At 61.2% G+C, this 105378-nt stretch carries 100 protein-coding genes and 2 pseudogenes; 31 read left to right on the top strand and 71 right to left on the bottom strand.

Going from position 1 to position 105378, the window contains the following annotated elements:
* The 10 genes and pseudogenes from OZ411_RS18080 to OZ411_RS18125 all read left to right on the top strand — a co-directional run.
* Positions 1-372, top strand: a pseudogene (locus tag OZ411_RS18080) (hypothetical protein); the annotation flags it as partial.
* Positions 373-681: 309 nt separating this feature from the next.
* Positions 682-1167, top strand: coding sequence for an adenosine-specific kinase (locus OZ411_RS18085; protein ID WP_282529034.1), 486 nt, complete (start codon positions 682-684; stop codon positions 1165-1167).
* Positions 1168-2130: 963 nt separating this feature from the next.
* Entirely contained in the window at positions 2131-3513 is a 1383-nt protein-coding gene (locus OZ411_RS18090; RefSeq protein ID WP_282529035.1) for an ABC transporter substrate-binding protein, read from the top strand.
* A gap of 656 nt (positions 3514-4169) precedes the next feature.
* Positions 4170-6017, top strand: a complete 1848-nt coding sequence (locus OZ411_RS18095; RefSeq protein WP_282529036.1) for a hypothetical protein — start codon at positions 4170-4172, stop codon at positions 6015-6017.
* Positions 6014-6904, top strand: a complete 891-nt coding sequence (locus OZ411_RS18100) for a branched-chain amino acid ABC transporter permease (protein WP_282529037.1) — start codon at positions 6014-6016, stop codon at positions 6902-6904. The genes OZ411_RS18095 and OZ411_RS18100 overlap by 4 nt, the downstream gene beginning before the upstream one ends.
* Before the next feature lie 2 nt (positions 6905-6906).
* Positions 6907-7911: a branched-chain amino acid ABC transporter permease gene (locus OZ411_RS18105; protein ID WP_282529038.1), complete on the top strand. Its 1005-nt coding sequence runs from the start codon at positions 6907-6909 to the stop codon at positions 7909-7911.
* On the top strand, positions 7908-8681 hold the full coding sequence (locus tag OZ411_RS18110; protein ID WP_282529039.1) for an ABC transporter ATP-binding protein: 774 nt from the start codon (positions 7908-7910) through the stop codon (positions 8679-8681). The genes OZ411_RS18105 and OZ411_RS18110 overlap by 4 nt, the downstream gene beginning before the upstream one ends.
* A gap of 2 nt (positions 8682-8683) precedes the next feature.
* Entirely contained in the window at positions 8684-9403 is a 720-nt protein-coding gene (locus OZ411_RS18115) for an ABC transporter ATP-binding protein (RefSeq protein ID WP_282529040.1), read from the top strand.
* Positions 9404-9467: 64 nt separating this feature from the next.
* Positions 9468-10580, top strand: coding sequence for a hypothetical protein (locus OZ411_RS18120; protein WP_282529041.1), 1113 nt, complete (start codon positions 9468-9470; stop codon positions 10578-10580).
* Between the two features lie 457 nt (positions 10581-11037).
* The gene (locus tag OZ411_RS18125) at positions 11038-13653 is read left to right on the top strand and encodes a hypothetical protein (protein WP_282529042.1); all 2616 of its coding nucleotides are present in this window, start codon (positions 11038-11040) and stop codon (positions 13651-13653) included.
* A gap of 443 nt (positions 13654-14096) precedes the next feature.
* On the opposite strand, the gene hflK is transcribed toward OZ411_RS18125, so the two are convergent.
* The 4 genes from hflK to OZ411_RS18145 all read right to left on the bottom strand — a co-directional run bounded on the left by hflK (position 14097) and on the right by OZ411_RS18145 (position 19616).
* Complete coding sequence (gene hflK / locus OZ411_RS18130) at positions 14097-15119, bottom strand: FtsH protease activity modulator HflK (RefSeq protein WP_282529043.1); 1023 nt, start codon at positions 15117-15119, stop codon at positions 14097-14099.
* Positions 15116-16123, bottom strand: a complete 1008-nt coding sequence (locus OZ411_RS18135) for a protease modulator HflC (protein ID WP_282529044.1) — start codon at positions 16121-16123, stop codon at positions 15116-15118. Before OZ411_RS18135 ends, hflK begins: the two co-directional genes overlap by 4 nt.
* Positions 16124-16232: 109 nt before the next feature.
* Entirely contained in the window at positions 16233-18431 is a 2199-nt protein-coding gene (locus OZ411_RS18140; protein ID WP_349017020.1) for an SO_0444 family Cu/Zn efflux transporter, read from the bottom strand.
* 138 nt (positions 18432-18569) lie between these two features.
* Complete coding sequence (locus OZ411_RS18145; RefSeq protein ID WP_282529046.1) at positions 18570-19616, bottom strand: acetamidase/formamidase family protein; 1047 nt, start codon at positions 19614-19616, stop codon at positions 18570-18572.
* A 201-nt stretch (positions 19617-19817) separates the two neighbouring features.
* Between OZ411_RS18145 and OZ411_RS18150 the strand changes: the two genes are divergently transcribed.
* The gene (locus tag OZ411_RS18150) at positions 19818-20639 is read left to right on the top strand and encodes a hypothetical protein (protein ID WP_282529047.1); all 822 of its coding nucleotides are present in this window, start codon (positions 19818-19820) and stop codon (positions 20637-20639) included.
* Between the two features lie 407 nt (positions 20640-21046).
* On the opposite strand, the gene OZ411_RS18155 is transcribed toward OZ411_RS18150, so the two are convergent.
* From OZ411_RS18155 to OZ411_RS18190, 8 genes are all read right to left on the bottom strand, one after another.
* Positions 21047-22402 carry a site-specific integrase gene (locus tag OZ411_RS18155; RefSeq protein ID WP_282529048.1) on the bottom strand — a complete coding sequence of 452 codons (1356 nt, stop codon included), beginning with the start codon at positions 22400-22402 and terminating at the stop codon, positions 21047-21049.
* 471 nt (positions 22403-22873) lie between these two features.
* Positions 22874-23812: an NAD(P)H-binding protein gene (locus OZ411_RS18160; protein ID WP_282529049.1), complete on the bottom strand. Its 939-nt coding sequence runs from the start codon at positions 23810-23812 to the stop codon at positions 22874-22876.
* Between the two features lie 85 nt (positions 23813-23897).
* Positions 23898-24773 (bottom strand): alpha/beta hydrolase, encoded by an 876-nt coding sequence (locus OZ411_RS18165; protein WP_282529050.1) that lies wholly within the window; start codon positions 24771-24773, stop codon positions 23898-23900.
* Between the two features lie 80 nt (positions 24774-24853).
* Complete coding sequence (locus tag OZ411_RS18170; protein WP_282529051.1) at positions 24854-25864, bottom strand: nitrilase-related carbon-nitrogen hydrolase; 1011 nt, start codon at positions 25862-25864, stop codon at positions 24854-24856.
* A 117-nt stretch (positions 25865-25981) separates the two neighbouring features.
* The gene (locus OZ411_RS18175) at positions 25982-26377 is read right to left on the bottom strand and encodes a hypothetical protein (protein WP_282529052.1); all 396 of its coding nucleotides are present in this window, start codon (positions 26375-26377) and stop codon (positions 25982-25984) included.
* A 166-nt stretch (positions 26378-26543) separates the two neighbouring features.
* Positions 26544-26918, bottom strand: a complete 375-nt coding sequence (locus OZ411_RS18180) for a hypothetical protein (RefSeq protein ID WP_282529053.1) — start codon at positions 26916-26918, stop codon at positions 26544-26546.
* Positions 26919-26959: 41 nt separating this feature from the next.
* Entirely contained in the window at positions 26960-27415 is a 456-nt protein-coding gene (locus tag OZ411_RS18185; protein ID WP_282529054.1) for a hypothetical protein, read from the bottom strand.
* Complete coding sequence (locus tag OZ411_RS18190) at positions 27412-28284, bottom strand: alpha/beta hydrolase (RefSeq protein WP_282529055.1); 873 nt, start codon at positions 28282-28284, stop codon at positions 27412-27414. Before OZ411_RS18190 ends, OZ411_RS18185 begins: the two co-directional genes overlap by 4 nt.
* A gap of 147 nt (positions 28285-28431) precedes the next feature.
* Between OZ411_RS18190 and OZ411_RS18195 the strand changes: the two genes are divergently transcribed.
* Both OZ411_RS18195 and OZ411_RS18200 read left to right on the top strand, forming a co-directional pair.
* Positions 28432-29388, top strand: a complete 957-nt coding sequence (locus OZ411_RS18195) for a GlxA family transcriptional regulator (protein ID WP_282529056.1) — start codon at positions 28432-28434, stop codon at positions 29386-29388.
* A 1608-nt stretch (positions 29389-30996) separates the two neighbouring features.
* Complete coding sequence (locus OZ411_RS18200) at positions 30997-32322, top strand: TAXI family TRAP transporter solute-binding subunit (protein WP_282529057.1); 1326 nt, start codon at positions 30997-30999, stop codon at positions 32320-32322.
* 585 nt (positions 32323-32907) lie between these two features.
* Here OZ411_RS18200 and OZ411_RS18205 read toward each other — a convergent pair.
* The 14 genes and pseudogenes from OZ411_RS18205 to OZ411_RS18270 form a co-directional block, all read right to left on the bottom strand.
* Complete coding sequence (locus OZ411_RS18205; protein WP_282529058.1) at positions 32908-34557, bottom strand: DUF1254 domain-containing protein; 1650 nt, start codon at positions 34555-34557, stop codon at positions 32908-32910.
* A 122-nt stretch (positions 34558-34679) separates the two neighbouring features.
* The gene (locus OZ411_RS18210) at positions 34680-34949 is read right to left on the bottom strand and encodes a hypothetical protein (protein WP_282529111.1); all 270 of its coding nucleotides are present in this window, start codon (positions 34947-34949) and stop codon (positions 34680-34682) included.
* Positions 34950-35138: 189 nt separating this feature from the next.
* On the bottom strand, positions 35139-37583 hold the full coding sequence (locus OZ411_RS18215; RefSeq protein ID WP_282529059.1) for an arylsulfatase: 2445 nt from the start codon (positions 37581-37583) through the stop codon (positions 35139-35141).
* Complete coding sequence (locus tag OZ411_RS18220; protein ID WP_282529060.1) at positions 37580-38521, bottom strand: formylglycine-generating enzyme family protein; 942 nt, start codon at positions 38519-38521, stop codon at positions 37580-37582. The genes OZ411_RS18215 and OZ411_RS18220 overlap by 4 nt, the downstream gene beginning before the upstream one ends.
* Positions 38522-38546: 25 nt before the next feature.
* Positions 38547-38903 carry an HdeA/HdeB family chaperone gene (locus OZ411_RS18225; RefSeq protein ID WP_282529061.1) on the bottom strand — a complete coding sequence of 119 codons (357 nt, stop codon included), beginning with the start codon at positions 38901-38903 and terminating at the stop codon, positions 38547-38549.
* A gap of 41 nt (positions 38904-38944) precedes the next feature.
* Positions 38945-39256: a hypothetical protein gene (locus OZ411_RS18230; RefSeq protein WP_282529062.1), complete on the bottom strand. Its 312-nt coding sequence runs from the start codon at positions 39254-39256 to the stop codon at positions 38945-38947.
* A complete protein-coding gene (locus tag OZ411_RS18235; protein WP_282529112.1) occupies positions 39253-40083 on the bottom strand; it encodes a DUF2092 domain-containing protein in 831 nt (276 codons plus the stop codon). Before OZ411_RS18235 ends, OZ411_RS18230 begins: the two co-directional genes overlap by 4 nt.
* A gap of 356 nt (positions 40084-40439) precedes the next feature.
* Complete coding sequence (locus tag OZ411_RS18240; RefSeq protein WP_282529063.1) at positions 40440-41453, bottom strand: amino acid ABC transporter substrate-binding protein; 1014 nt, start codon at positions 41451-41453, stop codon at positions 40440-40442.
* A gap of 20 nt (positions 41454-41473) precedes the next feature.
* A complete protein-coding gene (locus OZ411_RS18245) occupies positions 41474-42097 on the bottom strand; it encodes a L,D-transpeptidase (protein WP_282529113.1) in 624 nt (207 codons plus the stop codon).
* Positions 42098-42415: 318 nt separating this feature from the next.
* Positions 42416-42570, bottom strand: a pseudogene (locus tag OZ411_RS18250) (IS630 family transposase); the annotation flags it as partial.
* A gap of 42 nt (positions 42571-42612) precedes the next feature.
* Entirely contained in the window at positions 42613-43845 is a 1233-nt protein-coding gene (locus tag OZ411_RS18255) for a biotin/lipoyl-binding protein (RefSeq protein ID WP_282529064.1), read from the bottom strand.
* The gene (locus OZ411_RS18260) at positions 43838-44290 is read right to left on the bottom strand and encodes a hypothetical protein (RefSeq protein WP_282529065.1); all 453 of its coding nucleotides are present in this window, start codon (positions 44288-44290) and stop codon (positions 43838-43840) included. Before OZ411_RS18260 ends, OZ411_RS18255 begins: the two co-directional genes overlap by 8 nt.
* A gap of 29 nt (positions 44291-44319) precedes the next feature.
* Complete coding sequence (locus OZ411_RS18265) at positions 44320-44772, bottom strand: hypothetical protein (RefSeq protein WP_282529066.1); 453 nt, start codon at positions 44770-44772, stop codon at positions 44320-44322.
* A gap of 221 nt (positions 44773-44993) precedes the next feature.
* Entirely contained in the window at positions 44994-45698 is a 705-nt protein-coding gene (locus OZ411_RS18270) for an outer membrane beta-barrel protein (RefSeq protein WP_282529067.1), read from the bottom strand.
* A 440-nt stretch (positions 45699-46138) separates the two neighbouring features.
* On the opposite strand from OZ411_RS18270, the gene OZ411_RS18275 reads away from it, so the two are divergent.
* Positions 46139-47140, top strand: coding sequence for an AraC family transcriptional regulator (locus tag OZ411_RS18275; protein WP_282529068.1), 1002 nt, complete (start codon positions 46139-46141; stop codon positions 47138-47140).
* 607 nt (positions 47141-47747) lie between these two features.
* Here the strand turns inward: OZ411_RS18275 and OZ411_RS18280 are convergent.
* From OZ411_RS18280 to OZ411_RS18305, 6 genes are all read right to left on the bottom strand, one after another.
* Complete coding sequence (locus OZ411_RS18280) at positions 47748-47975, bottom strand: hypothetical protein (RefSeq protein WP_282529069.1); 228 nt, start codon at positions 47973-47975, stop codon at positions 47748-47750.
* A gap of 563 nt (positions 47976-48538) precedes the next feature.
* Complete coding sequence (locus OZ411_RS18285; protein WP_282529070.1) at positions 48539-49897, bottom strand: tyrosine-type recombinase/integrase; 1359 nt, start codon at positions 49895-49897, stop codon at positions 48539-48541.
* 287 nt (positions 49898-50184) lie between these two features.
* Positions 50185-51615: a hypothetical protein gene (locus OZ411_RS18290; protein ID WP_282529071.1), complete on the bottom strand. Its 1431-nt coding sequence runs from the start codon at positions 51613-51615 to the stop codon at positions 50185-50187.
* Entirely contained in the window at positions 51563-51844 is a 282-nt protein-coding gene (locus OZ411_RS18295) for a hypothetical protein (RefSeq protein WP_282529072.1), read from the bottom strand. The genes OZ411_RS18290 and OZ411_RS18295 overlap by 53 nt, the downstream gene beginning before the upstream one ends.
* A gap of 366 nt (positions 51845-52210) precedes the next feature.
* Complete coding sequence (locus OZ411_RS18300) at positions 52211-52462, bottom strand: helix-turn-helix transcriptional regulator (protein WP_282529073.1); 252 nt, start codon at positions 52460-52462, stop codon at positions 52211-52213.
* On the bottom strand, positions 52462-52989 hold the full coding sequence (locus OZ411_RS18305) for a hypothetical protein (RefSeq protein WP_282529117.1): 528 nt from the start codon (positions 52987-52989) through the stop codon (positions 52462-52464). Before OZ411_RS18305 ends, OZ411_RS18300 begins: the two co-directional genes overlap by 1 nt.
* Before the next feature lie 31 nt (positions 52990-53020).
* Between OZ411_RS18305 and OZ411_RS43370 the strand changes: the two genes are divergently transcribed.
* The gene (locus tag OZ411_RS43370) at positions 53021-53275 is read left to right on the top strand and encodes a hypothetical protein (RefSeq protein ID WP_349017021.1); all 255 of its coding nucleotides are present in this window, start codon (positions 53021-53023) and stop codon (positions 53273-53275) included.
* A gap of 220 nt (positions 53276-53495) precedes the next feature.
* On the opposite strand, the gene OZ411_RS18315 is transcribed toward OZ411_RS43370, so the two are convergent.
* The 7 genes from OZ411_RS18315 to OZ411_RS18345 all read right to left on the bottom strand — a co-directional run bounded on the left by OZ411_RS18315 (position 53496) and on the right by OZ411_RS18345 (position 60952).
* Positions 53496-53930, bottom strand: coding sequence for a hypothetical protein (locus tag OZ411_RS18315; protein ID WP_282529075.1), 435 nt, complete (start codon positions 53928-53930; stop codon positions 53496-53498).
* Positions 53931-53948: 18 nt separating this feature from the next.
* The gene (locus OZ411_RS18320; protein WP_282529076.1) at positions 53949-54884 is read right to left on the bottom strand and encodes a DUF2950 domain-containing protein; all 936 of its coding nucleotides are present in this window, start codon (positions 54882-54884) and stop codon (positions 53949-53951) included.
* Entirely contained in the window at positions 54881-56515 is a 1635-nt protein-coding gene (locus tag OZ411_RS18325; RefSeq protein ID WP_282529077.1) for a DUF3300 domain-containing protein, read from the bottom strand. The genes OZ411_RS18320 and OZ411_RS18325 overlap by 4 nt, the downstream gene beginning before the upstream one ends.
* Before the next feature lie 179 nt (positions 56516-56694).
* Positions 56695-58587, bottom strand: coding sequence for a HAMP domain-containing sensor histidine kinase (locus OZ411_RS18330; RefSeq protein ID WP_282529078.1), 1893 nt, complete (start codon positions 58585-58587; stop codon positions 56695-56697).
* A 209-nt stretch (positions 58588-58796) separates the two neighbouring features.
* A complete protein-coding gene (locus OZ411_RS18335) occupies positions 58797-59216 on the bottom strand; it encodes a hypothetical protein (protein WP_282529079.1) in 420 nt (139 codons plus the stop codon).
* Between the two features lie 49 nt (positions 59217-59265).
* Positions 59266-60498, bottom strand: a complete 1233-nt coding sequence (locus OZ411_RS18340) for a biotin/lipoyl-binding protein (protein WP_282529080.1) — start codon at positions 60496-60498, stop codon at positions 59266-59268.
* Positions 60491-60952 carry a hypothetical protein gene (locus OZ411_RS18345; protein WP_282529114.1) on the bottom strand — a complete coding sequence of 154 codons (462 nt, stop codon included), beginning with the start codon at positions 60950-60952 and terminating at the stop codon, positions 60491-60493. Before OZ411_RS18345 ends, OZ411_RS18340 begins: the two co-directional genes overlap by 8 nt.
* Positions 60953-61105: 153 nt before the next feature.
* On the opposite strand from OZ411_RS18345, the gene OZ411_RS18350 reads away from it, so the two are divergent.
* Complete coding sequence (locus OZ411_RS18350; RefSeq protein ID WP_130580120.1) at positions 61106-61561, top strand: hypothetical protein; 456 nt, start codon at positions 61106-61108, stop codon at positions 61559-61561.
* Positions 61562-61606: 45 nt separating this feature from the next.
* On the top strand, positions 61607-62404 hold the full coding sequence (gene ppk2, locus OZ411_RS18355; RefSeq protein ID WP_282529081.1) for a polyphosphate kinase 2: 798 nt from the start codon (positions 61607-61609) through the stop codon (positions 62402-62404).
* A gap of 411 nt (positions 62405-62815) precedes the next feature.
* Here ppk2 and OZ411_RS18360 read toward each other — a convergent pair whose 3' ends face one another.
* The 3 genes from OZ411_RS18360 to OZ411_RS18370 all read right to left on the bottom strand — a co-directional run bounded on the left by OZ411_RS18360 (position 62816) and on the right by OZ411_RS18370 (position 66062).
* Positions 62816-62980: a hypothetical protein gene (locus OZ411_RS18360; protein WP_282529082.1), complete on the bottom strand. Its 165-nt coding sequence runs from the start codon at positions 62978-62980 to the stop codon at positions 62816-62818.
* A gap of 773 nt (positions 62981-63753) precedes the next feature.
* The gene (locus OZ411_RS18365; RefSeq protein ID WP_130580116.1) at positions 63754-64182 is read right to left on the bottom strand and encodes a hypothetical protein; all 429 of its coding nucleotides are present in this window, start codon (positions 64180-64182) and stop codon (positions 63754-63756) included.
* 185 nt (positions 64183-64367) lie between these two features.
* Positions 64368-66062: a SulP family inorganic anion transporter gene (locus tag OZ411_RS18370; protein ID WP_282529083.1), complete on the bottom strand. Its 1695-nt coding sequence runs from the start codon at positions 66060-66062 to the stop codon at positions 64368-64370.
* 152 nt (positions 66063-66214) lie between these two features.
* On the opposite strand from OZ411_RS18370, the gene OZ411_RS18375 reads away from it, so the two are divergent.
* Together OZ411_RS18375 and OZ411_RS18380 are read left to right on the top strand one after the other, a co-directional pair.
* Positions 66215-67099: a dienelactone hydrolase family protein gene (locus OZ411_RS18375; protein WP_130580114.1), complete on the top strand. Its 885-nt coding sequence runs from the start codon at positions 66215-66217 to the stop codon at positions 67097-67099.
* A 29-nt stretch (positions 67100-67128) separates the two neighbouring features.
* Positions 67129-67725, top strand: a complete 597-nt coding sequence (locus tag OZ411_RS18380) for an invasion associated locus B family protein (protein ID WP_245476359.1) — start codon at positions 67129-67131, stop codon at positions 67723-67725.
* A gap of 16 nt (positions 67726-67741) precedes the next feature.
* Here OZ411_RS18380 and OZ411_RS18385 read toward each other — a convergent pair whose 3' ends face one another.
* Complete coding sequence (locus OZ411_RS18385; RefSeq protein WP_130580113.1) at positions 67742-68116, bottom strand: response regulator; 375 nt, start codon at positions 68114-68116, stop codon at positions 67742-67744.
* A 204-nt stretch (positions 68117-68320) separates the two neighbouring features.
* Positions 68321-68953 (bottom strand): response regulator, encoded by a 633-nt coding sequence (locus tag OZ411_RS18390; RefSeq protein ID WP_165421219.1) that lies wholly within the window; start codon positions 68951-68953, stop codon positions 68321-68323.
* A gap of 227 nt (positions 68954-69180) precedes the next feature.
* Here OZ411_RS18390 and OZ411_RS18395 point away from each other — a divergent pair, with 227 nt between their 5' ends.
* Positions 69181-69867: a helix-turn-helix domain-containing protein gene (locus OZ411_RS18395; RefSeq protein ID WP_165421218.1), complete on the top strand. Its 687-nt coding sequence runs from the start codon at positions 69181-69183 to the stop codon at positions 69865-69867.
* Here OZ411_RS18395 and OZ411_RS18400 read toward each other — a convergent pair.
* Positions 69794-70309, bottom strand: a complete 516-nt coding sequence (locus tag OZ411_RS18400) for a potassium channel family protein (protein ID WP_130580112.1) — start codon at positions 70307-70309, stop codon at positions 69794-69796. The two genes, OZ411_RS18395 and OZ411_RS18400, sit on opposite strands and share 74 nt — an antisense overlap.
* Before the next feature lie 25 nt (positions 70310-70334).
* Positions 70335-70688, bottom strand: coding sequence for a phasin family protein (locus tag OZ411_RS18405; protein WP_130580111.1), 354 nt, complete (start codon positions 70686-70688; stop codon positions 70335-70337).
* Between the two features lie 338 nt (positions 70689-71026).
* On the opposite strand from OZ411_RS18405, the gene OZ411_RS18410 reads away from it, so the two are divergent.
* Both OZ411_RS18410 and OZ411_RS18415 read left to right on the top strand, forming a co-directional pair.
* Complete coding sequence (locus tag OZ411_RS18410; RefSeq protein ID WP_130580110.1) at positions 71027-71674, top strand: 3-oxoacid CoA-transferase subunit A; 648 nt, start codon at positions 71027-71029, stop codon at positions 71672-71674.
* A 3-nt stretch (positions 71675-71677) separates the two neighbouring features.
* The gene (locus OZ411_RS18415) at positions 71678-72328 is read left to right on the top strand and encodes a 3-oxoacid CoA-transferase subunit B (protein WP_130580109.1); all 651 of its coding nucleotides are present in this window, start codon (positions 71678-71680) and stop codon (positions 72326-72328) included.
* A gap of 66 nt (positions 72329-72394) precedes the next feature.
* Here OZ411_RS18415 and fabI read toward each other — a convergent pair whose 3' ends face one another.
* The 5 genes from fabI to OZ411_RS18440 form a co-directional block, all read right to left on the bottom strand.
* Complete coding sequence (gene fabI, locus OZ411_RS18420; RefSeq protein WP_130580108.1) at positions 72395-73186, bottom strand: enoyl-ACP reductase FabI; 792 nt, start codon at positions 73184-73186, stop codon at positions 72395-72397.
* A complete protein-coding gene (locus OZ411_RS18425; protein WP_282529084.1) occupies positions 73183-74397 on the bottom strand; it encodes an acetate/propionate family kinase in 1215 nt (404 codons plus the stop codon). The genes fabI and OZ411_RS18425 overlap by 4 nt, the downstream gene beginning before the upstream one ends.
* Before the next feature lie 5 nt (positions 74398-74402).
* The gene (locus OZ411_RS18430; protein WP_282529115.1) at positions 74403-75365 is read right to left on the bottom strand and encodes a phosphate acetyltransferase; all 963 of its coding nucleotides are present in this window, start codon (positions 75363-75365) and stop codon (positions 74403-74405) included.
* Positions 75366-75403: 38 nt separating this feature from the next.
* Positions 75404-77656, bottom strand: a complete 2253-nt coding sequence (locus OZ411_RS18435) for a DUF3141 domain-containing protein (protein ID WP_282529085.1) — start codon at positions 77654-77656, stop codon at positions 75404-75406.
* 117 nt (positions 77657-77773) lie between these two features.
* Positions 77774-78859, bottom strand: coding sequence for an AI-2E family transporter (locus OZ411_RS18440; protein WP_282529086.1), 1086 nt, complete (start codon positions 78857-78859; stop codon positions 77774-77776).
* 766 nt (positions 78860-79625) lie between these two features.
* Between OZ411_RS18440 and OZ411_RS18445 the strand changes: the two genes are divergently transcribed.
* The gene (locus OZ411_RS18445; protein ID WP_282529087.1) at positions 79626-80147 is read left to right on the top strand and encodes a GNAT family N-acetyltransferase; all 522 of its coding nucleotides are present in this window, start codon (positions 79626-79628) and stop codon (positions 80145-80147) included.
* A gap of 465 nt (positions 80148-80612) precedes the next feature.
* Here the strand turns inward: OZ411_RS18445 and OZ411_RS18450 are convergent, their stop codons facing one another.
* Positions 80613-81050 carry a hypothetical protein gene (locus OZ411_RS18450; RefSeq protein ID WP_282529088.1) on the bottom strand — a complete coding sequence of 146 codons (438 nt, stop codon included), beginning with the start codon at positions 81048-81050 and terminating at the stop codon, positions 80613-80615.
* A 225-nt stretch (positions 81051-81275) separates the two neighbouring features.
* Positions 81276-81503 carry a hypothetical protein gene (locus tag OZ411_RS18455; protein ID WP_282529116.1) on the bottom strand — a complete coding sequence of 76 codons (228 nt, stop codon included), beginning with the start codon at positions 81501-81503 and terminating at the stop codon, positions 81276-81278.
* Between the two features lie 165 nt (positions 81504-81668).
* Between OZ411_RS18455 and OZ411_RS18460 the strand changes: the two genes are divergently transcribed.
* A complete protein-coding gene (locus OZ411_RS18460; protein ID WP_282529089.1) occupies positions 81669-82517 on the top strand; it encodes a metal-dependent phosphohydrolase in 849 nt (282 codons plus the stop codon).
* Positions 82518-82694: 177 nt separating this feature from the next.
* Positions 82695-82919: a hypothetical protein gene (locus OZ411_RS18465; RefSeq protein WP_282529090.1), complete on the top strand. Its 225-nt coding sequence runs from the start codon at positions 82695-82697 to the stop codon at positions 82917-82919.
* A 73-nt stretch (positions 82920-82992) separates the two neighbouring features.
* On the opposite strand, the gene OZ411_RS18470 is transcribed toward OZ411_RS18465, so the two are convergent.
* The 4 genes from OZ411_RS18470 to OZ411_RS18485 are packed head-to-tail and all read right to left on the bottom strand — an operon-like array spanning position 82993 to position 87441.
* Positions 82993-84102, bottom strand: coding sequence for a hypothetical protein (locus OZ411_RS18470; protein WP_130580096.1), 1110 nt, complete (start codon positions 84100-84102; stop codon positions 82993-82995).
* Entirely contained in the window at positions 84102-84758 is a 657-nt protein-coding gene (locus OZ411_RS18475; protein ID WP_282529091.1) for a 5-bromo-4-chloroindolyl phosphate hydrolysis family protein, read from the bottom strand. Before OZ411_RS18475 ends, OZ411_RS18470 begins: the two co-directional genes overlap by 1 nt.
* Positions 84758-86350 (bottom strand): substrate-binding domain-containing protein, encoded by a 1593-nt coding sequence (locus OZ411_RS18480; protein ID WP_282529092.1) that lies wholly within the window; start codon positions 86348-86350, stop codon positions 84758-84760. The genes OZ411_RS18475 and OZ411_RS18480 overlap by 1 nt, the downstream gene beginning before the upstream one ends.
* A complete protein-coding gene (locus OZ411_RS18485) occupies positions 86347-87441 on the bottom strand; it encodes a toxic anion resistance protein (RefSeq protein ID WP_207234532.1) in 1095 nt (364 codons plus the stop codon). The genes OZ411_RS18480 and OZ411_RS18485 overlap by 4 nt, the downstream gene beginning before the upstream one ends.
* 311 nt (positions 87442-87752) lie before the next feature.
* Here OZ411_RS18485 and OZ411_RS18490 point away from each other — a divergent pair, with 311 nt between their 5' ends.
* Positions 87753-88364, top strand: a complete 612-nt coding sequence (locus OZ411_RS18490; RefSeq protein ID WP_282529093.1) for a TIGR00730 family Rossman fold protein — start codon at positions 87753-87755, stop codon at positions 88362-88364.
* A 136-nt stretch (positions 88365-88500) separates the two neighbouring features.
* On the opposite strand, the gene OZ411_RS18495 is transcribed toward OZ411_RS18490, so the two are convergent.
* The 4 genes from OZ411_RS18495 to OZ411_RS18510 form a co-directional block, all read right to left on the bottom strand.
* Positions 88501-88995 (bottom strand): hypothetical protein, encoded by a 495-nt coding sequence (locus OZ411_RS18495; RefSeq protein WP_245476426.1) that lies wholly within the window; start codon positions 88993-88995, stop codon positions 88501-88503.
* 135 nt (positions 88996-89130) lie between these two features.
* The gene (locus tag OZ411_RS18500) at positions 89131-90891 is read right to left on the bottom strand and encodes a HAMP domain-containing methyl-accepting chemotaxis protein (protein ID WP_282529094.1); all 1761 of its coding nucleotides are present in this window, start codon (positions 90889-90891) and stop codon (positions 89131-89133) included.
* Positions 90892-91153: 262 nt separating this feature from the next.
* On the bottom strand, positions 91154-91783 hold the full coding sequence (locus tag OZ411_RS18505) for an aspartate/glutamate racemase family protein (protein ID WP_282529095.1): 630 nt from the start codon (positions 91781-91783) through the stop codon (positions 91154-91156).
* 20 nt (positions 91784-91803) lie between these two features.
* Positions 91804-93153: an aspartate aminotransferase family protein gene (locus tag OZ411_RS18510; RefSeq protein WP_282529096.1), complete on the bottom strand. Its 1350-nt coding sequence runs from the start codon at positions 93151-93153 to the stop codon at positions 91804-91806.
* 121 nt (positions 93154-93274) lie between these two features.
* Between OZ411_RS18510 and OZ411_RS18515 the strand changes: the two genes are divergently transcribed.
* From OZ411_RS18515 to poxB, 4 genes are all read left to right on the top strand, one after another.
* Positions 93275-94249 carry an ABC transporter substrate-binding protein gene (locus OZ411_RS18515; RefSeq protein WP_282529097.1) on the top strand — a complete coding sequence of 325 codons (975 nt, stop codon included), beginning with the start codon at positions 93275-93277 and terminating at the stop codon, positions 94247-94249.
* Positions 94250-94256: 7 nt separating this feature from the next.
* Positions 94257-95078 carry an ABC transporter ATP-binding protein gene (locus OZ411_RS18520; RefSeq protein WP_282529098.1) on the top strand — a complete coding sequence of 274 codons (822 nt, stop codon included), beginning with the start codon at positions 94257-94259 and terminating at the stop codon, positions 95076-95078.
* Entirely contained in the window at positions 95075-95842 is a 768-nt protein-coding gene (locus OZ411_RS18525) for an ABC transporter permease (RefSeq protein ID WP_282529099.1), read from the top strand. Before OZ411_RS18520 ends, OZ411_RS18525 begins: the two co-directional genes overlap by 4 nt.
* 159 nt (positions 95843-96001) lie before the next feature.
* A complete protein-coding gene (gene poxB, locus OZ411_RS18530; RefSeq protein ID WP_282529100.1) occupies positions 96002-97729 on the top strand; it encodes a ubiquinone-dependent pyruvate dehydrogenase in 1728 nt (575 codons plus the stop codon).
* A 116-nt stretch (positions 97730-97845) separates the two neighbouring features.
* Here the strand turns inward: poxB and OZ411_RS18535 are convergent, their stop codons facing one another.
* Positions 97846-99057, bottom strand: coding sequence for a threonine ammonia-lyase (locus OZ411_RS18535; RefSeq protein WP_282529101.1), 1212 nt, complete (start codon positions 99055-99057; stop codon positions 97846-97848).
* Positions 99058-99136: 79 nt separating this feature from the next.
* Between OZ411_RS18535 and OZ411_RS18540 the strand changes: the two genes are divergently transcribed.
* Complete coding sequence (locus OZ411_RS18540) at positions 99137-99649, top strand: DUF1697 domain-containing protein (protein WP_282529102.1); 513 nt, start codon at positions 99137-99139, stop codon at positions 99647-99649.
* 24 nt (positions 99650-99673) lie between these two features.
* Here the strand turns inward: OZ411_RS18540 and OZ411_RS18545 are convergent, their stop codons facing one another.
* From OZ411_RS18545 to OZ411_RS18585, 9 genes are all read right to left on the bottom strand, one after another.
* Positions 99674-99832, bottom strand: coding sequence for a hypothetical protein (locus OZ411_RS18545; RefSeq protein ID WP_282529103.1), 159 nt, complete (start codon positions 99830-99832; stop codon positions 99674-99676).
* A gap of 138 nt (positions 99833-99970) precedes the next feature.
* On the bottom strand, positions 99971-101098 hold the full coding sequence (locus OZ411_RS18550) for a hypothetical protein (RefSeq protein ID WP_282529104.1): 1128 nt from the start codon (positions 101096-101098) through the stop codon (positions 99971-99973).
* Positions 101099-101236: 138 nt separating this feature from the next.
* Positions 101237-101959 carry a di-trans,poly-cis-decaprenylcistransferase gene (locus tag OZ411_RS18555; RefSeq protein ID WP_282529105.1) on the bottom strand — a complete coding sequence of 241 codons (723 nt, stop codon included), beginning with the start codon at positions 101957-101959 and terminating at the stop codon, positions 101237-101239.
* Between the two features lie 32 nt (positions 101960-101991).
* Positions 101992-102372: a transcriptional regulator gene (locus tag OZ411_RS18560; RefSeq protein WP_282529106.1), complete on the bottom strand. Its 381-nt coding sequence runs from the start codon at positions 102370-102372 to the stop codon at positions 101992-101994.
* Positions 102359-102976, bottom strand: coding sequence for a hypothetical protein (locus OZ411_RS18565; RefSeq protein WP_282529107.1), 618 nt, complete (start codon positions 102974-102976; stop codon positions 102359-102361). The genes OZ411_RS18560 and OZ411_RS18565 overlap by 14 nt, the downstream gene beginning before the upstream one ends.
* Positions 102977-103098: 122 nt before the next feature.
* Positions 103099-103458, bottom strand: a complete 360-nt coding sequence (locus OZ411_RS18570; protein WP_130580697.1) for a DUF1428 domain-containing protein — start codon at positions 103456-103458, stop codon at positions 103099-103101.
* 153 nt (positions 103459-103611) lie between these two features.
* On the bottom strand, positions 103612-104349 hold the full coding sequence (locus OZ411_RS18575) for a thioredoxin family protein (RefSeq protein WP_282529108.1): 738 nt from the start codon (positions 104347-104349) through the stop codon (positions 103612-103614).
* A 20-nt stretch (positions 104350-104369) separates the two neighbouring features.
* A complete protein-coding gene (locus OZ411_RS18580) occupies positions 104370-104831 on the bottom strand; it encodes an SRPBCC domain-containing protein (RefSeq protein ID WP_282529109.1) in 462 nt (153 codons plus the stop codon).
* Entirely contained in the window at positions 104714-105160 is a 447-nt protein-coding gene (locus OZ411_RS18585; protein ID WP_282529110.1) for a metalloregulator ArsR/SmtB family transcription factor, read from the bottom strand. Before OZ411_RS18585 ends, OZ411_RS18580 begins: the two co-directional genes overlap by 118 nt.
* Positions 105161-105378 lie beyond the last annotated feature (218 nt).

Raw genomic sequence — 105378 nt, forward strand, 5'->3', positions numbered from 1 at the left:
ATGGCGATGCGATGTGCCCATCACCTCGCCAATGCCGACGACCTCGCCCAGCACGACAGCGCCGCGCGCGCATTGGGCAGGCTCGCCCGCACGTTTCCCGCCCAGATCGAGGCGCTCAACCGCTACCGAAGCCATGGCGAGCCCGCCATCACCGTGCAGAACGTGTCGGTCGGAGACGGCGGCAACGCCATCGTCGGCAACGTCACGCAGCATGCGAGCGTGATCGTTTCCGACAAGAACCGGGCCTCCGCGGCGCGGAAGCTTCTGCCAACGGGCGTGACGGAGAGTTGTCCCGATGTCGAGCCGGCCCGCTTGGGACACGAACGCCCGCGGATGTCAGCTCAGCTTATTCCTGATAGGCAGAGATGGTAAGCCGAACCGTCGACAATCTCGGCCGCTGATGTCCAAGGGCGCTCCCGCCGCTGCAGAACACCTCGGCGAAAACGGACATTCAACGAGGTCCTGGTAGGAGCAACGCCGACGAACTCGCAGTAAGACTGCCGTGATGTTCCGCGCCATCAACGCGGCCGGCGAAGTTGCCCAGGTGTTCGAGACCCCCGAACAAGCCGGAAACGTGGGAGGCAATGCAGTAAGCAGCGAAAACGGCCGCCTATGGCGGCTTGCAATCACCTTCCGGCGGCCTACCATGGAATCTGTAGCTCACCCTGCAGGAGCGAAGCCATGGAACTCACCGTGGTGCCCATCGTCAAGCCGGACGACGTCAATTTCATTTTCGGCCAGTCGCATTTCATCAAGACCGTGGAAGACCTTCACGAGGCGCTGGTGGGCGCGGTTCCGCGCATCCGCTTCGGGCTGGCCTTCTGCGAGGCCTCCGGTAAGCGGCTGGTGCGCTGGTCGGGTAATGACGAAGCCTCACTCGCCCTCGCACGCGACAACGCATTGGCCATCGGCGCCGGCCACACTTTCCTGATCTTCCTGGGCGACGGGTTCTTTCCCGTCAACGTGTTGGCTGCGGTGCGCGCAGTGCCGGAGGTCTGCCGCATTTATTGCGCGACAGCCAACCCGACACAGGTGATCGTCGCGCAAACGGAGCTGGGCCGCGGCGTGCTCGGCGTCGTGGATGGCGCCTCGCCGCTGGGTGTCGAAACTGACGCCGACATCGCGTGGCGGAAAGACCTGCTGCGAAAGATCGGCTACAAGTTGTAATGGCTGGGTGAAGCCGAAACCGACAGGCTTTCCACCTGCAGCCGACACTGCCACTCGTCGAACGCGATGAGGCACGCGCCAGGATCGCGGTGAAGATCGCAGTTCGGCCTGCCCATCCTCTAGGACGGTGACAAGAAAGGCTCGCCTCTCGTGCGACCTCCCGTCAGGATGAGGTCGTGTTTCGTCCAGGTCATTGACGCGCCAGCGATTGATGGCACTGTCCTTCAGCTCGCTTGCTGAACCCAAGCACTCGAATTTCCGAATGGGCCTGCCGCGGAGCTCGGCCGAGGATAGTTCGTCAGGTTCGTGTTGGCTTCCGGGGATGGAATAGCTCTTCGGCGGAATGTTTCGGGTCCTCGATTCGAGAGCGGTCCTTACGATCGTTCTTCTGTGCCTCGAGCTTCTGCAGAAAGCGGAAACGCGGCGATCGGGTCGCATGCCCCGATCGGCCGTGCTTGGTCATGCCGAAACCCTTTTGACCACCATGCGTCAATTTATCACCACCGAACGCTGTTCGGCTCATTTCTTACAGCCAGGAGTCGCTACCAGTACCAAGCTTCATGCGGTTCGCCGAGACCACGAACAGAGAAAGGATAGCCCCGATCGTCAAAAGGCGCGAGGCTGGACGCTCGGTCTGGCGAGAGCAGAATGCTGCAGTGCGGCGCTGGGATGCGCAGCGCTCGAAGGTGGCGGCGAGCGAGAGGTTGCCGTCGGTTCACGGCGTCGCACACAAACGCGGCGGCGCCGACAACGAGCGATGCCGCGGCACCGGTTGGCATATTGCGGCGATAGGTCGGTCGGCGTTGGAGTCATGAAATCGCTGACGCCGAACGCGTCGAACGCCAAGGAGATCAAAGAGCTATGGTTTGACGACATGCAATGGCGTAAAATGTCGCAAGGAGCCCCATCACGGAGCTTGAACGTAGCGAGATCATCTATGTCCTCGATAAAGGAGGATAAACTATGGAGCAAGGAAACGTAGACCGCAGAAGCTTCCTCAATAACCTTGGCGTGAGCGTCGGCGCTGCCGCGGCAGCAACCGCGATGCCGGCGATTACTCCCGCATCGGCGCAAACTCCGGCGGCGCCGAAAGGCAAAATTCCCGATACGCCGCTCAGGCTCGGTCACATGACCTTCTTGACCGGCCCCGCAGCGGTGCTCGGCGAGCCTTCACTCAAGGGCCACCTCCTGGCTGCGGAGGAAATCAACGCCCAGGGCGGCATTCTCGGCAAGCGCAAGATCGAGACGATCACCGCCGACGAGGCAGCTGGCACAGATGCCAACGTGAAGGAGCTTCGCCGGATGAAGCTCTCGGAAAAGATCGACATGTTCACCGGTGTCATATCGAGCGGCAACACCCCGGCGCTCGGTCCGGTCGCCGAGGAGCTTGGCGTGCTAACGATCTTTGTCGACGGCTGCACCGACTTTCTGTGGGACAAGGCGGTGCCGAATCCGAAATACGCGTTCCGCATTACCAACATCCAGTCAGCGGACGGTGTCACCTGCGCAGTGGCGGCGGCGCAGGCCTGGCCGGAGGCAAAGCGGATTGCGCACATCCACCCGGACTACAGCTATGGCCGCAATGCCTTCGACCATTTCAGCCTCGCGTTCGGCAAGCTTGTGCCCGGCACCCAGGTCGTCTCGGAAGGCTGGCCGAAGCTCGGCACCACCGACTTCACCGCTCACATCACCAAGGCGATGTCGTCAAATCCTGACCTGATCGTTTCGTCGGTCTGGGGCGGCGACTATGTGGCGATGTACAAGCAGGCCTTGCGTTACGGCATGTTCAACAGCGCGAAGTTTGCGAGCACGATTGCTTTCGGCGTTGCGCCGCATGCAATCGGCAAGGATCACCCGGAAGGCGTGATCGCCGGCGTGCACGCGAACTATTACTTCACCTTCCCACCGGGAAATCGTTGGCCGGCTAACAGGAGGTTCGTCGAGAAGTACTACAAGCGCTGGAACGAGTATCCGAACTTCCAGTCGGATGGTGCGTATCACACGCTCTATATGTACAAGACCGCAGTCGAGAAGGCGAACAAGCTTACAGGTGGCTGGCCGGAGGAAGAGGCGATCATCAGCCAGCTTGAAGGCATGTATTTCGAGACGGCGGCCGGTGATCTGTATATCCGTCCAGACAATCACCAGGGCTACAAGGACGCGGTGACGGGCTTCAGCAAGCTTGTGCCCGAATATCCGTTCCCAATCCTGGATCCGAATCGGATGGTTACCATTCCGATCCGCAATATCACCGCGCCTCCGCGCTGGCCGAAGCCGGGCGATGGTCACAACGATCCGACCGCCACTTACAATTGGATCAAGGAGACTTGGCCACAGGTCGCTTGAACGTGGCAATCGAGACGATCATGCCTTTTGGTGAAGGCATGGCCGTCTTTGGGATGTGGTCTTGATCGGGCGGCCGCAACTCCACATCGGCGTTATTCGGCCGCAGCGATATCCTGCGGGCGGTGGAGCGGAGCATGTCTCTGCGCGCAGCTTCGCCTTGGGCGCGAACGGCCGGCTTGGTTCTAGGGCTGACGTGCGTGGTTGTCGTTGCGTCAACATCGTTGCTGGCCGACCACGAGATATCTTATTTTCCCTCGTTTTATCCGCATGAAATCCGCATCGAGCCGCTCGATCCGGAACGAGCGGCTCGCGAGTTCGTCAACAAGATCGATCCGCTTCACGTTTATGTGGGCGCCGCACCGCGCTTTTCCGGCCAGATTCCCGAGCACCTCAAGTCGGTCGAGTCACTCAAGTCGCTGATCACCGTCAGCGTCAATCCGCAATCATCGCTGCTTCAGGGCGGCCGCGAGGCGCGCTGCCACGCTCTCGATGAGGCCGCCGCGGCGCTGGCGGCACCACCTGACGTCGTTATGCATCCGTATCCGATCACGCCCTATCACGCCGATTATCTCGGCCATGCAGATCGACTGCCTCCAGGCAAGGCCACGCGCACGCCAACCGGTGCGCCCGCGCCGACATTTCGCGCCGACGCCGATGTGTCCCTGCTCTCGCCGCAGGCTCGCGTCCAGGCAACCAGCTGGGATGTGAGTCTCGATGAGACTTCGGTGAACGCCTTGCTCATCGAAGCAGGGATCAACTTCAATGAATGGTCTGCACCGCCCTGGACCAAAGAAGGATGGTTCCAAGCCTACCAGTTGCTTCGTCCGGCCCTCAGTCAGGCGAACGACCGAGAGCAGGCGGACGGGATTTACGAGCGCCTCACCCATAACGAGTTCAGGGATCGCACTGAACAGATCAACCTCGAGCGCGAGTTGCTGGCAGCATTGCTCGGCAGTTGCGAGCGCGCCGTGGTCGGCTATCGGCTGCGGCGGGAATTCTATACTGACGACTTTTCCAACGGCATTGAAAACATCGCCGTGGATTCGCAGCTCGGTTTGAATTCGGCTATTTTCCTGAGGACCGTGAAGCTTAAGGATTTCCTCTGGAATGGCACGCTGCGCATTGGGATCGATCCGCGCCCGACCGCAGCCTGGAATCCAATCGCCGGCTTTAACGATGCGGCTGGCCGTCTGGCATGGTCGACCGTCGGAGACAACGCCTTCCTGCCCATTCCCTATAATAGCCGGTGGGTCCAGAACCGCGCCGAAATTCGCACTACGGACGAATCCGGTATCAAGCGGTCGGTTCGCGTTCCCGACGATGCGCTGATGCCGGAGACCATGACCGGCAGGTTTGGCCAGGTCGGGCCGAGCCATGGCGCGATGACTAAAGTGCTGTATCGCCTGTCGGCCTCGAATTTCAGCGACGCCTCGGTCATGGAGGCGGCCGATTTACTTTACCCGTACGCGCTGGCGTTCCGCTGGGGCGCCGGCGGGCAGAATGCGGGGGCCCACGATCCGGAGATCGCTGCTGCGACGCGGCTGATACGCGAGCGGCTGCGCGGCTTGAAACTCCTCAGGGTAGAGGAAACCTCGCGGTCGGTCGCTGATCAGACCTTCACCTATCGCAGCCCGATTATCGAGATTTATCTCGATAACCTCGCATTCGACGAACAGGAGAACGCCCTCATCGCTCCGCCCTGGAGTTCGGTGCCCTGGCACGTGCTTGCGCTGATGGAGGCGGCGGTCGAGCGCGGCATCGCAGCCTTCTCGCGCGGCGAAGCGGAGCGGCGCCACCTGCCGTGGCTCGACCTCGTCCGCGATCCAGCGCAATTGAAGACATTCCGCGCCCTGATCAAGGAATTTGCGCAGACCGGCTACCGGCCGGCAGCGCTCGAGTCGCTGGTCGGCCCGGAGACGGCGAAGGCCCGTTGGCAGCTTCTCGACCAGTTCGTTGAAGCCAACGGTCATTTGCTGGTGACCAACGGACCCTACCGGCTGAAGGCCTGGTCGCCCGACGCGTTCGTTTTCGAGGTTGTACGGGAATTCAGCTATCCCGTCGGTCTCGGTACGTTCAACGGCTTTGCCTATCCGGCACGCGCGCTCATCACCGGAATGGAGCGCGCCGGTGATCTCGTGCTGGTGAGCGCCGACGCCGAATTCGCCGTCAAGCAGCAACGTGACCATCGCCTCGTCCGTGCGATGCTGCAGCCCGACACGCTGCGCGGAACACTGCAGCCTATTCGGCCGGAATCACGTTACGTCGTCATTGGCCAGGACCGCCGGGTGGCTGCAGCCGGAAGCCTGGTGCGGCAACCGGACAACCGCTTTGCGGCATTGCTGTCGACCACCCTTCAGTCCGGAGTCCATACGTTGTTCGCGGCGATCTTTCTCGACGGGAATACGATCAATCCAGCAATCGAACGCATTGAGCTCCGCAATGACGGGACAATTGGCAAGGCCGGGCGAGCCGGGGACGCAAAGGACGAGGAGAGAAGGCCGTGACGATCTTCGTCATCCAGATCCTCAACTCGTTTTTCTACGCGGCAGTCCTGTTCCTTATCGCCGCCGGCCTAAGTCTCATTTACGGCGTCATGCGCATCGTGAACCTGGCGCATGGGGCGCTCTATGCGCTCGGTGCCTATGTCTCCGCCTGGATTGTCGGGAGTGCTGTCGGACACGCGCTGGAAGGAAATCTCGGCCTGGCCGGAATGCTCCTTCTCCTTCCGATCGGTGCGATTGCCGTCGGTGCCGTCGGCGCGCTGATCGAACCTACCCTGCTGCGCCCGCTCTATCAGCGATCCGAGGAATACCACCTGCTGGTTACATTCGGCCTGCTCATGATCCTCGAAGATGTCATCAAGCTCCTGTTCGGCCGCACGCCACTGTCGGCCGGCGCGATCATGGACCAGATGGGCAGTATCCCCGTTGGTCGCCTGATGTATCCCGCCTACAATCTGTTCGTCGTCGCGGTCGGGATTGCCGCCGCAATCGGATTGTGGGCGTTCATCTACCGCACCAAGTTTGGGATCATCCTGCGTGCTACCTCGCAGGACCGACGCATGGCCGCGGCGCTCGGTATTAATGTCAGTCGCGTCTATGTCCAGGCCTTCGCCATCGGCTGCTTCATGGCCGGCCTTGGCGGCGCGGTGGTGGTACCAGCGCAGGCGGCGGTCCTTGGCCTGGGTATCGAGGTGCTTATTCTGGCCTTCGTGGTCGTCGTGATCGGTGGGCTCGGGAGCTTGCAAGGGGCCCTCGTCGGCGCGTTGATCGTCAGCTTCGTGCGCACCGCCGGCATTCAGTTCTTCCCCGAGATTGAACTCGCGGTCCTATACCTGATTGCGGCCGCCGTCCTCCTCGTCCGTCCCACCGGTATGTTTGGAAGGGCATGACGATGGAGAGGACAGCAGCCACTGGCACCTCGATTTGGCGAATCGCCATCGGCGCCGCAATCGCTCTCGTGATCCTTGCGGTCCTGCCGCAGCTCGTCGATCCCTATCAAACGGTACTGCTGACCTACGGTCTGATCATGGCCATTGCCGCACTCGGCTTCAATCTGCTGCTCGGCTACACCGGCCTTTTGTCATTCGGCCATTCCGCCTATTTCGGCGCCGGCGCCTATTTGGTGGCCTCCATCATGCGAGATCTCGGCGCGCACTCCATGGAGCTGTGCATCGTCGGCGGGATGCTCGGCACGGCGATCATTGCTGCAGTTTTCGGATTCGTCTGCGTGCGGCACACACGCATTTTCTTCGGTATCCTGACGCTTGCGTTGTCGCAGGTTCTCTGGAGCCTTGCGTTCAAGTTCTTCTGGGTGACGGGCGGCACCGACGGCATTCGGGTCCCCTATGCCAATCTGACGTTGCTCGGCGGCCTAGTCAATTTCAAGGGAGCGGGCTCATTCCAGCGTTTCATCTATGCTTACTATTACTATGTGCTTGCGCTGTTTGCCGTCTCCACGATCGTCATGTGGGTGATTGCGCATTCACCGTTCGGCAAGGCGCTCCAGGCGATTCGTGACAACGAAACACGAGCGCGGTTCGTCGGCATCTCTGTACGGCGCTATCGCTGGATCGCTTTCATGATTTCCGGGACCTTTACGGGACTTGCCGGGATTCTGTGGGTTCCGCTCAACGGTCTCACCACGCCCGACATTCTCTATTGGCCATTCTCCGGCGAGATCGTGTTCATGACCGTGCTGGGCGGATTCCGCTCCTTCACCGGCCCGATCGTCGGCGCGATAGCGTTCAACTACCTCAAGACCTATGCGATCGCCAGCACGGAATATTGGCAGCTTCTGCTTGGCGTGGTGCTTGTCATTCTGGTCATGGCGCTACCCGCCGGCATCGTCGGAACGGCCATGCGGCTCGCCGCAAAGCTCGGGAGATCGACGAAATGATCCTCCTGGAGACGGTCAATCTGAAGAAATATTTCGGCGACACGCACGCTGTCGACAATGTCAACCTGACCATCGCCGACGGCGAGTTCATTTCTGTGGTCGGCCCCAATGGGGCCGGAAAGACCTCGCTTTGCAACGTCATCAGCGCCCTTCTCGTTCCCGACTCCGGGAAAATCATCTTCAAGGGTCGCGACGTGACCCATTCATCGGTGATCGAGCGAGTGAAGGCCGGCATCGCGCGCAGCTTCCAGCTGGTCAACCTGTTCGACGATCTCACATCCTTCGACAACGTCGCACTCGCGATCTTTTCGCGCGACGGCAAGATCCGGAACATGGCGGCGCTCGCCGACCGCGACCACGAGGTAGCCATCGAGGCCGACACGATCCTCGATCAATTCGGACTCGCGAGCAAGCGCAACGAACCCGCGCGGGGTCTCGCGCAAGGTGAACGTAAATTGCTGGACGTCGCGCTCGCTTACGCGCTCCGGCCGAAGCTCTTGTTTCTCGATGAGCCGACGAGCGGGGTGAGCACGCGCGAGAAGGATAAAATAATGGACATCATTGCTTCGGTCGTGCGTGGCGAAGGCATCACCGCCGCAATCATCGAACACGATATGGATGTTGTCTTCAAGTATTCCAATCGAATCGTCGTGATGCACCAGGGCGCGATCCTCGCCCAGGGCACGCCAGACGCGATCAGAAACAATCACGAGGTTGCGATGATCCTGCTCGGCGCCTCGGGGCCGGACGCATTTTCACGAAAGGAATGATCGTGCTGGAGGTCAAGGCGATCCACACCTACCGCGGCCCCGCTCACATCCTCAACGGCGTTTCGCTGCGCGTGGACAGACAGGAAGTCGTGTGCCTGATCGGTCGTAACGGTGCTGGCAAGACAACGACGATCGAGAGCATCATGGGCTTCCTGCCGCTGCAGGCAGGCCAAATCGTATTTGGCGACGAGGACCTGACCAGACTCGCACCGCATGAACGCGCCAAACGCGGAATCGGCTACTCGCCGGAGGATTGCGGCGTTTTCCCGGAACTTTCCGTCGACGACAATTTGATGATCAGCCGCTGGCTCGGGGATGAAGTGTCGCGCCGGCGAGACGGAGTTGTGCGTCCAGACCCGCAGACGGAGGCCTTCGGTGTCTTTCCCGAGGTTCAGGATCTGCTGCAGCGCCAGGGCATGCATCTGAGCGGCGGTCAACGCAAAATGGTCGCGATCGCACGCGCGATGATGTTGTCGCCGTCCCTTCTGCTGCTTGACGAGGCATTCGAAGGGCTGGCGCCGGTCGTGGTCAATCGGTTCACGGAAGCCGTCATGAAGATCAAGACGATGGGCGTCTCCATCCTGTTGGCGGAATCGCATCTCGCTGCCGCGTCCCGTATCGGTGACCGGCTCTATGTGATCGATCGAGGCGAAATCATTTTTCACGGTTTGCCAAAGGAAGCGCGCACCGATGAGAGGGTGATGAAAGCTTTACGTGGATGAAGCGCGTCGTCGCGCGCAATTGTGGGATTGCATCATGAGGCGCTACCTGACGCTCGGATTGCTATTGTCGGCCCTGGTCATGACCGGAGCAGTGCGCGGCGGTCACGAATTGCCGGTCTATCCATCCTATTATCCGCACGAGATCGAGATCAGGACCGTCGCTCGCGATACCGCGGAGCGCCTGCTGCAGCAATCCAAGATCCACGCCTATCTGGGAAACGACCTCCAACTTTCGGGCTCTGCACCGGATCTGATCGCTGCAGTGGAATCACTGGGCTCCCTAGTGACTGCCCGCATCAACCCACAATCGTCATATGCGAGAGCGGATGCGACCGCCTGCGCAGTCATGCGTGCCGTCGCCCGAAAAATCATCTCGAACGATCCGGATGTGATCCTGCACCCCTATCCGATCACACCGCTGCATGGCGATTATTTGTACCATGTCGATCTCGCCGAAACGGCGAAGAGCCGCCTGCTCTCCGACCCCCAGGTTGAGCCAGCAATCCGGGATCTGAAGATGAAGGCGGCTGATGCTTCCGCGAAACGCCTGCTCGGCGCCGAGCAAGTGGAGCTGGGATTGGATTGGGACATTGAAATCAAGCAAACGAGCTTCCCGGAACTCTTGGCCTCGGCAATGACCGTGATCAACGGCTGGCTGGTCCCGCCAGCGGCTAGGAGCGGATGGTATCAGGCCTATCTCGTTCTGCACGACGCAACTGATATCGGCACAAGAGAGCGCGTGGAAGCTGACCTACAACGGATTCAATCCGGCGATTTCGACGACCCAATCGATCGCATCAATCTGGAGCGAGCGGTCGTAAGCGCGCTCGTCAGCGACTGCCGCCAACTCGTCATCGGCTACACGCTCAAGCGCGAATACTTCAATACCGAATTCTCGGCCGGGATTGAGAACATCGCTTTCGATTCCCTTACGGGCCTCAACTCAGCGATCTTCCTCCGCACGGTAAAGCTGAAGGACTTTCCCTGGAATGGTTGGCTCAGTCTCGGAATCGATGCACAGCCGACATCCGCATGGAACCCCATCACAGGCTTTTCCGACAAATTCGGACGACTGATGTGGTCCTCTGTCGGAGACCCCGCTCTGTTGCCGTCGCCTTACAACGAGACCTGGATGGCGAATCGGGTCTCGGAGATCCAGGCCACCCCACCGCGATGAGGAATTACTGCGATGCCTTGCAGCGCACCGTTTCGCGCATGTCTCGTCGGCACGGTGCTCGCCTGGGCGACCAGAGCGACAATCGTCGGAGCCAGCGCCGCAGAGCTCACATTCGACTTCCGCATCGAGCGTGGGCGGGTAACGGAGAGCGCACAGGTGGTCCGGGTCAAGCAAGGCGATGTAGTCAGACTGCGATGGAGCACGGATCGGCCAATCGTCCTGCATCTACACGGCTATGACATTGAACGAAAGGTCGAGCCCGGCACCGTTGGTCTGATGGAATTCGCCGCGAAAACAACCGGACGGTTTCCGGTGGAAGTCCATGGGTCTGCTGGGCCCGGCGGCCACTCACATGGGGAAACTCCACTTGTGCGTATCGAGATCTATCCGTAACCAGATGCGCCGACAGCGCTTGATAGCGACGCGATGCTGGCTGTTCGCGACCGCGACTTTACTGATGAACGTCGCACCGGCCGGCGCGCATGGCTTCGGCCAGCGTTATGATCTCCCCCTTCCGTTATCACTTTATCTCTTCGGTGGTGCGACTGCGGTTGCGCTCTCCTTCGTGGTGGTCGGCCTGTTTGTACGCCGCACGCCGCGGGCACACGCCTATTCGCGCGTCGATTTGTTCGACTACCGGCTCGGAAAAGCCATCGCGGCGTTGGGTATTCCACTCAAACTAATCGCTCTCGTCCTGTTTGCCGCGATGCTGGCGGCGGGCTTTTTCGGCGATCAGAATCCTTACCGAAACCTCGCGCCCACGCTCGTCTGGATCATAGTCTGGATCGGCCTCGCCTATATTTCGGCTTTCGTCGGAAATATCTGGCCGGTCATCAATCCATGGCGGACCGTCTTCGACGGCACGGAGATGGCATACAGGCGCGCTTGCGGCTGCAAGCTCGCGCTCAACAAACCGTATCCCCCCGCACTCGGTGTGTGGCCCGCTGTGCTCTTGCTGCTGGCGTTCTCATGGACCGAGCTCGTCTATCCGACGCCCGCTGTGCCCTCACATATAGTCTCCTTCGCACTTGGTTATTCCGTACTGACCTGGGCCGGCATGCTCGTCTTCGGCAGCCAGATCTGGCTGCGGCACGGCGAGCTCTTCACCGTCGTGTTCAGCACATTCGCCCGTTTCGCGCCAACGGACATATGCACCGCCCAGGCGAAACCTCAATTATTGCTGCGACCATTTGGAGCAGGGTTGATCGGTCGTGAACAGGCTTCGCCATCGATGATGGCACTGGTGCTGCTGCTTCTGTCGAGCGTTCTTTACGACGGCCTGATTGCGACTCCAGAATGGTCGGTCGCGGAAGCCGCTCTCATGGCGCGTTTGTCCGATGTAGCCGAGCTCGGCCCGGTAGCGCTACGTAGCATCGGCCTGGTTGGGTTCTGGCTCCTGTTCGTGTCGGCCTATTTGATAGTGAGCGCCATCATGAGCGCGATGACGGAGTGGCAACTTTCACCACGGCAGATCGCCCAGAACTTCGCGCTCACGCTGATCCCGATCGCGCTCGGCTACCACCTGGCGCATTACCTCGTATACTTCCTAATTCAGGGGCAATACATCATTCCGTTGCTTTCCGATCCCTTCGGCAACGGCTGGAACCTGTTCGGAACCGCGAGTTATCGGCCCAACATTGCGATCGTGGGCGCCCGCTTCGCCTGGTACTCGGCGGTCGTGGCCGTTCTTCTCGGACATATCGCGGCAGTTTATCTCGCGCATGCCCGGGCGATGCACACATTTGCCCCGCACAAGCTCGCGTTGGCCTCGCAGATCCCGCTCACCGCGCTCATGGTGGTCTATACCTTCGTCAGTCTGTCGATCCTAGCCGAGCCGATCGTCGAGCGCAGTAGGCCATCCGCGCAGCCATCAGCGGTGGCGGGAAATGTGATTGTGATACCCGCGGACGCGGTACTGCCTGATCTCGACAGCGGCCGCCTCCAACCCATCGGGCCCGACAAATTCGCCAGGACAAAATTGGTCTATCGTCTGCTCGGCTCCGCGTTCCACGACGGGACGAAGATGACGACTGCCGATCTGCTCTACACCTATATCTTTGCATATAGCTGGGGCATTCGTAGCGACGGCCGCGAGACGCATTACGATCCATCACTCGATACTGCGACCGCGCCGATACGCCGCCAGCTGGCGGGATTGCGCATCGCGGGCAGCGAAACTGCATCCAAATCCTTCAGGGTCGGCGACGTCGATTTCCTCCGTGAGGTGTTCACGATCGAGGTCTATACGACCAGCGCACCGGCGAGCCCGGAGCGAGAGGCAGTCCCGGCGCCGCCCTGGAGCACGCTGCCCTGGCATCTCCTCGTTCTGATGGAAGAAGCGGTCGACCGAAACTGGGCGGCCTTTTCGGAGACAGAAGCCGTTCGCCGCGGCGTCGAATGGCTGGACCTCGTCCGCTCGCAAGCACTTAACGCGCGGTTGTTGGCCTTGATCGAGAGCTTCGAGCGTGAAGGCTACCGACCCGAAGCGTTGCGCCCGCTCGTCGGCGTTGATGAGGCACGCAGGCGGTGGGCAGCGCTCTCTGCATTCTACAGGGCCAACGGCCATTTTCTGGTGACCAACGGGCCCTATCAGCTCAAGAGCTGGTCGCATGACAGCGTCGTGCTGTCTGCGTTCCGGGACTTGAGCTACCCGCTGGGCGTGGGCTCCTATGATTCTTACGCGATCCCGCGTCGCGGATTCATCACTGCGGTGGACTCGACGGTTGATGGCGTCCGCTTGTCGGGCGACATCGAAATGATCGACAAGTTTCAGCGCAGGTATCGCATTAAGCGTGTACCGCTTTCGTCCATACCGCCGGATGTTCTGAAACGAATGCCCGCGGAATGCCGGATCGTGGTCGTCGACGATCAGAAGCGTGTGGTACTCGCCGGCGCTACCCCTCTTAGCGAGAGCTCCTCGTTCCAATTCGATTTCAAGAATCGGTTGCCGGCTGGCCGCTACACGATGTTTGCGGTTGTGACGCTCAACGGCAATGTCATGAATGCCGATATTCGCCAAATACCGATCGTCGTTTCCTCCGATCGAAAACGCGAAGAATCCCGGTCCAAGTAAGCGCCTCTTGGAACTGGTCGTTGCTCGACGAACACCGCTGCCCGACCTGCCCGATCAGAGACGAGATTAAGCTGTTGCGGGCTTTCATCTTACTTCCGAGCACACCGTCGCGCCTAAACTGATTGCCGCGCTACCATTGAGCGAGCGAGATCATGGAAAATCGTTGGACATCCTACCAAATCGTACGTTTGGTAGCGGCTCCCCGCCCACGCTGCAAGGATTCTTGTTCTCAAGCTCAGCCGGTGGCGCGCGGCAAAACGCAAGTTTGGATCCACCTCTGGTAACTGAGGTCTGCTCTTCGGCGGCAAGTATGTCTCTCCTGCCCTCTCGAGTGAATTCAACTTGCCCGCCGCGCTCGCCGACTGGCGCGAGCTGGCATCCTCAGGACTGTCGAACTGGTAGGTGAAGGCCTCCACTGGAACGGGGGTTGATTGAAGCTGTGATTACGGGCCGGTCACCCTTAGATGGAGTGGCACGCGTCCCTTATCCGAGTCGATAATATAGAGCTGCAGCTTGGGCAAAATCTTCTCGATGGCTTCCAGGTACAATCGTGTCCTGGTGACATCAGGTGCCTTTTCATACTCCTTCTGCAACGCCAAAAAACGGCTTGTCTCGCCGACGGCGTCGACGACGCGCTGTTGCTTGTAGGCCTCCGCCTCGCTCAGCCGCGTGCGAGCCTCGCCCCGTGCTTTGGGAATGAGGTTGCCTGCGTAAGCGCGGGCTTCGTTGATCACCTTCTCACGGTCGGCCATGGCGTTCGCGACGTCCTGGAACGCCTCGACAACCGATCGGTCGAGAGTCACTGCCATAATGCTCGCAGACACGATGCGAATGCCGCTGCGGCGACGGTCCAGGAGTTCCTGCGTCTCGGCTTTGACGCGTTCCTGCACGGCGACCCGCCCTCTTGTCAGTACCTCGTCTATGGGCATGCCAATGACCGTCTCGGTCAGCACCCCCTCGGCGACGGCCTCAACGTAGGCCGGTGCTTCCTCGATCTCAAAAAGGAATTTCGCCGGATCGCGGATGACGTATTGCAGAACAAGAGCAGCATTGACGATATTGGTGTCCCCAGTCAGCAACTCCATGCCGGAGGGCGCTGCCGATTCCCCGGCGGGTATCGCAAATCCCACGCCGACTTTCTGCACGCTAGTCGTCTTGACAACATCCAGGCGATCAACGGGCCAAGGCAAGCGGTAGTGTATGCCGGGGCCGACCTCGGCCTCGAAGGCACCGAAACGACGCAGCACCGCGCGCTCGTCTGCTCCGATGACATAGATGCCCGAGGCCAGATGGGCTCCCAACAAGAGACCGAGGATGGCGAGGATCCAATAGCGATGGCGACGCCAAGCGAGGCGCGATAGTCCGGGATGCGACCGCGGTTCTATTCGGTGCGTGAGATCTTCTGCGGCATGATTTGCTTCTCGCCGCGTGTCGCCAAAGCGGGCCTGATCGGACGCGAGCGTCATCGGATCTCCTCCTCGCGTTTCTTGTTCTGCAGAAGACCGGCGCCGCTTGAAAGTTCTCCGGGCGCCGGAGGGGACGGTCCAACTTGGCTCGGTTGTTTGTCGAAGTGCAGCATCCGCAGAGCGTCGGTGTCTGCGGGAAGGAAGATAGTCGTCTTGTCATCCAGCAACTTGTCGTAGGCGCGCAAGGTCCGAAGGAATTGGTAGAATCCCGGATCCTGGCTGAAGGCGGCAGCGTAGGTCCGCGAAGCCTCGGCATCAGCATCGGCCTTGATGCGCTCGGCCTGTCCGGCAGCATCGGAGTCGATGCGGCTCTTCTCGTGGTCGGCCTCGGCGACGATCCGCTTCGCCTCCAGCTCACCCGCCGAGCGGTTCTCCTTGGCGATCTTGGCCCGCTCAGCCTTCATGCGTTCGAAGATGTGCTCCCGGTTCAGCTCCGGAGGGTAGAGACGGCGAACATCGACGCTGACGACGTCGATCCCGTAAGTCGTTCGCGCGAAATCGGTGACGCGGCGAACGACTTCCGACGCCACGGCCAGATAGTTTCGTTTTGCCGGGTCGGTGGAGATGAGAACGGATGCCGGATACTGGCCCATGACGGCGCCGATCTCCGCCAGGATGACATCGGAGAGACGCTGCTCGGCCGCAGCCGGGGTCGCGAGCGCGGCGAGAAAGCGTTCCGGGTCGGCGATCCGCCAGGTCACGAGGCTGTCGACGCCGAGGTTCTTCTTGTCAATCGTCAGAAATTCGGAAGGCGCCGGGCGAAAGAACAGGATCCGTTTGTCCAGCCGCACGACACGGTCAAATGGCGCAACGACGTGGAGGCCGGGCTCGGCAAGGACACGGAGCACACGGCCAAAGCGGGTGACAAGTCCATATTCGGTGACGTCCAGGGCGACGAACGAAGCAACAAGAGCCCAGACCGTGAGCACCGCCGCCAGCGCCGGCAAGGTGCGCCGGAGCACGACGTTCGATCGTTTATTCGCCGTGGTGGATTGTTCCGCCATTCTCACCTGCCGACGCGTTCAGATCCAATCCGTTTAATGGGCTTCGTCATCTCGCCCCCACTTGATCCGCCTACTTGCTACTTCCTTGATCCTCGCCAAGCTGGCCTCGCTACTTGCTTTGGCCCGGACCGATGGGCTGCAGGAGCCAGATGTCCATGTCTTTCACGTCGCCGGCACCGGGCCGCACAAACTTCCGCATACCCGGCAGAACGTCTTCGAGCGTTTCAAGCTGCAACCGGAATTTAGTAAGCGCAGGGGCGCGGTTGTAAGCTTCGAGCCGGAGCGCGAAGGCGTCCGCGCCGGCCTGCGCGCCAGCGATCCGCTGCTCCTTGAAGGCCAGTGCCCCCTCGGTCATCGCCGCGGCTTCGCCCTTTGCCTGGTTGATCTTCTCCACTGCGAAGACGTTCGCCAGGTTGATCGTGCGCAGCTTGTCTTCCAGGGCGCTGGCGACGTCCCTAAAGGCGTTGTGGACCTCCTCCGGCGGGTGGTCATAGAGCAGGCTGACGGCAATCACCTCGATTCCGGCCTGGTAGCGGTCCAGCATCGACTGGGCGGCCTCGCGTGTCTCGCGTTCGATCTCCGCGCGCGCTGTGGTGTAGACCGCATCGATGGGGCGGGTCGCGATCGCGCTTCGCAGCGCTGCCAGGACCGTGCTGCGCACGAGTGCCTCCGGCTCGGCGAGATTGTAGGCGAACGCCAGCGCATCCTTGATCCTGTACTGGGCCGTAGACCTCAGGTCTATGAGGTTGGCATCACCCGTGGGCAGGAAGGAGTCGCCGGGCGCCGTCTCCTTCTGGAACCAGACCCCGCTCGCCGCCTGCTGCGGCAATGTAAACGATCCAAAGGCCGGCCGACCGCGAAGCTGCGCACGCGTCGCCTCCTCCCGGGACAGCTCCCGTGGAAGTCCGAACTCGAGTCGCCGCGCCAGATTCTGCGCAATGAGCTGGTGCTTCTCGAACGGCCAGGGCAATCTGAAGTGCAGCCCAGGTTCAAGATCAGATGCCAGGATTCGGCCGAACCGCAGTCTGATGCCGATCTCGCCGGGCCCGACTGTGAAGAAGCCGCTCCCGAGCCAGAGGACCGCCGCACCGGCTGCGGCTGCGAACCCCAGACCGCGCGGGGTAACAGCGATTCCGGTGAGCTGCGCGGCTCGGTCGCGGAGCCAGATCCATTCGTTTGGGACGTGCGTCCGGAACATGCTGAGGATCAGCAGGCCGGTGAGCAGCACGGCGCCAGCTTCCTTGACGGGGTCCGGCACGAATCCGGCGGCCGTTCCGAATGTCAGGCGTGGATCGAGCCCCCAGGCGTGGTAAATCGCATTGAGGGCGAAACCCGCAGCGAGCGTCATGATCGCGACCGCGACCAGATAGGGAGCCACTGCATAGCGGCCCAGGATCTTCAGCAGCACGACGAGGCTGCCGATATTCGTGGCCGGGCCGGCTAGAAGGAAAACGAGAACGGCGCCAGGGCTCAAGCCTTTGAGAGCCAGCGCGGCCGCCATGGGCGTCGAGCAGGAAGCGCAAGTGTAAAGAGGAATGCTCAGGAGGAGCATCAGCACCATCGAGGCGATTCCGCTGCCCCACACCCCCTCAAACAGCTGCGCTGGAATTGCAAAGGCGACAACACCGGACAGGACGATACCCAGAGCGAGCCACCAGCTCACGTCGTCGAGCAGCTCGACGAAACCGTAACGGATGATGCGCCTTGTCGTGTCAAAGATGGTCCTGCCGGCGCCGCGGTCCGGCGGCGAATTCGTCTCCTGGACATGGTCGTCGTAGTGGTCGTGACTGTGCGCGTGATCGTGTCCTGTGGGGTCGCATGCGTGCTGACATTGCTCGTCGGCTGCGGCCGGAGTTTTGGCTACCTCCAGCGGCGGCTCGGTCACGCGCGGGACGCCGAACAGATTCGTGGCGAGCCCGGCGGCAATCGCGGTTGCCACGCCGGCGATAGGGCGGAACACGGTCATGACCGGGTCAGTCAGCGCGTAGGTCAGGCTGATGCTGTCGACGCCCGTTTCCGGCGTCGCTACGAGGAACGCGACGGTGGCGCCGGGAGTCGCTCCCTGCTTGCGCAACCCGAGCGCTGTTGGCAGGACGCCGCAGGAGCATAAGGGAATCGGCGCGCCGACCACCGATCCCCAGAGCACGGACTTGATCTTCCCAGTCCCGACCAGCCGGGTCAGCAGCCGGCCGGGCACGAGGATTCCGAGCGTCCCGGCCAGCAGGAAGCCGAAGAGGAGAAAGACCGAAGCCTCTTCGAGGATTTCCCAGGTTTGCCGAAGGACGCCGAATAGAAAGTCGATCATCATGGTCCCCCGTTCGGGGCTGCCTGGAGCCAATGCTTCGGTCCCGACCGCCTGAAGACGCGAACCGGTACACACTCCGCTCGAAAACCCTCTAGCGCCGCGGCGACGCCTTGCCAGACGCCGCCGGCGACGCGCGTCGCGTTAGCGCGGCAGATACTTCTTGTTCAATGCGCAGGCCACGGAGAACTGCGGGTCGACGACGTTCGCGATGTAAAGATGAGCCGCCTGACCAAGCATTTGAACGGCATCGTACCGCTCAAAGCCGTAGTCGCTCATAAGCCAGTCGACCATATCGACGCAGGCGAGCCGCAGGGCATCGATCAGAGGCCGCGTGCTGCCGATCGACATGATCTCATTGTCATTGATCAGGCGCGGCCAGTTGATTTTCTTGCCCTTGATCAGGTTGACCGTGAACCTGACGTTGAACGGTGTCTCGATCGCAGCACCGTGGATCTCCCCATCGCCCTGGGCGGAGTGCCCATCGCCCAGCATGAACAACGCGCCCGGCTCGAAAACCGGGAATTGCATGGTGACCCCTGCAACGACCTCGTTGAAGTCCATATTCGCGCCATGCGGCCCGGGGATCAGCGAGCTGATGCACTCCTTCCCTGCCGGGGCCGTGCCGATGGTGCCGAAGAACGGCCTGAGCGGTACCTCGGCTTTGCCGATCTTGCTGTTCGGCATGTCCAGAATGGCGACCTTGCGGTTCTTGTCGAGACGCCAGATGAACAGACGGTCGGGGGCAGCCGGCGTCACCATCGCAGTCTTGTATTCCGGCGCGAGCAGCCCGAAGTTCGGAATTGAAGCACCCCATCCCCAATCGCGGTTGGGTTCGATGCTGTCGATATGGACCTCCAGCGTGTCACCGGGCTCGGCGCCTTCGATGTAAAACGGACCGGTCTGCGGATTGACCTTGGTGAGGTCCAACTTTGCCATCACCGTCTTGTCGGAGACGGAGAACGCATCGTTGGAAGCGTCACGCGTGTTCGTGATAACCGAGTCCCCGGACCTGATGCGCATGCCCGGCGGGTGGGAATGGCAGTAGGTAAAATAAACCTTGTCGCCTGGATCGTACCTCACTTCGGCCGCTACGGCCGGCCGGGCGAGCGAAAGCCCGGCGATCGACAACAGCAACGCGGCCGGCAGCAGCCGCAACGTCTCTCTCGGTGCTCCATAATTGGCAGGCATGTTCGTTACCTCCCTCGGATCATTTGGCTGCATTTCGTGTGCACTCTCGCTCGATCCTTTGCATCCTGGTTATCTCATGTTTGTTCCCTCCTCTGGAATCCCATCTACTTTCTGGGCAAATCCCCGCGGATGCCATCGCTCCCCGGAGCACCGCCGTTGAAATAGTTGCTGTCCAAGAGCACGCCGAACAGCGGGGAATTGTTGCTCGATCAACTCTCATCCGTTGGCCACGACAAGCTTCCCTCTGTACTGATAGGCGAGCCGGTCCGCGAGGCAACCGCGGCCGGGGCTGGCGCTTTGTTGGCTACTCGCGAGGGTAAGCGCGAAGCCTATCTGGTCCTCGATATCGGCGCCGGCACCACCGATGTCGCTGGCTTCTATTGCGTGAACAACCCGAACAATGACCGCATGCGCGTGTTCGAAGTCTCCTCGGCCGCGGACGCGAAAAATGTGGCGGGAAATACACTCGATAATGCGCTCCAGCGCTTTGTGCTTGATCGAAGCGGGCTGTCACTCGATTCAGCTGAAGCCCGATTGGCGGGACATGCCTTGCGGCGGCAGGTCCGGAATTACAAGGAACAGCTGTTTAGAACTGGAAAAGTTGTTGTCGAACTCACGACGGATCAACTCGTCGAAGTGAACCTCGATCAATTTCTCTCTTACGGACCAGTCGTGCAGTTCGACAAGCTCATCACTGAAATGGTCGGCCGCTCCGCGGTGGCCCTCGCTGGCGACTCGGGGCGAGTGAAGCTGGTTGCAACAGGCGGCGGTGCGGCATTGCCGATTGTTCGGAAACTAGGCGAAGATGGGGTTCAGCACGGAAGTAAGCAGGTTGTCTTTTCGGTGGTAGACGCGATGTCGGATGATCTCAGAGAAACTCACCCGGACCTCATCGATCCTTATCCGCAGATCGCGGTCGCGCTGGGCGGTTCGCTGCCCAACCTTCCTGAACAGAGATCGAGCATTCCGACAGGTATTAGCACTCCGCCGAAGCTGACATTATCCCCGATTTATAAGTCGTAAGCGGGACTTGGGACCTGCCCCGGAAGCGTTTACGACGTCAGTGCGACGATTGATTGCTGATCGTCCCAGATGTATCGATGAGACATCCCTCTGTCGAAACTTCGATCGGCCGAATCTGGGAAATCAATAGTTACGTCGGATCTGGTAGCGGGAGCGACTCGAACCCGGTACGTTCCCGGCAAGATTGCATTATTTCGGTGCAAATTCTCGAACACCAATGTTGGTATCACCGTTTTTTGGATTTGAAAAAACTACGAACAATCAACAGCACGGCGAGCGAGTTTAACGCCGGCCAGGCTAACGTGCGCGAACCGCGACAGAAAAATAGGCTCGTTGACTAGCTTCCTCCATTCAGCACCCCTGGTGCCTGTCAGTCGTCCGTTCCGGCTGAACTTGCACCGGTGGCTTCAGGCCGCGAGACACTGTTCTTGCTCGGTTTCGAAGGAGTCACCGACGGCCTTGCGGAGGAAGCGAGCAAGCGCCGCCTTCCGAGAATCGCGATCAAGGGCGTAAGCGGTCTGTTTGAATTCAACGCCATTGAGAAGGCCTTGGATGTAACCCGAAATCGTGTCGGCAGCCATGATCAGCGCTGTGTCGAGTGTGTGGATATATTTGCTCGTGACCGACCCTTTGGCGTGACCGACCAGGGCAGCGATCGTGACCTCGGTGAACCCAAGATCGTTTGCAATGCTTGCGAAGCTATGCCGCAATACGTGAGGTGTAATGTCAGAGAGTTGCGTATTGCGGAAGATCTTTTCCCAATGATTGGGGAAGCTGCCAAATGCATTGTCGTCCCCCTGCCCCGGGAAAACGTAAGTGCCAGCGTCGGCGCTCCACCGATTTTCTAGATATTCCACTACAGGCAGCCCGATGGCTCGAGTTGAGGCGCCCTCCTTACTATCTGCCAGACGCAGACAGCTTGCTTCCATATCTGCTTCGATCCACCGAAGCTTAATCATTTCGGAGCGGCGACATCCTGTGAGAGCAATTTGGCGGATGATATCGCTCGTGATTTGGTATCTCTCGTCCTCGGCCGCCCTGCGCAAAATTCCACCAAGAATGCGATACTCTGCTTCGGTCAGACGACGGTTACGGACCCTGTCCTTCGGCTTGCGAATGCCGTGCGCTGGGTTTGTCTCGATGATGCCGGCGTCGACAGCATAGGTGAGGATTCCTCCGAGGAGGCCGACGGTCCGCGTGGCAGTACCGACTCCTCCCCGCACGATCGCCTTGCCGCGCAGTTTCTTGGTCTTAACACTAGCGCGGGTTTTCCCCGCCATGATGTCCTTCAAGACCTTGTTGATGTCAGCCTTAACAAGGTCTTTTACGCGCCTAGTGCCGATCAGCGGGACAATATGACGGTTAATGCGGCCAGTGTCAGTTACGATGGTTGACGCTTTTTTCGGGCGCCCACCTTTTCCGAGTATAAGACCCGCCTTTAGGTCAGTGAAATAGAGATCGCACAACTCCTTGACGGTGATTGCCTTGTGATCGAGCTGCCGCTCCTCGGCCGGATTGTCACCTTGGGCAACCCGCCCCAACTGAATCTTCGCCTCTTTCCTTGCGAGCTCCGGCGTCCAGACGCCGTGCTGCCCGATAGTGTAGCGACGCGAACGCCCGACCGAACGATACTGGATCAGGTAGCTACGTTTGCCGGAATTGAATACCCGGAGACCAAAGCCGGGCAGTTCATCATCCCAAATGACGTAGTCTTTTTCCCGAGCTTCCGCGGCGTCCACGATCCGCTTACTGAGCTTTGTCATCGAATTTCTCCGACTTGAAGCCCGTCTTCCGCGTAAGCACCACGTAAGCAGGTGGAGGGAAATCGGGGCGCAGAGCAGGGTAGGAGCTGCGGGCCACCGACTCCAGTTTTCATAATGATATTAGTATGATAGCGAAGCATTGAATGCCCTATCGCGGATTTGCGTAGGACAGGTTAAATTGCTCCGAAGGCAAAGGTCACACGTTCGAATCGTGTCGGGTGCGCCACTTTTCCTTTATCTTACAGAGCGATACGCGCGTCTGAGCCGAAATTCCGCTTCGGTCTCATTCGAACGAGTAAGCAATCTCTGAAAAAGTCGTTGTCGACTGCAGATGCACTGCGTTCAGGATGAAGGAGCTTCCCCCGAGGGCCATCTTGTCAGGTCGTGACTTGAAGTGAATGCCGGTATCGGTGGTTGCGTGCCCCCGCAACCACGCTCCTTTGCGAAGCCGTACCCTTTCTACGATGCCGTTTATTCAGCCGCGCTCGAAGGCGCGACCGGTGCGAACGCATGCGCGCTCTTCTGCACGAACTCCCGAACGCTCATCGGGGGTATGCCGGTCAGTCGTTCGACGTCATTGCTGAACCGATCGTACCGATTGCCCCGATGGAGTTGGGCCATCGTTACGACGTGCGAGACAACATGAGGCGGCATCCCGAATGCGGCAAGTTGCTCCTTCATCATCTCGGGCGGGAGGTCAACGTACGTGATCGTGCGGCCAAGCGCGGCCGAGAACTCGCGTGCAACCGCATGCATGTCCTGCGAAACCGGGCCGGTCAGATGGTAAGTCTGGCCGATATGCTCTGTGGGATCACTCAAAATCTGGGCGATCACCCGAGCGACATCGAACGCAGCGATGGCCGAGTTCTTGCCGTTCCCAAATGGCGCCATGATTTCGTCCTGCATGGAGACGGTTTTCGCGGTTTGAAGGAATAGCCCCTCCATGAAGGCCGTTGGTCGTACTTCCACCACTGGCAGCCCGGACCAGGACAATATCTGCTCCGCCAACCAATGCTGCTTTTGCTGTGGGCTGGGGGTCGTGTTGACGATGTCCATCTCGTTGACGGTCATCTGGGAGAGATTGACGAACGCCTTGACGCCGTGGTGCTTCGCGACGACGGCGACGTTGACAGCCGCCTCGAGATAGGTCGGTGCGACCGACATTGCGAAGCAGAGACGTTCGCACCCTTCGATCGCCCGATGTACCGCCGTAAGATCAAGCAGATCGCCAACCACGACTTCTGCACCGAGCGCACGCAACCTTGTGGCCCGCTCGTCGTCCACACGAGCCTGCGCCCGTACCTGGAACCCACGGGCGAGAAGCAGCTCCGTCACGGAGCGCCCCACCGAGCCGATCCGTCCAGCCGCGCCGGTCACGAGAATCGGGAGTTCATGTTGTGCCTTGCTCATCTTTCGCCTCACTCAGAGTGAATATGCTTTGCCGCGCGATGTATCCGCTTTGCGACCGGTCGATCGGCAAGAGGACTTCGCCCCCTCATCCTTTGAGGAAGGCCAGCAGATCTGCATTCACCTGGTCGGCGTGGGTGACGCACATGCCATGAGGAGCGCCTGCATATTCCTTCAGGCTCGCGTTTGGCAGGATCTTCACCGAACGCCGGGAGGCGATGTCGATAGGAACGATCTGATCGTCGTTGCCCTGCAGCAGCAGGGTTGGGATCGTCATCTTCTTGAGATCATCAGTGAAATCGGTCTCGGAGATGGCCTTGATGCAATCGTACTCGCCTTGCAGGCTCCCCATCATGCCCTGAAGCCAGAAGGAGTCGATCTGGCCCTGCGAAACCCTCGCGTTAGGACGGTTGTAGCCAAAGAACGGCATCGCCAGTTCTTTGAAGAACCCTGCCCGATCGGCAACCAGGCTCGAGCGCAGGCCGTCGAAGACGCTCATCGGCGCACTGTTGGGGTTGGTGGGCGTCTGCGCCATATGCGGAGGCACCGCGGAAATCAGGACTGCTTTCGAGACACGCGATGTACCATGGCGGCCGACATAGCGCGCGACCTCGCCTCCACCGGTCGAATGGCCGATCATCGTCGCGCCCTTGACGTCGAGCACCTCAAGCAGAGAGGCGAGATCGTCGGCATAGGTATCCATGTCGTTGCCGGTCCACGTCTGATCAGACCGGCCATGGCTGCGTCGATCATGGGCAATAACGCGGTAGCCGTGGTTCGCCAGGAACAGCATCTGGGCGTCCCAAGCGTCGGCGGTGAGCGGCCAGCCATGAGAGAAGGTCACGACCGGACCGGTGCCCCAGTCCTTGTAGTAGATCTTCGCGCCGTCTTTCATTGTTGCGGTCGTCATGAGCTTTGATCCTTTTTGAGCGGGTTGGTGGGCTGGCGGCCCGGCGACCTTCATCGCGTCTGCAAGCCCTGCTTTTGGGAGGCCGAGCGCGACGACGAGACCGCCGCCAGTGAGAAGCAGATGCCGGCGTGAGGTCATGAAATTGCTGCCATCACCGGACGCGAGCCGACTTCTTCCAGCCGATCGGCCGGGTCGAGGGATTTCAGCGCTGGATGCGCGTTGCGCTCAAGCACATGGGACTTTGGCGTGCGGTCGATCAGGAGGCTGAGCAGTTCCGGGCGACTGTAGTGACCGCGCGAGTCCATCAAACGCTTGCGCTTGTCGATGGCCCAGAAATCGAGATCGGCGATGACCTCGCCTTCGCCGGATCTCAGCGGCGCGCCCATTAGCTCGCCTTCTGGAGATACGATTGCGGTAAAGCAGCCGCTGGAGATTGGCTCGATCCTGCTGCCGGTGTCCTTCATGATCCGAGCTTGTTGCTCGGCATCCAGCCAGGCTGTCGCACAGACCACGAAACATCCGGCCTCCAGCGCGTGCTGGCGGATATTGACCGAGATCTGCTCGGAGAAGCCGTCTCCGGCGAACGAGCCGGGATACATAGCCGAGTGAATCTGTTCGCCGTCGGCCATCAAGGCGTAACGGGCGAGCGGGTTGTAGTGCTCCCAGCACGCCAGTTGACCGATGCGCCCCACGGCGCTGTCGACACAGCGCAGCCCGGAGCCATCGCCCTGACCCCAGACCATGCGTTCATGATAGGTTGGGGAAATCTTGCGACGGTGCTGGATGAGCGTGCCGTCAGCATCAAACAGAAGTTGCGCGTTATAGATCGTGCCGCCATCGCGCTCGTTGACGCCGATAGAGACGACCATGCCAGCTTGCTTGGCGGCCTCGCCGATGGCCCTGGTCGCGTCAGACGGCACGGTCACCGCCTGATCGAGTAACTTGTAGTGCTCCGCGCCCATCAGGTACGGCGCTTCGACGAAAGAAATATACGGGTAGTAAGGAATGACGGTTTCCGGAAAGGTCGCGAACTGGACGCCCCGGCGCCCAAGCTCGATGACTTTCTTGACCACTTTGCCAACAGTGCCTTCCCGGCTGTAGAGAACGGGACTGATCTGCACGGCGGCGGCTTTGACAACAGGCATCGTGGCGGGTCCTTTTTGGCGAGTTGTTGGTGTAATCCTTGGTCCGCTCCGACATGGCTTCACCATGCCCCGCTCGATGTCGATCCGTTGGCGATGGAGCCTGAAGCGCCACCAAGCTCACAACGAGGCGCGCGGATCGCACTGCGAACGCGGAGGTTCGGCGATGAGCATCGCCAGCGGCGCAAGCGGCCCGAGAGCGATCAGCTCGAATTCCATCATTCCGGCCACACCCAGTGGAAGCTTCTCCAGGAGTTCGTGCGCCTCTGCCGTGCTGGTGGCGTTCACGATGAACACGACGCCGCGGTCCTCCGTCCGGGAGAACCACCGCTCGATCTTGCCGGCGAGATAATAACGAACCGTCGCGCGCACCTCATGGGGGCGAACCGAGGCAATCGCCTCCGTGCCCTTCGCCGTGATCGAACCGATCGCCAGTATCTTGGTTGTCGAACCGATGACGGCGGCGAGCGCGGGCAATATCTCGGCATGAACGCGCGGATTCTTGACGTCAGGCATTTTCTGTTTCCTCGCACGGTACTGGTGTGGGGAGCTGGAGCGACGGCGCAGCATCGATCGACAGCACGCAATGCGTGAGGCTGTCAGGCACGCACGAAGGTGATCGAAGCGGTCTCGATGGAGCCTCGAGCGCCACCAAGCTCCCAAACCCCCGCGGATCAGATCATCACGAGCGGGGCGGCCCACCGATGAGCATGGCGAGCGGCGCAAGCGGCCCGAGGGCGATCAACTCGAATTCCATCATGCCGGCCACGCCGAGAGGAAGTTTCTCCAGAAGTTCGTGCGCCTCTACGGTGCTGGTGGCGTTCACGATGAACACCACGCCGTAGCCCTCGGTCTGGAAGAACCATTGCTCGATCTTGCCGGCGAGATGATTGCGAACCGTCGCGCGAACCTCATGGGGCAGGACCGGCGCGATCGCCTCGGGCGTGCCTTTCGCCGTGACGGAGCCGATTGCCAGGATCTTGGTCGTTGGACCAACGACGGCGGCAAGCGCGGGCAATATTTCAGCGTGGACGCGCGGATTTTTAGGGTCATACATTCGATGTTCCTTTCGATCTATTGGTAAGGACCGCCTGCGAATTACTTAGCGGGATCGGTCAGAAGCACGCGGAGCGGGGCGATCGGGCCGAGTGAGATGATCTGGAACTCCATCAGCCCGGCCTGGCCGAAAGGAAACTTGCCCAGCAGGTCCAGAGCCTCCTTCGGATCGGTGACGTTCATCATGAAGACGACGCCGCTCTGGTCCTGCTTGAGGTACCACTGGTCGATTTTCCCAGCGAGATAGAGCCGTACCGTGTCGCGCACTTCGGCAGGCAGGAGCGGCTTCCACCGCTCCGGCGACCCTATGGCTGTGAAGGTGCCGATCGCAAGCAGTTTGGTCGTCGGGACGTCGAGGCTCGATGTTGGTGGCGCTGACTGAGCGAACGAAGCGGTCGGGCTGATCACCGCCAGTACCGTGACGAGGCCAACGGCGCGAGCGAGCTTGGTCAAGCGGCGTACGCGAACGGTGAGCTTGTCGAGCGCGCGCGGGCTCATGACAGCATCGCCTTCGCTACTTGCGCGGGCTCATCGGCCTGCAGCCAATGGCCCGCCGGTATGACGGTGAGGGACGCATTTTTGAGCTGAGATTGACGCCGCTCGGCCATGGCGACAGGGAAGTAGGGGTCGTATTGTCCCCAGATCAGCTTGACCGGAATATCGAGCGTCTCGAGCGCGGTCAGATGCTTGGCGTTTCGGGCGTGTTCATCGAAGAATTCCGCCGCCAACTGCACGAAGGCAGGACCGGCGCCGGGTTGGGCGATGAAGTTGTCGCTGATCAGCGGAGCGATGAACGCGCTGAAATGGGGTCTTTGCGCCTCAGGCAAGGGGTCCAGGAATTTCTTCTGCTGCCATTTCAGCAGCCAGCCAAACTGTTCGGGGCTCTGGGCGATCGCTATTGCAAGGGCCTGCATGCTCCGAGTCGCAAAGAGCGTGATCATCTCGGGCCAAAGAACCGTGGAGTCCTCGCTATAGGCCGAGTTGAGCATGATCGCGGAGTCGACGCCTCCCGGATGGGCGAGCGCGTAGTTGAGCGTCGCCATCCCGGAGGAATCGTGAGCCACCGGAACGATCTTTCCCAGGCCCAGCCCCCCGACGACCGCTTCAAGGTCGCCCAGTTGCTGCTTAAAGCTATAGACAGCGCCGGCGGGCTTGTCCGAGGCGCCGAAGCCCAGGAAATCGAACGTCACCACGCGCCGGCCGCTGGCAACTAGGAACGGGATCAGGTCATCCCAGATATGCAGGTTGTCAGGGAAGCCGTGCATGAGCACAAAGGCCGGACCAGAACCCGCATAGTCTCGAGCGTAGACTTTTCCTTGGCCCCTAGAAATGCGATGCTCGACGAAGGCGGCGTGATCGGAAGACATGCATCATCCTTTCTTCCTCACGGAAGCGCTGACATGGGGGTCGCTTAGCGGCGAAGAGCCCGCGCGAGATTTGTTGCCTTCACTCTAGCGATTGCGGCGGGGCTGACGTAGGTCGTTCTTGCCACCATTCGTGCCACAGGAGCGAAAATGCATCGGGTCGGTTTCATCGTGCCGCAACGGTTTCAACTGATGAGCCTTGCGGCCCTGACGGCATCCGAAATCGTCAATCTGCCTCCCGCCGACCAGCGCTATGACATCCATTTGCTTTCGGAGCATGGCGGTCCGGTTCGATCTTCCGCAGGCATGACGCTGCAAACCGAACCGTTCGGAGATCCCGCCTTTGACACAGTCATCGTGGGTTCGATCACCGAGATGGACATGCCTTCCTCCGATGCGACTATGATCGCGTTCGTGCGGGAAGCCGCCAAGGCGTCGAGGCGGGTCGCCTCGATCTGCAGTGGAGCGTTTGTGCTGGCTGAAGCCGGCCTCCTGAGTGGTCGACGCGCGACGATGCACTGGGCCCATGCAGCTAGCTTCAGGGCTCGGTTTCCGGATGTGAGGGCTGAGGAAGACCGGATCTTCATCAATGACGGTTCGGTCTGGACGTCGGCGGGAATGACCGCGGGGATCGACCTCGTACTGGCGTTGATCGATAACGATCTCGGTCCCGAAGTCGCGAAAATGGTCGCCAGGCTTCTGGTCATGAATCAGCGGCGGATGGGCGGACAAAAACAGCATTCCGCACTCCTCGATATGACGCCGAAGTCCGATCGCATCGAATTGGTCCTGGCGCACATCCGTCAAAATTTGCGGAACCCATTGACGATCGAAGAGCTTGCCGCGGTCGCCAACCTGAGCCCCCGCCAGTTCAGTCGCGCCTTTCTGGCCGAAACCGGCCAGTCTCCAGCAAAAGCCGTGGAGCGGCTTCGGCTGGAGGCCGCTAGGTTCATGATCGAAGAGGGGCGGCACACGGTCAATGTTGTGGCGCAGGAAACAGGATTCGTGGACCGCGAACGCATGCGTCGCGCGTTCCTCCGGACCTTCGGCGTGCCACCGGAGATATTGCGGAGAAACGCTCGACGGGAGGCGGAGGCGGCTGCCTGACCTCGGGCTTTCGAGAAATTTAGGCTTTTGAGTCAGGCACTCAACGTGGCGCCGAACGCCGCTCTCGGTCATCCGGCTCGCACGTGAGCATCCGGGTTCGACATCAAATCATGCCTCCTAGATGACACCTAAAATGAACGACCAACCCACATGAAGCCACGACCGATTCGTTCCTATCTGATGTGCCTGGCGCTCCAGTCGGCGGCTGCTTTCGCCATCCTCGCTGAAATTGGCCGGGCCTTTCGGACAGTGATTGACAATTTAGGCGTGTTGCACCGGATTTCCTGCTCGCTGTCACGCTTTGCGCGTTCCAAGCCGTCTATTGGTATCGCATCGGGAACATTGAGATCCCGGAGTGGCGCAGTATCGCGCTTGGCCATCTTCTCGGATTTGCCAGCCGCCTCAGTTTCATTTTTGGCGGGGCGCTCTTCAGCGTATTCTTCCTTCGACACGCGCCCAAATTAAGTTCAAGTGAAGGCGCGATCATTCTGCTTCCACGGGTCGCGATGCTTCTGGCATCGCTATTTTGTCTGTACTGCTACACCCTGGAGCTCGAGCGTCTTGCCAATGCGCTGCAATCAACTGTTGGCCTGCCCCCGCGACGAACGCATTGATGAGAACGGCGACCGACGAGAGCACGGCGGCTGCCGTTCACATCCCTCATGGAAACGAGCCGTGCGGCACATTCCCATGAGGCTCTCAGTTACGATGTCGTGGCTCAGACCTTCTCAACCGCCTGAGGCCCGGTCTTTGCAAAATATGCCAAAGCGCGAGCGCACTGCATTTGGCGGCAAGCTCCTACGGAAAAATCTGGCTCCTTGGTGTCCTCGAATGATGCCGGCTCGACCAATGGCTGATCGGACGTTTGCGCAAACCAATGGTGAACGACCGTCGAGGAGCAAATCTCCGAGCATCGCACTCGGTCGGGAAGCTCTCACTCAGTCTCTAACGTCGCTGCGCGCAGATGCTCTGCGCACCTTTTTCGGCAGCTCGAACGATACATGCCAGGTCTTTGGGAGGTCAGTTGACACCGGCGTCTCCCCGATTTGCTTTCTCAGCGGGCTGCTATGCGTTTCCGGCATCACGAGCCGCGTCCAAGCCATCAGCAACCGGTCGAGGCCCGAAAGCAAACTCACGTCGTCTTCAACGACCCCTCGCGAAATTCTTCCGTGCTTTCGGCTGCGATATCGCAAGCACCTGCACCGATATCCAATTTCAAACGGCGATCCGACGGCGGCGATTCAATAGATCGGACGCAGTCGGAGCCCGGAAAGGCCGACGGTCACATTGATAGCTACTGAGCCCTCTACCGAAGCTGGCTGCAACGCAAATGACCGTCCCGAGCCACAGGCAAGGACGTTGACGCCGACGCCCTAGCCGAGGGAGCCGTCACCTGACGCCCCGACATATTCGCCGGCGAGAGCTCCGGAGGGCCTGCCGTCGGGGCAAACACCGCCCAGCAGTTCGCCATCGCGGCTTACTTCGACGGATGGTCGATTTGGATCGGCGGCACTTCGTGGCCCCCTTGACCTGCATCGATCAGGCGTATTCCCTGCCGCATGGATTTTTTGATAAAAGCAAAGTTGTTCAGGCATTGAGGCAGTCTTTATGATTTCGATCAGAATGCCTTTCTGGCTCCGCCTTATCTCGCTGCTTGGCGTGATCCTGCTCTGCACCGCAGCAGTGCTGTACGGATATCGTTGGTACAATCGTCCGGTAACGCTGACGCTGGCGGTCGGCTCGATCGACGGAGAAGCGGCCAGCGCGATGTCGACGATCGCCAATCAGCTTGCCTCCGACGGAGCCTCGGTCCGGCTGAAGGTCGTCGACACCGGGACCGCCATTGAAGCAGGCAAACAATTCGCTGCCGGAAATGTCGATCTCGCTGCCGTCCGCGGCGATGTCGGCGACTTGTCTCAGGCCCAGGCCATCGTCGTGCTTTCGCATGTGACGGTACTTCTCATCGCTCCCCCGGGTTCATCGATCGACGGAGTCGACAAGCTCAAGGGCCGGACCGTTGGTGTGCTGGGAGGCGAGGTAAACGCCAAAGTCGTCGATGCGTTGAATAACGCCTACGATCTTGCCCGCAACAAGGCGGTCTTCAAGAACCTCAGCCTGCAGGACGCTCGGCAAGCCGTTCAATCAAAACAGATCAGCGCCCTGCTTGTGGTGATCCCTCTGACGGAGAAGTATCTGACGCTGGTGAAGGGCTTTTTCCCGCAAGGCACAAAGGCGACTCCGGTCCTGATCCCGATCGACTCAGCCGCCGCAATCGCAGAGGCCAATCGCGCCTATGAAAGCTTCGACGTGCCAAAGGGTACCTTGCGCGGATCACCTCCGGTCCCCGATGACGACCAGACGACCTTGAGGACTTCGCTCTATCTCGTCGCACGAAAGAGCCTCAGCGCCGACGTTGCAACAAGTCTTACTCAGAGCATCTTGAAAGTACGCAGGGAGCTACTGCGGGAGAATTCCCTGTTCGCCCAAATCACAGCTCCCAGCACTGACGCGGACGCCTACCTTCCCGTCCATCCTGGAGCTTTGGCTGTCTACAACGCCACAACACAGAGCTTCATGGATGAATACGGCAACTACATTTACCTGGGCCCGATGATCCTTGGAGGAATTGCTTCGGTCCTCGCCGCCGCCTGGAAGTTTTTGGGGATTGGGCAGCCCGAATTCCGGGAGGGGCCCCTCGACACTCTTTACGGCCTCGCGCGCCGGATTCGTACGGTCAACTCCGACAGCGAGCTTTCAGGCATCGAGGAAGAGATAGACAATATTTTGAAGGCCGAACGCCTCAAGGCCGAGGCGGGCGATGAAAACGCCGTCGACGCCGCGACACTGAACGTCGTAGCTCACCGCCTAGAAAACCTGATTCATGACCGCAGAGCAATGCTTTTGGCAAAACCCCCGATCGCTTCGGTAGCATAGAGAGTAGAACAGGCGATTGGACAATGGGGACAGAGCCAACAACCCCATCGAGTTCGCCGGAATCAAGCAGCTGGGCTTAATTGCCCACAGGTGACGCGAAAAAGCTCACCGTCGTAAATCCGCAAGAAAACTAGGGGATTTCTTTTGGTTCGGGCGGGCTTGGGGCAGAGTTCTCCACGTGCGAACCCTATGGACCCTTACAACTATCGAAGCTCTCATTTTCTTCAGATCGGTGCTTTTTTGGCCGGCCCCGAAACGTGGGCAAGTGCGATAGGGGTATTCGCGCGAAACGCGCAGACTCTCTTAGGTTGAGCCACTGGATGGCTGGGGCAGGAGGGATCGAACCTCCGAATGGCGGAATCAAAATCAGTTTGATTATTCAACGATTTCAAGACATTGAAAATGCCTCCAGTGGTTTCAATAGCTTGGCGGTGGTTTCGTAAGGAATTGCGGCTGGCTGGAATCAGTTTCCTATCCACAACGAGCGCTCGGTTCGTTGCCGGCTCTTCGAAGATCTGATGCCACGCACGGCGACAATCAGCGGCTTCTTGCCGGCGCCCTCACTGAGCGCCGGCAAGGCGCTCGTCAATTTACCAGCTCAAAATCACCGGGCTTCCAAGTCTTGTTGAACCACGGTTCGAGCGGTCCGTAGAGCCGCAAGAGCGAATTCCATCCCTTGCCGGGGACCGTTTCAACCCAGTTGCTCTCCTGGCCAGCCGGCGCCTTCGGGCCGAACCAGATCGTCACCGAGCCGTCCGCATTCTTTTTGATGCTTGGCTGGTTGCTGTCGATACCGGCGAGCTTCTGGTTGGTTTCCAGCATCGAGCGGGTCTGATTGTCGTAAACGGTGAAAGACCAGAATTGATTGACCGGGACTGGCGCCGGCAAGGTGATCTTGTAGGTCTTGCCGCCTTCGAGATAGCTACCCTGGGAATCGCGGGCGGAGTACGCGTAGGCAGAGCCGCTTCCGGGTCTTGCTGCCGCCATCGCCGGCGTAATCCCGGTCGCGTAATAATGAAACAAGGACCGCGCATCCAGATTGTAGGCGCCGTTGTCCATGAACTGATAGCTGCCGCCCGGAAAAGCCGTCCCCCATTCGCGGTCGGGATAAATCTTCACGCGCGGATCCCGCGGCGCAAATACGATGGCGCGCGCCGCGGCATTGGCGACGGCAACGGCATCCGTGAGAATCGCCTTCATGCGCGTATCCGGAGCGAACGGCTCGCCTTTCTTGATGCCGATTGCGGCAAAGAGGCCCATCGTTTCCGGTCCGGCAAATCCCGCCGGCTCATTCTGGACCACGGCGTTGAGTTCTTCGTAAAAGTGGAAGGTGTTGGCATGAACCGTATTGAACTTCATGCCGGATGTGTTGACGAATGTCTGCGCGGGTGGCTTGGCCGCGGCCGACAGCGGGTAAACAGCCGCGCTCGCCTTGACGCCTTTTACCGCGCCGGCAACGTCGCCCTTCTCGACAAAGGCGCGATAGAAGATGACAACACCGTTGGTCTTCGGCCGCGCAACGAAATAGCCGCTATCCGGCACAGCGTCCTTGTAGCCGGGTGGAACGAACAGATATTTGCCGCCCTTGCCCCTGTCGGGCCCGGTGAGGCCGACGTCGGTGATCCAGTGGAAGTAGGCGTCATCCGCCGGTCCAAGCACTTTGGGCGGAACCTGCACGACCATCGGACCTTTGTTCAGGTCGAGACAGAGAAACACATAGACGGTCGTCGAATTGGGCGTGAGGAATATGGAACGCGCGTCCATCAAATCTTCGGTGATCCCGATGGCGCCGTTGCGCTCGACTCCGATGCCGCTCAAGCCCTCGCATAGCCCGTAAACTGATGCGGCCGGCATACCCGACATGAAAGCTTCAACCCCCCGACCAAAATCAAGCTGGTCGTAAACTTTCTCGACCGTCTCCTTGTCCGGCAAGCCGTCGAAGAATTTCAGCGTCCCGATGCGAGTCTGCACCGTGTCGGGCGTGAGAATGGATGAAGGCACGTTCGCGGAATATTTTTGTTTCGGCAACTCTTGAGCGAAGGCCGGGGCGACGGTCATAGCAAAGATGGAAACGAGCGTCACGTAAGCTAACTTCATTCGAATTCCCCTGTATTCACGCCACGAAAGATTTCGCAGTTGCACCGGCGATAGGTCCATGCGCCAGCAAGTCATATCGGTAGAGCATGTTGCCTGCGCCTTTTTTCGAAGTCGACATAGAGCGCAATAGTCGAGCATCGCGCTCCAGATCGCGCCGAATGGGCGCGATCGAGATGCTGAACTGCGATGATAACGATATAACGGGTCACGAATTTGGGGCACTGGCTGCCGCCAAGGCTCGTAACCCGTAAAACAAACCTTTAGCGCCGGACCCCGACGCGATTGACACCCCCATTTAGATTGGTCGGGCTAGCCGTTCCAGCGCGGACCGCGGCACGTGCCACCGGCCGAGGCCTGAGCACGACGCCTGCCCTTGCTACGCAACTGGGCGGATAATCAATGTACTGGCAGTATACTACTGCCTTAGCCGGTGCTGGACTGAGAGTGGCACCTGCGAACCCTAACAGGACGCTGGCCGTGAGCCCTGTGACGGTGAGAGACTTAATCGAAAGACACTTCCTCGGATGCATGATCCTCGCGGCTGCCAATATCGTTCCCTTCAGATACTTCTTCATAACGCTTCCTTTTCAGGTTTTGGCCCGGGCCACCATGGCTCGGGCAGCAATGGCAAGCCAGCAAGCTATGTTTCTGGTGTCCCTTTGAACCCGAGGTTCGCAAAAGGTCCGCTGAGCAATGATTGCGAACTTCGGGGGCGGGACTTATGTATATTTCACCTTCACCTCGTTGATCGTTCCATTGAATGCGAAAGGTGCCTTGTCATAGTAGTCGAGCGACACCGGCGAACCGAGGTCGGTGCCGATGTCGAGGCAATCGTTGGCGGTGAAGAGAAGCGGAGCTGAGATCGGCACCTGGCCCTTGGCCACGACCGTGCCGTTGACTTTCAGCGCTACGTTCAACGGACCACCAGGCTTTGGCACCGCGTAACTAGTCTCGATTTCAATCCTCACTTTGCCGGTGCGCAATTTCTGTTTTGAAACGATCCGGGTCCGCTGGATCTCGAACAGATTGTACTCGTAGCAAAGCATTCCATCCTTGACATAGGTCGTAAGGCCCGCGGAGAACGCGCCGAGCGCGTAAAGCACGCCGTTGGCGTCGGCGGGAATGTCCGCGTCGATCGTGACGAGGTTGTTCTTGTTGCCGAGAGCGGGCGCGCAGAACTCGGGCATCCGCTTCATCGTGCCGGCGAACGTCCATTCCTTGTAGGGCGTGGAAATGCGAAGCTCCGGATGCAAGGCAGGAATCCAGAGACCGCCGCCAATTGGAAGGACATTGTTCCTGGTCGCCTCAACGAGGAACATCTGCTTCAGGTCGTCGAGCTTTGCCGGCATCTTGTCGGCAAGATCGTTCGCCTGCGACCAGTCCTCCTCGAGGTTGTAGAGCTCCCACTTGTCCTTGTCGGGCGTCCACTCCTGGATGCCGGGCGGGGTGCCGGGCACCCACGGCGCGCGCGGGCCGAATGCAGACGCCATCCAGCCGTCGTGATAGATGGCGCGGCTGCCCATGATCTCGAAGTACTGCGTCTGCTTCCGCCCCTTTGCCTTGGCATTGTCAAACGCATAAGCAAGGCTGATGCCGTCGAACGGGTCCTGCTGGATTCCGTTCACAACGGTCGGCGGCGTGATCTTCAGGATATCGTAGATGGTTGGCACGATATCGTTGACGTGGTGGAATTGCGCACGCGGCGTGGCATCCGGCTTGATCTTCGCCGGCCAGCGCACTGCCATGGGGTTGCGCGTGCCGCCGAAATGCGAGGCGACCAGCTTGGTCGCCTTGTAGGGTGAACTGCCCGCCCACGCCCAGCCGGCGTGATACATATTATCCGCCTTTGGCGAGCCGAGCACGTCAAGACCGCCGAGTGCGTTCATCGCATCGATGTGCTGTTGAACGGTGCTCGGGATGCCGTTCTGCGCGAGCAATTCGCTGATGGTACCGTTCTGGCCTTCAGCCGACGAGCCATTGTCGCCCCAGACGTAGAAGATCAGCGTGTTGTCGCCATAGCCGAGGCGCTCGACCTCATCGACAAGCCGGCCGACCTGCACGTCCACATGTTCGGCGAAGCCGGCGGCGACCTCCATCAGCCGGCGCTGGAACGGCTTCTCGCTCTCGGGGATGCTGTCCCAGGCTGCCAGTGATTCTGGCCGCGGCGTGAGCTGCGCATTCTGCGGAATCCAGCCCACCTCCTTGGCGCGTTTGAAGGCGCGCTCGCGATATTTGTCCCAGCCGTCGTCGAACTTGCCTTTGTACTTGTCCGCCCACTCTTTCATGATGTGGTGAGGGCCATGGATGGCGCCGCTTGCCCAATACATGAAGAACGGCTTGTCGGGCTGAAATGCCTTGTGGTTTTGCAGCCAGTGGATGGCATCGTCCGCCAGATCTTCGCTGAGGTGATATTGCTTTCCCGGCGCCGGCGGGTTCGGGTGGACGATCGTGGTGTTGCGTACAAGATTCGGCTCGTATTGCGAGGCTTCGCCGGCCAGGAAGCCGTAGAAATACTCGAAGCCGTAGCCGGTCGGCCAATAATCGAACGGACCGGCGGCAGTGGTCTGCTCGGCCGGGGTGTTGTGCCACTTGCCGAAGGCGGACGTGGCATAGCCATAATTCTTGAGGACCTCGGCCACGGTCGCGCTCGACTTCGGCATGACGCCGGAATAGCCGTCCCAGTCGTTCGCAAGCTCTGCGATCTGTCCGTTGCCGACGCGGTGATGGTTTCGGCCGGTCAGCAATGCGGCGCGTGTCGGCGAGCACATCGCCGTGGTGTGAAACCGGTTAAAGGAGACCCCGCTTTTATGAATGCGGTCCAGAGTCGGCGTGTTGATCTCGCCGCCAAAGGTCGTGGGCAGCGCTGGTCCGGCGTCGTCGATCAAGACGATGATAATGTTAGGGGCATCGGCGGGCAGGTGCCGCTCCGCCGGCCGCGGACTGTAGACCGACTCTTGCATCGTCCGGTTGGCGGTGCTGCCGGACGGTTTGGGCGGAAACGGCAGAACCTCTTGGGCTTGCGCGGAGGCCGGAGGCAGAATTCCGGCCGCGGCGCCGGCTGCCACCAGTGACGTGCCGCCGAGCAGGAAATTGCGGCGCTTGATTCCCTCGCGATGTTGTTGCGTCTTATCGTGCGATTTCTTGTCTGATTGATCGTCGCTCATGATGGTTTCCTTTCGCGTAGGACGCATCGAAATCCGAGATGGCTCGTTGAGGTATCAATCGCCTCGGCGTGGCGCGCGGCCGGGCGATAGCGGCGGCAATAATTCGGCGCGCACAGGTGCGAGCCGCCCTTGATCACCTTGCGGGGAATTTTGATGTCGGGTTGGCACGGGTCATAGCTCGACTCCTCCCGGCCACCCCGTGGATTTTCTGGAATGCAGCACGCTTTCGCCGCGGCGCCTTCGTGCTTGGGTGCGTACCAATCGCCGGTCCACTCCCAGACATTGCCGATCATGTCGTACAAGCCGTAGCCATTCGGGGGGAACGCTTCCACCGGCGAAGTGCGCTCGTAACCGTCGGCCTTCAGGTTTTGGTGCGGGAAATTGCCCTGCCATGTATTCGCCATCTGCCGGCCGCCGGGCGTCAATTCGTCGCCCCAAGCAAATTCGGCGCCATCGAGCCCTCCGCGCGCCGCAAATTCCCACTCCGCTTCCGTCGGCAGATCCTTGCCGGCCCATTTGGCGTAGGCGAGCGCGTCCGCAAACGCCACGTGCACGACTGGATGGTGATCGAGTCCTTTGAGATTGCTCCCGCGGCCATACGGATGACGCCAGTCAGCCCCCTTCAGGAAGGTCCACCACTGACTCCAGTCGTTCAGATCGGGCATCCGCGCGGGTGGCTGGAAGACAAGCGAACCCGCATAGAGCATGTGTGGCAGCGCGCCCGGATAGTTCTTGGGATCGGGTGGAAGTTCGGCGAACGTGACGTATTTCGTCGCACGCACGAACTCCTTGAACTGCCGGTTCGTCACTGGCGCCCGATCGATCCAGAACCCGTCCACGGCGACGGGATGCGCCGGCGCTTCCTCCGGATAGTGCTGGTCCGAGCCCATGCGGAAGGTCCCGCCCGCAATCCAAACCATGACGCCGGCTGCGGTCATAGGCCTGCCCGCCTCGTGGCTACGCCTACGGCTTCATCTTGATTCCGAGTTTCGCCCGCATGTCCTTGAACACGACGGCAATCGCCTCGATGATCCTCTGGTCCGGATTGGATTTGCAGTAGACGATGACCTCGTGCTCGGCCTCTTTCGCCCGCTTGATATTCATCTTGCTCTTGCGGGCGAGGCCGTTGTACCAGCCGCTGTACCAGGTGGCGAGCAAGTCTGCGTCTTGCTGAAAAGTGCCGGCAAGCTGGCCACACGTCAATTTCTGGACGTCAAGATATCCATCCTGGTCCGCGTAGGCGCTCAGGTCCGTCTGCGCGCTTGCCGACGACAACATTGAACAGCAGAAGACGGCTGCGACGATCAAGGATCTATACACGAGAATTCTCTCCGGGTTTCGGGTGTCGGGTCTTGCTGCGATCATGGGCATCGAAGGTAGACGCGTCCGTACGCGTCGACGGCCTGAACGCATATAGGCGCGGGAGCCACAACGACTGGCGCGGCTACTGCCGCGCCCGCTGCTATCGCGCCCGCGGTCACGGCGCGGCGGGTCGTTCGGCGGGCCACCCCGGCGTAGCTCAGCGGCGTCGCGGGCCGGCCGATGATCGCGTGCGCGCTGTTCACGAGCGACGTCGAATTCTTCGCAGGAACGCCGTCCCGCAGGAGCAGGCCAGCCGCAAAGACAACAACAACAGCGCAGAATTGCAGGACTCGATATGTCGCGTGGTTCATTTTTTCACTCCGGGAATGGTGCCGTTTGGAATCTCGTCGATCTCGGACAGGGCATTGATCACAACTTTCGTGGCCGAGGCAGGCGCCTTGAATGCGAACGCATCAACAGCCTGCGGCGCGTCCGTGCGGAACTCCTTGATGCGCAGAGTATATTGTGGCGCCGCCGCGACGGCCTTGCTGGTGATGATATACTTCCGCGGAATCGGCCTAGCGCCGACCTCCACCCAAAGCTGCCAGTCGGCGTCTTGATTGCGGAAAGCAAGATGCTCGCATTCCACGCCGTCGACCACGCCGCGCCCGATGTATTTTGCATCGAGCACGCCCATCATCAGCTCATCGTATGAACGCGACAGCAGGAGGTCGGCGCCGGGAAGGGAAACCGAGAATTCGTCGCGCAGGCGTTCGACGAGTTGATCAATCGATCCCGGCGCCTCCACTTCTGCGAAGGCATTGATGTTCTTGCCGAACACGGTCAGCGTTTTGCCGTCGAACACGAGCTCGACGTCGGCATAGCCGCCGACGCGAGTGGCGCGCAGCTTGTCGGGTCGGCTGAGCGTGACCTGACCGGAACTCGTGAACTGCAGTTTCTGGACGTCAGGCGTAATCACCTCGATGTCGGTGTCGAATGTCAGTGCGATCGTCTTTGCGCTGCCGAGATAGTCTGACATCGCTTTGACGATCCTCTCGGCATCCTGCGCCCAACATTGTGAGGCTGGGAGTGCTATGGCGAGGACGCCGGCTAGCCATAGGCGGGAAAGTTGCCGCTTCATCGGTTTTGCTCCATGCTTGTTGATTCGCTCTGGGCGCAAAACTTGGAAGTGGCTCATGTATGAGGACGCTGTACTCAAGATATCCTCGTCCGTCATCAACGCCCAGGAACGTGGCTTTCACCTAGCCATCGCGCCAACTCCCGTCTGGCCATTTCGCGCCAACCGTATGGTCAATGCCGGTGCTACCGAAGCCCTGGCCGCTGCTTTCAACCTCTGTTGTCGGATATGCAATGGGCTGAATTTTTCATCATATGAAGGTACGGCTGAAGCTGCGGCTCCGGCGTAGCCAAGCCGTAAAGCAATGTCCGAAATGCGCTCGTTGGACTCCACGAGCAGGTGGCCGCGCTGTCCATCCTGGCGGCGGCGTTGGACAGAATTGAGAAGTAGTTTGTCGCCATGGCCGGTTGAATGGGTCACCGGATCGGCGGCGCGTACTGGATTCCGCCGTCGGTCCACAAGCCGTTGAGTCCGCGCGGGATGCCGAGCTTGGATTGCGCGCCGACGTTGCGTTCATAGATCTCGCCGTAGTTGCCGACGTGCTTGATCGCGCGCGCGGCCCAATCCTTGGTGAGCCCGAGTTGCTCGCCGAAGGCGCCTTCGGTGCCGACCAGCCTGCGAATATCGGGCTTGGACGACTTTCCTGCGTCGTCGACGTTCCGCGCCTTGATACCCATCTCCTCGGCGTTGATCAGCGCAAAAAGCACCCACTTGACCGTGTTGAACCACTGGTCGTCACCCTGGCGGACGGCGGGTCCAAGCGGATCCTTGGAGATCACTTCGGGAAGGATGACGTGATTGTCCGGATCGGACAGCTGCAGCCGTGACGCATAGAGTTGCGACACGTCGCTGGTCAGCACCTCGCATTTCTTTTCGTTATAGGCCGTCAGCGATTCCTCGGCGGTGGCGAAGCCCATCAGCGTATAGGCCATGCCGTTGACGTGGAAATAGTCGGCCAGGTTCAACTCGGTCGTCGTGCCCGTCTGGGTGCAGACCGACTTACCTCCCAGCTCGAGCGCGGTGTCGATCTTGGCATCGCGGCGGATCAGAAAGCCCTGACCGTCATAATAATTGACGCCGGCGAACAGCAGCGACGTTTCGCGGGCCATTGTCCAGGTCGAGTTGCGCGAGAGCACGTCGATCGCACCCGATTGCAGCGCCTGAAAGCGGCTCGACGTGTCGAGCGGGGTGTAGCTGACTTTCGAAGGATCGTTGAAGATGGCCGCCGCCAGCGCGCGGCAGAAATCGACGTCGAAGCCCGACCACTTTCCGGCTGCGTCCTGCTGCGAGAAGCCCCGCAAGCCCTGGCTGACGCCGCAAGCGAGGATGCCGCGCGCCTGTATTTTCTTCAGCGTTTGCGCCGAGGCGGCACCGGCAAGAACGATCGTCGCAGCCGCGCAGCAGGCGAGAAGTTTCGCAATCTTTGTCATGGTCGCCCCTTATTTCCCAACTAGCTCACTTCCGGCGTCTGGCGCACAATCACCTTGGTCCCGACCGGGACGCGCTCATAAAGATCCATGATCTCTTTATTTGTCAGCCGAAAACATCCCGATGACACGGCGGAGCCGATGGTCTGAGGCTGATTGGTGCCGTGAATTCGATAGACGGTGCCGCCAATATAAAGTGCGCGGGCGCCCATCGGATTTCCGGGGCCGCCGGCCATGAAGCGCGGCAGATAGGGCTGGCGCGCGATCATCTCGTCGGGCGGCGTCCAGTCCGGCCACTCGGCCTTGCGGACGATCCGCTTCAGCCCCGACCACTGAAAGCCTTCGCGGCCGACGCCGATGCCGTAGCGCAGCGCGCGATTATTGCCCTGGACAATATAGAGGAAGCGCTCGGAAGTGTGGACAATGATAGTGCCCGGCGTCTCGTTCGAGCGAAAAAACACCATCTGGTGCTGATACATCGCCGGCAACTGCTCTTCGTCGTCCGTCGGCACGGAGCCGGGCTGTTCGAGGACGTCTTCCTGGCTGGCGGGCCGCATTTGCGCGAAGGCGGGAACGGTGAACAGCGATACAGCAAGCGACAGGCATAGCAAGAGGTAAGATCTTAGAACCGGACTTAGTCGAGACATGTCTATATCCTGTGAGCTTTGACGCGATTCTTTACATGGCGGGATCGCGCCGGAAAAAATTGCCATTTCGCGCGGGCGGGCTTCATCGGCGCCTCGCAAAGGGCGGAAGTCTTTGGAGCCTCGTTAAGGCGCGCTATCTTGCAGCCGTCTGGCCATAAGCCGCCAAAATCAGAAAATTGGGATACCTGCACCGGGTCTGCAAATGGGCGCTGCCCGAAGACACCAATCTGCAAATGTGGCTGGAGCGCCACGACGATCACATCAAGATTTGCAGCAGGTTCGCCGGCACGACCACAAGATCAACAGCCCGATCGGTGTCTTGGCTATCGCGCGCGTGCTACAACCTTCCGCGGCCGACAGAACAATCCGGGCACGCTTCACATTACGCTGCAAGTTCGCGGCGAGCGGCATCGGGCTTCCAGTTCCAGACGTTCCTTCCGAGAAACGCGGACTTCTCTTGCTTCGGGAATCATCCCGATCTTGAATCACGACTCACGTTCCATGAAAGGCGGGTACTAGTGTCCGGTGAGCACCAGCGTCTGGATCGGAAGCATCAGTGCCTGGATGCGCAGCAGCATTGCGTGCACGATGCCGACTGCGTCGACCGCATGGAGCGCAAAGGCGCGCATCGCGCCCGTGTCCTTTGCGAGGATCTCGTGGTGGTTGCTGGTATAGGCATTGGCGATGCAACTGCTGCCGGGCGAGACGTCGTCGAGGCCCCCTTCGTAGAGAGGTGCCATCGAGACCAGAATCGTGCCCGGCCTTGCCGCCCCTCGCACGTCGACCAATTGCTCGCCGCCGCGGAACTGGCCCGCCGCGATATAGTCCTGCACGCCAACGACTATCAAGGGAATGATCGTCCATGGTTTCGAGATGCAGGTTGCCTCCGCGACCATTCCGACCTTCATGACCTGAGCTTCGATCTGATCGAAGCCCGCCTGCAGCACTTTTTCCCCGGCGCCTTGGGGAATCAAGATGCCGGCGGAACGCATCACCGGGTTCACCACATCACCAACGCGAAGAGCAAATTGTTCGACGCGCCCGTCGACGCCGGCGCGAACCGCTGTCTTGTCGAGTTCGACCTGGGCCTCAGCGCGCGCCGCTTCCGCGCTCGCCTTCTGCGCCGGAAGAACGGTCGAGTTCTTGACTTCGGCAGCCTGCCTTGCGGCTTTGGCGGCCGCGACCGAACCCTGTCGGCCGTCGACAAGGACTTGTAGCTTGTCGATATCGCGTTGTGGCACGATGCCGGCGTTGCGCCGTTGCAATTCTTGCTTGGTCGCGAGTTCGTCCAAGGCCTGTTGAAGGGCGCTATTTGCTTCGGCAAGCTGACCGTCGGCTTTATCGATATCCGATCGTGCCGCTGCGAAAGCCGCCTCGACCTCGGCAACCTTACGCTTCGCAGTCTCCAGCGTCGCTTCCTGCTTTGAGCTGTCGAGTCTGAAAATGACGTCGCCTTTCTTTACCGGCGCGCTGAAACCGACGTCCACCGCGGCCACGCGGCCCGAGCCTTCGGGTAGGATCGGTATGGTCCGGTAGAACATGGTCGCGGTCATGGTTGACGGGTGATAGTAGAAAATCAGCGTGATCAACGAGATCGTCAGCAAAAGGCAGGCGATGATGCCCCATCTGAGCTCGAACCACACCGAATAAAAGGTGATTTCCTTGCCCAAGCGCTTTCCCTGCACATAGCGGCGGTAGAGGAAATCCGGCAGCAGCGTGACAAGCGAGCAAAGGAGGATCTCAAGCATGGATATTCTCCTCCTGCGCCGGCTTGGCGACAGGCGGAGCCTTTGCTGCCGCCCTGGTTTCGATTTCGACTTGCTCGGTCGCCTGGGCGCCTTCGCCAGGCGGGATGTCGGCGATCTTTTCCACCGAACCTGCGATCCGACGCAGCGGCGTTCCGAAGTCAGGAAGGTCGATGATCGCCAGCAGCAGGCCCGCGACCCAGAACAGATGAATGTGCGTGAACAGTGCCAATAGCCCGAGCACGGCTACGATCTCGAATTGCAGCTTCTGCGATTTATGGGCCATCCGCTCCGGCAATGTGTGGAGTCGCAGGAAAATGTTGCCGACGAAGAGAACGGCAGCAATCAGAACGATGCCGACGACCACCATAAGGACATCTGTTTGCCCGGGCGCCGTGATGAAAGTAGGCAGATCGTGTGGCGCAGCCGGATTAAGCTGAGCAGTCATGGCGCCCTTCCCGCGAAAACGAGTCGCGCTCACTCCAGCCTGAGCGTTACACCGCCGACCGCCGCCGAGAGTTCGACGCCAAGCTTGCCGCCGGCGAGCTGCAGGATCACGCCCTTTTCGTTTTGCAGTTGCACGCCGCCAGCTCCAGCCGCCAACGCACCGCTGGCGCCGATCGCGGCGTAGCTGCCCTGGATGTCGCCCGGGCTGCGCACGTTCAGTGCGTGACCGACGAGTTGGGCCGTAGAGGCGCCGATCGTGAAGCCGACGCTCATCCCCGACACCGCGAAGCGGTAGTGCTTGCCGTGGCAGGTCAATACGCCATGGCCACCGCCAACGCCCACAATGAAACCACCCTTGGTGAAGACGACGCGGACCGCGCAAGTATTAGCCTGCGAGGGCGAAACAAGGCCGAAAGTCAACAATGCAAGCAAGGCGGCGGCGAGGAACTGCATGCGATGCTGTTTCATGTGATCGTGCTTCATATCTGCTTGCTCCAGTGCCGTAAGTCGAGGGTTGAACGGGATTGATCCAACGTAATCGCAACCTTGGTAATGGGGTCCACGGATGACGAGAAAGAATGGAGGCCGACTGGATCGGTCGACCTCCTCTCTTCACTAGTAACCACCGAACTTGTAATTGACGCGATCCGCGAGCTGATTCACATCAGTCTTCAGACCGAATGTGATCATCGACGCAACTCCGCTCAGAATCGATAGTTGACGCCGCCACGCACGATATTGAGATCATCCGTACTGACTCCAGTGCCCACGACCTTCGTGTAGAGATACTCGGCCTTCACGGACCAGTTCGGCGTGAAGCCATATTCCACGCCGAGACCCGCGGCGATGCCCGGACGCCAGGATGAGCCCGCACAATCGGGCAGGACGCCAGCCGTGCCGCAGGGTACGCCGGCGACGGTCGATGCGCTGGCGGTCGACTTGACGAAGGCTGCGCCGCCGGTGGCGTAGAGCAGCACGTTGTTCACGGCGATACCGAGCCGCGCCCTCACCGTTCCCAGCGCGGTGATGCTCGACGACGTGTTCAGCGTGGCGCCCAGCCCGGCGCCGAGAATGCTGGGTGTTACGACGGACGAGCCCTTGATGTTGGCCCAGTCCAGATCACCTTCCAGGCCGAGCACGACATATCCCTGCTGAATCTGCCCGCCAAACGTGCCGCCGATCATGCCGCCGGTGATGTCGAATCCGGCGCGGTCGAACCTGTTGGAGAACAGCACCAACGGGTCCTGGTTGCCCCAGCCATACCCGGCGTTGCCGCCAACATAGAATCCCGTCCAATTGTAGACGGCGGCAACCGGAGCCGGCGCCTTGTAGGCGGGCGCCGCCGACAAATCCGCCGCAGCCGCGTAGCCGCCCATCATCAGCGAAGCCGCGATCGCAGCTGCAGACATTCTAATCTTGTTCATTGCGCACCTGATTGATTCAAGAAACTTGGAAGCGCAACAAGAAGCGCCATCATTGGCCTTCCTTCCTCCGGGAGAGGTACGCTCTAGTTGCTATTTCGTGCCAATCGGGGGACGAGTCCGGCCATTTCGCGCCAATCGCGATTTTGGCGAAGCTACGATCGCCGCTAGCACCGCACGTTGGGAGGGTAAATGGATGGGCTTCATCGGCGCCTCGGAAAGGGTGGAAGTCTTTGCAGCGTCGTTAAGTCGCGCTATCCTTGCAACCGTCTGGCCATAACCCGCCAAAATCAGATAATGAGGGATACCTACGCGGCGCGCCGTTCGGTTGCCGTGCAGCACACAAAGGCGATGACGTAACCCGACTGGAGCTTGCTAGCTATGCAGTGGTTGGGCGCCGACACAGCGTTGACCCGGGGTCGGAAGGCATGAGTGGAATTCCTTTAGCGCGTTGCCAATTCCTCATCCCTTTTGCCGATATTCACAATGAGATTGGAGCCCCAACGGCGACACTTCTGAGCAGATTCCGACTTCCTGCATTCCTGGAAGAAAAAGCCGATCACTACGTTCCGCTATTGCCGGTGCTACAGTTTGTGCAGGCGGCCCAGAGATCGCAAGGCCTCACGGATTTCGGATTTCTCGCCTCCCAGCGGCTGCAATTTTGTCACCTGAGCGGAAAGCTGCGCGCGTCAATTGGTCATTCACCCACCCTGTTCACTGCTTTGCAGCAATTATGCAAATGGGCGCCACTTGAAGACACCAAGCTGCAAATGTGGCTGGCGCGCCACGACGATCACATCAGGATTTGCAGCAGGCTCGGCGGCACCGAGGGGCTGCGGCATCTTGAACACTCACATTGGCTGCAGAACGTCCTTTCTATACACATCGTTCGGCAGTTCGTCGGACCGGGCTGGATGCCCGCGACGATCGCCTTCGAGGCCCGCTATAAGCCCAGTCGCGAAACGAAGGCTTTCTGGCCACATACGCGATTTCTGTCGGATCAGGATGCATCGTGGATCGACGTGCCCGTTTCGCTCCTCAGTCTGCCCAAGCTCGCAAATGAACACTTGCCGAATCCACCCGAAGACGAGTCCGGGCCCTCGGGCAACGACATGATCAATTCGCTCAGATTAATGTTGCCATCCTACCTGGACGAAGGCGCTCCGACGGTCGCGGAAATGGCGGACATGGCCGGCATGAGTCTCAGAAGTTTTCAACGCAAACTGTCAGGCGCCGGCCTGACATACTCAGATCTGCTTGATCGGGCCCGATTTGAGTACGCGGCCAAACTACTGCGCAGTACGGAAGCAAAGATCATCGATATTGCGCTTTCGTCCGGCTACGCCGACCCTTCGCACTTTGCGCGCGCTTTCCGCCGCATTTCCGGCGTCACGCCTCGGGAATTCCGCGAGACCTGGAGTCCGCGTTAGACGCTACCTTCGCGCAGTTCTAAACCCTGGTGGCGATCAATCGCGTTGATTGGCGCGGGCGGCCATAAGGTCGATGTCAGCCGCGTCGCGCGGATTGGCCGCGTGTCCTCGGAATGGCTCGCGGCCGTCTGACGAGCGCTACTGTTTTCGGGCCTATTCTCCAATGTCCGAGAGGGGTCACTGGCCAGGTCGGCGCGAGACGAGCCGACGGACGAGAAGCGTTGCCCGCGGGCACTACCATCAATCCATAAAAATCGCGGAAGATCGCTGTTAGCGTAGAAAATCGAGGATCGTGGTAGCGGGGGAGCGTGTTGGTTAGAAAAGCCGACAGAATTCCCTGGGAATTATTGATCTAGGTGCATTTCGCTGAGGCGGTCCGAACTGCCGGTTATCTATGCCACCGGCTTCTCGCCGGTTACACCACGTCCCGTTCCCGGGGCTACACCCTAAGGAAGCCCTATCATCCCGACGAGATCGTCCGAATGGTCAAGGTGTTCGGCAACGAAAAGCGAGCACCGCCGAGTTAGGCTCGCCCAATCCACCGGCAAGGACCCCATAGGCCGGAGGATCCACCGGTTCGAGCGCACCACTTCCGTTTGCCGCGCAACTACCCTTTCGGCAGGCGCAATTCTTCGAGAACCCGAACGCAGATCTCAGCGGGGTCCTTCAGGCCAGTCTGAGCGACCTCGATGATCTTCTTGGCGATCAGTTCGGTGAGAGGGTCGCTCCGATCCTGCACGCCGACCATGCGCAGGGCCCGTTCGTAAGCTGCGGAAAGCCGCGTGATCTCTTCGGACCCGAGAGCTGAGTTTTGGAGTATTCGATAGATCGCCAACTGTTAGACCCCCTGGACACAGGGTAGCACCAGTCCGCTGATGGAACATTGCCAATTTTGAGCTAATTTTAGGCTTCGCAACGGAACGGCTTCGAGAGCTTAGGGCGCAGAGGTCCGGTCGCAAATCCCACAGACTGACGCGACCGATCACGGCGCGAAGCTGCGAATCGTATGTGGCCCAGAGATCCTACAGCGGCACCGGCTCGTAGAATCGCGTCAGGCTAAAGGGGATATCTCATCCAAATCGCCGCGGCGCTTAAGCCTCTTACTTCGAGAGTTTTGAGGAATTGACCACGCATCACCAAGAACAGCTACCGCTCCAACCGACACAAGATTCTCGCCCTCGGTGTCCAACCTGCGCGGCCTTCCCCCGCCTGATGGCGCCCATCTTGGAGCCGAGAACTGGGAAGACCACCCGTCTATATCGCTGCGACAACTGCGGCGAACGCGTCTGGGACGATTAGGCCGCGGGCCTGGAGCGCACTCAGAGTGGCGCGATTGAGGGGCGCTCGCAGCTCGTCGGACCCTCACACGAAATCGTGTCGTGATCGGCACGACCTAGCCTAGGCTGCCAAGCGGTGCTCATCTTCGATCGGCTCTTGATCATCGCTCGAAGCGCTCTTCAGGAATCGCGCCAGGGCGGCCTTCCGTGAATCGCGGTCCAACGCGTAGGCTGTCTGCTTAAATTCTATGCCGTCAAGAAGCCCTTGAATGTAGCCTGCGATCGTGTCCGCAGCCATGATCAGCGCTGTGTCGAGTGTATGGATGTACTTGCTTGTCACTGAACCCTTTGCATGGCCCACCAGCGCGGCGATGGTCACCTCGGTAAAGCCGAGATCGTTGGCGATGCTCGCGAAGCTGTGGCGCAGGACGTGGGGAGTAATGTCGGACAGAGGTGAGTCCTCGACGAGATGCTTCCACTGGTTTGGAAAACTGCCGAACGCGTTGTCTTCGCCCTGCCCGGGAAACACGTATGTGCCAACATCGTCCGTGCGACGTCGCTCGAGATATTCGACGACAGGTAGGCCAATGGGACGGATCGATTCTCCCTCCTTACTGTCGTCCAATCGCAAGCAACTCGACTCGGTGTCCGCCTCCGTCCATTTCAAGCCAATCATCTCGCTGCGGCGGCAGCCGGTCAGCGCAAGCTGGCGAACGATGTCCACAATCGTGGCGAACTTCTCCTGCTTGGCAGCGTCGCGTAGCATCCGACCAAGTATTCGGTACTCAGCCTCCGATAGCCGACGCTTTCGCGCCTTGTCTTTTGGTTTGCGGACGCCATGGGCCGGGTTGCTTTCGATAATGCCAGCTTCGACCGCATAGGTGAGGATCCCGCCGAGAAGGCCAACGGTGCGGGTAGCCGTGCCAGCACCGCCCCGAACGATGGCCTTGCCGCGCAGCTTCTTGGTCTTGACCGAAACCCGCGTCTTTCCGGCCATGATGTCCTTCAGGACTTTGTTGATGTCGCTTTTGGTGAGATCTTTGACCCGCCGGATTCCTATGAGGGGTACGATGTGACGCTCAATTCGACCAGTATCGGTGACGATCGTTGAGGCCTTCTTCGGTCGCCCGCCCTTTCCCAGGATGAGACCGGCCTGAAGATCAGCGAAATAGCGGGCACACAGCTCCTTCACGGTGATCGCCTTGTGATTGAGCTGGCGATCCTCGACGGGGTCGTCACCGCCGGCGACGCGCCCCAATTGCACCTTCGCCTCTCGGCGTGCAGTCTCCGGCGCCCAGGCTCCGTGAAGTCCGATCGTGTAGCGACGTGAGCGACCACCTATTCGATACTGGATAACGTAGCTGCGCTTGCCGGAACTAAAGACCCGGAGACCGAAGCCTGGCAGTTCGTCGTCCCAGATCAAGTAGTCCTTGTCCTGGGCTTCCGCAGCCTCGACAACCCTCTTCGTGATCTTGACCATGACATTCCTTCGTTTCCGGGCACGGTCTCTCGCGTAAGCAGTGCGTAAGCACGCGGGAGAAAATCGGTGCGGATTTTCGGATAGGAACGTCGCTGTTGTTTCTGAGAATATCCAGTTCCTTCAGCTGGATAGCGTAGCATAGCGTGCCCTATCGCATTTTTCGGACGGGTACGTTATCTTGCTCCGAAGGCAAAGGTCACACGTTCGAATCGTGTCGGGTGCGTCAGTAATTTAAGGGATTTCTTAAACTCGTCGCTGCTGGCCGGCCGTGCGGGTAAGCAGCAGTTCTACTTTGCCGGCGTGCGAAAGAGCTGAAACAGCTCGAACATGGTCTCCAGCATGCTGCTCATAGCTGGCCAAAAGAGCCAAACTGTAAATCCGGAGACCACTAATGCGCCAAGGAAAAACACCGCAATTGCGCCTCGGGTGCGAACGTAGCTTGCTTCCAAGAGCGAACGGGCTAGGCGCCTGTTTGCTACTCGCAGGTTGAAGGCCGTTGCGACCCATGTGACAAGAAGAGTTACGCCGGACAGTCCTAAAAAGCTGAAGAAATTCTCAGCGGCAAACGTGCTTACTCGGTAGAGAAGCGCGAACTCTTCCTTCTCTTGCGATGAGATCCGCGGCTGAATCAAAATGGCTATGGTTGCCACCAAGATGGCGACGAATGCAAGTGCGATTGTCCTTGACGCCACCACCTTTGCCAACTCGCCGTTTTGCCGATTGGAGATTATCTGCTCCGCGGTACTTATCTCGTCTGCTTTAGCCTGAAGAGAAAGCAGCAAGGCATCATTATTGAATTTGGGGAAACCGGAGAATTGCTGCTGCAGCTTTGCTTCGCAACAGGCGGTGAAGCTATTGCAGTAGGCTAGTATGCCCATTGCGCGCAGAGTCGATCGCGCATCCGGGTCTCGTTTGAACCTGATAATAGCGTACTGCAGCGAATAGATGATATTCTTTCGCCATTGAATATCGTCGCTGCGCCGGTCCTGTAGGATCAGGATCGTATCTGAACTCGATTCGTGCTGTTGGTGAGCGTGGCTGAGGTCACGAAGAAAGAAATAGCACTGGTCCGCGACCCATTTACGAATATTGTGACCGCCGTTTGCAGCAAACTCTTCCGAAGCTCTCTGTAGAGCTTGCTCTCTGAAAACAGGGTTTCCGAAGTAGACCTCGCCGTTTCGATCGAGGTCGAAATCTACCTCAATGTCGGCGCACTCATCCACGAGTTTCCTCGCCCGGTCGAAAGCGAGATGGGCCTGGGCGGGGATATCTGCTGCATTGGAAAACCTCAGCGCGTTGATTTCGTGCACATAGGAGCGAACGGCTTGATCAGCAGATGTGCGCCAATCGGCCCGACTCTTAAAGATGTGAATTTTGCCGCTTATCCAGTCGGCAACCAATGGACTGTTGTTCGACTTGGCGGTCAGGGCGAACCAAAAGTCTCCGCTGATGTCGTACAGCCAGTGGATCAGCCGCGGGAACAGAATGTCGCTGAGCGGTCGATGCTGATAAGCGACGATGATCCGCTCAGCTCCCGTATCTAGATTGGCAAATATGGATTCCGTGGGGCGCCGTGCGTCCCCGATGTGTCGGAACGACAGCCGCCCATTAACTGTAGGTATCCAGCCAGCGTACGGCCGTCTAGTTGGACCCGACGGAAGGCTTTCAACGGAAGATTCGGTCGAAAGCTTTGTCTGACAATCGTCCGCAGACCTCAATGCGATTATCTCTTCGATTGAAAATCATGCCGCCCTTGATGCGGCCATCAGGAAGCCAGTCATCTCGCGTGCGGGCACGACCCATCACCGCATCGGAGACGCCCTTGACCCGGGATGCGCTTTTCTTTGCCTCAAAGCGGTTGAGGCGAAAAAGCCTGTAAGCAATGGAGAGGAGGACAGCAGCCAGAGAAAGGCCAACCGCCAATCCAAGGAAATTGAGAGCTAACATGGGAAGCGTTCTCGGGGTTGATGGGCGGAAAATTCAACCGGAACAACCAACTACGAATCAAAATGTGCCCCTCGGGCGCATCTGTCAAATGGCCGCAACGGCCAACAATCCGGCGCAGGTAACGAGCCGCGCGCAAGACCGGTCTCCAAATTATGCCCTCCTGTAGGGTTCCCCGGACTCGGTGATGCGTCAAAATCGCGTCGACCCGACGACACAGCCTCCGAAAAAAAACCTCTGAGAGACCGACTATGTGGCTCCTAGATGCCAAAAATTATTTTGGGCACTTCTTCATTGGACAGCCTTTTCCGCGCCTCTGCGTCCCCCGTTAACGGCCGTTAACACTTCACTCGCCTCCCATCACGCCGATCACTTGCGCTTGGCTCGCTTCGCCAGCCTCACGCCAGCACCGCCCCCGTTCTCCGGGATAAACTCGACTCCGGCGCTTTCGAGCGCCCTTTGGACAGCCTCTCGAACGTCATCCGAGACGGCCATGCCTTCGTCACTCTCGCGTTCCAGCCGTTTGATGGTCGGGAGCGAGCGCCCGGCCGCTTCCGCCAATTGGGTTTGGGACCAGCCCAGCAGCCCGCGGGCAGCTCTGATCTGCTCAATCGAAATCATTACAAAAGCTGCTTGACACTTTTTGGATCATTCATCATGATCCATTTTGTATCAAGAACAGATTCCGAAGGCAATCCCCGATGACCAAAACAGCGGTTTCCGCGGACGGCGGAGCTATGCTTGCAGTCACACTCACCCACAAGCATCTGATCGCCGATCGAATGATTTACCTGATGGTGTCTAGCCACCGCACCGGCAACTATCTCCCCGAGCGCAACACTGCCGACTTGGACCACGTTACGACGGTCCGCGACATCGCGACCGGCCAGTTCACCAACTTGGTGCAGGTGATCGAGCTTAATCCCGTCGAACACACAAGCCGGGACGTGACCGAGGACATTGCCCGCGAAGTCATGGCGCTCTGGGCTTCTCAGCCCGTCGCCGACACCGCCGAACGTGATGGCACATCCACCACGCTTGCCAACGGACTCAACATCCTTCTCGCCCTCGGGCCAGAACACCGATTCGCTCGGCACGCCGCAGGCGGATCGCAATTTCTTCACCGGCCGTGCCTCGGCCGGTCTCAAGGTCAGCTATCCATGGGTCGCCAGCGCGACCGTGGCGCTCGCGCCCTATGCGGGCCTTTACGCGGATTACTACTTCACCGGCGATGATGCCGCTGCGTTGGCGTTGGCCGGGGCCGTGCCGCTCGCTTCGGTCCCGCTGCTCGATGGCTGGTCCGCGCGTGCAACGGGAGGGCTGGCGGTGCGCCTTGGCAACGAAGCCACTGTTGCTCTTGGCGCCGAACTCGGCGGCATAGGCAGCAACGTGCAAATCTGGACTTTCCGCGGAAGAGGATCGATTCCATTTTGAGACGACGAAAAATTATGCATTAATTTCACATAAGAGTTCGCTATTCTGCTCTGAATGGCGCGTTACTTTGCAGCGCGATGCGCGCCAGATCGAAACTGTAGCTCCGTCTCGTTCGCGTAGGTCGCTTCGGGCGCCAGCTCCGACACGAATGCCCGCTCATTGTCACAAGCGCAGAAGCTCAGCTTGAGCGGATGACTTTTGCTCTTGCCCGATACTCAACTCACTTCAGCGAAATCCTGATACCGCTGAGGTTGGCGGCGAACTCCATCCCCGCTTTTGGCCCTTTCAGGATGAGCACGACGCCGTTTTCATTTCTCAAGTTGACGCCTCCTGCGCCGCCAACGAGCGCTCCGCCGGCACCGACCGCGCTATAGGTGCCGGCAAAATCGCTCACGTCAGCTATGCCTGAGGCCCAACCTTCCAGACGGCTAACGGACGCGCCGGCGGTAACGCCGAGGCTGAGGCCCGAGACCCGGAACGGATAGTTGTGGCCGCGATATGTCAGGACGCCGGTGCCGCCGCCGGCGCCGACCACCAGGCCCGCTTTCGCGAAATTGACCCGGACGTAGCCCGGCGCTTGCGCTTGCGATGGCGTTGCAGGAAATGCAAACGCGAACAATGCAATCACCGCAAGACGAATTGCAAATGGCTCCATTGCAGTGCTTCCGCCTTTTCAAGGATTCGTCGCGTCCACCTTCTTCCACGTCTGGTCCGGATCGAACAGATACATGCGTTTGGCGACGACCGGCGTGCGTTCGCCGAGATCCTTCTGATAGACGGTGCCCGCGTGGTTGACCATGAAGGTCATGACGCCCGAATTGCCATACTCCGCGGGATAGGCGATCAGCCCGAAGCCGCCGATCATCTTGCCCTTGACGACGTAGTTCACGGCTCCGCCGGGCGCATTCGGCCCCTGCCCCTTCAGGATTCGGAAGTAGTAGCCGTGGTAGGGCGCGCTGCCCTCCGCGCCGGCCTTATAGCCTTCCGTTGCCGCCTGCGCCGCGAGATCGCCAAGGGGACTTTGGTCGCGATCGTCGCGCCAGAACAGGCCATCCTTCTTGCCCGGAGTGCTGACAATCCGTTGAGCATAGACACCGGCGCCGTCCCCGGTACGATCCTTGTCCGCATATTCGTTCTCGGCATCGACAAAGGCGAGAGCGGTTTGAATGGCATCGAGCTCGTTGCGTCCGATGCGGCGATACAGGATCTCGAGGCGACCCGCCGCGGAGTCAAACTCCCAGCCATCCCTGTTGTTGACCAGAGGAATCGGGAACGGGAAGTCATCCGCGCCCAGGATGAGCGTTGCCTTCTTGTTTCCTTCCGCCTTGATCGAGTGCTTGGCTTCATACGCGGACAGGAAACGTTCGCGCGTCTCGGCATCGGCGACATCATCGCCTGACGCGATGATGTCCTCGGCGTCCTTGCCCAGAACTTTCAGCACGGCTCTTTTCTCCCCGGTCTTGACGGCGACAGCGAGCGCAGCCGCGGCGTCCTCCGGCGAAGGATAGGCCTGTTGCGCGTGAGCCGATGTGATCGGGAGCGCCAGCATCATAAGGGCAGCGACAGCGGCCGCGGGGCGAGCCAATCGGAGCCACGGAACGACGATCATGGTGATGGCTCCGATGCTGTGGGAATCCGTGCGCCGGCGGCAAGCCAGTCGCTGTAGGTCCGGAACTTCAATCCGAGCTTGTCGTAGTAGACCCTGAGGTAGCCGTCGCCGCCACGCGTGACGGCTTCCGGCATGATGCCCTGCACTTCCTGCGCCATCACGCCGACATAGGACTTGCTGCTGCCGAGATAGCTGAAGCGGTAGTAGCCGAGACCGTTGGCGAGATGACCAAGCAGGACGATACCGTGCTTCAGCGCGATATCCGACCGCCGTCCGCCACCCCCGCGGAAGCCCCCGCCGCCTCCGCCACGGAAACCTCCACCGCCACCGCGAACGGCGGCGCCCTGGAAACCACCGCCCCCGCGGCCGGCGAAGGCGACCGCACCTCCGGCCCGTCCGGCAGAGCTTGCCCGGCCTCGAGCGGCCTGCAGATTGGCAGCCTTGCCGGAAGACACATTCCTGAAGGCTGTGTCGCGGCCGCCGCCGCTACGCGCCGCATTGCGACCGCGCTCACCTGCCCCCGCACGAGCGCCCCCCGCTTTGGCGCGATCGGCCGCGGCTGGGCGATTGGCCCGATCACCGCCAGGACGATCACGAGAGGCAGCGCCGTCGCGACCGCGATCACCAGTACGATCGCCGACGCGATCACCGCCGCCGGGTCGGTCTTGTCCGGGACGCAGCACTTGCTCGCCGCCGCGGCCTCGGAAATCCATCCGATTCGCGCTTCCCGCCTTCAGATTGTTGTTGCCGAAGCGCTGCTGAACATTGGCGTTGCTGTATCGCACGCCTTGCCGATGCACCGGATTGTGCTGCCAATTGTTTCCGACATTGGTGACCCGGTTGTAGTGGTTGACGTAGAGGTTGCGGTTGCCCCAATTGAATCCGCCGCCCCAGTAATTGCCCCAGCGGCCGATCGCCCAGGCGGTACCGAAGGCAAGGCCCGCTGCGATCACGCCCGCGCCGATATAAGATGGGTAGCCGAAGTAATAGGGCGGATAGTCCGCATACGGCCACGTTCCGTAGACGGTGGCCGGGTCGTAATAGGGAACGTACATCGCATTGGGATCAGCCGACTCGATGACGATCACCTGCTTGTTGTCCTGAGTCTGCACGCTGACCTTCTGCTGCTTGGTCGTCACCAGCTTGTCGTTGGCCTGGGCTTTGGCGCGCAACCGCTGGACCACGTCCATGACATCAGGCTGCTGCGCGAGCACGGCATCGCCGAGATTCTTGGTCCAGTCGATCTTGTCGCTCATCATCGAGAGAACCGCTGTCGTGCTGACCAGTGCTTTGACGCTGTCGTCCCAGGACTGTTTGTCGACCGCGTTCTTCAGCGCGTCGCCCTTCAGGTCCTTGTGCGAGGCCACCCAACGGTCGGCCTGCACGATCTCCAGCGGATAGGTCGACGCCGCGAGCACGTTCGCCAGGAGGTCGTCGGGATAGAGTGCAATCGGCGCGACCAGCGCCTCGAGCTGTTCAGGCTTCAACAATTGTTCGCTTGGCGCGGCCTGTGGCGTCCCCTGCGGTTGATCGCCCTGAGCAGGCGGAGGGTTGGTCGCCTGCGCAAAGGCGGCGACGGGAGCCGTCAGGAACAGCGCGAGCGCGAGCAAAATCCTGCCGCAACGAGACATCACAACCTCCATGAGCCTCACATGCGGCAAACATCCGTCCGGGGCATGCGCGCTTCTTGATCAGGATCAAAGAAACCCGGGCGGTTCACCTGGACGCGATATTGCTGCGGCGCGACATGCTCACGGGCAGATAACCAGGATCAACACGAACTCGCGCCGTTGCCGGTTCGCGCCGGACCTTAGCCAACAAGTGGCAATCTGATCCGGAACAGCGCCCCACCTGAGCTCCGGTTTTCCACGGTGATCTGGCCATGATGCGCTTCGACGATCGTGCGGGCGATCGCAAGGCCCATGCCCATGCCTTGTGTCTTGGTCGTGAAGAATGGCTCGAAGACATCCTTCAAATGATCGTTGGCGATGCCTGGACCTGAATCGCCAACCAGGATTTCTGCCTGTTCGTCAGATATGCCCGTCGCGACGATCACCTCCCGTTTCTCGGTTTGCACCTCGGATACGGCATCGATCGCGTTCATGACCAGATTGAGGACAACCTGCTGAAGCTGAACGGTATCGCCCTTGACGCGCAACGGCATCGAAGCCGGTACATACTTCAACGTCACGGCACGGCCTTCGGCCAAGGCCGACACTATGCCAACGGCCTCCCCAACAGTCTCGGTGAGGTTGATCTGGCTAACCTCAATTGGCACTCTTTTCAGCATGCTGCGAAGGCGGCGGATCACTTCGCTCGCCCGCTGGTCATCGCGCCTGATGTCAGCCAGGATTTCTTGTATTTCACCGAGATCAGGCGACGACGATTTCAGCATCAGCTCCGCCGTCTCGGTGTTGGTGAGAATAGAGCCAAGCGGCTGGTTCAGCTCGTGTGCCAGAGAGGTCGCCAGTTCTCCCGCAGCCGAATAGCGGTTCACCCGTGCGAGCTCCGCCAGACGTTGCCGAGCTTCGACCTCGGCGAGGCGCCGGCGATGGCGTTCATGGAGCAAGCCACTGATCAGGGCCGCCTGCACGAGGATCACTGCCGCGATCAGTGCGACCTGCCACTGATATCTTTGCCAGAACGTCGGCTCGCGAAACAGAACTTCGCTTCCCGCGGGCAGGTTGCTCTCGCTGATGCCCCAGCGCCGCAGCTCGCGCCAGTCGTATCTCGGAGGCGCAAATCCGATCGGCTCGATCTTGATGTTGGAAGGCCTCTCGCCACCGAGGATGCGGATCGCGGCATTGACGGTTTTCTCGCTCGATGCGCCGATCGAATGCATCGGGCCGCCGACGGTGTATTGGCCGAAGAAGGCTTCCTGGAAGGAAAAGATCGGAGCGTTCGCGACCGCATGAAGACTGCGCAATGCGAGATCGCCTTCATGAGCGACACCTGCCGCGTCGACCGACATCAAGCCCCAGAACAGGACGGTGTGCGGCGGAAGCGTCGCCGCCCGCTGCAGGATTTCGTGGAATGACAGGTCCGCGTACCAGACGAATGCCACCCGGCTTTCGAAGGGCTTCGCTTCCCTCTTTGCTTCATCAAGCCAGAACTTCTCCAACGGCGAGGCGCCGATCACGACGGCAATCGTTTGCGTGTCCGGCAGGACATGAAGAATGCTGCCGAAAAAGGCTGAGAAATCGTTGTAGACCGAGATGACAGCGTCGTTATCCGTAAGTCCGGCACGATTCACCAGCCGTTGTTCGACCGCCGTCAGCACCATGGGCGTCTCAGGGAAGAGCTCTGCGCGAAATCTCTCGACGAATCTGGCGGCAGGCGCGCCAAAGCTGATCACAATGTCGGGCGCCGCGCCCTGGTAGAGCGAGCGCAGATAGTCGACGAACGGCGCTTCCGGAACCGGATTGTCGAACCGCGCGGTCAGCAGCGTCTGTTCCTGGAGATTCAGCGGCCACGGCGATTGGCGCTCGAGCTCCTCCCGGATGGTGCGGGCAAATTCGCTCCATGGTCGGAAGTCTCGCCCGAAGGAATGGAGCAGCAGCACGCGCTTGGGTTCGCCACGTGGGGCGGCGCCACTCGCCGGCTCGGGCAGGAAGATGAACCAGACCAGTAAACAGGCGCAGAGCCACACGGCCGCAACCGGCCTGCCAATGTTGGGCGCAGCAATGGGGGCAGGTCCGCCCATTCTTTTCCCCGGCAGTCTCAGACGTCCAAACGTTTGCATCTCAAGCTCGGCAATTCTAGCGCGAATTGCACCGCGGCCAACGGCTTACTCCGCCGGGCGAGGAGTTCAGCAGCGCGTCGTGACCCGACCGTAGGCGTTCCCTGACTGCACGCAAGGGACTCGATGACTTGAATCAACCGCGCGCCGCGCGCATTGCGTCGCGGCAAGCGCTATGATTTGCAGCGGTGATAGGTGACTTCCATTCCCTCGATGCCAGGAAACAGGCGCGTGATGGTGTCGTCATCAACCACTTTGAAGAAGAGTTGGATGTTTTCGAGCATGATCCCTGAGGCGCAGCCGACGACCATATTGACGTTCTCGTCGTTGTCCTTCCTGGATTTGATCGAGCAGGTCGCGTACTTGGCTCTCAGACGATTGGGCTCGGCGATGAATCCGCCGCCATGCACGCCGGGAAAATTGGTGAAGGTAACCAGCTTTGCCCTTCCCTTGCGCGTAAATACCTTGCTGCATTGGTCGGCGCTCGTTGCCCATGCGCCGGTGAGATCAAACGCGGCCGCATTTCCAGATAATCCCACGACGGAAACGGCCAATGTTGTCACAAGCACCGGAAACCCGCGAAGTCCCTTCATTTCATGCCCCCTTCCAGAAGGTCGCAGGCACTTCCGTGCTCGCCGCGTATCAATGGCCGCTGAACACCAGGGTCTTGATCGGCAACAGCAGCGCCTGGATCCGCAGCAGCAACGCGTGCACCAGTCCCACGCCATCGACCACATGCAGCGCGATGCGCCGGCCCGCGCTGGTGTCCGTGTTGGAGATTTCGTCATGGTTGCTGGTGTAGGCGTTGACGATGCAACTGCTGCCCGGCGTGACCCCTTCGAGACCGCCCTTGTAGAGCGGCTCCAGGAACACCAAGACGGTCCCCGGCCGGATGATGTTTTGCGCTTCGACCAGTTGCTCGCCACCTCTGAACTGGCCGGCGGCGATATAGTCCTGGACCGTCGTGACCACCATCGGAATGATGACCCAGGGCCTAGAGATACAGGTCGCTTCCGCCACCATGCCTTCCCTCATCACCTGAGCCTCGATCTGGCCGAATCCGGCCTGCAGGATCCGCCGGCCTGCACCCTCCGGGATAAGGATGCCGGCCGGCCGCATCAGCGGGTTGACGACGTCGCCAACGCGAAGCAGGAACTGCTCCACACGACCATCGACGCCGGCGCGAACGAAAGTCTTGTCCATATCCACTTGAGCTTGCGCCAACGCGGCTTCGGCGCTTGCCTTCTCCGCCGGCAGCAGTGTTGAAACCCGCAAGGTCGCGGACTGCTTGACGGCCACTGCGGCGTCGATCCCGGCTTGCCGTTGATCGACGAGGACCTGGAGTTTTTCGATGTCGCGCTGCGGCACGATGCCGGGATTGCGGCGCTGCAGTTCGCTCTTCACATCCAATTCGTCCTTGGCTTGCTGATGCGCGCTTCTTGCTTCCTGGGCCTGTGCCTCGGCCTTGACGACATCGGCTTCCGCGGCCACCAGCGCAGCGTCCACCTCGGCGACCTTGCGCTTGGCCGTTTCAAGGGCTGCTTCCTGCTTCGAATTGTCCAGCCTGAAGATCACGTCGCCTTTCTTCACCGGTGCGCTGAAGTCGAAATTGACTTCCGCGACGCGCCCGGAAGCCTCCGGGAGGATCGGGATCGTCCGGAAGAACAGCGTGGCGGTGTCGGTTGCGGGATGGAAATAGAAGATCATGGTGATCAGCGCGATCGTGAGCATGAGGCAACTGGTGATGCCCCACCTCAGCTCGAACCAGACCGAGAAGAAGGTGATCTCCTTGCCGAAGCGTTTGCCCTGGACGTAGCGGCGGAAGAGATAGTCTGGAAGGACCGTCACGAGGGAGCAGATCAGGAGCTCAAGCATTGCTGGACTCCCTTGCCTTCGCGGCATCCGGGCCTCTCGTCTCCGATGAGGCGGCCGGAAGCGCCGGATCCGGTTTGGTTTCAGGCTTCGCCGCGCCGCCTTCATCCGCAGCGGCACTTGCTATCTTCTCCACCGAGCCGGCAATGCTGCGCAGCGGCGTGCTGAAATCGGGAAGATCGATCATGGCCAGCAACAGCGCCGCGACCCAGAACAGGTGGATGTGCGTGAAAAGCGCCAGCAAGCCGAGGACCGCGACAATCTCGAACTGCAGCTTTTGCGATTTGTGCGCCATCCGCTCGGGCAGGCTGTGCAGGCGCCAATAGAGCGTGCCGACCCAGAGCACGACGGCTACCAGGAAGATGCCCATCACAACCATCAGCACGTCGACCTCGTTCGGCGGCGTGATGAAAAAAGGCAGATGATGGGGCGCAATTGGATGAAGCTGCTCGCTCAACTGCTTCTCCCGGGTCAGGAATTGGGCCTTTGACCGTTCAGTCTGGGTACCGTCGTCCAGGGGGCGCTTGATCTGGATCAAAGGTGCGCCCCTACCCGGCCCTAGCCTTTCGCGAACGACCAGAGGAAACCGGCCATTCAGGAGATGTCAGCCATGCCAGCGAACATTGATGACCTGATCCCCAACGCCAGCCAGATCCAGAAGGAGGCCGCCCTCCGGGAGGCGGAAAAGGCGGATGAGTATGTCCGCCGCGCGGCCGCCGCCGAGGCCGAGAAGAAAGCCCTGATCGATCGGCTCAGCCGGCCCTCCGGCAAGTCCGAGGAGGAAAAGATCCAGTTGGCATCGACCATCATCCAGCGCGCCGTGCGGAACGGATTGACCGAAGTCCTGGTGTATCGCTTCCCGAATACGCTGTGCACCGACAAGGGCCGCGCCATCAACCAGATGGAAGCGGGCTGGGAAGCCACGCTGACCGGGATTCCCAAGGAGATCTTCCAGCTGTGGACCGACTACCTGAAGCCGCGCGGCTACCGCATCCGCTATCAGGTCATCGATTTTCCCGGCGGTGTGCCCGGCGACATCGGCGTCACCATCGCCTGGGGCGATTAAGCGGCCGGCCGGTTCAAGACGATCTGAAACAGTGGAAGCCTGGACATGGCAGATGCGCCCGCCGCACGGATGAAGCGGAAGATCTATGAGAAGGAACTGGAGAAGCTCCAGGTCGAGCTATGCCATCTCCAGGAATGGGTGAAAGCGAACCAGGCGCGGGTCATCATCCTGTTCGAAGGCAGGGATGCGGCGGGCAAGGGAGGCACGATCAAGGCGATCACGGAAAAGGTCAGCCCCCGCGTGTTTCGCGTCGTCGCCCTCCCTGCGCCTTCGGATCGCGAAAAGACGCAGATGTTCATCCAGCGCTACATGCAGCATTTCCCTGCCGGGGGCGAAATCGTCATTTTCGACCGGAGCTGGTACAACCGGGCCGGGGTCGAATATGTGATGGGCTTCTGCAGCCCCGCCGAGCACAAGCGCTTCCTCGAGCTGTGCCCTACCGTGGAGCACTACGTCGTTGAGGCCGGCATCGTCCTAATCAAGCTGTGGCTCGAGGTCGGGATGGAGGAACAGGAGCGACGATTCAGGGCCAGGATCAACGATCCGCTGCGGCAATGGAAGCTGAGTCCGATGGATACGGAATCCTATCGACGCTGGTACGCCTACTCGCGGGCACGCGACCTGATGCTCAAGGCCACCAGCTCGAAACATGCGCCATGGCACATCATCCGCTCCGACGACAAACGGCGGGCACGGCTGAACTGCATCTCGCATATCTTGGACATGATCCCGTACAAGCGCGTTCGCCGGAACAAGGTCAGGCTGCCCAAGCGTTCCAGCAAAGGACGCTACAACGATCAGACCGGGCTGCGCGGGATGGCGTTTGTTGCTCAGCGGTACTGACCGGATGCGGCCAAGTTCCAAATTCCGAGCTTTTCTCAATCGTCCGCCATCCGGGACTCGCAACGCCAGATTTATGTCAAGGGAGCGACCACCGCGCACGAATAGCGTTAATAATGGCCGACCATTCCGGCCGAGCAGGGATAGGTTCGAGGATCATCTCGCCATCCGTCGCGATTTGCCAACGGCGGCATAAAGAATCATTCGGTCTTCGAATCTTGTCCGCAACAAGAGGAGAGCGCAATGACACGGCTGCCAGTGATTGCCGCAGCAGTTCTAGCGATTGCTGCATCTGCCCCCATTGTTTGCACGACAACAAGCCCCGCATCAGCCCAAGGATGGCAAGGCAGGGACGGCAATGTGGGCAGCGATTTGAGAGACCTTCTGAGAGACCGGATTCAAACGCGCGAAGATCTACGGGATCTCATTATCGACCTTCTGCGAGATCGACAGGAGATGCGGGGCCGCCTGCGCGAGCGGATGGGCCAGTGGCGTGACCGCGAGGAGGATGAAGGCGACGGGAGCTGGCGTGGCGGTCTGCGGGAGCGGCTCGCCGAGAGGTTGGCTGAGCGACGCCATGGAGGTGAGGGAGGAGGCTGCTATTTCCTTACCCGCAGCCTGAGTGACGAGGACCGCGATTTTATCCTTATCATTCGTCGGCGTGTGTGCCGCGACTGAGCATCTCAGAGTGAGGCCGGAGCGGAATCACGACGAGTTCCGCTCCGGCCTCTCGCTCACAATGAGGAGACTCATGATGAACAAGGCCTTTGCCCTCACCGCCACACTTTTGCTTATCTCTCCGCCCGCCTTCAGTCAGAACGCCCCCAGCTCAGATCAGCGAGACTCATCATACTCCCGAAGCGATCGTGATCTGGACGATGTTCTGCGGGCAATCGGCGAATCTGGTCGCGGGGGAGCACGCCGAGGCGGCGCCGCGTTCTTCCTGCGGAATGGCGACGCGATGGTGGCTGTGCGCTGCGATCCACAAGACTCCATGAAGGCATGCGTTGACACCACTCTGACGCTCCTTGAGCGGGCGCGCTCTATGCAGCCTGGAGGAGGAGCGCAGAGTGGCGCTCCGGGAGCACCGAGTGGCGCTCCGGGAGCGCAGCCCCAACCTCGCTGACAACTCTGAAAACCGGGATGTCTGCTTGCCGCTTACGGCCCGGACGACGGATTTGCACGCTTTCGAGTTAGCCGAAACGATAGGCGGCTGCGTGCGTTCCCGAGAGCTGACGATTCTGATTTGGCAGGCGGACGCTCCCTGGGCGGGCTGACTCTCGCGCATCGCACAAGAGCGCCTCGTCCCCGAAAAGCAGACCACGGCACCGCAGCCATGGCCCGCTGCGCGATCATTTCAATCTTATGGTGACGCCACCGACGGCGGCTGAGACTTCGGCTCCGATCTTCGGTCCGCTGAGTTGCAAGATCACGCCATTGTTGTTTCGTAGCTGAACGCCACCGGCGCCGGCGGCAACGGCGCCACCAGCGCCGACCGCGCCGTAGCTGCCTTCGATGGACTCAGGCCCCCGCAAATTCAGCGCGCGCCCAACAAGCTTGGTGGTCGAGGCTCCGATCGTGAAGCCAACGCTCATGCCGGAGACGGTGAATGGATAGCGCTTGCCCCGGAGTATCAGCACGCCCTCGCCGCCGCCGACGCCGACGACAAAGCCGCCTTTGGTGAAGACGACGGCAACCTGGCCGGTCTCCGCCCGCGACGGCGTACTCAGTCCTGCCAAGCCCAGCATTGCCAGCACCGCGATCACCCCAACATGTCTCATGATTTACCTCCAAGAGCGATTTAGAGAACAGTTTGCCAAGACTACTTCCCGCATCAGACGCGCTCGACGGCGGGTTTCTCCCGATCGTCGTGTACGGCGACACTGAATGGTGCTGGGTCGCGCCGCCGCCCCTTTGATCCAAGTCAATGCTGCGTTAACCCGCAGCGAGCTCCTCAGGCGCTCGATCATCCGCCGGCCTTGCTCTCGCCAAGCACGCTGTCGAGCGTCCGCATCCAGTTGCGGCTATCGGTCTTTTCCGCCAGCCCGTCCGCCTGCAACAGGTCGCGCAATTGAGCATGAGCGCCGACGATGCAGAACGTCACCTCGCGATCTGCCAGTTCGTCATGCAGATCATGCAACATGCGCGCGCCGGCCAGATCGATGAAGGGCGATGCCGAGAGGTCGCAGACCACCACCTTGATGTCCGACGATTTTCGCAGTGCAGCCAGAACAGTGTCGAGGATCGTCTCGGCATTGACGTAGAGCAGCGACGCTTCGGGACGGAATGCGATGACGCCGGCGAGCGGCTCCACCCCATGATGCCTGGCGCTATCCGAATAACGGCCGGTTCCGGGGAGCCGTCCGAGAAAAGCCACATGCGGCTGCGACGCGCGGACGAGCAGCAGGAAGATGGATGCGAGTGCCGCAAGCAGCACTCCCTGCAGGATTCCAAGCAGCAGCACCGAAGCGAGCGCGATCGCCGCCGCATAGAAATCGATCCGGCTGATTTTCCACATACGCAGCAGCGCGGGGATGTCGACCAGCCTGTACACGGCGCTAAGCACGATCGCAGCCAACACCGCCTTGGGAAGATTTGTCAGCAGCCCCGTGAAGAACAGCAGACACAGCGCAAGCGTGACCGAGCAGAGCACCAGCGCCAAAGGCGTACGGGCCCCGGCCGCGTCGTTCACCGCAGATTGCGACAGGCCGCCGGCAACCGGATAGCCGTGGCCGAACGCCGCCGCGAGGTTGGCCGCACCCAGTCCCAGAAACTCCTGCCGGACATCGAGGCCGTAGCCATGCTTGGCCGCAAAGCTTCGCGCCGCAGAAATCCCCTCGACATAGGCAAGCAACAGACAGCCGGCCGCGATCGGAAACAGCTCTGCAGGCTTCGACAGCCCGAACGAAGGCATTGCAAGCGCCGGCAGCCCTTGCGGAATCGCCCCGGTAATCGGCACTCCCAGCGCCGGCAGGCCAAATATCGATGCAACCAGAATCGATAGTGCGACGACGGCGAGTCCAACCGGCTTGCCCGGCCGGAAGCGCTCGCCGATCAGCAACAGCAGCAGCGAAGCAAGACCGATCGCTAAGACGAGCAAGTTGACATCGCCGAGCTGCCCGGCGAGCCGAACAGCCCGGTCAAAGAAATTGTGGCCACCGCCCGCTACACCGAACAGGCTGGGTAGCTGCGTCATCATGATCGTCAGCCCGGCGCCCGCCTTGAATCCGACCAGGATGCTGTCGCTGATCAGGCGTACCAAAAGGCTGAGCTTGAACAGCCAGGCGATCAGGCAAAGCAACGCCACCGCACAGGCCACCAAGCTCGCGATGTCAGCGTATCGCGCCGGATCGCCTGCGGCCAAAGCTCCGGCCGAGCCGGCGATCATGAGCGAGATCGCGGATGTCGGACCAATCGCAAGCTGACGCGAGGAGCCGAGGAGTGCATAGCCGACGCCGCCAAGCAGATAGCCGTAGATTCCGACATGAGGCGGCAGCCCGGCGAGCGCCGCATAGGCCAGCGAAACCGGTATCGCGTAGGCGGCGAGCGTAATCCCCGCGACGGCGTCCAAGGACAGAAAGGAAAGCCGATAATTGGCAAGCCACTCCATCGGCGGAAAGAGCCGCGTCCATCCCGGTTGCTGAGATGACGATGGCTTCATGTGAATTGGCCCGTCACGCGAGATTTGAGGCGCTATAGCGATCGCCGAATTGCTCCGATCAACGGCGGCCTGGAGCCAAGCGGGATTGATCTGGATCAAGCGTCGCTTCGGATTCGATCCGTCAACTCGCCTCGTTACGGCGGAGCTCTGATATGGGTCAGGCTTGCTCACGATTCCTGATAATACTGTTCGTCTTCCTCAGCCAGATCGCGCCGGCGCGCCCTGACGATCAGAACGCTCCCGCGCGCATTCAGGAGGAAGTCTGGGCGCTGCCGCTCGTCCTGCCGACCATCGCCTATGTGGTGCGTCCGGTCGGCGACGGCCCCTTCCCGCTCGCCATCATGAATCACGGGGTGTCACTTGACCCGGTGCAGCGCAGCTTCTTTCCGCTGGTCGAATTCCGCGACGCCGCTATGTGGTTCGCGCGACGCGGCTACCTCGTGGTGGCACCGGTTGGATCGGGTTACGGCGCCTCGGCGATCGACATACCCGAACGCGGGCTCTACGGACCGTTCTTCTCCAAGATCGGCAATTGCACCAATCCGAACTTCCACGACGCCGGCATGGCGGTTGCGCAGCTCGACCTCTTGATCATCGACTATATGGCAGCCGAGAAGAAGATCGTGCCGAAGGATGTCATCGTGATCGGCCAATCGGCCGGCGGCTGGGCGTCGATTGCGCTTTCGAGCGCAAACCCGGCGCAAGTCAAAGCCATCATCACCTTTGCAGCCGGACGCGGCGGCCGCGTCGATGGCAAGCCGAACAACAATTGTGCGCCGGACCGGCTGGTCGAGGCTACCCGTGAATTCGGCCGTACGTCGCGGGTGCCGATGCTCTGGATCTACATTGCAAACGACACGTTCTTCGGCCCGGCGCTGTCGAAACGAATGCACGAGGCGTTCACCGCCGCAGGCGGCAACGCCGAGTACCACCTGCTTCCGCCGTTCGGTGACGATGGACATTTCCTGGTCGGCTCGGCCGATTCCATTCCGATCTGGGCGCCGCTCGTCAGCGTGTTCCTGGACAGGCACAAATAGCGACGGCGACCGGCGTGAGGAGCATAGCCATGAAGATGCAGCCTCCTGGACCGTTTCCGATCCCGTTCGTCGCCCTGATATTATCAGCGATGATCGCAGGCGCTCCGGCGAATGGACAAAAGGTGCCGGCTGGCGCGCAACCCGGGGGAGCCGAAATCGCGCCTCGCGGCCAGCGCGAAGCGCGCGACATCAGGTTTGGCGACTGGGAGAAGGTCTGCTTCAAGCCCGGTGGCGCGAAGATGGTCTGCCGCACCACGATCAGCGGCACCTTCAATACCGGCCAGACCGCGGTTCGCGTCTATCTGACCGAGCGCGAGGACAATAGCGGCGCGCGGCTACAGCTTTTCCTGCCGGTTGGTCTCTATCTGCCGGCCGGCGCCACGCTCACCGTCGATCAGGGCACGACCTATCGACTTCCGTTCACGTGGTGTCTCACCAACACCTGCATTGCTGGTGACCTCGCCAACCCGCACCTGCTGCACGACATGGACTCCGGCCAGAAACTCTTTCTGCAAGTGGTCGACACCAACTTGCTGTCGGTGAAGACGGCGCTGCCGCTCGATCAATTTGCGACCGCGCGCAAAGGCGCACCGGTACGCGTTTTCGAACAGGATATCGATGAGTGAGGATAAACACGCGCGGCTAGGCGATAGCCGCCGCCATTCTTTCGATCGGCTCGATCAGTGATTTCGCCGAAAACGGCTTGGTCAGGTAAGCGACGCATCCCGACTCCGTCGCCGCCGTGCGGTTCGCATGGCTGTCATTGCCAGTGATATAGATGACCGGCAAGCTGATGCCGTTGTCCAGGAGCCGGCGACGCAGATCAATGCCGGATTGACCATTCAGATTGATATCCAGGATGATGCAGAAAGCGCCACCGAAATCGTCGTGGCCAAGCAGCGCGCTGGCGGACTCGAATAGCGTCGTATCAAACCCGTGCTGCCCCAGCAGACGCTTAAGGCTCCTGAGCATGGATCGGTCGTCATCTACGACAAGAACAGATCTTCGATTCGGCAAGGTGCTCAGCTTTTCGAGGATGTTTTCGGCCGTCTTCTGCAGTCGGCGGCCTGACCGCGAGCCGAGAAGCTCGATTGATTTCGCACCCCGAGATACGCGCTGTCATCAAGGTGTGATATTGTCCGTTCGGACAGGTGTCCTGAGGGAACCCAACACCCTTTGCGTATTTTTCCTGTCAAAGTGCGATAGTTTCGATCTCGGACGCTAACGGTCTGCATCGTTCCTTGAGCCGAGCACGCCGAGCCGCTCCGCGATCGATACCAATTCGGCGAGCGAGTGCACTTGCATCTTTTCCATCACCTGGTGGCGGTGCGCTTTCACCGTGCGCTCGGTTGTTCCCAATTGATGCGCGATCTGCTTGTTGATCTTGCCGCGCACGATCAGCTCGAACACCTGTCGCTCGCGCGGCGTCAACCTTGCAAGGAGGGAGCGATGGGAATCGAGCTTGCTGCGCTGGCTGCGCACTGCGCCATGACGAGCAATGGCGCGCTCGATTGCATCCATCAACTGTTCCGAAGACACTGGTTTGGTCAGGAAATCCTCCGCGCCGGCCTTGATTGCCCGCACGGCCGTCGCAGTGTCGGCGTACCCGGTGAGGAACACGATCGGCAGCGTCGAACCGAGTTCGCTGAGACGATTTTGCAGTTCGGGACCGCTCAGGCCGGGTATCCGCACATCGAGCAGGATGCATCCCAGCCGCTCATTGTCCGACAGACGATCCAGTAGCTGCTGAGCGGACGGATAGGTTGCGACGTCATAGCCGGCGAGCTTCAGCCGCCGCTCAATGGCTGTCCGAAACGAAGCATCGTCATCAACCACGTGAACGAGGCCAGGCAATTTTCCCTCCGAGGAGGCATGGAGCCGCATCGTGACCGGTAGTCTCGCCGCCGGTCCGACACCATTGCCTACTTGTCCCATAGTACAATGGTCCGTGGGACAATGATTAGGAATCCTGCCTTCGTCGCAGATCAACTTTAGCGAGACTGGACCCGATACCGCATTCTTGCAGCGCAATACTTCTAAAGACTGACAAAAATCGTGACGTTCAGGTTAGGAGTTGGGCCATGTTTTCCTATGTCAACATCGATCCGGCAGCATCCCTACCTAATATGCTCGGCGCGTTCGGCATGGCGAGCGCTTCGAACCCGATGGTGACCTTAAACGAATTTACGTACAAGAAAGGGACGGAGATCTACGGCGAGAAAGAACCTGCCGATTACGTCTATCAGGTCAAGTCTGGTGCAGTGCGAAGCTACAAGCTGCTTTCAGACGGCCGCCGTCAGATTGGCGCGTTTCACCTGGTCGGCGATATCTTCGGGCTGGAGAACGGCAGCGAGCATCGTTTCACGGCCGAGGCGATCGTCGACACCGCGGTGCGCCTGGTGAAGCGTCGCAGCCTCGAACTCGTAGCCGAGAGCGATGCGATGGTCGCCCGCAACCTGCTCAGCATGACCACGAACAACCTGCAGCACGCCGAGGATCACATGCTCCTGCTCGGCCGCAAGACGTCGCTCGAGCGCGTTGTTGCCTTCCTGCTCGAAATGGACAAGCGCCTGACCGCGGCCGGCGTCATGGCGCTGCCGATGTGCCGCCGTGACATCGCCGATTATCTCGGCCTGACGCTGGAGACGGTCTCTCGCGCCCTGTCGCGGCTGCACGAGCTCGGCATCCTCGGATTCATCGGCAACAACCAGCGCCAGATCGTGCTCCTGGACCGGCCCCAGTTGGCGGGCCTCGATTTGCAGAACTGAAAGGCCCTCCTGGCTCGGCGATCGATGCAAGGTGGTCGTACGACCTGCGCAGCACCTCGAACAACAGGGCCGTCGACCAGCCGAACATCAGGATGCCGTTCATTGCGGTTATCGGTCCCGTCAGCCGCCATGATGCCGCGGGCGTGATATCGCCGTAGCCGAGGGTGGTGTAGTTCACGAAGGCGAAATAAACGAGGTCGGCGCCGGCAGGTGCGGCACCGACGATCGCATAGGCCAGTGCCCAGACAAAGACGTCGAGGGTATGAGCCAGCATCAGCAGGATTGCCACAACGACCATGACGCCCATCAGATGAAGTCTCGGCCAAACAGGGTGTCGTTGCTCTGCAATACGGGCGATGGCGACCACAGCGACGGTCACCAGCGCGTGGATCATGATGTTGACTACGCTGATGACTGCGCCGACAAGGAACTGAAGTGCCATCCGTCGGCCCCGGCCGCTAAGCAAATCAGCTCTTGGGAGTAAACACGCCCGCTGCCGCCTTCATGGCCGATTCGCCCATGCTCCTCCCCTGTTCCATCAGCGCTCGCATCTGGTCCTGGAAGAACTCGGACTGAATCCTGACTATGTCCGGCACATCCTTAGCCTCGATTAGCCGGTCGCAGAGGTCAAAAGTCGTCGCGGTCTGCCGCCGCATATGATCACAGAACTGCTTGGCCTGCCCGGCAATCGGGAGCTGTGAGGAGTTCAAGCCCTTCTCAAGCATGTCAAAATAATCCGAATTGGCCTTGCGAACACGGCCGAGATTCTCTGTGAGCATCGTCCGGACCTTGTCCGCTGCCACTTCTTGGGGGTTCGACATCGCATCCTCCTCTCCTGATGAAATCCATTAAGGTGCCGTCTATTTCGCGAGGCCGCCGAACCAGCCGCCACAGAGCCGCCAATTCGAGGTTCACCGAACGCCCGGTGCCGGGCCCGATGACGGGTCGACTGTCCCTCAGCCTCCGCCGTTGTCCTGAGGTCGGCAAGCAAAATCCCGCCGTCCCGCTCACCCAAGAGCGCAAGATGCGGGTGGCGGATCTTCGGTACCCGTCGCTCCAGCGAATACTCTTGATACAGATCAAAGCGACGCGGTGAGCGGGAGCCAGCATCGCACCGGTACTGCCCTAGATCAATCGCGTGCCGACCGGAGTGCCCATCATGAAGGCCATTTCCGTCGAAGAAGCCGTTGCGATGATCCCGGCCGGCGCAAGTGTCATGGTCGGCGGCTTCATGGGCGTTGGTACGCCGGAACGCCTGCTCGACGAAGTCGTGCGCCAGCACAAGACGGGCCTAGTCTTGATCTCCAATGACGCGGCGACACCTGGAAAGGGCGTCGGCAAGCTGTTCGACGCCGGCCTGGTCTCACGCCTGACGGCAAGTCACATTGGCCTCAATCCCAAAGCACAGCAGCAAATGCTGGCCAACCAGATTGCCGTGGACCTGATTCCGCAGGGGACATTGGTGGAGCGCATCCGCGCCGGAGGCTGCGGCCTCGGCGGCGTGCTCACGCCGACCGGCGTCGGAACGACAGTTGCCGAAGGCAAACGTCAGATCGAGATCGACGGAAAGGCGTTCCTGCTCGAGACCGCAGTGCGGGCCCAATTCGCCCTGGTCCACGCCTTCCTCGCCGATTACCTCGGCAACCTCTCTTATGCGCTGACCGCGCGCAACTTCAACCCTGTCATGGCGATGGCGGCCGATACCGTGATCGTGACTGCCGAGCACATCGTTCCGGTCGGCGTCATAGCGCCCGACCACGTGGTCACACCGGCGCCGCTTGTCGACTATCTCATAGCGAACGAGTGAACCATGGATGCACAAGAGATCATCGGCCGCCGCGTGGCACGCGAGCTTCGCACCGGCCATCTGGTGAACCTTGGGATCGGCATTCCGACACTGGTGGCCAACTACGTGCCATCAGACATCAAGGTGTTCTTCCAGTCCGAGAACGGTCTGATCGGCACCGGCCCGATCCCGGAGCAAGGGATGGCCCATCCCCATCTGACCGATGCAGGCGGACGGCCGATCAGCGCGCTTCCGGGGGCCTGCACCTTCGACAGCGCAATGTCGTTCGGATTGATCCGCGGCGGCCATCTCGACGTGACCGTACTGGGCGGCCTGCAGGTCGACGCGGAGGGACACCTCGCCAACTGGATGATCCCAGGCAAGATGGTGCCAGGCATGGGTGGCGCGATGGACCTGGTCAGCGGCGCCAAACGTGTCATCGTGGCGATGCAGCATGCCGCGAAGGGAAAATCGAAGATCGTCAGAAAATGCACCTTGCCCCTGACGTCGTCGCGAATAATCGATCTCGTCGTCACCGACATCGCCGTGATCGGCTTTCCGGACGGCAAGGCGATGTTGATGGAGACCGCTCCCGGCGTCACGGTCGCCGAGGTCATGGCAGTGACGGAAGCCGAACTCGTCATTCCCGACACGGTTCCGGAAATGACGATCTGACGAGGTAACGAACGCGCGGGTATTCAGCGCTGAACAGCTTCCAACCGCTGCGGCGCCCGGGTCCACTCAATCGATGATGTGATAGCCGCCATCGATGTACGTGACCCCACCGGTGATCAGCTTTGCGCCGTCGAGCGCCAGGAAGGCCGTCGCATTGCCGACGTCATTGATGCTGACAAGGCTGCGCGCGGGCGCCTTCGATTGCGCCTTGTCCATCAGCTCGTCGAATTCGGGAATTCCCGACGCTGCGCGGGTGGCCAGCGGCCCGGGCGAAATCGCGTGCACCCGGATTCCCTTCGGCCCCAGTTCGGCCGCGGCATAGCGCACGGCCGCCTCAAGCGCCGCCTTCGCGACCCCCATGACATTGTAGTTCGGCACCACCATCTGGCTGCCGTAATAGGTCATCGTGAACAGCGTTCCGCCCTCCTTCATCAAGGGCTCGGCCAGATGCGCCATGCGCAGGAACGACCAGCACGAAATCTCCATCGTCTTCAAAAAGCCATCCCGTCCAACATCCACGACGCGGCCATGCAGCGCTTCCTTTGGCGAGAACGCGATCGAGTGCAGCACGAAATCAAGCCGGCCCCAGTCCTTCTCGATGCGCTCGAACACCTGCTCCATCTGGCCTTCGGTGTTGACGTCCAGCGGCATGAAGATCGGGGCTTCCAGCGCCTGCGCCAGCGGCTCGACATGCTTTTTGGCCCGGTCGTTCAGGTAGGTGACGGCCAGATCGGCGCCGAGCGCGCGAAACGCCTTGGCGCAGCCCCATGCGATCGATTGATCGTTGGCGATGCCCACGATCAGGCCCTTCCTCCCCTTGAGAGCAACCTTGGTCTCCGGAAACACGGGAATATTCATGATACCCTCTCGCGGTTCGGGCTGGATGATGGACTGTTCAACAACACCGCCAAGGTGTGCTGCGCGATCATCAGTTCCTCATCCGTCGGCACGACGTATACCGGGATGCGGCTGTCGGACCGCGATATGAGCCGCGCGTGGCTGGCATTCGCGACCGGATCGAACGCAATGCCGAGCCAGGCCAACTGCTCGACGATGCGTGAGCGAATTCCAGCCGAGTTCTCGCCGATGCCGGCCGTAAAGACGAACGCGTCCAACCCCTGCAGCGCCGCCGCCAGCATGCCGGCGTTGAGGCAGATCCGATAGACGAAATACTCGATTGCCAATATCGCGTGCGGATCGTTGCTTGCCTCCAATTGCCGCATATCGTTGCTGACGCCGGAGAGACCCTTCAATCCGCAACTGCGATAGAGAAAATCCTGGACGTTCGAAGCCGACATTCCCTTTTCGGATATGAGGTAAAGCACGACCCCGGGATCGATCTGCCCCGGACGCGTCCCCATCGGCAAGCCATCAAGCGCGGTGAACCCCATTGTGCTCTCAACGCTGCGTCCACCCTTCAGGGCACACATCGACGCACCGCTGCCGAGATGGGCGACAATCACCCGCCCTTTCGCAACATCCGGCGCGATCTGCGGCAAGGTTCTCGCGATATATTCATACGACAGGCCGTGGAATCCGTAGCGCCGCACGCCCTCGGCATGGAGCTGATAAGGGATCGCGTAATAGTCGGCCACCGTGCCGTGGGTGCGGTGAAAGGCGGTGTCGAAACACGCTACCTGCGGAAGGCTAGGAAAATTGGCGAGCAGCGAACGGATCGGCGCCAGATTGTGGGGCTGATGCAGCGGTGCCAGCGCCACATAGCGCTCCAGGCGCGACACCACGCCATAGTCGATCAGCACCGGCCGCTCATAGTCCGGACCGCCATGGACAACGCGATGCCCGACGGCCATCGGGTTGATGCGAAGCTCGTCCCGCAGCCACGCTCCGGCAACAGCCATTGCGGCCGGGATGTCCGAAACGCTTTCGATCTGGTAGGCGCGCTCCGCCAGCGGATCGCCGTTTGCATCGACAGCGCGCAGGCGCGGACGGCTGCCGATGCCATCCATCTGGCCCTTGATCTGCCGCCGCAGCCTCCCTTCTCCCTCAATCGCAAAGATCTGGAATTTGACGCTGGAGGAGCCCGCATTGACAACGAGGATCGTATCCATGGCGATCACGCAGCCGCAATTGGAGCAAGCCGGCGCCGCGCGTCGGCATGGAGCGCCGCGACCGCGCAGGAGGCCATGCGCGCCCGCGGCGAATCGGCGCGGGAGGTCAGAACAATCGGCACCCGGGCCCCGAGCACGATACCGGCGCTGTCGGCGTTCGCGAAATAAGCCAGATTCTTTGCCAGCATGTTGCCGGCCTCGAGGTCGGGGACAACCAGGATCTGCGCGCGCCCCGCGACCTCGGACTTTATCCCCTTGATCCTGGCCGCCTCCACGTCGATCGCGTTATCGAAGGCAAGCGGCCCGTCGAGCAGGCCGCCGGTGATCTGCCCGCGATCCGCCATCTTGCACAGTGCCGCCGCCTCGATGGTGGACGGGATCTTGGGCGTGACCGTTTCGACCGCGGACAAGATCGCCACCCGCGGCAATGTGCCGAAGCCGGCCTGCGTGAAGAGATCGATGGCGTTCTGGATAATGTCCCGCTTATCATCGAGATCAGGGAAAATATTGATGGCCGCATCCGTCACAAACAGCGTATCGGCATAGGCGGGGACATCCATCACGAACACATGACTGATGCGCCGATCGGTCCGCAAGCCCGTCGCCTTTGCCGTGACGCTGCGCATCAGCTCGTCGGTGTGCAGGCTGCCCTTCATCAGCATTTCGCCCTTGGCCGCGTGGATCAGCTCGACGCCTTTGGCGGCCGCGGCGTCGCTGTGGGGAACATCAATGATCTCGACGCCGGCGATGTCGAGGCCATGCTTGCTTGCGGTGTTACTGATCTTGGCTTCGGGGCCGACCAGCAGCGGACGGATGATGCCGGCTTCTGCGCTGTCCAAGGCACCGCGCAGCGAGGTCTCGTCGCAGGGATGCACGACAATGGTCGGCACCGGCGGCACGGCCTTGGCGGCCGCGATCAACCGATCATATTTGGTATGGGATCGCACTTCGCCTGAATCTGCGGGCATGATGCTCATGGTGGCGCTCCGGATTCTTCCAACCGGCGTTACGACGCCTTCGCTTTGGGATCGGTCTTGGGATCGGTTTTGGGATCGAAAGGGGCAACGTTCGAGGCTCTGTCCGACGTCTCTGTCGCATCTACGCCGAACAGCTCAGCCACATGGTGCAGGCGCTTGGCAGTCTCACCTGAAATCGCGGCACTCGCGGACAGCACGTCGCGGATGACGGCGAAGGCCGCGCTACGCTCCTGGGCGTTATCGGGCAGCAGCTTCGGGATCGCTGCCAGCGCCTCCTTCTGGTCCAGGAGCAGTATGAAGAATTGCTCGCGCACCATCATCTTGAAATCCGCCAGCGCCAGACGCGGCCCGCTGTCATTGCGCCGAACCTGACGCAGTGCTTCCAGGCTCCGTTCATCGACCATTCCCCGCGCCGACCCGACATAGAGCAAGCCGCGAATGGTTGCCTCCCGAAGACCGCCCTCGTCGATCTTGGATTTCAGCTCTGATATCCGCGCCCGCAATCTCTCGCGATATTCGGCCGACATCTCCTGCCGCCGCGACGGCGTGGACTGCGGATCGATTCCAACCGCCGCCTGAAGCGCGGGCAAGCCGTAGACGGTAAGGAAGACTGCCTCGCTGAGGGCTTCCTGCGAATCGCGCCAAGTGTCGAGCGCGTGGACGATTTGCTTGGAGACTTGCTCCTGGAAGGCAAGGAACGGATTGTCTGATGATACCGGCTTGCGATGCTCACTCGCCGCATCTGCCGCCGCTTTCACGGCGGCCATGAAAGGATTGTGGCTACTGAAGACCTCATATTGCAGGCGCAGCGGGTGCAGCTTGCGCATCCACTCGGCCATCTGCGGCGTCACCATGCCCTTTATCCAGGGCTGGACGAATTTCCGGTAGGCCGCGAGATTGATCTCGGACACGCGCTTGGCGGTGGCGAAGCGCCGCTCGTCCTCCGGCGAATTGCCGCCCATAGCGCGGATATCGTCAAGCGTGCGCGCCTCGCAGCGCATCACCCACTGGCCGACGGCAAGATCGGGATTGACGGTATCGGCGCCTTTTGCCTCGAAGGTCGCTTCATAGAGGCCCGGCGGCAGCACGTCGATCAGATCGATATTGCTGGAAAATTCCGCATGTTCCTTCTTGGCGATGCCGCCGGACACGAAGATTCCGAGATGGCCGACGCTCTCATGAACCGTGTAGACGATGGTCTGGCCGTAGGCCCTGATCTCGTCGACGTCGGCGTAGAGATCGAGGATCCAGTCCAGCGCCTGCTGTGGCGGAGTAATGTTGTCTCCCTTGGAGCAGAACACCACGACCGGCGATTTGATGTTGCGCAGATCGACCGTCTTGCCGTCCGACATCTTGATGCGACCGGCGGCGAGATTGTTGCCGATGAAGAGTTCATCGACGATGAACTGGATTTCCTCCGCATTCAGGTTGACGTGCCCGCCCCACCAGCGCTCGAATTCGAGGTAGCGGTCCGCCTCGGTGTCGACCTTCGAATACACATTGTATTGCTTGGTCCACAGCGTGTTCGAAGGGTTCTGGCTCTCGAAATTCTGCACCAGCCAGGCACCATCGAACTTGCCGGCACCGAGGTCGCTAGTGAGCGCCGTCAGCCAGCCCCCCCCGAGCAGACCGCCCGAATAGCGCATCGGATATTTGCCGTGCACGCCGGCCCAATAGGCAAGCGGCGCGCCGGCGATGATGACGGGCCCGAACAGCTCCGGACGCAGCGACGCAAGGATCATCACGGCCCAGCCGGCCTGACAGTTGCCGATGACGCAGGGCTTACCATCGGCATCAGGATGGCGCCTGATGACTTCCTCGATGAATAATGCTTCCGCGCGCGCGATGCGCTCGATGGTCTGGTGCGGCATCGGCTCCGGCAGGAAGCCGATGAAGTAGCAGGGATGACCGGCCTTCATGGCGACGCCGATCTCGCTGTCCGCCTTGAACCCGCCAATTCCCGGCCCGTGTCCCGCACGCGGATCGACCACGATGAACGGCCGCCGCTCGAGATCGAGCTCGGTACCCTCGGGCGGAATGATGCGCACCAGCGCATAGTTCATCGGTTCGGAGAGCTTGCGCCCGTCCATGACCAGTTCGGCGGTGTAGTGCAGAACATGCGGTGCCGTCTGGGCAATGTGCTGCTGATACTGGTCGCCGCGCCGGCGCAGGATGTCCAGGAACAGCACGCTGCGCTGCCCGGCATCAATCATGTATTCCACGGCCGAGGCAATGAGGCCCGATATGGGATCGCGCGAAAGCGGTGCCTTGTCCATCGACATGTCCGGACCTCCCTGTCGCTTGTCGATTGAATGCGCCGCACCACCTCGGACTTTGATCTACGTCAACGTCGTGAAGCGGAACAGAATGGTCCGTTTTGAGCGGCTTCGGCTCGAGAGCTATTGTTCCGCTGATTGCGCAAGGCGGCTGCGATCCTGATTGATCCAGGCCACCGTCAACTCCCAGGCGACTGACAGGATGACCGGGCCGATAAAGAGGCCAAGAATTCCGTGCGCAAGCGTGCCTCCGATCACCCCGATAAGGATGACGAGGGCGGGTGTAGTAAGGCCGCGCCCCATCACCAGCGGCTTCAAGATGTTGTCGAGCAAGCCAACAATCACCAGAAACACGGTCAGTGGGAGCGCCGTCGTGAAGTCTTTCGCTGTCCAGAGCCAGATGATCACGGGAAGCAGGACGACCGTCGCACCGATCTGCACGATGCTCAGCAGCAGGATCGCGAAAGCCAATAGGCCCGCATTTGGAATTCCCGCCAGCTTGAGACCAATGCCGGCCAGCAGGGACTGGATGATCGCGACGCCGATAACGCCTTGAGATACCGCGCGTATCGTTGCCCCCGCCAATTCCAGGAAGTGCTCGCTCTGCTCGGGAACGACGCGGGACAGGAACCTCCTGCTCGCCGCCACAAGCTGCGGTCCATAGGGGAAGAGAAAGCCGGCCAAAGCAACCGACAGGAGGAATTTGAGCGTTCCGACGCCGGCATTGCCTGCAAGGCCGAGAATCGTCGCAGCCAGCGGCTTCAGATAAGGAGCGATTTCGCCCAGAACGGCGCGGAGATTGGTCGATGCCTGATCCCAGAGATCGTAGAGCTGCGGGCCGATCAGCGGCCAATCCTTGATGCGCCCGGGCGGCGAGGGAACCGCCAGGCTTCCCGCGCTGAGTTGTGCTGCAATTTCCCGGAGGCCATCAACCGCGCCCAGACCGAGCCAGGTCGCCGGCCCGATGACTATCGCGAGATTGACGATAGTGAGAATCGCCGCCGCCAGCTTCGGGCGTCCGCCGAGCAAGTTGGCGAGACCGTTAAAGACCGGATAGAACGCAACGGCGAGCACCACGCTCCAGGCCACGATCGGCACGAAGGGTCGTACAAGAACAAAAGTCCAGTAGATCAGAAAAGCCAGCAATCCAAGCCGGATTGCAAGCTGGATGATGTCCTCCCCGGACAAAAGCTGGCGAAGTGTTCTCAAGGGCGCACCCTCGTTCGAGGCTGCGCGAAAGCGTACCCGCCTCGTTCCGCGACGCGGCTTGATTTAGATCAAGCACACCGGCCCCACTGCCCCCACCCCCGCGAAATCAGTGCCCTCGCCCGCTCGGTTTCGTGCTCGGGAGGGGCTTCGCTTTTCCGCCCCATTGATCCAAGATCAATGCCGCGCGCTCCGCGCAGCACTTGCCTGCAAAACATGAGAGGCGAGAGGAAATAGAGATGAAAGTGATATTCGCAGTTCTGTTCGCAGCCATATTCGCGAGCATTGGCATGGCCAACGCCGCGGACGGCTGCGGCCCCGGTTGCCATGTGGCGCGCAACGGTGGGTGCGTCGTCGACGGCTGGGATAGAGGCGCGCGTGTGCGCAATGAGTGTCCGGTCGGGGCTCACCCCCGTCCTCCGTGCTACCGGTGGTTCGTCTGGAGCCGTCGCGACGGAGCCTGCATCATCAGCCCCAACTAGGGTGCGATCCAGATTGGAATGGTCGGCGTCCATCGTCGGAGCCGGCTTGAGCGAGCCGCGCCTCGCGGCCCGCGTAGATTCACACGACAATCAAGTGCCCGTGACTAATGGCGACTTGATCTAGATCAAGCACCGTGGTCCCCCCCGAGCGGCAGGTTTGATTGCCGATGACGCGGCAATGGTTCTGAATGCCTTGGTTGAATCGAGCGCCATGCTCCGGTGCAGGCCGCCTCACTCCGCTTCGTCGGCGAGACCGGCCGTCAGATTGTTGGAACAAGAGGCAGCAGATGCCGGAAGCCGCAACCTACACAGCGCTCGAGCGCCTGAACGACGGCAGCCAAGTCGAAATCCGATCGCTTCGACCGGACGATGAGGCCGACATGATGGCTGCAGTCGGGCGGGCGAGCGCGCAATCCCTGCAACGCCGCTTCTTTGCGGTGAAGCGCGGCTTCTCGGAGAAGGAGCGCGCCTTCTTCATGGAGGTCGATTTCAGAAATCATGTCGCGCTTGTCGCACTCCTCGAGGAAGCCGATCAATCGGCGATCGTCGGAGGCGGCCGATACGTTGTATTCGAGCCGGGGCGAGCCGAGATGGCATTCGTGGTCGTCGATGCCTGGCAGGGACGGGGCATCGGCTCGATCCTGATGCGTCACCTCGTCAAGATCGCTCGTGATGCCGGGTTACAGGAATTGAGCGCAGAGGTTCTGCCCGAGAATGCCGCGATGCTCAAAGTGTTCGGAAAATTCGGCTTCAAGCCGGTCTCGCGGCGAGACCCGCAGACGATCCATTTGGCGCTGACGCTCAGCTAAAAACGGATCATGGCCCTGCTGTCATGCGCCTACTACGGGCACTTTGCCGGGTCACAGGTAGAGCACGGCAACTGCGGTTATTGCCCCAGAAAATATTCCGAGCGAGATCACGGCCGCTTTGAATACCAAGTCATTCTCGGCAAACCACAACAAGCCAGACCTCAATCCGAGAACGCCCCTGCGCCAACGCAACCGAAAGATGGCGAAGATCACTATGGTTTTCGCCCGGGTCGTATTTGAGAACGACGGCATGGCCCCAATACTCCACACCACCCATGATGTGGCTGCGGCTGGCAATTGACCAGTGCAGTTTGTGCCACTGAAAGCTCGCAGCGTAGCAGCACTTGCCTAGGCTGAAGGCGCGGCTTCGCTTTCTTCCGGCGCTAGTCGCATGTGATCTCTCAGCCGCTCATCCTCGCCTGCGCTCCACCCCACTCCCGTGTGCGGCGCGAGCGAGGGGAGTCTTCAGTCGTCGTCAGCTCCCTGAATGGAGAAGCCTTGGCCATACGGGTTCGTCGGGCTATCCGGTACGTACGGATTTCCAGCACCGAAGGGATTGTTGACGCTATCCGGAGAGAAACGACTTCCATAACGGCCGTATGGGTTTGAAATCGAATCCGGATCATACGGGTTGCTGCTTAAGCGCCCGCGATAGTTTCCCTGGCTGTCATACAGCTTGGGTGCATCCATCGCGTACGGATTATTGGCGGAGCTGTTGCTGTGGGTGCTGCCATATCGCCCGTACGGATTATTGACGCTGTTTGGATTGTAGGGACTACCAGCACCGTATGCGTTCCCGGTTGAGTTCGGGGCATATGGGTTGGCGGAATAGTTGCCGAGATATTGCGCGCCAGCGCTAGATGTCATCACGACCAGCAGGGCGATGCTCAAGGCCATCTTCATCGGCATTTCCTCTTCGTTGCAGCATCACGGTCGTACTCGTCGGACATACAGTCTTCAGACAGTATGGCCGCACTCAACTTTTCACGACGCTTCCTGAACGTCACGTGACCAACCGCCATGATGCATACCGTAGCCGGATATCCGGCGGCTGCAGCGGTCCTTGCGGGCCGAGCTTGACCGGCCTATCGGCATAGGCACCCACCTCACGTGCGGTCGGGCGCACCGCTACCTCAGCCCGAGAAGGGAGCGCCGGTAGCCGCTGGCGCGGGCTTCGCTCCTGCACACAAAGCCTCCGGTGTGACCCAGTCCGTAACGTTTTTGCCCTTTCAGGTAATAGCGCGCGCGCCGGAAATCGAGCCAAACCACGGAATCACCAGGGCAATGCCGCTGGGCCTGGGCTTGATAGCGGAACGGCGTCAGCGGGACGGCCTTTGCCTCGTGTGCGGCGCACACGAAAAGTGAGAAAAAGACGACAAGTCCACTGTGGTTGATCCAGGTCAACGGCGCGCCCCGGGCGTTTCTAACGTCCCGATCCATATCATTTTCAACGTGCCGCCTGAAGACGGCCGGAACCGACTGTGCTATCTTTCGACCGGCCGCGATTGAGCGAGCAGCAACATGCTCACCATTCCACATCTGACCGCGCAGGCGCTTGGCGCCTTTCTGGCCTCCGAGACAAACGGACGGTTCGGTGCGTCTTACGGTTACCTCAACGAGCTTCTGCCATATGCGGCACGCCTGTCGCTCGAATGCATCGGCAACAGCGACGCGCTCTATCACGATATCGAGCACTCGATGCTGGTCACCCTGGCCGGCCATGACATCCTGATGGGGCGCGCCTTGTCGCGGCCGACGACGGCCGAGGACTATTCAAATTTCATCCTGGCCTGCCTGATCCACGACATCGGCTATGTCCGCGGCGTCCTTCAAGGAGACGGGGACGACGTCTATGTCGCCGATGTCACCGGCGCGACCGTCCGGCTTCCGCGCGGCGCGTCCGATGCAGCGCTCGCCCCCTACCACGTGGACCGATCCAAACTGTTCGCGCTGGAGCGTTTCGATGGTGTTGAACACGTCGACGCCAACCGGATGGCGCGCGCGATCGAATACACGCGATTTCCCTACGCACCGTCATCGTCGGACGACGATCTGAACAATGAAGAGGGCCTGCTGCTGCGCGCCGCGGACCTGATCGGCCAACTCGGCGACCCCAACTATCTGAGGAAGGCCAATGCTCTCTTCTATGAATTCGAAGAGACCGGGATGAACAAGCAGCTCGGCTACGATACCCCGGCCGATGTCGTGTACAAATATCCGCAGTTCTATTGGAACACCGTCGCGCCGCAGATATCGACCGCCATTCGATACCTGAACGTCACGTCAAGCGGCCGCCAATGGATCGCAAACCTTTACAGCAACGTGTTCAGGGCGGAACGAGAGATGAGGCTGTCCGGTCCGGAGCTGTGACGCCCATCAATTGCCAGCCCTATCAATTGCCGGGGCACGCGCGGCAAGTGGCAGATGTAACCGAATTGTCCGGCCTTGAAATGTGCGCGTAACCCTGACCTTCGAAGTTCCGGCATGCGGCGCCGCTCGCGGTTACCGCAAAATGCATTCGTTAGCCGGAGGCCCAAGGAGGAATTCATGGCAAACAAACTCGCACTGGCGGCATCGGTCATCATGCTGATCGCAATCTCGGGCGCGGCGGTTGCAGGCAGCCCGAAAACGCACGCGCGCACGCATTGGTCCGCGGCATCTTACGCTGCGCAAGCCGCGTACTACCCTTACGCCTTCGAGCCGGCAGCGCCCTGGGTCGCGTACTGGCCCAACGTGCGCCCGTATCACGGCGGACCGAAGTCCGACTATTGAGATCGCCGGCGTAGCCTGCACGGCGGGTTGTTCATATGGCCCAACAATTAAGGCGTGGTGCACCGCTTACGCGCTACGCCGCCAACCGGTCGAGCAGCGCCAGCATGACCGGGGCGTCCGGCATCGGCAGCACCGCGTCGATGCGCTCGATCAGGCGCGATTGCAGCAGCGCATTGCGCGCCTTGCCGATGGTGCCGAGCGGACCGCGGAATCCGTGATCCTCCCATGCCATTTCGAGCAGGCTTTCGCTCATCAGCGCGTCGATGAGGTCGTCGGCCTGGCGCTCGATGCTGATCAACGGATGCGCGGAGAACACGGTCGGCTGCGGATAGAGGATCACCGGCTTGGCCGGCGCGTTGGCCTCCAGCCGCTTCCAGCGCTCGGCATCCTGCAGCACCCACTCCACCAATTGATTCTCGTAGCCGACGATCAGCGGCTGCGCACCGGCGCCGCCGGCAACATAATCGTCGAACAGTTTTCCCGAGGACGGCGGCTTGAAGCCCATGCGGCGGAACACGGTGGCGACGTCGCCGTCGATGCGGCTCAACGTATCCGGCATCACCACGTCGCCCGAGAGCAGGCTCGCCGCGAGGCCGGCGAACATAAATCCCGAATTGGATTTGTTTGGATCGGTGCAGACGATGCGGGCGCGGCCGAACAGGTCTGAGACGCCGATCGCCGCCCAGGTCTCGCCGGCGATGATCGCCTTGAGCAGCTTCGAAAGGTCAGCCTTGTAGCGCGGGCCGCCCATCGGCTCGGCGAAACCGCCCTTCACCAGGCCATCGGCAATGCGGTCCCATGAATAGAGCACGATCGGCGAATTGAAGATCACCTGGTCGCGCGAAATCTTCACGCCCGAGGTGCGCGCCACCTCCACCAGCACGGAGGAAGACGGCCACAGGAATTGCGGCTTCTGGTCGAGCAATGCACGCTCGCGCACCATCTCCACCGATCCAGCGCGGCGCCCGTCGAGCACCAGCCCAAAGCGGCGTTCGAGCACGCCGCGGACACGCGCATTGGCGAGGAAGCCTTCCTTCTCGCCGCCGGCGAACCCGAACAGCTTCTTGGCTTCACCGAAGCGGCCGGCGATCTCAGGATGTTCGCGAAGATAGAGATAGCCTCCGGTCGCCGCGGCGCTTGCGGCGACGAGGCCGATCCCGAACGCACGACGCGACATGGCCATCAGGTTGTTCCCTTCTTCTGCCCGGACGGGATATCGGCCCGCGCCGGTCCGATATCCTCGTCGAGCGAGCTTTTCAAAAGCTTGAGTTCGATGTCGAGCCTGTCGAGATCGGCATCCTGCAGATTGGCCGCGTAGCGCGTGAACGCGGCATCGAGCCGCTCGATCAATTCACCGGTCGCGGCAAGCCGCGCGGCGTCGGGCACGGCGCTGCGCTCCAGCGAAGCATAGGCCTCAGTGATCTCGGCCGCGCGCGGCAGGTAATAGGTGAGGAAGCGCCTGACACGGTCGATGCGCAGCGGGTCCCGCTCGATCGCGGCGAAGATATCGCGCGCGATCTTCACGAGGTGGCGGACGCGCTCGGCCACCGCACGAGTCCGGATCGCTGCCGCCGTCGTTTCCATGCGCTCCGTCAGCGGCTCGGCCTCCGTGAGGAGCTCGCGCGCGAATTCGATGCGGCCGCGCGCCGCGCCGCTGGCGTCGAGTTCGGCGAAGCGCCTGCGCGGCGCCATCACCGCAACGACGCCGCCGCCGGCGAGCACGCTGACGAGGAGAGCGATCCAGAACGGCATCCCGACGCCGATCGCAAGCGAAGGCAGCAGGATGGCCGCCGCCGCGCCACCGGCAATCCAGCCGAGCCCGGACGGCGCGGCCGCCATCAATTATATCCCCGCACCGAGCGGAACGCGTCCGTCAGGCTCTTGGTGCCGTCGAACACCCTGCCGCCGGTCAGCTTCGCGAGATTGTCGAGCTGGCTGCGATCGACCTGGTCGCCGAACGTGACCCCGAATACCGGCACACGCCGGCCATCCGCCCGCCACGCGGCCTCAAATGTCGACAAATAGCCCTGGCTCTTGCCGTCGGTCATGATGACGATGGCCGGCAAATGCTCCCCGCCGTCGAGCAGCGGCTTCATGGCGACGAGCGCCCGCTCGCCACAGGTGTAGAAATCGGTGCCGCCGCCGACGCGCAGCTCCAGCGCCTGGGTGAGAAGCGTGGCCTGCTCGGGGTCGGCGCCGGTGGCGCGCGCCGTCCACAGCACATGATCGTTGAACGGCAGCAGCAGGATCTCGTCCGCCTTGGTCCATTGCACCAACAACTCGCGGGTGCGGGCGGGCGTCAAAAGGAAACGCATCGCGTCGAGCAACTGGGTCTCGCCGGCCCCCTGCATGCTGCCGGAGACGTCGAGGCACAAAGCGGTGAGCGAGGGACGGCGGAGCGCCTCCTGATAGATCGACAGCGCCTTCTGAATCACCGCGGGCTCGGGTGGGCGGATGACGTTCAGCGCGCGCGCCGGATCCAGATTGGTCTTGGGATCGGCGGGAAGCGGCGCAGCACGGCCGACCTCCACCCGCCGTCCGGTCTTGGCGATCCGCGCCTGAACCTCGCCCTTGAGCAGGAAGGCCTGCAGATCGGCAAAGAAGGTTTCGACGTCCTTGCCGCGGCCGCGATCGACGAAGCCGAGCGGAGAATCGGCGATCGCCACGCCGTCTTCCGGATAGATCGCGTAGAGCGGCTCATGGCCATCGGCGATCAGTTTGTCATTGGTCTCCTTGATAACAGCCTCATAGTTCCAGATCGCCTGGTAGTGCACACCATTCCGCTCGCCGTCGCGATAGAGATCGGCGAGCCACCCGCTCGAACCCGCGCTGCGCTCGACTCCTTTCAGGAGGCCGCGCGCCGTCGCCTGCACCTCGGGCTTGTCCAGATCGCCGGCTTCGATCAGGTCGGGCTTGCCGATGCCGGCCGCGAGCATCGCGAGGTAGGCGGCCGCGCCCGAGTTCGACTGCGTCGCCGAGGTCATCAGGAATTTCAATCGGCCGGCCTCGACGGCGGCGAGAATATCCTTGGCCGTCACCTTGGCGCCGATCCAGTTCAATTCTTGCGCCTTGGAGCGGCGCACGCCGAGGATGACCGGCATCTGCACGATCGACTTGACCGACTTCACCCGCCGCTTGGTGTCGAACATGTCGATCCAGATCGAGGCCGCCGGCCACACCGCGTCGGCCGGCGGATCGTCGCCCTTGAGCGCCAGCGCGATATCAAGCGAGCCCTGATAGCGCATGGTGCAGGCGGCATTGCGCGACTTGCAGAATTCCTGCACCAGCGGCTCGAGCACGTCATTCTCCGAGCCCGACAGGATGGTGAATTGCGGTCCCGGCCCGCCGCTGCAGCCGGAGAGCAGCACGGCGATCAGCGGCGCCGCAGCGAGCAGCGCAAGCCAGCGCCGCGGGAACAACGCGAGGCTCATGCAGAGGCCTTGGTCACCGCGGATTTCAACTCGTCGGTCAGCTCCGACATGCGCTGTTCGATCTCGGCGCGCTTGGTGCGGCCCTGCTCCTGCACGGCGAGCACGCCCGAGATGGTGTCGATCAGGTCGCGATTGGTCTTTTCCAGCGTCGTAATGTCGACGATGCCGCGCTGCGACTGTTTCTCGATCTCGATCGCCTGGGTCTTCATCATCTCGGAGGCCTGGCGCATCATCTCGTTGGTGGCATCGGTGATGGTCTTCTGCAGCTCGAGCGCGGATTTCTGCCGGTTCAGCCCGAGCAGCAGGATCATCTTCTGCTTCCACACCGGGATAGTGAGTTCGGTGGTGGCCTGCAGGTTCTCGATCAGGGTCTCGTCGCCCGATTGCACGATGCGGATCTGCGGCAACTGCTGGATGCCGATCTGGCGTGCCTGCTGCAGATAGAAGATGCGCTTCTCGAGCCGGTCGAGCGCCTGGAGTGCGTCCTGATAGGTCTGCGCCGCGAGCAAGGCGTCGCTGCTTTGGCCTTGCGCGGTCGCTGCCCGCTCCATCTCGACCAGCTTGCCGCCGCGGAAGTCCGCGGCGAAGGCCTTGCCGGCGTTGATATGCGCGTCGAGCTGGCCGAGCGCGGTCCTGGTCTGCTCATAGAGATCGTCGAGCAGCGCGATGTCGCGGCGCAGGACCTCCTTGTTGCGATCGAGCTCGACGCAGACGCGATCGATCTGCGAGGCGACATCGCCGAACTGCTCGGCAAAGCGGCGCAGCCGTGCCTCCGCCGACGAGAACAGGCGCGTCAAGAGGCCGCTGTCCTTGAGATCGGCGGGATCGAGCCCGCGCGCTTTTGCCAAAATGTCCGACAACAGCTTGCCGGTTGTTCCGAGCTCTCGATTTTGCGTCTGGGACAGAATGCGGTCGGCGAACTCGACCACCGACCGCTGGGCGCGCTCGCCGAACGTGACGATGCGCGAACGATCTGAAATATCGATTTCGGACTTGATACGTGCAATCACTGATGCATCTGCCGGCAATGCCGGGACACTCGTCGTTTCGCTCACCGCCTCACTCCCTCTCGGCCGCGGCCATGATAGCATGCCGGACTGGTTCCGCAGCTAAGCGCAGGCGATACGACAGATTGATGACAGTCTCCGAGGTTGACGACAGGCCTGTTGATGAAGCCCTTCCCGGAACGGGATACGTTACCGGCCGCCGCAAAACCCGATCCGGCTCGACCCGCCCGCACGGAGAAATTCCTGTTTGAATTCAAAGATGTAGGCGCAGGTCATTCACAGCACCGATCCGCCGATGCATTACGTTGTAGCGCAACGCCGCGATCCCCAGCCCCTCATGCTAACGTCGATCCGCCGACGAATCGTTTGCAGCACGAAAGGTCCGCACAGATCCAATGCAGAACCAAAACGCCAAAGCGCTGAAATCCGTCTGTATCTTCTGCGGCTCCAGCCCGGGCCGTGATCCGATCTATCTGCAGACCGCGGTCGCCACCGGACAGGCGCTGGCAAAGGCCGGCATCACCATCGTCTATGGCGGCGGCAAGGTCGGGCTGATGGGAGCAGTAGCGGACGCGGCGCTCGCGGCGGGCGGGCGTGTCGTCGGCGTCATTCCGCGCGCGCTGGTCGAGCGCGAGATCGGGCACACGGGCTTGAGCCAGCTTCACATCGTCGAAACCATGCATGAGCGCAAGACGATGATGGCACAGCTATCCGATGGCTTCATCGCGCTGCCAGGCGGTGCCGGAACACTCGAAGAACTTTTCGAGGAATGGACCTGGGCCCAGCTCGGGATCCACCAAAAGCCGTGCGGCGTGCTGAACGTAAAGGATTACTTCGCGCCGCTGATCGCGATGGTGGAGAGGATGGTTGCCGAAGGCTTCACGATCGCAGCCTATGCCGAGATGCTCATCATCGAAACCAAGGTGGACGCGCTGCTCAGCCGCTTTGGAACCTACCAGCCGCCGCCACGAAAATGGCTGCGCACGGAAGCGGCTGCCAAACCGTAGAGCATGATCCGGGAAGGCGGAGACCGGTTTGCCCTCGCGACAACAAAACGCGAAGCGTTTGCGCGGAGATCATGCTCAAACCAGAAGATGAAATCGTGATCTGGTTCCGTTCAACCGAATCACGATTTCAGTTGCGTCACCCGCCGTGCTTCTGCGGCTTATGGCCGCTCTGGCCGGGATCGTTGTGCTTGTTGTGGTGGCTTTCCTGGTTCAGCCCGCCGCGGCTCACCGGAAATTCCGACTGGCGCGCATCCTGTTTCGGATGTCTCGCGCCTGCATCTTCCACAATGCGCGCGCCTCGTTGCTCGACATTGCGCGCGTCGGGAACATCGGGCTTGCGTTCCAGCATCCGCAACTGCTGCTCATGGGTCTTCTTGCCCTGCAGCACCGTCTTGCGCGATTTCGGCGTCTGATCGCGCGACGGGCGGCCTTGCCGGCGATCTGGCGCCTCGATACCGCCTTGCGGGTTGGTATCGTTCTCGACGTCGCCCTCAAAGGTGTTCTCGCCTTCGACCTCCTCGAGATCGTCCGGCGTCGCCTGCGCCATCGTGACGCCCTTCGATCCGCCGATCAGCGGATTGCGATAGAGGTCGACATCGCTCGGCCGTTTCGTCTTGTCGTGTTTCGTCATGATCGGTTCCCCGTACAATCGAGCATGTACGAGGACAACGCGCGCGAAATGCGGGAGTTCATTCCGCGATCGGAATCGAAGTGGAGTTGGACGTCTCAGGAACCTCACTCGGCCCGAGACGACCTTGTGACCAGGTCAGGCGGCCCGCACCGTCTGCAGGAACCGGCTAACTTCCGTCTGGAGCCGGCTGCTGTCGCGGGACAGCGATTGCGCGGACGAGAGCACCTGCGTGGACGCCGAGCCTGTCGCGGTGGCGCCGCGCTGCACGTCGGTGATCCGCGAAGAGACCTCCTCGGTCCCTTGTGCAGCCTGTTGCACGTTGCGCGCGATCTCCTGCGTCGCCGCACCCTGCTCTTCGACCGCGGCGGCGACCGTCGAGGCGATCTCCGCCAGCGATTCGATCGTGTTGCTGATCTGGCCGATGGCGCCGACCGACTGATTGGTCGCGGTCTGGATCGCCGCGATCTGCTGACCGATTTCGCCGGTCGCCTTCGCCGTCTGCTCGGCCAGCGCCTTCACCTCGGATGCGACGACCGCAAAGCCCCGGCCTGCGTCGCCGGCGCGCGCAGCCTCGATGGTGGCGTTGAGCGCCAAGAGGTTGGTCTGGCCCGCAATGGTGTTGATGAGCTCGACCACATCGCCGATGCGGCTGGCGGCCTTGGACAGTTCGCTCACGCGCTCGGTGGTGGCGCGCGCCTGGCCGACCGCATCAGCCGCGATTCGCGCCGAATCCTGGACCTGTCGGCTGATCTCGTTCACCGAAGATGACAATTCTTCCGTCGCGGTCGCCACCGATTGCACGTTGGCCGACGCTTCTTCGGAAGCCGACGCCACCGCAACCGTTATCTCCTGGGTGCGTTCGGCCGTCGAGGTGAGCGCCTTTGCGGAGTGCTCCAGCTCCGTCGACGCCGTCGAGACGGTGCTGACGATCTCGCCCACGGCTCCCTCGAACGCGTCCGCAAGCTTGATCATCTCGGCCCGGCGCTGCCCGGCGAGGATGTCATCCTGCCGGCGCCTGGAGTCGGCCTCGAGCACCGCCTTCTCTTCCGCCTTGACCTTGAATGTCTCGACAGCGCGCGCGACCGCGCCGATTTCGTCCTTGCGCCCGATGCCGGGCAACTGGACGTCGAAATTACCATTCGCGAGTTCCTGCATGGCCCGGCTCAGGCTGCGCATCGGTCCCGCGATCGAAAGCGCCGACAGCACCGAGGTCACGATCAGCAGCAAGGCCGCGACGCCGCCGATCGCGAGCGACATCCTGTCTGCCGAGGCTGCCTGCTGCGTCGCCTTTTCGATCTCGCCGGCCATAGCCTGCTTGGCACGGTCCACAATCGCGTTGGCGTTGGATTCGAGCTCCGCGGAAAGCGACAGCATGACGTCATTGGCGATCTGTCGTGAATCCGTCGTCAACTGGGCGGCGCGCGCCTGGGCCTCGTTCGAGATCGTCAGCCCGGAAGCTTCGACGGAGGCAATTTCCAGAAGCTCGGTTTTCATCTTCGCCAGTTTCTCGGCGGCGGACTCATAGGCAGTCGCCGTGCTCTTCAGCTTCTCCAACTGCGAGCGCGCATCGGCGGCCGAGAGACGGGAGATATCATCGATGAACCCGAGGAATCCGTTGTAGCGTGCCGCCAGATACTCGGTGGCCTTCTGCAATTCTTCATCGGTGGTGGCAACGCGGATGTTGGCCGCGCCGATCTGCAGGCCTCGCGCCTCCGCCTTGGCGTCGATTGCCGCGCGCGCGATGTTGGACTGCAGGAGCACGCTCTCATTGGTGCGGCTGACCGTGGCATTCGCCGTCAGTTGATTCACGATCATCAGCGCGACGAAGATCACGCCGAGCGCGGATGCAATGCCAAGCTTGGCTCCGATCCGTAAGTTTTGAATACCTTTGATCATGTCCACCCCGTTGCAGTCTGGCCTTTGGCCCAACCTCTTCAGCCGGGGCGAACTTATTGCTGGGGCTGTTTAAGTAACGTTAAACGGCGGCAGCGAAAGCGATGAAACAACCCGAGAGCGAATGAATCATCGCCTGCAGAAACGTACGCTGCATATGCCGACGCGCGAACGCTCAGCTCGCACAACTCTCTGATGTACTTCTTCGTCCAGAAGACGCTTGGTCAGGACAATTCGGCAGCGCGCTTGTCCGCATAGGATACCTTCAGCAGAGCATCTCCTTCAACTTCGACACGGCGCTATCCGGCGTCGTCAGCACCGGCCGCCTCGATGCTTGCTCAACCGCTGATGCCGCCGGCGCCATGCTATATTGCGCGAGCGCGATGACGTCGCAGTCGCGCAAGTCTTTCGATGCTTCGACCACAAGCCGATCATGCTCGGCGCGATCGCCGCGATCGAGCGCCGCCAGCGCGCCTTCCGCCAGCCTCAGTATCAGCTCGACGGAGTCGGGAAACTCGCGAGGCATGGACGCCAAGGTCGGCGGAAATGTCGAGAGCAAACCGACCTTGCGGCCGCTTCGCGCAGCCTGCTCGATCATCGCCTCATTGGGCTTCAAGACCGGCATCGGCGCATGCGCCCGCGCGACGGCCTCGATGCACGGACCGAAGGCGGAGCAGGTGAATAGGATCGCGTCGGCGCCCGTGCTCACGACATAGCGGCCGAGCGCGAGGAAACGTTCAGTCATGACGTCGGTGAGCCGGCCGTCGCGCGCCAGATCGGCCGACAGGCTGTCATCGAGCAGGTTCATCAGCCGCGCTTCCGGCCACAGCTTTGCGAATGATGATTCGATCGGCTGAATCGAATGTTTCAGGGCGTGAATGAGTGCGATACGCATTTTCGTTGTTCTGCTTCCGATCAATGGCCGATGCTCGTCAGCGCCCGGTCGACGGCCCGGCCGAGCCGATCGACGATCATATCGATATCACCAGGCGTTGCGATATAGGGCGGCGCCAGCAATACATGGTCACCGCGGCGGCCATCAACGGTGCCGCCGGAGGGATAGCAGGCAAGCCCATCCTCGAATGCCGCGGCCTTTATCTTGTGGTGAAGCTTCAGAGTGGGATCGAACGGCTCGCGCGTGCCGCGGTCGGCGACCAGCTCAATCGCCTGGAACAGGCCGCGGCCCCTGATATCGCCGACATGGCGATGATTGCCGAACCGCTCAACGAGGCGACGTTCAAGCTGCCGGCCCAATTCCTGCACGCGATCGAGCAGTCTTTCATCGTCGATGATCCGCTGCACTTCCAGTGCAGCCGCGCAGGCCAGCGGATGCGCGAGATAGGTATGGCCGTGCTGGAATGCGCCCGAGCCGTCGCGGATCGTCTCACCGATGCGGGCGCTCGAGAGCATTGCACCGATCGGCTGGTAGCCGCCGCCAAGGCCCTTGGCGATCGCCTGGATATCGGGCGCAACACCCTCCTGCTCCCAGGCATGCAGCGTGCCCGTGCGCCCCATGCCGCACATCACCTCATCGAGGATCAACAGCGCGCCATGGCGATCGCATACCTCACGGATGGCCTTGAAATATCCCTCCGGCGGCGGCACGCAGCCCGCGGTGGCGCCGACCACGGGCTCCGCGAGAAAGGCGGCAACGGTATCAGGCCCGAGGCGCTGAAATTCGGCTTCCAGTTCGGCCGCGAGCCGTGTGACGAAATCGGCTTCCTGTTCGCCGTCGCGCTGCTCGTGATAGGCAAAGGCCGACGTCACATGGCTGAACGCCTCCGACAGCAGCGGCGCATAGGGCTCGCGCCGCCACGCATTGCCGCCGGCCGCGAGCGCGCCCAGCGTGTTGCCATGATAGCTCTGCCGCCGCGCGATGAAATGCCGGCGCTGCTTCTGACCGATTTCGACGAAGTACTGCCGCGCCAGCTTAATGCTGGCTTCGATCGCTTCCGATCCGCCGCTGACGAAATAGACGTAAGCGAGACCGCCGGGTTCGTGACCCACAAGCTTGTCGGCGAGCGCCTCCGCCGGCTCGGACGAGAAGAACCCGGTATGGGCATAAGCGAGCTTTGACGCTTGCCGCGCCACTGCTTCCACCACACGCGGATGCTGATGACCAAGACAGGAAACCGCGGCGCCGCCGGAGGCATCAAGAACTTTCCGGCCATCTTCGGCGATCAGCCAGACACCCTCGCCGCCGACGGCTTTCGGGGGCGTCTCGCGCAAATTTCGGTGCATCACGCGGCTGAAGCGGATGGCCATGACGGTCAGCCTTTCCTGATGAGAGATCGCAATGAGGGCGAGCTTACTCGGAGGTCGCAATCATAGTCTATCGCGGCACATTTCTTGCTACTCCCGACGGGACTTCCCAGGGGAAATTTCCATGCAATTGACGACCCGAGTGACCGCGATCCTTGCCCTGCTCGCAGCCTTTGCGGCGCTGCCCGCCCCGTCGCTGGCGCAGGACAAGGTCGCCGTCGGCGTGTTCCCGCTCTCCTCGTCGCTGCCTCATTTCGTCGCGCTGGAACGCGGGTTCTTCAGGGAACAGAACATCGAGCCTGAGATGACGAAACTCCTGGGCGGGCCTGCCAATGTCGCGGCGCTGATGACCAACCAGATCGAGGTCTCCGCCGTGCTGGTCACGCTCGAAGGCCTCAACGCCAATGTCAAGAAGCCGGGGGTTGCCACCTATATCAGCCTCAACAGCCAGACCAAGGTCTGGAAGATGGAGCAGTTTGTCGTCCGCAGCGGCTTTGCGGCGAAAACGATCGCCGATCTCAAGGGCGCCAAACTGATGTCGGCGCCGGGTCCGGCCAACATCAACACCGCCAAAGCGATCCTCGCCAAGAACGGCCTGAAGGAAGGCGACTACACCATCGACCAGCTCGACATGGGCCAGCACGTCAACGCGATGACGGCCGGCACGTTCGACGGCGGCTACACGCTCGAGCCGAACGCATCGATGATGATCAAGGCCGGCGTCGCGCATCCGATCGAGGCCGGGGTGATCTCGAAATACATCCTCGGCAATGAGAATGCCAACGCGTACGCCGCCGGCTGCGCGATGACCGCCGACTTCATCCAGAAGCGGCCGGATGTGGCAAAACGCTTCGCCGCCGCCTGGGCCAAGGCGATCGCCTTCATCAACGCCAATCCGGATGAAGCGCGCAAGCACCTCGCCAAGAATACCTACACGCCGGACAATGTGGTCGATATGGTGCCGATGCTCGGCTATGTGATGGTCGGCGACATGACCAAGGAGCAGCTTGCCGATCTGCAGGCCTTCGCGGATTTCGGCAACTCGATCGGCGTCGTGCCCGAAAAGATCGACGTCAGCAAATTCCTGCACAAGTTCTGAGGGGCGTATGACGAGCGCGGCCGCAAGCATGGCGAGCGGGCCGGCCAGCGGCTTCGACGAGTCGCGCCGGACGGCACCGCATGTCACGATCCGGGGGCTTTCCAAGCGTTACCCCGACGCGGTGATCTATGATAATTTCGATTTCGATATCCCGCGCGGCAAGCTCATTTCGGTGTTCGGCCCGAACGGCTGCGGCAAGAGCACGCTGATCAACATGGTCGCAGGGCTGGTGCCCGCTGATGCCGGCGAGGTGCTGTTCGACGGGCGGCCGCTGAGCCGGGTCAAGTTCGGCTATGTGTTCCAGAACTATCGCGAAGCCCTGTTTCCCTGGCTGCCGGCGTTCGATAACATCGCCTATCCACTGAAGCTGATGGGCGTGCCGAAGGCGGAACGCAAGCTGCGCGTTGAGCGGCTGGTGGCGCATCTCGGCGTCAAGATCGACCTTGCGCTTTATCCCTATCACCTCTCTGGCGGACAGCAGCAGCTCGTCTCGATCATGCGCGCGCTGATCGTCGAACCGGAGATCCTGTTCCTCGACGAGCCATTCTCCGCGCTCGACTACGAGATGACGCTGTTCATGCGCGAGCAGTTGCAGCGCGTGTTCATGGAAACGAAGACGACGACGGTCCTGGTGTCGCACGACCTCGAAGAGGCCGTGTATCTCTCCGACTACGTATTGCTCCTGTCGCGCCATCCGGCACAGGTGGTCGAGTTCGTGCCCTATGACGCGCCGCGACCGCGCTCCGACAAGACGATGACCGAGCCCTCCTTCGTCGCCACCAAGGCGCATTGCCTGAAGCTGTTTCAGCACGAGGTGCGCCGCGGATGACCGGACGCAAGCAAATCGCGAGGGCGTTGCTGCCGCTGGTCGGTGTCGCGATGCTGCTCGCCGTCTGGACGCTGGTGAACGGGCTGAAACTGATCGATCCCGTGCTCCTGCCCTCGCCCGCCGCGACGTTCAAGACCTTGTGGGAAGGCATGACCAGCGGCAAGCTCGGCGTCGATTTCGTCAAGACCGTGGTGCGGACGATCTCCTCCACCGCGATTGCGGCCGTCATCGCCATTCCGCTCGGCATCCTGCTCGGCTCCTCGGAAAAACTCTATCGCTCGGTCGAATTCCTGATCGACTTCTTCCGTTCGACGCCGGCCTCCGCGATGTTTCCGCTGTTCCTGGTGCTGTTCGGCGTCGGCGACCGCACCAAGATTTCGGTGGCCGCGTTCGGCGCCGGCCTCGTGATCCTGTTCAACGTCGCCTATGGCGTCATGAACGCGCGCAAGACCCGCCTGCTTGCCGCCAAGGTGATGGGCGCGTCGCGGATGCGCGTGCTGTTCGACGTGATGCTGCTGGAGTCGCTGCCGCAGACCTTTGTGGGTTTGCGCAACGGCGTGTCGCTCGCACTCGTCATCATCGTGGTCGCCGAAATGTTCATCGGTTCGACCGACGGGCTCGGCCAGCGTGTATTCGAAGCGCAGCAATTGTTCGACATGCCCGGCATGTATGCGGCGATCTTTGCCGCCGGCGCGCTCGGCTATGCGCTCAATCTCTTGTTTCTATTGATCGAACGGCGCTTCGTGCACTGGGCCGGCCGCTAGAAGCAAGGCCCTTACGGTCTCAAGACGAGGCCGTGCGAACCCGAAATATCCCGGTCACCTTGCTGTGAGCAGTCCTCGCCTCGCTCGGTTCGAATGGCCTATCCTCCGTGACACGTCCGCATCCTCCGACCGAAACCTCCATTCCCCAGGGAGAATCTCATGGCCCGCACCGTTGCCGACCAGATGGTCGAGACCTTTGCCGCAGCCGGCGTGAAGCGCATCTACGGCATTGTCGGCGACAGCTTGAATGGTTTCACTGATGCACTGCGCCGCCACGGCGGCGTCGAGTGGCTGCATGTGCGCCACGAGGAAGTTGCGGCTTTCGCCGCCGGCGCCGAGGCGCACACCACGGGCGAACTCGCCGTCTGTGCCGGAAGCTGCGGGCCCGGCAATCTGCATCTGATCAACGGCCTGTTCGACTGCCACCGTTCGCGCGTGCCGGTGGTGGCCATCGCGGCGCATATCCCTTCGCCCGAGATCGGCTCACACTTTTTCCAGGAAACGCATCCGGAGCATCTGTTCCGCGAATGCTCGACCTATTGTGAATTGGTTTCGGGCGCAGAGCAGATGCCGCGCGCGCTCGAGATCGCGGTGCGGCGCGCAATCGCCGAACGTTGCGTCAGCGTCATCGTGATTCCCGGCGACATCGCGCTCAAGCCGGCCACCGGCACGTCTGCCTCGACATCGACAGGGCTGGTGCTGTCGCAGCCGGCGGTGGCGCCATCAGATGCCGCGCTTAAACAACTCGCCGACCTCCTCAACCAATCGGAACGTGTCACGCTGCTCTGCGGCAGCGGCTGCGCCGGCGCGCATGACGAATTGATGCAGCTTGCGGAAGCCCTGAAGTCGCCGATCGTCCACGCCATGCGCGGCAAGGAATATGTCGAGTGGGACAATCCTTACGATGTCGGCATGACCGGCCTGATCGGCTTTTCCTCCGGCTATCATGCGATGGAAAACTGCGACACGCTGCTGATGCTCGGCACCGATTTCCCATATCGACAATTCTATCCGAAGGACGCGCGGATCGCGCAGGTCGATGTCAGGCCCGAGGCGATCGGCCGGCGCGTGCCCGTCGAGCTCGGCGTCATCGGGCAGGTCGGCCCGACATTGCGCGCGCTGTTGCCGCGGCTGACGGCCAAGGACGACCGGCGGTTTCTCGATGGCGCGCGCAAGCATTATGCCGAAGCGCGCCGCGGCCTCGACGAGCTCGCCTCCGGCCGCAAGGGCGGCACGCTGCATCCGCAGCAGATCGCGCGCCTCGCGAGCCAGCTCGCCAGCGAGGACGCGATCTTCACTTGCGACGTCGGCCTGCCGACGGTCTGGGCGGCGCGCTATCTCGCCATGAACGGAAAGCGCCGCCTGATCGGCTCGTTCTGGCATGGCTCGATGGCCAACGCGATGGCGCAGGCGATCGGCGCCCAGGCGGCCGCGCCGGGACGCCAGGTCATCTCGCTCTCCGGCGACGGCGGCTTCACGATGCTGATGGGCGATCTCTTGAGTCTTTCGCAGCTCAAGCTGCCGGTGAAGGTGATCGTGTTCAACAATGGCGCGCTCGGCTTCATCGAGCTCGAGCAGAAATCCTCCGGCTTCCTCGACACCGGCACGGAGCTGAAGAATCCGAACTTCGCCGCGATGGCGGAGGCCACCGGCATCAAGGGAGTGCGCATCGAGGATCCGGCCGAGGTCGAGGGCAAGCTTGCCGAAGCCTTCGCGCATCCCGGGCCGGTCGTGATCGACGCCGTCGTCAACCGCCTGGAGCTCGCGATGCCGCCCAAGGTGACCACCGAAATGGCCAAGGGCTTCACCCTCTACATGGTGCAGGCAGTGCTGAACGGCCGCGCCGACGAGGTCGTCACCCTGGCGCGGACCAATCTGTTGCGCTGACAGAGGCGAGATCGAGCTGCAGTTACGTAGCCCGGATGCAGCGAAGCGTAATCCGGGACTGCTGGAGCCACGTGCGAGAACCCCGGATTGCGCTTCGCTCCATCCGGGCTACGCATTTACGTGCAGCGCGCCGAAAAACCTGATGCCGCGAGCTTGGCCAGCACATCGTCCAGATGGGCGCGGTCACGGGTTTCGATCACAAGCTCAAGCAGCGTCGCCTTGGCCGGCAGCGCCGAGAAGGTCCGCTGGTGCGAGACCTCGATGATGTTCGCACCGGCTTCGGCCAGCAGCGCCGAGACGGCGGCGAGCTGGCCGGGCCGATCGACGATGTCGAGCGTGAGCTGCGTCAATCGTCCCTCACGCGCAAGCTCACGGGTCAGGACCGAGGCGACCAGGCGCGTGTCGATATTTCCGCCGGTCAGCACCAGGCCAAGCTTCTGCCCCGCGAAGCGCTCCGGCGCCGCCAATACAGCGGCGAGACCCACGGCACCGGCTCCCTCGACGACCGTCTTCTCGATCGAGATCAGCATCGCCACCGCGCGCTCGATCTGATCTTCGGTGACGAGCAGGATGTCATCGACCAGTTCGCGCACGATCTTGGTCGTGATCTGGCCCGGCGCCTTGACCGCAATGCCCTCGGCAAGGGTATCGCCGCGCATCGGCAGATGTTCGTTCCTGACGGCGTTGTACATCGATGGGTAGAGCTGGGCCTGGACGCCGATGATCTTCAGACCGGGCTTGAGCGATTTGGCGGCGATCGCGATGCCCGAGATCAGCCCGCCGCCGCCGATCGGCACGACGAGCACGTCGAGGTCCGGTACGGACGCCAGTATCTCCAGCGCAATCGTCCCCTGGCCCGCCATGATCAGCGGATCGTCGTAGGGATGGATAAATGTCATGCCGCGTGTCTCGCAGAGCTTGCGGGCAAACTGCGCGGCGTCCTCCAGCGTCGCACCGGAGATGATGACTTCGGCGCCATGACGCCGGGTGTTCTCGATCTTCACCATCGGCGTGCCGATCGGCATCACGATCGTGGTGGGAATGCCGAGCCGCAAAGCGTGGTAGGCGACGCCCTGCGCATGATTGCCGGCCGACATCGCGATCACGCCGCGCTGCCGCTCCTCCGGCGACAACGCCTGCAGGCGGTTCAGCGCCCCACGCTCCTTGAAGGAGGAGGTGAACTGCAAATTCTCGAATTTGAGCCAGATGTCGCAGCCGCATATCTCGCTTAGTGTCCGGCTCTGGTTCAAGGCCGTGACGATGACCGAATCGCGGATGGTGGCCGCGGCGGCCCTGATATCGGCCAAAGTGATCGGAAGGTTTTTCAAGTTGACCTCGTTTGTCCTGTAGCCCCTCTTGGCGCGCCTGTGGCATGTTGACGGCCTCGCTCCTTGGATACGGCCTGGAATGCCAACCTATATCGCCCTGTTGCGTGCCGTGAATGTAGGCGGAACCGGCAAGCTGCCAATGGCCGAACTGAAAGCGATGTGCGTCGCCGAAGGATTTGCAAGCGTACAAACCTATATCGCCAGCGGCAATGTGGTGTTCGACAGCAAATTGCCCGCCGCGAAGGTGAAAGCGGCGCTGGAGAAGCGGCTGCAGGCCTATGCGGGCAGCCCGATCGGCGTGGTGATCCGGACCGCCGACGAGATGGCCGCGGCGCTGAAGGCCAATCCGTTCCCGAAGGCGCCGCCGAACTGGACGGTCGCGATCTTCCTTGATGAGGCGCCGCCGGCCGATGCGCTTCAAACGATCAAGGGGCAACAGGACGAAGAGGTGCGCCTCGGCAAGCGCGAGATCTATGTCGCCTACGGCTCAGGGATCGGCCGGTCGAAGCTGAAGATACCGGCGGCGACGAACGGCACGGCGCGGAACATCAACACGATCGCGAAGCTCGTGGAGCTCGCGTCGGGCAGTTAGAGCATTTTGAGCGACGTGGAGGGCTCAGGCGTCCTGGAGCGCAGCCTGCGCGTCCTCGCGCTGCCTGACCGGCTCGGCTCGCTCGACCACGTCGCAGTTCTCGCAATGCAGGACGGTACGGAAATGCTTGTCCAGCGCGACGGTCCGTTGCCGGCCGCATTGGCAGCGCATCTGCTTGTCCATGGGAATGACCCTGGTTGTACTTGATTCGCGGGAAGGTCGGTGCGCCTAGCTAGCCGCTAAGGGTTAACCTAGTGTGACGATGATGATGCGAATCTGGCGCGGCTTCGGCTCGCCGGTCTCCCGCTGGGACCGGAAACGTCAGTGAAGACCGTTAGCTGCAAGCCGGACCAGCAATTGCCGCTTGGCCTTGTGCCGCGCCCGAAGATCGGTCAGGCGGCGATGAAACTCGTCGTCAGTCCCTTGCAGGAGCGAAAGCTCGCGCAGATCCGCGAGCATGACGGCCACTTGATCATAGGCGTTGTTGTTGCGAAAGGCGACAATAGCTTCGACGTCCGTCCAGGCAGATTGGCCCCGCCGCTTCAGGGCATCTATTCTGACCTTCCTGGCTTTCGTCTCGCGCTCCTGCTCGCGCCGTTTCTCAGCCTGCCTTCGCTCTTCCTCCACCTTGCGGCGCGCTTCCGCCAGATCAGCCGCGATCCGGCGCAGTTCGCCGGCCTGCCTGCGCGGTTGCACAGGCTTCCCTGGCGAGGTGGCAGGACGGCAGCGGCGACGGAAATCCGCGCGGACCAGCGGATCGCCATCGTAGAGACGACGTAGATAGCCGTCTTTCTCCTTCGCGCCGAGAGCTTTGATCATTGCAGTGACTTCCTGTTCCGATGGTTCGGGGGGCAGGACCGCGGACCTTACGGCCGCCGCTTCGACGAGATCGCGGTCAATGCAGAAGAAGTTTGCGAATGCGACAAGCTGCGGCGTCAGCGGCCCCAGTCCGTCGAGCGGCTCGATCGTGTTGTCAGGAGTGTCCTCGTTCTCGACCGACATCAGCCACACGAGATAGAGCGACCGGAGATCGCCCTCGAGCAGATCATTGCGCAGCGGCGCGATCGCATCCAGCCAGCCCTCTCCGCCTTCACCCTCCGCATCCAGTTCATCCCGCGATACGTCGAGAATGACGTTTTCACCTTCAGATCGAATGCGGGCGACATCCCGATCGGCAATGAATTGTTTCAAGCGAGGGACGTCCAGCACGAGCTTGGGAATGCGGATCGCGATCTGCCGCGTGCCCCAATTAGCCAGATACAGGAACAGATCGAAGTATCGCGCCATCAGCCGATCAGGATTGCCCTTGAAGTCACCCCAATTATAGGTGTTCACAAAGCTGCTGGCGGTGATGTCGGCGCGGCTCGACAGCGCGCGCAGTTCCTGCTGCTCGGTCGGACCGAGCTGCCGATCGATCGCCCTGAACTCGTAATATTGGTATTCACTCACGTGGTCACCGCTGGTCGTTCGATCCCGACGCTCGCACTGGAGCGACACATGTTACATTCGAACGAGCCGAACGATTAAGAACGTGCCTCGAACCTTCAACAGGAGATTTCTGACCTATCGCGCACGCGGCCACGGTATTCAGAGGCTTGGCACGTCCTCGAGCGCGACCGGTTGCAGGCCACCGAAGCGGCGTTCGCGGCGGTGGAAGGAGGCTAGCGCGTCCGCGAGATCGTCCCCATCGAATTCCGGCCACATCCGATCGGTGAAGTGCAGTTCGGCATAGGCGCCTTCCCACAGCATGAAATCGGACAGGCGCTTTTCGCCGCTGGTGCGGATGATGAGATCGACATCGCGCAGATTCTGCTCGCCGGTGACGAGTTCGGAGAAGGTCTCGCGCGTGAGCTTGCCAAAGCCGGCGACCCGCGTCGCGGCGTTGAGGATGGCATCGCGCGCGGAATAATCGATCGCGATGCGCAGATGCAGGGCGTCGCCATCAGCCGTCGCGCCTTCCGCGCGGGCGATCGCAGCCGCAATGCCGTTGGGAAGGCGATCGCGGCGGCCGATCACGGTGAGGCGGACGCCATTGCGTACCAGCGCCTGGATCTCGTTGGCGAGATAGAAGCGCAACAGGCCCATCAGCGCGGTGACCTCGGCCTTCGGCCTGCGCCAATTGTCGCTGGAGAAAGCGTAGAGTGTCAGCGTGCCGACCCCCTGCGAGGGCGCCGCCTCGACGATGCGGCGGATCGCTTCGACGCCGGCCTCGTGGCCGCGCAGCCGCGACAGCCCCCTCCGCGTCGCCCATCTTCCATTGCCGTCCATGATGATGCCGACGTGAAGTTTGGAGGAAAGATCACTTTGCATTACAAAGTCTCCGATCAAAAAAGGAATCGTGATCAGGCCGGCAGGATGCCGAGCCGGGAAGGCGCGGCGCCCTCCTTGCCCGCGGCCTTGGCGGCGTCGCGCACCAGCCGTTCCAGCACGACCAGATAGTCGAGGAAGCGGCGGCGGCCCGCCTTGGTGAGGCGGCAGGTGGTGTGCGGGCGGTTGCCCTCATAGCCCTTGGTGACTTCGACGAGTCCGGCTTCCTGCAGCACCTGCAGATGACGGCTGAGATTGCCGTCGGTCAATCCGCAAAGCTGCTTGAGATCGGCGAACGCCAATCCCTTGGGATGCGTCATCAGCGAGGTCATCAGCCCGAGTCGCGCCTTCTCGTGGATCACGCGGTCGAGACCGTCATAGGAGAACGGCGCGGTGTTGGCTTCAATCTTCGACATCGTTTTCTCCGGTGGCGAAATACAACAGGGCAGCCATCAAAACCTGGCCGACGACGAAGGGCAGGCCCATGGTCCAGGGCGACAACGCGTGGCTCTGGCTCGCGACCACCAGCACCGCAAAGCCGGAGAGGAAATACCAGGCGCCGGCAAGGGCGATGCTGCGCGGCAACGAGCGGACGGAGGCGAACACGCCGAGGCTGACCAGCACCTGCCACAGGCCGGGCAGCATCCACAGCGTTTCCGGCGCGAACTTCCACAACAGGATCGCGAGCAAGACGCCGGCGATGCCCGCGGGCAGGAACTGCTCGACCGCCTGCTGGATCATGGCGTCCGCGAGCCCGGAATGATGGCGGCGCGAGCGCGCCCGCATCTCGGTCCAGATCAGCGCGGCCGAAAGCAGCGCGGCCACGGTCCAGCCGCCAAAGAAGGTGAGCGGGTTCCCGGTCGGATTATCGAGCCAGAGGAACTGCAGGATCGCCGTCAGCAGCGCCACGCCGGCGGTGGCGGCCACGGTCGCCGGACCGTAACCGCGGAACGCCGTGCCCGCCGCAATCTGGCTGCGGATGGCAAGAATGTCGGCCAGGGCCTTGTCGAGGTCGCGCATCGGTTGTCCGAACTTTGCATTGCAAAGTACAGGAGTCGCGACACGGGCGCAAGTCAGCCAGCGGCCGACTGGCGATCACTTCGGCCGTCTCTGCGGAAACAGTTTGTGTAGCGCGAGCGCCGCTATACCTTCACCAGGCTCGCAAATCCGCCATAGATCATACGCTTGCCGTCGAAGGGTACCGACTTGCCGTTCATCATGGATTTGAGGCGTTCGTCCGCCATCACCTTGGCATTGATCTTGTCGCGCTGGGCGCGGGATTTGTAGGTGATCCACGCGAACACGACGGTCTCGCCGGGTTTCAGCTTGACGCTCTGGGGGAACGAGGTGAGCTTGCCGGGCTTGACGTCCTCGGCGACCCATTCGCGATAGTCCAGCGCGCCATACTCGCGCCAGATCTTGCCGCACTTTCGCGACATCTGGGCATAGGCGGCGAGATTCTTCTTCGGGACGGCGAGGATGAAGCCATCGACATAGGGCATGGGCGGTTCCTGTTGTTGTTCCCGTCATTGCGAGGCGGAAGCAACGAAGCAATCCATTTCTCCGCATACGGCGGCATGGATCGCTTCGTGGAGCCAGTCATTGGGCGGCGCTAGCGCCGACCCGGCGGCTCGCAATGACGGTTTGCGGGTCTCTCAGCTATGGCAACAGGATGCCTGAACCGGCGTCGGCTGGTATTGGTCACGGTGCCGCACCCAGTCCATCGGATAGGGCAGGCCCTCTTCGTGACGGCCGAGCGGCGTGAGATCGAGATAGTGATAGGCCGCGTTCATCATGTCGAGACCGCGAGCAAAGCACGAATAGGTGTGGAAGATGTCGCCGGCCTCGTCGCGATAGAACACGCTGATGCCCGGCGCCTCCTCGACGCCGAAACCGGACGTGCCGAAATTGTAGATCTTGGCGCCCGACTTCAGTTCCTCCGGCGTGAACGACACCGCGAAGTCATGATTGAAGTCGCTGTTCGCCGAGGACAACCAGTCGAAGGTCCAGTCCATCCTTTTCCTGAACGCTTCCAGCTTCTCGAATGGCGCACGCGAGATCGCCACCAGCGTGGTGTCGCGCGCCGCCAGATGCGGGATTATGCGCTCGTTTCCGTCGGCCCAGAACGAGCAGCTCTTGCAGCCTTCATCCCAATCGGGCGCGAACATGAAGTGCTGCACCACGAGTTGCGGCTTGCCCTTGAACAGGTCGGCGAACGCCACCTTGCCGTTCGGGCCGTCGAACATGTAGGCCTTGTCGACCTTGACCCAGGGTAATGCCCGCCGCTCCGCGCTGAGGACCTCGCGGGCACGGGTGAGCTCCTTTTCATGCGCCATATGGACCTTGCGGGCTTCAATCCACTCCTCGCGTGACACGACTTTGTGTGGCTGCATGGTGTCCTCCTTGACAGTATTCAAGCGACGAAATTCTCCAGCTTGGCGAACAGCTCGGTCCATCCACGCTCATGATTGTCGCGCGCGGTCTCGTCGACGAACTGCTCGTGATGGAAGGTCAGCAGCGTGCCGGCGCCATCTGGTCTCAGCGATACCGTCACCAGCGACTCGCGCTCTGGCGTCGAATGCCAGGCCCAACTGAAAACCAATCGCTCGTTTGGCACGACCTCGCGATAGACGCCGCCGACTTCGTGATATTCGCCATCGTTGCCGGTGAAACTGATGCGGTAGCGCCCGCCGGCGCGAACGTCGAGCTCAGCCCGCACCGAGCCGGGCTTCACATTCGCCGGCCCGAACCATTGCACTAGGTTTTCCGGTTCGGTCCATGCGGCGTAGACTTTTTCCGGCCGCGCGCGGAAACGGCGCGTGAGGGTGAGGCCGGGGCGCGCGGCGGGGCCGGGCTTGGCGCTGCTGATGGCCATGGGTCTTCCTCCACGAAGGCGGCAAGGCGATCGAAATTGTCGGACCAGAAGCGCACATAGCGATTGAGCCAGTCCATCGCCTGCTCCATCGGTCGCGCAGTCAGCCGGCACGCCACCGTGCGGCCGGTCTTCTCCCGCGTGATCAGGCCGGCATCCGACAATACGTCGAGATGCTTCATGATCGCGGGCAGCGACATCTGAAATGGCTGCGCCAGTTCGCTCACGGATAGGCTTTCCTTCTCGCCAAGCCGTGCCAGAAGCGCGCGGCGAGTGGGATCGGAAAGCGCCGCGAACGTACGGTCCAGCGTCTCGTCGAGATACTTAACCATATGGTTTAGTATAGGCTCGATCGATCACGAGTCAATGGCTCGAATCGCGGGAACATTCACGAAAACTTGGCGCTCAGAAAGAGGGGCAAAGGCGACTTGCGCGCCGTCCTTCCCTTCTCCCCTTGCGGGAGAAGGTGGCGCGCATACAATGCGCGACGGATGAGCGACTATCTGGATTGTCAAGTTGCATTGGCGTAAGCGGCACGCGCCTCGCGTGC

Origin of the sequence: Bradyrhizobium sp. Arg237L, from assembly GCF_029990105.1 — a bacterium.
In the GTDB taxonomy this organism is placed as follows: domain Bacteria; phylum Pseudomonadota; class Alphaproteobacteria; order Rhizobiales; family Xanthobacteraceae; genus Bradyrhizobium.

Bases quoted from the DNA above. Each gene is read 5' to 3' on its own strand.
- OZ411_RS18085 (WP_282529034.1), top strand. From the start codon at position 682: ATGGAACTCACCGTGGTGCCCATCGTCAAGCCGGACGACGTCAATTTC.
- OZ411_RS18090 (WP_282529035.1), top strand. From the start codon at position 2,131: ATGGAGCAAGGAAACGTAGACCGCAGAAGCTTCCTCAATAACCTTGGC.
- OZ411_RS18105 (WP_282529038.1), top strand. From the start codon at position 6,907: ATGGAGAGGACAGCAGCCACTGGCACCTCGATTTGGCGAATCGCCATC.
- OZ411_RS18110 (WP_282529039.1), top strand. From the start codon at position 7,908: ATGATCCTCCTGGAGACGGTCAATCTGAAGAAATATTTCGGCGACACG.
- OZ411_RS18125 (WP_282529042.1), top strand. From the start codon at position 11,038: ATGAACGTCGCACCGGCCGGCGCGCATGGCTTCGGCCAGCGTTATGAT.
- hflK (WP_282529043.1), bottom strand. From the start codon at position 15,119: ATGACGCTCGCGTCCGATCAGGCCCGCTTTGGCGACACGCGGCGAGAA.
- OZ411_RS18135 (WP_282529044.1), bottom strand. From the start codon at position 16,123: ATGGCGGAACAATCCACCACGGCGAATAAACGATCGAACGTCGTGCTC.
- OZ411_RS18140 (WP_349017020.1), bottom strand. From the start codon at position 18,431: ATGATGATCGACTTTCTATTCGGCGTCCTTCGGCAAACCTGGGAAATC.
- OZ411_RS18145 (WP_282529046.1), bottom strand. From the start codon at position 19,616: ATGCCTGCCAATTATGGAGCACCGAGAGAGACGTTGCGGCTGCTGCCG.
- OZ411_RS18155 (WP_282529048.1), bottom strand. From the start codon at position 22,402: ATGACAAAGCTCAGTAAGCGGATCGTGGACGCCGCGGAAGCTCGGGAA.
- OZ411_RS18160 (WP_282529049.1), bottom strand. From the start codon at position 23,812: ATGAGCAAGGCACAACATGAACTCCCGATTCTCGTGACCGGCGCGGCT.
- OZ411_RS18165 (WP_282529050.1), bottom strand. From the start codon at position 24,773: ATGAAGGTCGCCGGGCCGCCAGCCCACCAACCCGCTCAAAAAGGATCA.
- OZ411_RS18170 (WP_282529051.1), bottom strand. From the start codon at position 25,864: ATGCCTGTTGTCAAAGCCGCCGCCGTGCAGATCAGTCCCGTTCTCTAC.
- OZ411_RS18175 (WP_282529052.1), bottom strand. From the start codon at position 26,377: ATGCCTGACGTCAAGAATCCGCGCGTTCATGCCGAGATATTGCCCGCG.
- OZ411_RS18180 (WP_282529053.1), bottom strand. From the start codon at position 26,918: ATGTATGACCCTAAAAATCCGCGCGTCCACGCTGAAATATTGCCCGCG.
- OZ411_RS18185 (WP_282529054.1), bottom strand. From the start codon at position 27,415: ATGAGCCCGCGCGCGCTCGACAAGCTCACCGTTCGCGTACGCCGCTTG.
- OZ411_RS18190 (WP_282529055.1), bottom strand. From the start codon at position 28,284: ATGTCTTCCGATCACGCCGCCTTCGTCGAGCATCGCATTTCTAGGGGC.
- OZ411_RS18195 (WP_282529056.1), top strand. From the start codon at position 28,432: ATGCATCGGGTCGGTTTCATCGTGCCGCAACGGTTTCAACTGATGAGC.
- OZ411_RS18200 (WP_282529057.1), top strand. From the start codon at position 30,997: ATGATTTCGATCAGAATGCCTTTCTGGCTCCGCCTTATCTCGCTGCTT.
- OZ411_RS18205 (WP_282529058.1), bottom strand. From the start codon at position 34,557: ATGCTCGACTATTGCGCTCTATGTCGACTTCGAAAAAAGGCGCAGGCA.
- OZ411_RS18210 (WP_282529111.1), bottom strand. From the start codon at position 34,949: ATGCATCCGAGGAAGTGTCTTTCGATTAAGTCTCTCACCGTCACAGGG.
- OZ411_RS18215 (WP_282529059.1), bottom strand. From the start codon at position 37,583: ATGAGCGACGATCAATCAGACAAGAAATCGCACGATAAGACGCAACAA.
- OZ411_RS18220 (WP_282529060.1), bottom strand. From the start codon at position 38,521: ATGACCGCAGCCGGCGTCATGGTTTGGATTGCGGGCGGGACCTTCCGC.
- OZ411_RS18230 (WP_282529062.1), bottom strand. From the start codon at position 39,256: ATGAACCACGCGACATATCGAGTCCTGCAATTCTGCGCTGTTGTTGTT.
- OZ411_RS18235 (WP_282529112.1), bottom strand. From the start codon at position 40,083: ATGAGCCACTTCCAAGTTTTGCGCCCAGAGCGAATCAACAAGCATGGA.
- OZ411_RS18240 (WP_282529063.1), bottom strand. From the start codon at position 41,453: ATGACAAAGATTGCGAAACTTCTCGCCTGCTGCGCGGCTGCGACGATC.
- OZ411_RS18245 (WP_282529113.1), bottom strand. From the start codon at position 42,097: ATGTCTCGACTAAGTCCGGTTCTAAGATCTTACCTCTTGCTATGCCTG.
- OZ411_RS18255 (WP_282529064.1), bottom strand. From the start codon at position 43,845: ATGCTTGAGATCCTCCTTTGCTCGCTTGTCACGCTGCTGCCGGATTTC.
- OZ411_RS18260 (WP_282529065.1), bottom strand. From the start codon at position 44,290: ATGACTGCTCAGCTTAATCCGGCTGCGCCACACGATCTGCCTACTTTC.
- OZ411_RS18265 (WP_282529066.1), bottom strand. From the start codon at position 44,772: ATGAAGCACGATCACATGAAACAGCATCGCATGCAGTTCCTCGCCGCC.
- OZ411_RS18270 (WP_282529067.1), bottom strand. From the start codon at position 45,698: ATGTCTGCAGCTGCGATCGCGGCTTCGCTGATGATGGGCGGCTACGCG.
- OZ411_RS18275 (WP_282529068.1), top strand. From the start codon at position 46,139: ATGAGTGGAATTCCTTTAGCGCGTTGCCAATTCCTCATCCCTTTTGCC.
- OZ411_RS18285 (WP_282529070.1), bottom strand. From the start codon at position 49,897: ATGGTCAAGATCACGAAGAGGGTTGTCGAGGCTGCGGAAGCCCAGGAC.
- OZ411_RS18295 (WP_282529072.1), bottom strand. From the start codon at position 51,844: ATGTTAGCTCTCAATTTCCTTGGATTGGCGGTTGGCCTTTCTCTGGCT.
- OZ411_RS18300 (WP_282529073.1), bottom strand. From the start codon at position 52,462: ATGATTTCGATTGAGCAGATCAGAGCTGCCCGCGGGCTGCTGGGCTGG.
- OZ411_RS18315 (WP_282529075.1), bottom strand. From the start codon at position 53,930: ATGGAGCCATTTGCAATTCGTCTTGCGGTGATTGCATTGTTCGCGTTT.
- OZ411_RS18320 (WP_282529076.1), bottom strand. From the start codon at position 54,884: ATGATCGTCGTTCCGTGGCTCCGATTGGCTCGCCCCGCGGCCGCTGTC.
- OZ411_RS18325 (WP_282529077.1), bottom strand. From the start codon at position 56,515: ATGTCTCGTTGCGGCAGGATTTTGCTCGCGCTCGCGCTGTTCCTGACG.
- OZ411_RS18330 (WP_282529078.1), bottom strand. From the start codon at position 58,587: ATGGGCGGACCTGCCCCCATTGCTGCGCCCAACATTGGCAGGCCGGTT.
- OZ411_RS18335 (WP_282529079.1), bottom strand. From the start codon at position 59,216: ATGAAGGGACTTCGCGGGTTTCCGGTGCTTGTGACAACATTGGCCGTT.
- OZ411_RS18340 (WP_282529080.1), bottom strand. From the start codon at position 60,498: ATGCTTGAGCTCCTGATCTGCTCCCTCGTGACGGTCCTTCCAGACTAT.
- OZ411_RS18350 (WP_130580120.1), top strand. From the start codon at position 61,106: ATGCCAGCGAACATTGATGACCTGATCCCCAACGCCAGCCAGATCCAG.
- ppk2 (WP_282529081.1), top strand. From the start codon at position 61,607: ATGGCAGATGCGCCCGCCGCACGGATGAAGCGGAAGATCTATGAGAAG.
- OZ411_RS18360 (WP_282529082.1), bottom strand. From the start codon at position 62,980: ATGGCGTCGCTCAGCCAACCTCTCGGCGAGCCGCTCCCGCAGACCGCC.
- OZ411_RS18365 (WP_130580116.1), bottom strand. From the start codon at position 64,182: ATGAGACATGTTGGGGTGATCGCGGTGCTGGCAATGCTGGGCTTGGCA.
- OZ411_RS18370 (WP_282529083.1), bottom strand. From the start codon at position 66,062: ATGAAGCCATCGTCATCTCAGCAACCGGGATGGACGCGGCTCTTTCCG.
- OZ411_RS18375 (WP_130580114.1), top strand. From the start codon at position 66,215: ATGGGTCAGGCTTGCTCACGATTCCTGATAATACTGTTCGTCTTCCTC.
- OZ411_RS18380 (WP_245476359.1), top strand. From the start codon at position 67,129: ATGAAGATGCAGCCTCCTGGACCGTTTCCGATCCCGTTCGTCGCCCTG.
- OZ411_RS18395 (WP_165421218.1), top strand. From the start codon at position 69,181: ATGTTTTCCTATGTCAACATCGATCCGGCAGCATCCCTACCTAATATG.
- OZ411_RS18400 (WP_130580112.1), bottom strand. From the start codon at position 70,309: ATGGCACTTCAGTTCCTTGTCGGCGCAGTCATCAGCGTAGTCAACATC.
- OZ411_RS18405 (WP_130580111.1), bottom strand. From the start codon at position 70,688: ATGTCGAACCCCCAAGAAGTGGCAGCGGACAAGGTCCGGACGATGCTC.
- OZ411_RS18410 (WP_130580110.1), top strand. From the start codon at position 71,027: ATGAAGGCCATTTCCGTCGAAGAAGCCGTTGCGATGATCCCGGCCGGC.
- OZ411_RS18415 (WP_130580109.1), top strand. From the start codon at position 71,678: ATGGATGCACAAGAGATCATCGGCCGCCGCGTGGCACGCGAGCTTCGC.
- fabI (WP_130580108.1), bottom strand. From the start codon at position 73,186: ATGAATATTCCCGTGTTTCCGGAGACCAAGGTTGCTCTCAAGGGGAGG.
- OZ411_RS18425 (WP_282529084.1), bottom strand. From the start codon at position 74,397: ATGGATACGATCCTCGTTGTCAATGCGGGCTCCTCCAGCGTCAAATTC.
- OZ411_RS18430 (WP_282529115.1), bottom strand. From the start codon at position 75,365: ATGCCCGCAGATTCAGGCGAAGTGCGATCCCATACCAAATATGATCGG.
- OZ411_RS18435 (WP_282529085.1), bottom strand. From the start codon at position 77,656: ATGTCGATGGACAAGGCACCGCTTTCGCGCGATCCCATATCGGGCCTC.
- OZ411_RS18445 (WP_282529087.1), top strand. From the start codon at position 79,626: ATGCCGGAAGCCGCAACCTACACAGCGCTCGAGCGCCTGAACGACGGC.
- OZ411_RS18450 (WP_282529088.1), bottom strand. From the start codon at position 81,050: ATGAAGATGGCCTTGAGCATCGCCCTGCTGGTCGTGATGACATCTAGC.
- OZ411_RS18460 (WP_282529089.1), top strand. From the start codon at position 81,669: ATGCTCACCATTCCACATCTGACCGCGCAGGCGCTTGGCGCCTTTCTG.
- OZ411_RS18465 (WP_282529090.1), top strand. From the start codon at position 82,695: ATGGCAAACAAACTCGCACTGGCGGCATCGGTCATCATGCTGATCGCA.
- OZ411_RS18470 (WP_130580096.1), bottom strand. From the start codon at position 84,102: ATGGCCATGTCGCGTCGTGCGTTCGGGATCGGCCTCGTCGCCGCAAGC.
- OZ411_RS18475 (WP_282529091.1), bottom strand. From the start codon at position 84,758: ATGGCGGCCGCGCCGTCCGGGCTCGGCTGGATTGCCGGTGGCGCGGCG.
- OZ411_RS18480 (WP_282529092.1), bottom strand. From the start codon at position 86,350: ATGAGCCTCGCGTTGTTCCCGCGGCGCTGGCTTGCGCTGCTCGCTGCG.
- OZ411_RS18485 (WP_207234532.1), bottom strand. From the start codon at position 87,441: ATGCTATCATGGCCGCGGCCGAGAGGGAGTGAGGCGGTGAGCGAAACG.
- OZ411_RS18490 (WP_282529093.1), top strand. From the start codon at position 87,753: ATGCAGAACCAAAACGCCAAAGCGCTGAAATCCGTCTGTATCTTCTGC.
- OZ411_RS18495 (WP_245476426.1), bottom strand. From the start codon at position 88,995: ATGACGAAACACGACAAGACGAAACGGCCGAGCGATGTCGACCTCTAT.
- OZ411_RS18500 (WP_282529094.1), bottom strand. From the start codon at position 90,891: ATGATCAAAGGTATTCAAAACTTACGGATCGGAGCCAAGCTTGGCATT.
- OZ411_RS18505 (WP_282529095.1), bottom strand. From the start codon at position 91,783: ATGCGTATCGCACTCATTCACGCCCTGAAACATTCGATTCAGCCGATC.
- OZ411_RS18510 (WP_282529096.1), bottom strand. From the start codon at position 93,153: ATGGCCATCCGCTTCAGCCGCGTGATGCACCGAAATTTGCGCGAGACG.
- OZ411_RS18515 (WP_282529097.1), top strand. From the start codon at position 93,275: ATGCAATTGACGACCCGAGTGACCGCGATCCTTGCCCTGCTCGCAGCC.
- OZ411_RS18520 (WP_282529098.1), top strand. From the start codon at position 94,257: ATGACGAGCGCGGCCGCAAGCATGGCGAGCGGGCCGGCCAGCGGCTTC.
- OZ411_RS18525 (WP_282529099.1), top strand. From the start codon at position 95,075: ATGACCGGACGCAAGCAAATCGCGAGGGCGTTGCTGCCGCTGGTCGGT.
- poxB (WP_282529100.1), top strand. From the start codon at position 96,002: ATGGCCCGCACCGTTGCCGACCAGATGGTCGAGACCTTTGCCGCAGCC.
- OZ411_RS18540 (WP_282529102.1), top strand. From the start codon at position 99,137: ATGCCAACCTATATCGCCCTGTTGCGTGCCGTGAATGTAGGCGGAACC.
- OZ411_RS18545 (WP_282529103.1), bottom strand. From the start codon at position 99,832: ATGGACAAGCAGATGCGCTGCCAATGCGGCCGGCAACGGACCGTCGCG.
- OZ411_RS18555 (WP_282529105.1), bottom strand. From the start codon at position 101,959: ATGCAAAGTGATCTTTCCTCCAAACTTCACGTCGGCATCATCATGGAC.
- OZ411_RS18560 (WP_282529106.1), bottom strand. From the start codon at position 102,372: ATGTCGAAGATTGAAGCCAACACCGCGCCGTTCTCCTATGACGGTCTC.
- OZ411_RS18565 (WP_282529107.1), bottom strand. From the start codon at position 102,976: ATGCGCGACCTCGACAAGGCCCTGGCCGACATTCTTGCCATCCGCAGC.
- OZ411_RS18570 (WP_130580697.1), bottom strand. From the start codon at position 103,458: ATGCCCTATGTCGATGGCTTCATCCTCGCCGTCCCGAAGAAGAATCTC.
- OZ411_RS18575 (WP_282529108.1), bottom strand. From the start codon at position 104,349: ATGCAGCCACACAAAGTCGTGTCACGCGAGGAGTGGATTGAAGCCCGC.
- OZ411_RS18580 (WP_282529109.1), bottom strand. From the start codon at position 104,831: ATGGCCATCAGCAGCGCCAAGCCCGGCCCCGCCGCGCGCCCCGGCCTC.
- OZ411_RS18585 (WP_282529110.1), bottom strand. From the start codon at position 105,160: ATGGTTAAGTATCTCGACGAGACGCTGGACCGTACGTTCGCGGCGCTT.